This window comes from Caballeronia zhejiangensis (genome assembly GCF_022879815.1).
GTDB lineage: Bacteria > Pseudomonadota > Gammaproteobacteria > Burkholderiales > Burkholderiaceae > Caballeronia > Caballeronia zhejiangensis.
In genome coordinates this window covers 226,616-338,977 of sequence record NZ_CP084287.1, presented here as the reverse complement: position 1 = coordinate 338,977, position 112,362 = coordinate 226,616, and the positions used below count along the sequence as shown (strand labels likewise).

Annotated in this window: 112 protein-coding genes and 4 pseudogenes (2 of these 116 only partly in view); 83 read left to right on the top strand and 33 right to left on the bottom strand. The window is 60.6% G+C overall.

Annotation, left to right across the window (positions count from 1 at the left end):
- Window positions 1-726, bottom strand: the 5' portion of a protein-coding gene (locus LDZ23_RS31270) for an alpha/beta hydrolase (RefSeq protein ID WP_244808314.1). 81 nt of this gene lie to the left of the window's left edge; only the first 726 of its 807 coding nucleotides appear in the window; its start codon is at window positions 724-726; its stop codon lies beyond the left edge, outside the window.
- A gap of 153 nt (window positions 727-879) precedes the next feature.
- On the opposite strand from LDZ23_RS31270, the gene LDZ23_RS31265 reads away from it, so the two are divergent.
- The 4 genes from LDZ23_RS31265 to LDZ23_RS35075 all read left to right on the top strand — a co-directional run bounded on the left by LDZ23_RS31265 (window position 880) and on the right by LDZ23_RS35075 (window position 4,511).
- Window positions 880-1,683: a DUF4118 domain-containing protein gene (locus LDZ23_RS31265; protein ID WP_244808313.1), complete on the top strand. Its 804-nt coding sequence runs from the start codon at window positions 880-882 to the stop codon at window positions 1,681-1,683.
- Entirely contained in the window at window positions 1,680-2,561 is an 882-nt protein-coding gene (locus LDZ23_RS31260) for an alpha/beta hydrolase (protein WP_244808312.1), read from the top strand. Before LDZ23_RS31265 ends, LDZ23_RS31260 begins: the two co-directional genes overlap by 4 nt.
- Window positions 2,558-3,334, top strand: coding sequence for a MipA/OmpV family protein (locus LDZ23_RS31255; RefSeq protein WP_244808311.1), 777 nt, complete (start codon window positions 2,558-2,560; stop codon window positions 3,332-3,334). The genes LDZ23_RS31260 and LDZ23_RS31255 overlap by 4 nt, the downstream gene beginning before the upstream one ends.
- Before the next feature lie 643 nt (window positions 3,335-3,977).
- Window positions 3,978-4,511, top strand: a complete 534-nt coding sequence (locus tag LDZ23_RS35075; RefSeq protein WP_425306905.1) for a cytochrome b — start codon at window positions 3,978-3,980, stop codon at window positions 4,509-4,511.
- A 135-nt stretch (window positions 4,512-4,646) separates the two neighbouring features.
- Here LDZ23_RS35075 and LDZ23_RS31250 read toward each other — a convergent pair.
- Window positions 4,647-5,935, bottom strand: a pseudogene (locus tag LDZ23_RS31250) (NRAMP family divalent metal transporter).
- Between the two features lie 725 nt (window positions 5,936-6,660).
- Here LDZ23_RS31250 and LDZ23_RS35070 point away from each other — a divergent pair.
- The 3 genes and pseudogenes from LDZ23_RS35070 to LDZ23_RS35060 all read left to right on the top strand — a co-directional run bounded on the left by LDZ23_RS35070 (window position 6,661) and on the right by LDZ23_RS35060 (window position 8,558).
- Window positions 6,661-7,476: pseudogene (locus LDZ23_RS35070) on the top strand (KUP/HAK/KT family potassium transporter).
- An 11-nt stretch (window positions 7,477-7,487) separates the two neighbouring features.
- Window positions 7,488-8,024 carry a KUP/HAK/KT family potassium transporter gene (locus LDZ23_RS35065; protein WP_425306922.1) on the top strand — a complete coding sequence of 179 codons (537 nt, stop codon included), beginning with the start codon at window positions 7,488-7,490 and terminating at the stop codon, window positions 8,022-8,024.
- A gap of 111 nt (window positions 8,025-8,135) precedes the next feature.
- Entirely contained in the window at window positions 8,136-8,558 is a 423-nt protein-coding gene (locus tag LDZ23_RS35060; RefSeq protein ID WP_425306921.1) for a KUP/HAK/KT family potassium transporter, read from the top strand.
- Between the two features lie 50 nt (window positions 8,559-8,608).
- Here LDZ23_RS35060 and LDZ23_RS31240 read toward each other — a convergent pair.
- The 5 genes and pseudogenes from LDZ23_RS31240 to LDZ23_RS31220 all read right to left on the bottom strand — a co-directional run.
- Window positions 8,609-9,154: pseudogene (locus tag LDZ23_RS31240) on the bottom strand (carbohydrate porin); the annotation flags it as partial.
- Between the two features lie 321 nt (window positions 9,155-9,475).
- Window positions 9,476-9,883 carry a hypothetical protein gene (locus tag LDZ23_RS31235; protein WP_244808840.1) on the bottom strand — a complete coding sequence of 136 codons (408 nt, stop codon included), beginning with the start codon at window positions 9,881-9,883 and terminating at the stop codon, window positions 9,476-9,478.
- 739 nt (window positions 9,884-10,622) lie between these two features.
- A complete protein-coding gene (locus LDZ23_RS31230; RefSeq protein ID WP_244808839.1) occupies window positions 10,623-10,859 on the bottom strand; it encodes a hypothetical protein in 237 nt (78 codons plus the stop codon).
- A gap of 2,358 nt (window positions 10,860-13,217) precedes the next feature.
- The gene (locus LDZ23_RS31225; protein WP_244808838.1) at window positions 13,218-14,204 is read right to left on the bottom strand and encodes a ParB/RepB/Spo0J family partition protein; all 987 of its coding nucleotides are present in this window, start codon (window positions 14,202-14,204) and stop codon (window positions 13,218-13,220) included.
- Complete coding sequence (locus LDZ23_RS31220; protein WP_244808837.1) at window positions 14,201-15,412, bottom strand: ParA family protein; 1,212 nt, start codon at window positions 15,410-15,412, stop codon at window positions 14,201-14,203. Before LDZ23_RS31220 ends, LDZ23_RS31225 begins: the two co-directional genes overlap by 4 nt.
- An 865-nt stretch (window positions 15,413-16,277) precedes the next feature.
- Here LDZ23_RS31220 and LDZ23_RS31215 point away from each other — a divergent pair.
- Window positions 16,278-17,666, top strand: a complete 1,389-nt coding sequence (locus LDZ23_RS31215) for a replication initiation protein (RefSeq protein ID WP_244808836.1) — start codon at window positions 16,278-16,280, stop codon at window positions 17,664-17,666.
- Here LDZ23_RS31215 and LDZ23_RS31210 read toward each other — a convergent pair.
- Window positions 17,666-17,828, bottom strand: a pseudogene (locus tag LDZ23_RS31210) (IS5/IS1182 family transposase); the annotation flags it as partial. The gene LDZ23_RS31215 and the pseudogene LDZ23_RS31210 overlap by 1 nt on opposite strands.
- 419 nt (window positions 17,829-18,247) lie before the next feature.
- Between LDZ23_RS31210 and LDZ23_RS31205 the strand changes: the two are divergent.
- Window positions 18,248-18,490: a hypothetical protein gene (locus LDZ23_RS31205; RefSeq protein WP_244808835.1), complete on the top strand. Its 243-nt coding sequence runs from the start codon at window positions 18,248-18,250 to the stop codon at window positions 18,488-18,490.
- Window positions 18,491-18,518: 28 nt separating this feature from the next.
- On the opposite strand, the gene LDZ23_RS31200 is transcribed toward LDZ23_RS31205, so the two are convergent.
- Window positions 18,519-19,376 carry a hypothetical protein gene (locus LDZ23_RS31200; protein ID WP_244808834.1) on the bottom strand — a complete coding sequence of 286 codons (858 nt, stop codon included), beginning with the start codon at window positions 19,374-19,376 and terminating at the stop codon, window positions 18,519-18,521.
- Window positions 19,377-20,892: 1,516 nt separating this feature from the next.
- Here LDZ23_RS31200 and LDZ23_RS31190 point away from each other — a divergent pair.
- From LDZ23_RS31190 to LDZ23_RS31125, 14 genes are all read left to right on the top strand, one after another.
- Window positions 20,893-21,597, top strand: coding sequence for a VirB8 family type IV secretion system protein (locus LDZ23_RS31190; protein ID WP_244808863.1), 705 nt, complete (start codon window positions 20,893-20,895; stop codon window positions 21,595-21,597).
- Between the two features lie 2 nt (window positions 21,598-21,599).
- Window positions 21,600-22,472: a TrbG/VirB9 family P-type conjugative transfer protein gene (locus LDZ23_RS31185; RefSeq protein ID WP_425306920.1), complete on the top strand. Its 873-nt coding sequence runs from the start codon at window positions 21,600-21,602 to the stop codon at window positions 22,470-22,472.
- Between the two features lie 2 nt (window positions 22,473-22,474).
- On the top strand, window positions 22,475-23,725 hold the full coding sequence (locus tag LDZ23_RS31180; protein WP_244808833.1) for a TraB/TrbI/VirB10 family type IV secretion system protein: 1,251 nt from the start codon (window positions 22,475-22,477) through the stop codon (window positions 23,723-23,725).
- Window positions 23,718-24,518, top strand: a complete 801-nt coding sequence (locus LDZ23_RS31175; RefSeq protein ID WP_244808832.1) for a transglycosylase SLT domain-containing protein — start codon at window positions 23,718-23,720, stop codon at window positions 24,516-24,518. Before LDZ23_RS31180 ends, LDZ23_RS31175 begins: the two co-directional genes overlap by 8 nt.
- The gene (locus LDZ23_RS31170) at window positions 24,515-25,789 is read left to right on the top strand and encodes a TrbG/VirB9 family P-type conjugative transfer protein (RefSeq protein ID WP_244808831.1); all 1,275 of its coding nucleotides are present in this window, start codon (window positions 24,515-24,517) and stop codon (window positions 25,787-25,789) included. The genes LDZ23_RS31175 and LDZ23_RS31170 overlap by 4 nt, the downstream gene beginning before the upstream one ends.
- Complete coding sequence (locus tag LDZ23_RS31165; protein WP_061138294.1) at window positions 25,786-26,208, top strand: lytic transglycosylase domain-containing protein; 423 nt, start codon at window positions 25,786-25,788, stop codon at window positions 26,206-26,208. Before LDZ23_RS31170 ends, LDZ23_RS31165 begins: the two co-directional genes overlap by 4 nt.
- A gap of 404 nt (window positions 26,209-26,612) precedes the next feature.
- Window positions 26,613-26,873, top strand: coding sequence for a toxin co-regulated pilus biosynthesis Q family protein (locus tag LDZ23_RS35055; protein WP_425306919.1), 261 nt, complete (start codon window positions 26,613-26,615; stop codon window positions 26,871-26,873).
- 5 nt (window positions 26,874-26,878) lie between these two features.
- On the top strand, window positions 26,879-28,507 hold the full coding sequence (locus LDZ23_RS31155) for a type II secretory pathway protein (protein ID WP_244808830.1): 1,629 nt from the start codon (window positions 26,879-26,881) through the stop codon (window positions 28,505-28,507).
- Window positions 28,508-28,526: 19 nt separating this feature from the next.
- The gene (locus LDZ23_RS31150; RefSeq protein ID WP_244808829.1) at window positions 28,527-29,807 is read left to right on the top strand and encodes a type IV pilus inner membrane component PilO; all 1,281 of its coding nucleotides are present in this window, start codon (window positions 28,527-28,529) and stop codon (window positions 29,805-29,807) included.
- A 34-nt stretch (window positions 29,808-29,841) separates the two neighbouring features.
- Window positions 29,842-30,402 carry a hypothetical protein gene (locus LDZ23_RS31145; RefSeq protein ID WP_244808828.1) on the top strand — a complete coding sequence of 187 codons (561 nt, stop codon included), beginning with the start codon at window positions 29,842-29,844 and terminating at the stop codon, window positions 30,400-30,402.
- Window positions 30,403-31,122: 720 nt separating this feature from the next.
- A complete protein-coding gene (locus LDZ23_RS31140; RefSeq protein WP_244808860.1) occupies window positions 31,123-32,841 on the top strand; it encodes a GspE/PulE family protein in 1,719 nt (572 codons plus the stop codon).
- Window positions 32,842-32,853: 12 nt separating this feature from the next.
- Window positions 32,854-33,972: a type II secretion system F family protein gene (locus LDZ23_RS31135; RefSeq protein WP_244808827.1), complete on the top strand. Its 1,119-nt coding sequence runs from the start codon at window positions 32,854-32,856 to the stop codon at window positions 33,970-33,972.
- Between the two features lie 11 nt (window positions 33,973-33,983).
- Window positions 33,984-34,598 (top strand): type 4 pilus major pilin, encoded by a 615-nt coding sequence (locus LDZ23_RS31130; RefSeq protein WP_025527611.1) that lies wholly within the window; start codon window positions 33,984-33,986, stop codon window positions 34,596-34,598.
- A 15-nt stretch (window positions 34,599-34,613) separates the two neighbouring features.
- Window positions 34,614-35,915, top strand: a complete 1,302-nt coding sequence (locus LDZ23_RS31125) for a hypothetical protein (RefSeq protein WP_244808826.1) — start codon at window positions 34,614-34,616, stop codon at window positions 35,913-35,915.
- 726 nt (window positions 35,916-36,641) lie between these two features.
- Here LDZ23_RS31125 and LDZ23_RS31120 read toward each other — a convergent pair.
- The 6 genes from LDZ23_RS31120 to LDZ23_RS31095 all read right to left on the bottom strand — a co-directional run bounded on the left by LDZ23_RS31120 (window position 36,642) and on the right by LDZ23_RS31095 (window position 41,890).
- Window positions 36,642-37,634, bottom strand: coding sequence for a CAP domain-containing protein (locus LDZ23_RS31120; RefSeq protein WP_244808825.1), 993 nt, complete (start codon window positions 37,632-37,634; stop codon window positions 36,642-36,644).
- Window positions 37,635-37,847: 213 nt separating this feature from the next.
- Window positions 37,848-38,219 (bottom strand): hypothetical protein, encoded by a 372-nt coding sequence (locus LDZ23_RS31115; RefSeq protein ID WP_244808824.1) that lies wholly within the window; start codon window positions 38,217-38,219, stop codon window positions 37,848-37,850.
- A 3-nt stretch (window positions 38,220-38,222) separates the two neighbouring features.
- Window positions 38,223-38,393, bottom strand: coding sequence for a hypothetical protein (locus tag LDZ23_RS31110; RefSeq protein WP_244808823.1), 171 nt, complete (start codon window positions 38,391-38,393; stop codon window positions 38,223-38,225).
- Window positions 38,394-38,423: 30 nt separating this feature from the next.
- Window positions 38,424-39,632: a FlhC family transcriptional regulator gene (locus tag LDZ23_RS31105; protein WP_244808822.1), complete on the bottom strand. Its 1,209-nt coding sequence runs from the start codon at window positions 39,630-39,632 to the stop codon at window positions 38,424-38,426.
- Window positions 39,633-39,679: 47 nt separating this feature from the next.
- Window positions 39,680-40,915 carry a hypothetical protein gene (locus tag LDZ23_RS31100; protein ID WP_244808821.1) on the bottom strand — a complete coding sequence of 412 codons (1,236 nt, stop codon included), beginning with the start codon at window positions 40,913-40,915 and terminating at the stop codon, window positions 39,680-39,682.
- Window positions 40,916-41,179: 264 nt separating this feature from the next.
- Window positions 41,180-41,890: a nuclease-related domain-containing protein gene (locus LDZ23_RS31095; protein ID WP_244808820.1), complete on the bottom strand. Its 711-nt coding sequence runs from the start codon at window positions 41,888-41,890 to the stop codon at window positions 41,180-41,182.
- Window positions 41,891-42,269: 379 nt separating this feature from the next.
- Between LDZ23_RS31095 and LDZ23_RS31090 the strand changes: the two genes are divergently transcribed.
- The 6 genes from LDZ23_RS31090 to LDZ23_RS31065 all read left to right on the top strand — a co-directional run bounded on the left by LDZ23_RS31090 (window position 42,270) and on the right by LDZ23_RS31065 (window position 46,127).
- The gene (locus LDZ23_RS31090; RefSeq protein ID WP_244808819.1) at window positions 42,270-42,569 is read left to right on the top strand and encodes a hypothetical protein; all 300 of its coding nucleotides are present in this window, start codon (window positions 42,270-42,272) and stop codon (window positions 42,567-42,569) included.
- A gap of 108 nt (window positions 42,570-42,677) precedes the next feature.
- Window positions 42,678-43,112 carry a hypothetical protein gene (locus tag LDZ23_RS31085; RefSeq protein WP_045463669.1) on the top strand — a complete coding sequence of 145 codons (435 nt, stop codon included), beginning with the start codon at window positions 42,678-42,680 and terminating at the stop codon, window positions 43,110-43,112.
- A 10-nt stretch (window positions 43,113-43,122) separates the two neighbouring features.
- Entirely contained in the window at window positions 43,123-43,908 is a 786-nt protein-coding gene (locus LDZ23_RS31080) for a hypothetical protein (protein ID WP_244808818.1), read from the top strand.
- Window positions 43,909-43,920: 12 nt separating this feature from the next.
- Window positions 43,921-44,460 carry a single-stranded DNA-binding protein gene (locus LDZ23_RS31075; RefSeq protein WP_244808817.1) on the top strand — a complete coding sequence of 180 codons (540 nt, stop codon included), beginning with the start codon at window positions 43,921-43,923 and terminating at the stop codon, window positions 44,458-44,460.
- A 257-nt stretch (window positions 44,461-44,717) separates the two neighbouring features.
- A complete protein-coding gene (locus LDZ23_RS31070) occupies window positions 44,718-45,800 on the top strand; it encodes a primase-helicase zinc-binding domain-containing protein (RefSeq protein ID WP_244808816.1) in 1,083 nt (360 codons plus the stop codon).
- Window positions 45,801-45,902: 102 nt separating this feature from the next.
- On the top strand, window positions 45,903-46,127 hold the full coding sequence (locus LDZ23_RS31065; RefSeq protein WP_035968637.1) for a hypothetical protein: 225 nt from the start codon (window positions 45,903-45,905) through the stop codon (window positions 46,125-46,127).
- A 69-nt stretch (window positions 46,128-46,196) separates the two neighbouring features.
- Here the strand turns inward: LDZ23_RS31065 and LDZ23_RS31060 are convergent, their stop codons facing one another.
- The 3 genes from LDZ23_RS31060 to LDZ23_RS31050 form a co-directional block, all read right to left on the bottom strand.
- Window positions 46,197-46,430 (bottom strand): hypothetical protein, encoded by a 234-nt coding sequence (locus tag LDZ23_RS31060; protein ID WP_244808815.1) that lies wholly within the window; start codon window positions 46,428-46,430, stop codon window positions 46,197-46,199.
- 251 nt (window positions 46,431-46,681) lie between these two features.
- The gene (locus LDZ23_RS31055) at window positions 46,682-47,008 is read right to left on the bottom strand and encodes a hypothetical protein (RefSeq protein WP_244808814.1); all 327 of its coding nucleotides are present in this window, start codon (window positions 47,006-47,008) and stop codon (window positions 46,682-46,684) included.
- On the bottom strand, window positions 47,005-48,036 hold the full coding sequence (locus tag LDZ23_RS31050; protein ID WP_244808813.1) for a PRTRC system protein D: 1,032 nt from the start codon (window positions 48,034-48,036) through the stop codon (window positions 47,005-47,007). The genes LDZ23_RS31055 and LDZ23_RS31050 overlap by 4 nt, the downstream gene beginning before the upstream one ends.
- A 1,187-nt stretch (window positions 48,037-49,223) precedes the next feature.
- Between LDZ23_RS31050 and LDZ23_RS31045 the strand changes: the two genes are divergently transcribed.
- Both LDZ23_RS31045 and LDZ23_RS31040 read left to right on the top strand, forming a co-directional pair.
- On the top strand, window positions 49,224-50,024 hold the full coding sequence (locus LDZ23_RS31045; RefSeq protein ID WP_244808812.1) for a hypothetical protein: 801 nt from the start codon (window positions 49,224-49,226) through the stop codon (window positions 50,022-50,024).
- A complete protein-coding gene (locus LDZ23_RS31040) occupies window positions 50,024-51,169 on the top strand; it encodes an integrase domain-containing protein (RefSeq protein WP_244808811.1) in 1,146 nt (381 codons plus the stop codon). The genes LDZ23_RS31045 and LDZ23_RS31040 overlap by 1 nt, the downstream gene beginning before the upstream one ends.
- A gap of 126 nt (window positions 51,170-51,295) precedes the next feature.
- On the opposite strand, the gene LDZ23_RS31035 is transcribed toward LDZ23_RS31040, so the two are convergent.
- The 7 genes from LDZ23_RS31035 to LDZ23_RS31005 form a co-directional block, all read right to left on the bottom strand.
- Complete coding sequence (locus tag LDZ23_RS31035; protein ID WP_244808810.1) at window positions 51,296-51,436, bottom strand: hypothetical protein; 141 nt, start codon at window positions 51,434-51,436, stop codon at window positions 51,296-51,298.
- Window positions 51,437-51,514: 78 nt separating this feature from the next.
- On the bottom strand, window positions 51,515-52,180 hold the full coding sequence (locus LDZ23_RS31030) for a Lar family restriction alleviation protein (protein WP_244808809.1): 666 nt from the start codon (window positions 52,178-52,180) through the stop codon (window positions 51,515-51,517).
- A 121-nt stretch (window positions 52,181-52,301) separates the two neighbouring features.
- Entirely contained in the window at window positions 52,302-52,697 is a 396-nt protein-coding gene (locus tag LDZ23_RS31025; protein ID WP_244808808.1) for a DUF7682 family zinc-binding protein, read from the bottom strand.
- 55 nt (window positions 52,698-52,752) lie between these two features.
- Window positions 52,753-53,064, bottom strand: a complete 312-nt coding sequence (locus LDZ23_RS31020; RefSeq protein WP_244808807.1) for a prefoldin domain-containing protein — start codon at window positions 53,062-53,064, stop codon at window positions 52,753-52,755.
- Window positions 53,061-53,579 carry a hypothetical protein gene (locus LDZ23_RS31015; protein WP_244808806.1) on the bottom strand — a complete coding sequence of 173 codons (519 nt, stop codon included), beginning with the start codon at window positions 53,577-53,579 and terminating at the stop codon, window positions 53,061-53,063. Before LDZ23_RS31015 ends, LDZ23_RS31020 begins: the two co-directional genes overlap by 4 nt.
- 59 nt (window positions 53,580-53,638) lie before the next feature.
- Entirely contained in the window at window positions 53,639-54,847 is a 1,209-nt protein-coding gene (locus tag LDZ23_RS31010) for a DUF1173 family protein (RefSeq protein WP_244808805.1), read from the bottom strand.
- A gap of 349 nt (window positions 54,848-55,196) precedes the next feature.
- A complete protein-coding gene (locus tag LDZ23_RS31005; protein ID WP_244808804.1) occupies window positions 55,197-55,424 on the bottom strand; it encodes a hypothetical protein in 228 nt (75 codons plus the stop codon).
- 24 nt (window positions 55,425-55,448) lie between these two features.
- Here LDZ23_RS31005 and LDZ23_RS31000 point away from each other — a divergent pair, with 24 nt between their 5' ends.
- From LDZ23_RS31000 to LDZ23_RS30935, 14 genes are all read left to right on the top strand, one after another.
- Window positions 55,449-55,748 carry a hypothetical protein gene (locus LDZ23_RS31000; protein ID WP_244808803.1) on the top strand — a complete coding sequence of 100 codons (300 nt, stop codon included), beginning with the start codon at window positions 55,449-55,451 and terminating at the stop codon, window positions 55,746-55,748.
- Between the two features lie 385 nt (window positions 55,749-56,133).
- Window positions 56,134-56,928, top strand: coding sequence for a hypothetical protein (locus LDZ23_RS30995; RefSeq protein WP_244808802.1), 795 nt, complete (start codon window positions 56,134-56,136; stop codon window positions 56,926-56,928).
- Window positions 56,929-56,991: 63 nt separating this feature from the next.
- Window positions 56,992-60,111 carry an SNF2-related protein gene (locus LDZ23_RS30990; protein WP_244808801.1) on the top strand — a complete coding sequence of 1,040 codons (3,120 nt, stop codon included), beginning with the start codon at window positions 56,992-56,994 and terminating at the stop codon, window positions 60,109-60,111.
- Window positions 60,112-60,360, top strand: coding sequence for a hypothetical protein (locus LDZ23_RS30985; protein ID WP_244808800.1), 249 nt, complete (start codon window positions 60,112-60,114; stop codon window positions 60,358-60,360).
- A gap of 318 nt (window positions 60,361-60,678) precedes the next feature.
- Complete coding sequence (locus tag LDZ23_RS30980) at window positions 60,679-61,377, top strand: DUF7673 family protein (protein WP_244808799.1); 699 nt, start codon at window positions 60,679-60,681, stop codon at window positions 61,375-61,377.
- Between the two features lie 177 nt (window positions 61,378-61,554).
- A complete protein-coding gene (locus tag LDZ23_RS30975) occupies window positions 61,555-63,231 on the top strand; it encodes a PRTRC system ParB family protein (protein WP_244808798.1) in 1,677 nt (558 codons plus the stop codon).
- 95 nt (window positions 63,232-63,326) lie between these two features.
- On the top strand, window positions 63,327-63,806 hold the full coding sequence (locus LDZ23_RS30970; RefSeq protein WP_244808797.1) for a PRTRC system protein E: 480 nt from the start codon (window positions 63,327-63,329) through the stop codon (window positions 63,804-63,806).
- Between the two features lie 9 nt (window positions 63,807-63,815).
- Window positions 63,816-64,052, top strand: coding sequence for a PRTRC system protein C (locus LDZ23_RS30965; RefSeq protein ID WP_244808796.1), 237 nt, complete (start codon window positions 63,816-63,818; stop codon window positions 64,050-64,052).
- A 99-nt stretch (window positions 64,053-64,151) separates the two neighbouring features.
- A complete protein-coding gene (locus LDZ23_RS30960) occupies window positions 64,152-65,291 on the top strand; it encodes a PRTRC system protein F (protein WP_244808795.1) in 1,140 nt (379 codons plus the stop codon).
- A gap of 13 nt (window positions 65,292-65,304) precedes the next feature.
- Window positions 65,305-66,033, top strand: a complete 729-nt coding sequence (locus LDZ23_RS30955) for a PRTRC system protein B (RefSeq protein WP_244808794.1) — start codon at window positions 65,305-65,307, stop codon at window positions 66,031-66,033.
- Complete coding sequence (locus LDZ23_RS30950; RefSeq protein ID WP_244808859.1) at window positions 66,033-66,689, top strand: PRTRC system protein A; 657 nt, start codon at window positions 66,033-66,035, stop codon at window positions 66,687-66,689. The genes LDZ23_RS30955 and LDZ23_RS30950 overlap by 1 nt, the downstream gene beginning before the upstream one ends.
- On the top strand, window positions 66,686-67,519 hold the full coding sequence (locus LDZ23_RS30945; protein ID WP_244808793.1) for a PRTRC system ThiF family protein: 834 nt from the start codon (window positions 66,686-66,688) through the stop codon (window positions 67,517-67,519). The genes LDZ23_RS30950 and LDZ23_RS30945 overlap by 4 nt, the downstream gene beginning before the upstream one ends.
- 93 nt (window positions 67,520-67,612) lie before the next feature.
- Window positions 67,613-68,092: a hypothetical protein gene (locus LDZ23_RS30940; protein WP_244808792.1), complete on the top strand. Its 480-nt coding sequence runs from the start codon at window positions 67,613-67,615 to the stop codon at window positions 68,090-68,092.
- A 93-nt stretch (window positions 68,093-68,185) separates the two neighbouring features.
- Window positions 68,186-69,268 carry a hypothetical protein gene (locus tag LDZ23_RS30935; protein WP_244808791.1) on the top strand — a complete coding sequence of 361 codons (1,083 nt, stop codon included), beginning with the start codon at window positions 68,186-68,188 and terminating at the stop codon, window positions 69,266-69,268.
- 58 nt (window positions 69,269-69,326) lie between these two features.
- Here the strand turns inward: LDZ23_RS30935 and LDZ23_RS30930 are convergent, their stop codons facing one another.
- Complete coding sequence (locus LDZ23_RS30930; protein ID WP_244808790.1) at window positions 69,327-70,532, bottom strand: adenine nucleotide alpha hydrolase family protein; 1,206 nt, start codon at window positions 70,530-70,532, stop codon at window positions 69,327-69,329.
- A gap of 361 nt (window positions 70,533-70,893) precedes the next feature.
- On the opposite strand from LDZ23_RS30930, the gene LDZ23_RS30925 reads away from it, so the two are divergent.
- The 12 genes from LDZ23_RS30925 to LDZ23_RS30875 all read left to right on the top strand — a co-directional run bounded on the left by LDZ23_RS30925 (window position 70,894) and on the right by LDZ23_RS30875 (window position 80,991).
- Entirely contained in the window at window positions 70,894-71,886 is a 993-nt protein-coding gene (locus tag LDZ23_RS30925; RefSeq protein WP_244808388.1) for an IS5 family transposase, read from the top strand.
- Between the two features lie 848 nt (window positions 71,887-72,734).
- Entirely contained in the window at window positions 72,735-72,980 is a 246-nt protein-coding gene (locus LDZ23_RS30920) for a hypothetical protein (RefSeq protein WP_244808789.1), read from the top strand.
- A 117-nt stretch (window positions 72,981-73,097) separates the two neighbouring features.
- Window positions 73,098-73,232 carry a hypothetical protein gene (locus LDZ23_RS34905; protein WP_280519365.1) on the top strand — a complete coding sequence of 45 codons (135 nt, stop codon included), beginning with the start codon at window positions 73,098-73,100 and terminating at the stop codon, window positions 73,230-73,232.
- 99 nt (window positions 73,233-73,331) lie between these two features.
- Window positions 73,332-73,793 carry an outer membrane lipoprotein gene (locus LDZ23_RS30915; RefSeq protein ID WP_053572901.1) on the top strand — a complete coding sequence of 154 codons (462 nt, stop codon included), beginning with the start codon at window positions 73,332-73,334 and terminating at the stop codon, window positions 73,791-73,793.
- Between the two features lie 38 nt (window positions 73,794-73,831).
- Window positions 73,832-74,116, top strand: coding sequence for a hypothetical protein (locus LDZ23_RS30910; RefSeq protein WP_045463786.1), 285 nt, complete (start codon window positions 73,832-73,834; stop codon window positions 74,114-74,116).
- A gap of 105 nt (window positions 74,117-74,221) precedes the next feature.
- The gene (locus LDZ23_RS30905) at window positions 74,222-74,620 is read left to right on the top strand and encodes a hypothetical protein (RefSeq protein WP_244808788.1); all 399 of its coding nucleotides are present in this window, start codon (window positions 74,222-74,224) and stop codon (window positions 74,618-74,620) included.
- Complete coding sequence (locus LDZ23_RS30900) at window positions 74,617-75,081, top strand: hypothetical protein (protein WP_244808787.1); 465 nt, start codon at window positions 74,617-74,619, stop codon at window positions 75,079-75,081. The genes LDZ23_RS30905 and LDZ23_RS30900 overlap by 4 nt, the downstream gene beginning before the upstream one ends.
- Window positions 75,082-75,241: 160 nt before the next feature.
- A complete protein-coding gene (locus tag LDZ23_RS30895; RefSeq protein WP_244808786.1) occupies window positions 75,242-75,760 on the top strand; it encodes a hypothetical protein in 519 nt (172 codons plus the stop codon).
- 103 nt (window positions 75,761-75,863) lie between these two features.
- The gene (locus LDZ23_RS30890) at window positions 75,864-77,381 is read left to right on the top strand and encodes a hypothetical protein (RefSeq protein ID WP_244808785.1); all 1,518 of its coding nucleotides are present in this window, start codon (window positions 75,864-75,866) and stop codon (window positions 77,379-77,381) included.
- Between the two features lie 250 nt (window positions 77,382-77,631).
- Window positions 77,632-78,657 (top strand): ATP-binding protein, encoded by a 1,026-nt coding sequence (locus tag LDZ23_RS30885; RefSeq protein ID WP_244808784.1) that lies wholly within the window; start codon window positions 77,632-77,634, stop codon window positions 78,655-78,657.
- A gap of 108 nt (window positions 78,658-78,765) precedes the next feature.
- On the top strand, window positions 78,766-79,680 hold the full coding sequence (locus LDZ23_RS30880) for a hypothetical protein (RefSeq protein ID WP_244808783.1): 915 nt from the start codon (window positions 78,766-78,768) through the stop codon (window positions 79,678-79,680).
- Window positions 79,681-79,689: 9 nt separating this feature from the next.
- Window positions 79,690-80,991: a vWA domain-containing protein gene (locus LDZ23_RS30875; protein WP_244808782.1), complete on the top strand. Its 1,302-nt coding sequence runs from the start codon at window positions 79,690-79,692 to the stop codon at window positions 80,989-80,991.
- Between the two features lie 78 nt (window positions 80,992-81,069).
- Here the strand turns inward: LDZ23_RS30875 and LDZ23_RS30870 are convergent, their stop codons facing one another.
- Together LDZ23_RS30870 and LDZ23_RS30865 are read right to left on the bottom strand one after the other, a co-directional pair.
- Window positions 81,070-81,537, bottom strand: coding sequence for a hypothetical protein (locus LDZ23_RS30870; RefSeq protein WP_244808781.1), 468 nt, complete (start codon window positions 81,535-81,537; stop codon window positions 81,070-81,072).
- Between the two features lie 26 nt (window positions 81,538-81,563).
- Complete coding sequence (locus LDZ23_RS30865; protein ID WP_244808858.1) at window positions 81,564-82,031, bottom strand: zinc-finger-containing protein; 468 nt, start codon at window positions 82,029-82,031, stop codon at window positions 81,564-81,566.
- A gap of 317 nt (window positions 82,032-82,348) precedes the next feature.
- On the opposite strand from LDZ23_RS30865, the gene LDZ23_RS30860 reads away from it, so the two are divergent.
- Genes LDZ23_RS30860 through LDZ23_RS30850 form a run of 3 tightly spaced genes read left to right on the top strand, consistent with a single transcriptional unit; the run spans window position 82,349 to window position 84,074 of the window.
- Window positions 82,349-83,398: a TadA family conjugal transfer-associated ATPase gene (locus LDZ23_RS30860; RefSeq protein WP_061138251.1), complete on the top strand. Its 1,050-nt coding sequence runs from the start codon at window positions 82,349-82,351 to the stop codon at window positions 83,396-83,398.
- 12 nt (window positions 83,399-83,410) lie between these two features.
- Complete coding sequence (locus tag LDZ23_RS30855) at window positions 83,411-83,764, top strand: TrbC/VirB2 family protein (protein ID WP_244808780.1); 354 nt, start codon at window positions 83,411-83,413, stop codon at window positions 83,762-83,764.
- A 46-nt stretch (window positions 83,765-83,810) separates the two neighbouring features.
- A complete protein-coding gene (locus LDZ23_RS30850) occupies window positions 83,811-84,074 on the top strand; it encodes a conjugal transfer protein (protein WP_045464093.1) in 264 nt (87 codons plus the stop codon).
- A 221-nt stretch (window positions 84,075-84,295) separates the two neighbouring features.
- On the opposite strand, the gene LDZ23_RS30845 is transcribed toward LDZ23_RS30850, so the two are convergent.
- The gene (locus LDZ23_RS30845; protein WP_244808779.1) at window positions 84,296-84,664 is read right to left on the bottom strand and encodes a hypothetical protein; all 369 of its coding nucleotides are present in this window, start codon (window positions 84,662-84,664) and stop codon (window positions 84,296-84,298) included.
- Here LDZ23_RS30845 and LDZ23_RS30840 point away from each other — a divergent pair.
- From LDZ23_RS30840 to LDZ23_RS30790, 11 genes are all read left to right on the top strand, one after another.
- The gene (locus tag LDZ23_RS30840) at window positions 84,644-86,530 is read left to right on the top strand and encodes a VirB4 family type IV secretion system protein (RefSeq protein ID WP_244808778.1); all 1,887 of its coding nucleotides are present in this window, start codon (window positions 84,644-84,646) and stop codon (window positions 86,528-86,530) included. The two genes, LDZ23_RS30845 and LDZ23_RS30840, sit on opposite strands and share 21 nt — an antisense overlap.
- 23 nt (window positions 86,531-86,553) lie before the next feature.
- Entirely contained in the window at window positions 86,554-87,321 is a 768-nt protein-coding gene (locus LDZ23_RS30835; RefSeq protein WP_244808777.1) for a TrbJ/VirB5 family protein, read from the top strand.
- Window positions 87,322-87,344: 23 nt separating this feature from the next.
- Entirely contained in the window at window positions 87,345-88,337 is a 993-nt protein-coding gene (locus LDZ23_RS30830; RefSeq protein WP_244808776.1) for a type IV secretion system protein, read from the top strand.
- On the top strand, window positions 88,334-89,734 hold the full coding sequence (locus LDZ23_RS30825; RefSeq protein ID WP_244808775.1) for a TraI domain-containing protein: 1,401 nt from the start codon (window positions 88,334-88,336) through the stop codon (window positions 89,732-89,734). Before LDZ23_RS30830 ends, LDZ23_RS30825 begins: the two co-directional genes overlap by 4 nt.
- Window positions 89,731-91,602 carry a conjugative transfer system coupling protein TraD gene (gene traD, locus LDZ23_RS30820; protein WP_244808774.1) on the top strand — a complete coding sequence of 624 codons (1,872 nt, stop codon included), beginning with the start codon at window positions 89,731-89,733 and terminating at the stop codon, window positions 91,600-91,602. The genes LDZ23_RS30825 and traD overlap by 4 nt, the downstream gene beginning before the upstream one ends.
- A gap of 10 nt (window positions 91,603-91,612) precedes the next feature.
- Window positions 91,613-92,131 (top strand): hypothetical protein, encoded by a 519-nt coding sequence (locus LDZ23_RS30815; RefSeq protein WP_244808773.1) that lies wholly within the window; start codon window positions 91,613-91,615, stop codon window positions 92,129-92,131.
- Entirely contained in the window at window positions 92,088-92,342 is a 255-nt protein-coding gene (locus LDZ23_RS30810) for a hypothetical protein (RefSeq protein ID WP_244808772.1), read from the top strand. Before LDZ23_RS30815 ends, LDZ23_RS30810 begins: the two co-directional genes overlap by 44 nt.
- On the top strand, window positions 92,335-92,949 hold the full coding sequence (locus LDZ23_RS30805; protein WP_244808771.1) for an IncC plasmid conjugative DNA transfer DtrJ family protein: 615 nt from the start codon (window positions 92,335-92,337) through the stop codon (window positions 92,947-92,949). The genes LDZ23_RS30810 and LDZ23_RS30805 overlap by 8 nt, the downstream gene beginning before the upstream one ends.
- Before the next feature lie 393 nt (window positions 92,950-93,342).
- On the top strand, window positions 93,343-94,179 hold the full coding sequence (locus LDZ23_RS30800; protein WP_244808770.1) for an ATPase: 837 nt from the start codon (window positions 93,343-93,345) through the stop codon (window positions 94,177-94,179).
- A gap of 9 nt (window positions 94,180-94,188) precedes the next feature.
- Window positions 94,189-95,913 (top strand): ATP-dependent helicase, encoded by a 1,725-nt coding sequence (locus LDZ23_RS30795; protein WP_244808769.1) that lies wholly within the window; start codon window positions 94,189-94,191, stop codon window positions 95,911-95,913.
- Window positions 95,914-95,990: 77 nt separating this feature from the next.
- Window positions 95,991-96,593: a hypothetical protein gene (locus LDZ23_RS30790; RefSeq protein WP_244808768.1), complete on the top strand. Its 603-nt coding sequence runs from the start codon at window positions 95,991-95,993 to the stop codon at window positions 96,591-96,593.
- 124 nt (window positions 96,594-96,717) lie between these two features.
- Here LDZ23_RS30790 and LDZ23_RS30785 read toward each other — a convergent pair whose 3' ends face one another.
- From LDZ23_RS30785 to LDZ23_RS30770, 4 genes are all read right to left on the bottom strand, one after another.
- Entirely contained in the window at window positions 96,718-96,927 is a 210-nt protein-coding gene (locus tag LDZ23_RS30785; protein ID WP_244808767.1) for a hypothetical protein, read from the bottom strand.
- A gap of 60 nt (window positions 96,928-96,987) precedes the next feature.
- Window positions 96,988-97,440, bottom strand: coding sequence for a bactofilin family protein (locus LDZ23_RS30780; protein ID WP_244808766.1), 453 nt, complete (start codon window positions 97,438-97,440; stop codon window positions 96,988-96,990).
- A gap of 11 nt (window positions 97,441-97,451) precedes the next feature.
- Window positions 97,452-98,303 (bottom strand): hypothetical protein, encoded by an 852-nt coding sequence (locus tag LDZ23_RS30775; protein ID WP_244808765.1) that lies wholly within the window; start codon window positions 98,301-98,303, stop codon window positions 97,452-97,454.
- An 88-nt stretch (window positions 98,304-98,391) separates the two neighbouring features.
- Window positions 98,392-98,988 (bottom strand): DUF1845 domain-containing protein, encoded by a 597-nt coding sequence (locus tag LDZ23_RS30770; RefSeq protein WP_244808764.1) that lies wholly within the window; start codon window positions 98,986-98,988, stop codon window positions 98,392-98,394.
- 677 nt (window positions 98,989-99,665) lie between these two features.
- Between LDZ23_RS30770 and LDZ23_RS30765 the strand changes: the two genes are divergently transcribed.
- The 12 genes from LDZ23_RS30765 to LDZ23_RS30710 all read left to right on the top strand — a co-directional run.
- A complete protein-coding gene (locus LDZ23_RS30765) occupies window positions 99,666-99,932 on the top strand; it encodes a DUF7696 family protein (RefSeq protein WP_061168064.1) in 267 nt (88 codons plus the stop codon).
- Window positions 99,929-101,257, top strand: a complete 1,329-nt coding sequence (locus LDZ23_RS30760) for a recombination directionality factor (protein WP_244808763.1) — start codon at window positions 99,929-99,931, stop codon at window positions 101,255-101,257. The genes LDZ23_RS30765 and LDZ23_RS30760 overlap by 4 nt, the downstream gene beginning before the upstream one ends.
- Window positions 101,258-101,423: 166 nt before the next feature.
- The gene (locus tag LDZ23_RS30755; RefSeq protein ID WP_244808762.1) at window positions 101,424-101,918 is read left to right on the top strand and encodes a riboflavin biosynthesis intermediates N-glycosidase; all 495 of its coding nucleotides are present in this window, start codon (window positions 101,424-101,426) and stop codon (window positions 101,916-101,918) included.
- Window positions 101,919-101,987: 69 nt separating this feature from the next.
- The gene (locus tag LDZ23_RS30750; RefSeq protein ID WP_244808761.1) at window positions 101,988-103,382 is read left to right on the top strand and encodes a metallophosphoesterase family protein; all 1,395 of its coding nucleotides are present in this window, start codon (window positions 101,988-101,990) and stop codon (window positions 103,380-103,382) included.
- 239 nt (window positions 103,383-103,621) lie between these two features.
- On the top strand, window positions 103,622-104,170 hold the full coding sequence (locus LDZ23_RS30745) for a hypothetical protein (RefSeq protein ID WP_244808760.1): 549 nt from the start codon (window positions 103,622-103,624) through the stop codon (window positions 104,168-104,170).
- Window positions 104,158-106,479: an SMC family ATPase gene (locus LDZ23_RS30740; protein WP_244808759.1), complete on the top strand. Its 2,322-nt coding sequence runs from the start codon at window positions 104,158-104,160 to the stop codon at window positions 106,477-106,479. The genes LDZ23_RS30745 and LDZ23_RS30740 overlap by 13 nt, the downstream gene beginning before the upstream one ends.
- Window positions 106,480-106,784: 305 nt before the next feature.
- Entirely contained in the window at window positions 106,785-107,171 is a 387-nt protein-coding gene (locus LDZ23_RS30735; protein WP_244808758.1) for a hypothetical protein, read from the top strand.
- A gap of 91 nt (window positions 107,172-107,262) precedes the next feature.
- Window positions 107,263-107,448 (top strand): hypothetical protein, encoded by a 186-nt coding sequence (locus tag LDZ23_RS30730; protein WP_008343260.1) that lies wholly within the window; start codon window positions 107,263-107,265, stop codon window positions 107,446-107,448.
- Window positions 107,445-108,260, top strand: coding sequence for a hypothetical protein (locus LDZ23_RS30725; RefSeq protein WP_244808757.1), 816 nt, complete (start codon window positions 107,445-107,447; stop codon window positions 108,258-108,260). Before LDZ23_RS30730 ends, LDZ23_RS30725 begins: the two co-directional genes overlap by 4 nt.
- A 77-nt stretch (window positions 108,261-108,337) precedes the next feature.
- Window positions 108,338-110,143 (top strand): phosphoadenosine phosphosulfate reductase domain-containing protein, encoded by a 1,806-nt coding sequence (locus LDZ23_RS30720; RefSeq protein WP_244808756.1) that lies wholly within the window; start codon window positions 108,338-108,340, stop codon window positions 110,141-110,143.
- A 129-nt stretch (window positions 110,144-110,272) separates the two neighbouring features.
- Window positions 110,273-112,177 (top strand): hybrid sensor histidine kinase/response regulator, encoded by a 1,905-nt coding sequence (locus LDZ23_RS30715; protein WP_244808755.1) that lies wholly within the window; start codon window positions 110,273-110,275, stop codon window positions 112,175-112,177.
- Window positions 112,178-112,266: 89 nt separating this feature from the next.
- Window positions 112,267-112,362: the 5' end (the start) of a hypothetical protein gene (locus tag LDZ23_RS30710; RefSeq protein ID WP_244808754.1), read on the top strand. Its footprint extends 183 nt past the window's final position; 96 of the gene's 279 nt are visible here — the first part of the coding sequence; its start codon is at window positions 112,267-112,269; its stop codon lies off the right edge, out of view.

The window sequence follows — 112,362 nt, the reverse complement described above, 5'->3', positions numbered from 1 at the left end:
AGGTAAAAGAAGAAAGTGCGAGTGTGCGTGTTCGCTAGCTAAGCGGCGCGCATGCAAGACGGGAATCAACGTGTCCTGCTGCGCGCCGACGATGACGAGTGGCCCGCGAAAGCTTGACAGCGCAGCGACCGAATCGAAGGGATCATGCAGCAGCCAGCGCACTGGTAGAAAGGGGTACTTCTCCGCAGCGACATCGGCAAGTGAGTCCCACGGCGTAATGAGCACTACACCCGCTACCGCCGTCTCATTTCCTTTCGTCACTTGTGATGCCATTCCCGCGCCCAGCGACTCCCCAACGAGAAAGATCGGCGCGCCCCACTGAGCGAGCGCTCCGGCCAGCGCTTCGCGCGATGCAGTGAGTGTCGCCTTCATCGTGCGCGAGCCCGGACGGTTGCCATGTCCCGGATATTCGACGATGACTACTCGATACCCGTTTTGCACGAATACATCGGCGAGCGGCAGCTTCGTCTCTGCTGACTCTTCGTTGCCGTGGTAGAGGATGAATGTGCCCCGCGCTCGCCCCTGCGCCGGCGCCACGATGTATCCTTCGTATTCGCCATGCACCTTCCATTGCTTAATGTCCTCGGCGGCGTGCGGGAGCGTGCGCGGATCGGCTGCATCGGGCGTGGACGGCAGCAGCATGCAGTCCTGCATCAAGAACAGCGCGAGCATCGCGCAAAGGTACATCGCGAGGACCAGGCCAAAGAAATAGAAAAGAAGACGCATCGGTGTCTCCGGAATTGACTTCTTGGCGGTGACTCAGTATATGGAAGTACGCATGCGCGCAGCGGTCAACGTGCGGGCGCCGCTCGGAGATTATCGGGCCGTAATGCGCTAGGGCGCCGTTAGCCAGGCGATGGTTATTTTTGTGTTAAATGCATGAAAGTCAGAAATTCAAAACGGTGGGCACCTCGGGGCGAACACCGCTGGATCATTGCCGGGGCAGCACTTCTTACCGCCGCCATGATCAGAGCCATGCTGCATCCGCTTCTTGGCGACATCATGCCGGGAACAGCGTTCCTAATCGCTGCGGTACTCGTCGAATACTACTGCGGACTCGTGCCCGCTTTCTGCGTCATGCTGGCGGGGCTGTGCATCGCCGATTATCTTTTTGTACCGCCCTATGGGCGCATCGACGTCATCGATACATCGGACATCCACCTTCTGGTGTCGTATCCGCTGATCACGATCGTCGTCATCGTCCTGGTCGAGCGTCTGCGCCGTGCGCAGTATCGCGCCGAACTGCTGGCGGCGGTCGCGCAGTCGAGATATGAAATGCTGCTGCGCCACGACAATGAGCGGCTGCTCGCGAGTCGTGCGACAGACGAGATGCATCGCATGCTTCATCACATCGCGCAATACAACCGCTCCCTTATCTTGATCAAGGCACTCGACCCCAGCGGCGCTCCCCCAAGCAGCTTCGTGGCGACCGCGGCGACGTCGACATCGAACGGTGTCATCGACGACGCGCCGATTGGCGCAGGTATCGCATACGGCGCAAGGCACGCAGAGGTACATCAAGACGACCTTGCGCGGGTTAGCGATCGCTTGACGCCAGGGCATCATCGCATGCGGCTGGTTTCCGGCGGGCGGAACGAGTGGAGGCCCGTCGAATGTGTATGTGACCGCTTCATCACGCCGTCCGGCGAGTTTTTGATATTGCGCGCCGAGGACTCCGCATGACCGTCTCCACCACAACGACGTTGCGGGGCAACGATCACGCCGTCCTGCTTCTGCATGGCCTGTCGAGCTCGCCGCTCGAGCTGCGCTTCCTCGCGCGCTTTCTCGCGGACGAAGGCTTCACCACGCACACCCCTGAGTTGCCGGGATACAGCGCCGGCAGCGCGCATCAGCCGATGGAGCAATGGATCCGCGCGGCGGTCGCGGAGTTCGACGAACTCGCGAAACAATATCGGCACGTCTCCATTTGCGGCCTCTCGATGGGCGCCACGCTCGCGGCGGCGGTCGCGCACGAGCGGCCGTCCGCACGCGCGTTGCTGCTGCTCTCGATCACGCTTAACTACGACGGCTGGGCCATTCCGTGGTATCGATTCCTGCTCGATTACGCTTATTACACGCCGCTGCGCTCGCGTTATCGCTATCGCGAGCACGAGCCCTACGGCCTGCGCAATGAGGCGTTGCGCACGAAGATCGCGCGCACAATGCAAAAAAACGACATCAGCGAAGTCGGTCCCGCGTCGATCGCCATGCCCGCGCTACACGAAGCGAGCCGCCTCGCGGGTTTTGTGCGCAAGAAGCTCAAGAGCATCGTAACGGACTGCCTCATCATCCACGCCATCGACGACGAGACGTCAAGCCCGCATAATGCGCGCTTCGTCTCGGCCAACGTCGGGGCATCGTTTATCCGCAGCATCTGGCTGGACGATTCGTACCACATGATCACATCCGACAACGAACGCGAAGTCGTCGCGCGGGAATGCGCGCTGTTTCTACGCGAAAGCGCGGCGGCTACGGGCTCCAGCGACAACCCGACGCCCGTCGTCTCACGCGCGCTCGCACGTCGCTTGCGTCAACTCGCGCAGGTTGCGGGGAAAGCATGAGGTGTCAATTCGCGCACGCTGCGGTAATCGCCTGCGCAGCGACGGGTGTCGCGTGCCCCGCGTACGCCGACGGGTCGCCTGCGACCGGCGACTGGAAAGTATCGGTCGGCCCCGGCTTCTACGTATTCCCGAAGTTTCCCGGCTCTTCGCAGCTTCAGGTATTGCCGTTTCCAGCCCAGGACATTTCCTGGCGCGACCGCGTGTTCTCGCAAGGCCCGGACGTGCTGGGTGTCAATGCTTGGCGCGCCGAGAACTACCACGTCGGGGCGACGCTCAGTTTCGATTTCCAGTCGCGTAGCGCGTCCGACGATGCGCGTCTTAAGGGCTTGCCCGATGTGCATTATGGGCCGAAGCTGCGGCTCTTCGCCGACTACACATGGTGGGCTTTCACCGGGGCGGCGGCGGTCTATCAGGACATTGCAGGAACGGGTCAAGGCTTGACCGCGACGGCCGATCTGCTGGTCTCCGCGCCCTTCGGCGAGTTGCTCGTCTCGGTGGGCCCGGGGCTCACGTGGGCGAACGCAACGTACACCAAGACGTTTTTCGGCGTGAACCTGCAGGAAAGCGCCGCTTCAGGCCTGCCGCATTACGCAACGAGCTCGGGCCTGCGCGACTTGCACCTCAACGTAAATGCCACCTACACATTCGACTCGCACTGGTCAGGAACGGTCGCGGCGGTGGTCGGGCGGCTCCAGCGGTATGCGGCCGGCAGCCCGATCACTGAGCGCCGGCTCGACCTAAACGGCACGGCATCGGTGCTGTATCGGTTCTAGAGGTCATGCGGCGAAGGTGCAGCTTTCCCTTTGTACTATTCGGTTTGCCCAATGTACTCGGGCGCGACCACCGCACCGCCCGCCCCCCAGTCCGTGGCTAAGAGCTGCTGGCTCGTGCGCTTTGTTGGCACAAAGACCGAACGGAGTTGCGTCATTTAATGACACGAGGCCGGTCGTTCATATCCGCTCGCCAAATGAACGAACGGTGAAGCTGCGAAGTGTCCGTGGCTCGCAAGCTGTACGACGCGCATCGCTCGTTGCGCATCTGCATGGACCGCCCATCGCGGAATCCGCTCCTGTAATAGCTCTGGCGAGCACATCGGGTGTCGTATTGCGAAGGTGCCCGCGGAGAAAGCACCTGGGCCCGCTCGCGTCCCGGCCAAACTTGCAAAGACGACGGCTATTTCGAAAGGCCTCGGACCGGCAGGCAGGGCGCCGAAGACGGGCGAGACGGGCTACGTTCCCATGAACGACTTTCCGAGGTCGAAAGACGATGATCTGCAAAGGGTCTCTTTGGCCGGTCTCATCTACCGACGTGAAAGGTTTAACGTGGCGCGAGCAAGCTTACTAGGCTGCCATAAGGCTCTCATAAGTTTGTGCCATCTACTATTGCGTGCCGTTATTCTGCGAAATCTGAAGCGCTGTGACCCAAGCTTCCGCTAAGGCCGCCTCTTACCCTGCGATAGTACGGCTGTTGCATTGGCTGGTCGCACCGCTGGTCTTTATTGAATTCGCCCTCGGCTGGGCGATGCCGAGGCTCACGCCTGAGAGTACACCGACCGGTGTGACAGGCTGGCATCTATCCGTCGGCGCGCTACTTCTCGCCATGATGGTAGTTCGCGTGGTCTGTCGATTGATTTACGAGCCGGATCTCTGCGTTATGCCAGCGTCGTGTCGCCGAGTGACAACGATGACTCACTTTGCGCTCTACGTGACGCTGTTCGCAGTGCTTGTCACGGGCTGGGCCGACTCATCTTCACGTGGCTGGTTCGTGCGTCTACTTGGGTTTTTATTCTATCCCTTGATCACAGGAAGACATTCTCCGGTCGGAAATGCGCTAGGCTTGGTGCACGTATGGCTAACATGGGTGCTACTCGCACTATCCGTCGCCCACATCGCTCACGCGCTTTTTCATCGCTTCGTATTACGCGACGACGTCCTTCGGCGCATCATGTAGGCCGTGCCCTCCGTGCGGCCCCTTCCGTACTGGGCCGGGTGCTCGTCCGGTGCTCGTCACGATCGATCCGTCGGTCACCCAAATGACGCGACTTCCTGGTGCCGAACTGGCCCGCACAAGCGAAGTTGTCGGATCCTACCCCGGCACGAACATACCGATTGCCGCGATCGCCATCGCGAAAGTCGCAAGCCAGCCACCCCAGGCCAACACACTGCGAACCGCGAACTCACCCATAATGCGCCGACTTTGGGCCGTCAACATCATGACTACCATGATTGGCACGGCGGTCAGGCCATTGATGACCGCACTCCAGTAGAGCGCTCGAATCGGGTCGAAGTGCATGAAGGTGATCGCCACGCCGCCGATAATCGACAGCGCAATCACGGCATAAAACTCACGTGCGAGCGTCGGATGCAGCGCGAGACTGCTGCGCCAGCGAAAGCTGCCGGCGGCGGCGTAAGCCGCGGACCCCGCAAGGACAGGAAGCGCCAACAGGCCCGTGCCGATGATACCCAACGCAAACAAGACATACGCGAAACGCCCGGCGATGGGCTCGAGCGCCCGCGCGGCATCGGCGGACGTCTTGACGTCGACGTGATGTAAGTGAAGGGTCGCCGACGCCGTCAACACGATAAAGAAGGCGATGACGTTAGACACCCCCATGCCGATCCACGTGTCAAAGTTAATTCGACGCAGCTGCACCGGCGCCTGATTCGGCATCCGACGCAATGGCCCCTGACCCTTCGAGCACATTTCCTCGACTTCCTGAGACGCCTGCCAAAAGAACAGATACGGACTGATGGTAGTGCCGAGCACAGCGACGACCGTCGTGAGATAGTCGGACGTCAGCGAGATGTGAGGCCGAAGGGTCCCCCTCGCTACGTCGCCCCACTGGATGGGAACAACAAGGGCGACCGCGACATAGGCCAAAAGCGCTAGGGCGGTCCACTTGAGGAAGCGCGCATAGCGGTCGTAGGAAATGAAAATTTGAAGCGCGACTGACATCCCGCCGAGGATTACGACGTACAACTGCTGCGGACCATGAACCAGCAATCCGACCGCGGCGCCCATCGCCGAGAGGTCAGCAGCGATATTGATCACGTTTGCGAGTACCACAAAACGACCGCGCTATAGAGCAGCCATTTCGGGTAATGGATGCGCATGTTCGACGCCAGGCCCTTCCCGGTCACCCGCCCAATCCGCGCGCTGACCAATTGTATGGCCGTCATAAGTGGATACGTCAGCAGGAGCGTCCACAGCAGATCGTAGCCGAACTGAGCACCGGCCTGCGAGTAAGTGCCGATGCCGGATGGATCATCATCTGCGGCTCCGGTAATCAGACCGGGCCCTAACCGTCGGATCCACGATCGCTCGACAGGATCGCGGATCGTGCTTTCGGGCTCTCGAACTTCGTTTTCGTTCATGGCGGGCCTCCCTACGCGCCAACGCAATTCTCGAACCCGGCAAAGCAACCCTCGCGTTAATGCGGGACGCATAGGTGCCCATGCTTTGCGGACGCTGAGGTCCGGGCACGTCGCCCAACTTCTCACACTGGCCATTACCTCACTTCTTTCGATCTCGTTACATGCGACGGGCCGAATGGTTTCCGGGACCGCGTTCGCAATCTTCGGAGCCGTTACTCTAGTCATGGCCCATCTGGGTCCGCATCGATGCAAAGAGGGCCTTTGGGTTGGCGGTCACGGCACGCCAAGTCGGTACGAACGGCACCCCGCCGCACGTCACCTGCATCTCGCCTGGTTGTTCGCGCCGTTGGCTGGTTCTTCTATACATTCAACTGCACCCAGAGCAAATTGGTTACGATTCTCCTAGCACCCCGGGGGACTTGTACGGATCTCGCAGCATACGGGTCGGCGTCATGTTACTTATTTTCATCCCAACAACCGTCCGCAGCGTTGCAGGAGCCACCCGCGGAAAGTCTTTTCGAAAGCAGCAGGTCGACCGATAGGCAACATCGCAAGCCCGTCGAATCTTGGATCGGGGGAAGTGCCCTTTCTCATTGGCCGCGTGAACGGTATCGTGTTATGACCACCAGCCCACGACAGGCGCGATCGCGACTTTTTGTCGCGTTTGAATCGTGAATGCGCAGATCCGTGCGCAACGCTGCTCCCTCTTCTATGAAGCTTGCAATATGTCGACATCCCCCTTGCACACTGGGTCTCATGAAACTCGCGCGTTGCCGGCGCTCGCGCTCGGTGCTATCGGCGTGGTCTTTGGGGACATTGGAACCAGCCCGCTCTACACGCTCAGGGAATGCCTGAAAGCCGCGGGCGGCGTCAGTCCGACGAACGTCTATGGGATCGTCTCGCTGATCCTCTGGTCGATCGTGGTAGTGGTCACGTTCAAATACGTGTCCTTCGTCATGCGGGCGGACAACGACAGAGAAGGCGGCATTCTTGCACTGACTGCGCTCGCGTCGGAAGTTGCGCCGGTCCGGTTACGTCGCTTCCTGCTGACCCTTGGCGTATTCGGCGCTGCGATGTTCTGCGGCGACTCCATGATCACACCGGCGATTTCCGTCACCTCTGCTGTAGAAGGCGTAACGCTCGTCAACTCTCATCTCTCGGAATAGATCGTACCGATTGCGCTGATCATTCTCACGGGGCTATTCAACTTGCAGAAGCGCGGTACCGGCGCCGTTGGAAAGCTGTTCGGGCCGGTGATGTTGATCTGGTTCGTCGCGCTTGCGGTGATCGGGGTGACGAATATCGCGGATCGTCCTGGCATCCTCCGTGCCGCGTCGCCCGTCTTTGCGTTCGATTTCCTCGTGCACTCGCCGGCCACCGCGTTCGTCGCCCTCGGGTCCGTTTTTCTCGCACTGACCGGCGGCGAGGCTCTTTATGCCGACAAGGGGCATTTCGGCAAGCGACCGATTCGGCTGTCGTGGCTATTGCTGGTCTTTCCAGTCTGGTGCTCAACTAATTCGGCCAGGCCGCACTGGTGCTAAGCAAGCCTTCCGTGATCGGTCAGCCCTTCTTTGAATCGGTGCCCTCGTGGGCGCTGATACCGCTCGTGGTGCTTTCCGCACTGGCGACCATCATTGCCTCCCAGGCGGTTATATCGGGCGCTTTTTCAATGACTAAGCAGGCAGTGCAACTGGGACTGCTACCACGCATCCCCGTAGTCCATACTTCGAGCCACGAGATCGGTCAGGTCTATGTGCCGTTCGTTAATCTTACGCTCTATGTCGCCGTCGTCTTCCTCGTCCTCTTCTTCCGGTCCTCAGACAACCTCGCGGCGGCATACGGCATCGCCGTCGCATCCACCATGCTGCTGACTACGCTCCTGATGTATTTCATCACGCATTGCCTATGGCGCTGGAAACCTATTGCGACCTTCACCGTCATCGGTCCAATTGCGCTCGTCGATGCATTGTTCGTGTCGAGCAACGCCAGCAAGGTCATGGATGGCGGATGGTTTCCCCTGCTGGCCGGCGCCGCGCTCTTCACGGTGATGACGACGTGGCACAAGGGTCGGGAATTGGTCGTGCAATAAATCGCGAAAGATAGTCTTGCGCTGGCGCCCCTCATCGCGTCGCTGACGACCGGCGAACATCCGGTCGTACGGACACAGGGCACGGCGGTTTTCCCGAGCGGAGTGCCCGCCATGACGCATACCGCGTTCCTGCACAACCTAAAGCACAACGGCGTCATGCATCAAGTCAAACTCTTCATGTCTGGCTCGACCGATAACACACCTCACGTATCGGACCAAGACAAGATTGCCGTCGAAGATCTCGGAAGCGGTTGTTACTCGGTGGCCGTGCGGCACGGATTCATTGAGATTCCCAACATCCCGGCCGTTCTCGCGCTGGTCGAAACGCGGGTACCAAACTGGCATTACGACCCCCTCGACGTCTCCTTTTTCCTGGGGCGCGACACCATCGTCGCAACGGGAAAGAGTCATGCGATGGCGTTATGGCGCGAAAGGCTATTCGCGTTCCTGGTGAGAAATGCCGCTCAGGCAGCCGATTACTTCAGCCTGCCGCCGAATCGGGTCGTCGAGATGGGCGGCCCGGTTAATCTGTGATTGTTGATAGATCTCTCGACGGGCTTGTGTGCGGCGATTCGACGACTGCGTTACCTGAAGCAATCGATATTGGGCCACCCGTAATGCGCCGACTCAAAAACCGAGGTTGTCCGTGCGCCCAGCACGAACTCGTTGCCGATACGTGTCGTCGGATTGTCAAGTACGGAATGCCCCCGACGGGCGGAAGAGATACAGCGAGTCGGCCTGGAGCAGCCACCACGGCGTACCTGATACGGGTAAGTCGCCCCTATCACCGTCTCCGCACTGCGCGACGGGAGTCAGGGCGTGGTGAACGACGCCGTATCGCTGGCGAGGTCCTGTGCGTGCGCCCCGATCTTCGCGTAGCCGGGGGCCAGTCCTACGACATCGTCATCGCGTCCCCTAAATGGCGCCATGAGCGGAACACCCGCATTCATGCAGACATCCACGAGGTTTGGATCGCCCGGCGCGCCCATGATGCGTGCAAACGCGTTGACCGACTGCGGGCTGTCCGCCGACCGACGCCAGACCATCTGGTCGGCAACCGCGTAGAAGCTGTAATTGCCCTTGTGATTCTGCGAGCTCTGCGTGCTTGCTGGACTTGCTAGGGACAGGCTCGTGCGTCGAATCGCGGGTGAGCAACGGTCGGCCGTGCTGACGGATCGACGCGCGCGGATGATCGGCGAGCGCGCTCGAGCCGTGCGCCAGCGCGAGCGCCACCAGCGCGTCGAGCATCGTGGTGAGATGCCGCTCCATCGCGCCGGGCGTCGCCGCGTGCGCATCCTCGTCGGGATCGTAGTAGGTGCGCGCGATCACCGCCGGAGGGATGCGCTGCACATACGCGCGCAGCGCAGTGAAATCCTTGGTCGTATAGCCGCGCTCAAGGGTGAGTGACTCGGTGAGCTTTTCCGGGACGGACGCCGTCGAGCCGTGCTCGCTCAGCCATCGTCACGCTCCCCGTCTTCCGACTCGAGCGGGGGCTCGGGCGGCGCTGGCGGCGCCGGTGCACGCAGCCGCGGCAGCCCGAGCTGCGCGAGCGCCTCGCTCGCCTGGGCCATGAACACCTCCGGCCAGGTCGCGCACAGGAACTCGAAGGCCACGCGCGCCTCGCGCAGCAGTTCGGCCAGGCGCGCATTTTCCGCGGCGTACGCGGTGACACCGAAATCGGTGGTCGGGCGCGCGCCATACATCACCCGCTGCACCAGCTTGACCGCGCCATAGTCGGCGATGAAGTCGAGCACCGGCACAAAGCGCGCGTCTTTCGTGAGCGCGGCGCCATAGGTTTCGGCGAGCGCGATCACCACCGCCAGTTCGAGCCGGGAGGGTTTCACTGGCAGCAACGGCACCGCATCGCCGTGGGCGGTAAGCCGCGCGGCGTTTCAGCGTGATCGCCTCGTCGAGCGCGAGCCCCACGCGCGCGACCGCCGCGGTCGGGGCCTCGTTGGGCCAGCGCCCATGCGCCCCGGCGCCAGCCCGATCGCCGTGCTCGCCGTCAAAGTCCTCTTCGCCTTGTGCCACGGGCCCCTGCCCTCTCAGGTAAATCAGAATTGGCCAATTCTACCCCTGAAACGCTATCCCGATAATAGACATTATCAGGCTTCCTAAATATGCTAGGCGACGGTCACGTGCGAAGGCGATGCCTATCGTTAAGGTCATCAAGCAAGTCTCTATTGCGAGGCCGTCCGCGGCGTACCTGTCCTCACCGGCGGGTCCAGCTTCGTCGCCCAGCAGCTCAAGAAGACGCAGCATCAGTGCTGCAGGAAGTCCTTCGATCGCCTCCGCATAGCGGTCGATGCGCAGCGCCGTAGATGCAGATAATCTTCAATCAGGCATTCGATCGCCAATGTCGATAGGCGAATCTCGCGAAGGCGAGCCCTTGACTTGGAATGGCGGTTACGAGCGAGACCGCGATTACCGCAGGCCGGCAGCGCGGTGCGATGGTGGCGACGAAAAGCAGAGCGGGGGTCAGGCCGTTCTGTAGTAATGGAACCCGCCGCGTTCCTCCGCAGCGGCGAAAAGGCGCCTCCGTGGCTCGACGAGCGCAAAGCCGTCACTCCTTCGCGCCGTCACTTAGCCGCCGACTTGTTAAGGTCGATCGCGAGTCATCGGCGGCTCGATGGGTCCAGCGAAGAGGCCCCCATCGAAGTACGCGTCATCGAGTTCCATGATGGTGTCGTCTCCCATCAGAATCACAACGAAATCGACCACCCCGTCGCCAGGCACCGCGGAGATTTCCGCTATTGTTTGTTGCGGCGATCGCTCGTCGACAAAGCGCAACCAGTAGTAACCGGGCGCGGTCGGCCGGGAATCTTTCCACTCCATAGCAAGCTCGCATTAAAGGACCGTTGCTATTAGATTAGCGCTTCTGTCGCGGTGCGTAACCCGCGTCACCTTCCTCTACGGCAGCGTTCGGCTCCTGACTGCCAGCTCACCCTACTCGCAAGCTTCAATATTTTGAAGTGGTTGGATCGCCGACGTGAGCCGACAAGGACCTAGGATCCTCCCAGCGCGAAACGTATCGAATTTCACACAACCCGTCTTCTTCGATACGCTGTGCGACAACGGGACCGACCGCCGGGGGACTCGCTGAAAAAACCGCCCGACAGGCGTGTCCTGGCACCGGACGCCGTGAAACAATTCGTCAGAATCTCGAAAAAATATTTTAAATCAATTGCTTAAGTGGCGCGCAACTTCTTCAGCGATGTTCCACGCGCGGGCAAGAGAAGATACGCGGAAGTCCACCGCCAGCTTGCGACAAGAAGCAGACGGCGTCTGTCGAAAGCCCGATTTCCATCGGCGCAGGACCAGGAATCGACAACAATATTTTCCGCGAGCGCTAGTGCGGCGTCTTGCACCCGCAGCGCAACGCGATGCGTCACTCGATCGACTCGACTGTGTGGCCGCGCCCTCGTCTCTCGGCCTCGCATCTGACGAGGCGCCACTCGGAGCGAGCTTGAGATGCAGACCACGTCGCGGTAAGCCGACCTCGGTGTCACTGACGCCAGTAGCTTGCAGGAACCAGCCACGCTGACTGACGCGACACTAAGGCAATCATGGCGATGTTCGGCGACAAAGCAGTGTGGCCGTTGAGGCAGGTCTTGGCTTGAAATCACGGGAGACCATGGTGGTCGATCTCCCTAGCTTCGCGGTGACCTCTCCCGATAACACGACTTATCAGGCTTGAGGTCGCGCGCGTGGAGTAGCGCTGAGAAGAGACGTTTCCGTCGTTGATTCAAGCAATGCCGGGGAAAGTCGGAAAGGTCCGTGAGAATGTTCTAGGCACGCCGTTTCCCGCCTGTCTCGCCTGGAGAAGCCAAACGGTGCCCGTCCGCAGACGATCGGCGAGACAACTGGTTGTGCTCTCTAGGCTGCTCGACAATGGCGACGGCAGCGGCGGCGCCGCGCGGACATCGGGGTCATCTTTCCGTCCCCATCTCAATCTGCGTGGGGCGTGCCGGAAGACGGTGGTTTCATCGGCTGAAGTTGCCGCGCGGTCGGTCCTCGCACCGACAAAGGCCGGGTACGTTCCTCGACTTGCGCTTTTCGAGGAATCACGACTAACCCTGGCAACCGACGCGGGGATACGAGGTGTCAAAGGCGCGGCGCGCTTTTTTGAGCTGCCTATGTTCGTTCGGAGCGGACCAATTGCGGATTGTCTCGAACCCAGGCTGCGGGGGTTGCGTTCGATGATCTGTCTGGGAAGCCGTCAAGCACTGAGTACCTGCGCTCGTCCCGGTGGGTTTCGACGATTCGCGCGGTCTCCGTCGGCTCACCTCGGAGGCACCTTAGCGGCAGTTCTTTCATGCGGTTTGGCTACCGGCGGTGGCGCAGCGGCCAAAACCGCGCGTACATTGTTCATGCGTGTCTCGGCAGTGACCGGGCGTTTTGGTCGGAGCGCGGTCGCGGCGCAGCTAGCCTCGCCGGCGTTGGGCGATCTGGGAAAGACGGAAGCAACAGTCCGCTCCCCACAAGTCGGAGGTCGCCATCGGTCCCCTTACCCCCGCGGATCTAATGGTTCGGGTGCTGCTAAGGCTCGCTGAAGCGCAATTTCCAATGAGAGGAGTCGACTACAAGTGTGTCAAGTTGACACATGGACTCAGTCGCCGGCGGAGGCTCTGCCAGCCGACAGCTCGTCGTTCGTTAATTCATTTATTAAGGCACACAGCCGACTAATCGAAGTGCAGTTCTCGCGCGATTCTCCGAGAAAGCGACTGTGTGTCGACTTGACACACTCGCCTCGGCCTATCTCGCTGATCAAGGCGTCAAGGCGGGCTCTCGCGAGCACCTCGCGTGATGGTAGCAGGGCACACGGGAGAACCAGTCTGACTCAAACCGCGGACGTGCCGCGTTTGGTGCTCAGCAGCCCGTCCCGTGCTGCCACGACAGCCAGGGTTCCGGGTTTTGAGGCGGCGACCAGTGCGAAAGGGCGGCACCCGGACGCCCGGCGTGAGATTCTCCCACCAATCGCGGGGGCTGCTGGGAAACAGGAAAACTACAGCGTCGCAGGCCGCCAACTTGGCGTGCAAACTCCACGGTCCCATTCGCCCTATGCTGCAAATGTTGGATGGCGGTAAGACACCATTCGCGACCGACGTTAGCCACCCATGGTGACGCCGCGCTTCGCGGCAGCCTCTGTCGTAAAAAAGGCCGCTCCGTGGCGGCCAGGCGAAGAGAAACGGATCAGCTAGGTGTGACGCTGAATAACGAACTGATCAGTCTTCGGATTTCTTTTTCTTGCTCTTCCGACAGCACGCCGGTCTTGATCTTCACCGTGAAACTGCTCGCGTCCCTTGTGATCGTGCCAGCATGGCTCTTCCCCGAAAAAATCTTCTCGATACTGCGCTCGTGTACACCTTGATGACCATGCCCTTTCAATACGTGCTGTTTGATTGCCGTGGCGAACTTCCCTTGGTCGAGCGCCCCCCTCGCCACGGACGTCCACAGAGCCCGGGCCGCCTCAATACCTGCTTCCCCATGCTTTTTGATGGCAGACACTACTTCGTCGGCAGCTGCCCCGCCTAGCAGATGTGGGTTCAGATCCAGATCCTGACGGACAAAGTCCGGAAGGTTCTCGAATGCGAGAAACCGATATAAGCCTTTGCGCGACATGCCTAGCGCTTCGGCCATGCGTTTTCGGCTTGGAAATTCTCCCTCCACCACACGCAGCGATTGACCAATCTCGTAGTCTGTCAAATCCTCCCGACCGACATTTTCGACAAGCGAGAGGACCGCCATGTCTTCGTCGGAGCATTCAATAACTGCGGCCTTGATCTCATCGAGATCGAGTAATTTATGGGCACGCAAGCGGCGCTCACCGGCAATCAACTGATATCCGCCCTCGACGCGGCGGACGACGACTGGCTCGACCAGTCCGACTTCTCGAATCGACTCGGCAAGTGACGCAAGAGCATCATCGCTGAAAACCTTGCGCGGCTGCCAAGGATTCGGCCGGATCGCCCCGACCGGCAGCATTAGCTTATCGCTCGTCGCCTCCAACTGTTGAATGCGCTGCTCGGCGGCGGCCAGCGCCCCAAGCATACCCGGACCGGTTTTGAATGCACTCGAGCGACGCGTTTCTGCCGATGCGGATGGCGCCTTCGCCTGGCGCTCCGCTCCGGCACCCAGTTCGGCGGTTTTTTGCAGCATCCGCTCCCGAAACGAACTCATTTGCCGGTCCTCCAATGTTCTATATACAGGTCGTCCAGCCAACGCACATAGTCCATCAGCGGCTGACGCACGCGTGAAACAGTCTTTTCAGCGAGGTCGCCCTTACTGATATCAAAAACAGTCGCCATGGCAAGCGCTCCGTTACTCATTGCTGAACTCGCCGGCACCTCGAGCCCGCTCAACCATTCCTTGTAAGTTCGTTGAACCCAAGACCGCACGACCGGGGCCGATGACGACGTTCCATTGTCGACCTTCGACAGGAGGACGGAGATAAAGTCATACGTGCGAGTATCGCCATGTTCCATGATGCTCTGCGCCAGATCAGAAAAGAGTCCCCAGAAGGAAACCGAGCTAATAAAATCCAAGCTTTCAGGCACAAGCGGCATCACCATCGAATCCGCCGCCATTAAGGCATTAATAGTCAGATACGAAAGCGAGGGCGCTGTATCAAGAATGATGTAGTCGTATCGTTTCCGCAGCGGCGCCATTCCGTCGCGAAGCAGCGCCCAAAACTTATAGCTTGGATTTTTGATGACCGAGCCAGGAATGTGAAACTCCGCCGAAAAAAGCGTCGGATGCGCTGGGATCACGTCCAGCCCATCCCAGTATGTCTCTTGCACGAAGTTGAGTAGGCCGCCATCCATCTGTGGGTTATAGATGAAAGGCAAGACCGTGTTTTCCTCGGTGACTTCCTTTTCCGCGTACAGACCGCACAGCTCAGTAAGCGAAGCCTGAGGATCGAGATCGATCAAGAGAACCTTCCTCCCTCGCAGAGTGAGTCCTTGCGCAAGACACATCGTTGTCGTGGTTTTTGTCGAGCCACCCTTAAAGTTCGCGACAAGCACGACCTTTCCATTGCCGTCACGCACGCCTGTATGAAGAGGAGTCTGATAGATGTCAGAAACCTTTTGTACCCATTCCCGCGTCTCGCTCAGTGAGAACGCACGACTTCGCCCAGACCCGTGCACTTCGCCAGGAGGAAGGTCACTCCCCTCGCGCGATGCGAGGTAATTTAGTTTTGCTCTGTCAATTCCACACAACTCCGCCACCTGGGTTGAGGTGAAACGTGGTGCCGTCTTGCGTGGCCGAGGTGCGAGCATCATCTCTCGAAGTTCGTCCGAAAGTGTCGCAGCGTCCTCTGCAAATCGGATGACCCCTTGCAGATCGATCCGACGATCAATTTCCGGCAGTTCGATAGTTTTTGCCATTTAGACGCTTTTTCTCAGAATTAGGTTAAAGCGAAGAATACACGGAAAGCGTCAAAGTGCCCATTCGATAGAAGGGCCGCTGTCACAAAAATTACGATTCGACGGCCCTTTCGCCCCTGAGGCGGAGGATCTGGCCATTCTGGCCCTCAAAGCGCCTGCAAAGGTACTAGTTTTTGTGCACTTTCGCGGTTTCGCGACGGCCGTAAGGTGGCAAGTTTTGTGCAACCAGCGTTCGGCCCCGCCGTGTCGACGATTTCGATGCACATAAACCGTTACCTTCCATCGGTACATAGGGCTGCAGCGTGACGGCCGTCGCACGGGCATCCGCCTTCCGCACATAAACCGTTACCTTTCCGCATTCTCAGTGTGTTTGTGCCGTGCCAATTCGGCTCAGCAGAGCGGGTACTGTGAGTCAAACTGCTTTTCAGGCGAGACTTCGTCCACCTGCCCAAAAAACGTTACCTTCGGCGGGGTATTTGCACAAAAACTGTCACCGCTGCGCGCGTGCCTCACATGCATGGGCTTGCCGCATTAGCGTTCCGGGACCGCCGAAGTCGATCTGAGAGTTTTCGTGAGGGCCCCGTTGGTTTGTCTTTTTTATAAAAAGACCTACTAACCTACCAACAGAAACTTCGCTTCCATCTCGATCAATGAGTTAGGCACATAAACGTCACGTTTTTTGTGTCCTCGGTAACGTTCCTTGTGCGAGCAGGCACCGTTTTGTGATCTAGCAGGTAACCGTTGTTGTGCAGCAAGGCGACGGTCTTTGTGCGGCGTCGAATCGGGCGGCCACGGTGGTAACGTTTATTGTGTTGACTCGGCGTTGCGGAGTGGTAAAGTCCGCCAGAACTTACGCGGAGGAGGGATGGGCAATCAAGTGGGCCAAGGGGCAACATCTGCGCAGATGTCGCTGCAGCTATTCGAGGATATGTCGGGACAGCCGATCGACGAGTCAACAAAAGAGATCGGTTTCAAGCGGAATAACCTCTTTGTCGCGATAAGCGGACTCGGCCTCGCTCCGCGTCGTTTTATCGATGCAGCCTATTTCATCGCAGCACAGGATCCCGCTCCGCGCGACTACTACGATGTCGACCTGAACTACTTCAAATGGCTGATGCACTATGACAGCCGCAACGTTCGGCATCTGCGCTCGGTGATCAAGGATGCGCAGCGCGTGCTCATCGAAGTTACCGACACCCCCGCGGACCGCGCGCCCACCGAGGACGATCGATGGGTCTCCGAGCAGCTTATGGGGACCGTCGGGATAGGGAAGGGCCGCATCCAATTTCGGATACCCCCGCTTATTCTGCGGCATATCACCGGCCCGGAGAAGCATCACTGGCTGAATCTGGTCATTACGGCCGCGTTCACGCAGACCTATTCTCGCGCCATCTATGACTATGTGCTTCCACACGTTCACGATGGCCTGACCGATTGGCTCGATCTCGATGTCATGCGCAGTTGGCCTGGCAAGCTGGGCAAAAGCGCCTCCGAGTTCAAGCATTTCCGGCAGAAGTATCTGGAGCCGGCGGTGAAGCAAGTGAATGAGCTCTCAGATCTCGACGTCGTGTATGAGACGCGCGCCGACACGCCCGGCTCGAAGAAGATAAGCCGGATTCGCTTCCGCATCAAACGCAAGGACACAGTCGCGTCGATGCTTGCCCGCCAGCCGGAATCGCACGATTTGTTGCTCATCCTTCGCAATGAGTTCGGCCTCGACACGAAGCAGTTTGATGCAATCGCACAGCATCGCCTCGATTGGACAGACGAGCGCATCCAACAAGCGATCGAATACACGCGGTTTCGGCTTAATCAGGGCAAGGTTACAAAAAGTCCGGCGGGGTATCTAATGCAAGCCCTTAGCCACAATTGGCGCGTATCCGAAGCCGAACGCAAGATGGTCGTAATTCAGGAGGAACGGGCGAAAGTCGAGAATGCGGCAGCGGCCGCGAAATCAGCGGCGAGCGAAACGGTCGCGAAGAGCGTCGCCCAGCGGGATCAGGAAGCACGCGAACGCATGAATAACGAAGTCCGTCTCGGGCGTGAACATTTCGAGGCGGCAGACGACAAGACCCGTAAAGATCTCGTTCGCTCGTACGTACTGTCGGCGCAGGGAAAGCTGACGCTTAAGCGTCTTCAACTGGACGCATCGGCGTTATCCGACTGCAATATCCTCGGACATTCGGATCTTGCGTGGTACTTCGGTCAGTTCGTGTTCGGGCGCATTAAGCCGCAGGTCCGCGTTTCGCGCTAGCAGCCGGCCCGCAGCCATCGCCGGGTCTGCTGGTACACGAGTTCCCGCGGCGGCAAATTGGTCGGGAGCATGCGCTACGCCGGCACGAGCCAGCGCAGCGCATTGAACATTCCCCGCAACTCGTACTTTCGCTGCGGAGCTTTGCTGTAACATCAGTGTCAGCTAGGGCACCACGGAATTCCATTGTTCGTCGGACAGATCAGTCGGATAGCCTCCCCGGGTTATCATCGTCACCTGGATTTAACTTTGGTATCCTGATTTAAACCGCCATCAAAGTTCCTAACACGCTCTAGCTGGACACTTTACGGTTAAGCCCCTCCAAGACACTCCGTCTGCACGATGGCCCTGCCCATCAGAAAACGGTGACCTTTGTCACCGCAACGGCAGGAATCACCGGCGCTGTTGATTCCGATCTAGCCGAACTAACAGTTATCGTGACGAAATCGTGAGTATGGAAGCGACGCACGCGGCAGCCACCATGCGACCGAAGGGACGAATGCACGCGTTGACTGGCGGACGGGCGCGGTTTTCTCACTAAAGAAGCATGCCAAGGCACTGATGCCTGTCCGTGGCAGCAAACAATGCAGCGCAAGCCTCCTATCGTCGACGTGGGTTTCCACGTGGAAACCGATCCGGTCGCTATGCCGTTACCGCCGCGTCCGCGCGTTATTCACCAGCAAGCGATGTCTTCAATTCCTGCGGGACCAGCCAAATTCGTTAATCTGTTGCCGACGGTCGGATGGTCCGCACTGCGCGGCTATGCGTACCGCCCCGACCGTTGGCATAGCGATCTCAATCATCAGCGCAAGATCGCGCGTTTCTGAAGACGATTTCCGCGTGGAAACCGCCGGCTTATCGTGGGATTTCCACTGAGTTCGCCAGCGCCGAGATCGCTAGTGCCCGCAGTTGGTCGACGTCTATGAGATTGCGCCGGGTCGCACGCGCCTTGAAGCTAAAGGAAAAAGTAACAGCGTCCCCGACGACGTGCACCTTTACCAGGCAGTCGGCGTCGCCTGGGCCACCGGCAAGATAGTTCAAGATTGCAGCCGCCGACCGGCGACCGGGCTGCTCCGACAGGAGCTTGGCATTGTGAGCAACCTTGGAGACGCCTAGCGTTCTAACAAGTGCCAGTAGCGTCTCTGCGTTGCCGTGAGAAAATCGCTTCTCGTCAAACAGCTCTGTAATCACTGTCGGAAGCTTGGAGAGGGCCGTTGCAACAGATAACCGTACCTTTCCCCAGCCTTGCCGATTCGCCGCTTCGCTCTTCGTTAGCCATTTGTTGGCCGCGACACCCTCGACGAACTGTCTTGCCCGAACAAAAGGAAGATCGACTTGTGGTGTGCGTCCACGTTCGGGCGCGGGCGGCGGCTTGTCGTCTAGCAGGTGAATAATCTCGGCCCATGACTTTCCCTCCTTCGGAATCGCGCGCGCTCGTTGTTCCAGCGTCTCACGCCCGATGGCTCGTTCGATCCGGATAAGCTCTCGCGCCGTCCTCCCGATCAAACCGGTTTCAGTGAAGAGGAGAAGTACGTCGGCAGGCATCGCCGAGACGCGCAACGCTCTATTGACGTGTTCACGTTGAACCCCAAACCTTGCCAAGGACTCTGCAGCCTCCGTTTGGTTTTGCCATAGCCGGCCCAGGCCGTCTTTGTACACCGTAGCGAGGGCCAGCGGATTGCGGCTCAACGGCTTTCCGATATAGGCTTCCATCTATCCTCCGTTTCGACTGTTTGTCGGCACGCTGCGGGAGCTCTTTAGCATGGATGTCGTTTCCAACTGGAAATCGCACGTCAAGGCCCGCAGGGATTCTTGATGCGGATGTTCGATACATATAGACGAGGGTGCGCCATGGGCCTAGTGCTAGCAGTAGCGAATAAAAAGAGGTGGGAGCGGTAAGACGACCATTCCCCTTAATCTCGCGGGCGCATATTGCGATGACGATCCGGGCCTACGGGTCCTTGTGATCGACGCCGATTACAAACGCTGGCGCGGAGCCGTACCCCTTCACGGTTGTCGACGCAGCCGCCGAATTGAATCCAGGACGGGAAATAAACAGTCGACGACGATCAGATCGTAGTTTTCCGCCATCCTTATCGCGGCATCCGACTTCGTCCTCGTCCCTATGGATACGTCGACCCTAGGCGCGTGAACCACGGTCGGAATGCTTCAGCTAGTTCGCCGCAAGTTAGTTTATCTACAAGTCCACAGTCGATCGTTGGCTCACCAAGCTCTTCTTGCCCGAAACCTCCTCTCCGAGTTGCAGGCAGGACGTTCTAGATCTGCGGGTGAGCGCTTGAGGAGTTGGTCTCGAACCCCTTCATCCCCGCGAGTTTTACAACTCGCCCGACATCGACGAGCTCACGGTTTTGTTGCGTCGCGAAGGTCAACGCGTCTTTATCATCAAAAAGCTCGACAGCACCTCACCGTCGAGAGCTGCTAAGAAGACGCATTTCAGTGGGTACGTGCCTTTCCAGGCCCCGACGGACGTGAGATAGGAGCACTGAAGTAGTATCGGGACGGACGAACTGAACTCAAATTAAGCGGTCTCGGAGCAACAGCAAGACAGCAAGCGCTCATCGTTGGGAAGCTCCAAACGGTCATCAGCGAGTTCGTTGCCTACGAGTTCTCGACCGCGCCCGAGAGGCAGGATCAGTTCGCCGCCGTAAGCGAAACAAGGCTCGACGAGTTGGCAGCGGTTCCCGCGACCGCGAAGAGTTGGCTGACGAGACCGTGTGAGCACAAAAGCAATCTATCGAAGGCACCAAAGGTGTTGTTTAATAAAACAACACCTTTAGACGATAGCGAGTTCTCTGCTTCCTGGGAGCGCTGCCCTTCTCCTCAGGGCGCCAGGCCAACAGCAATCGATCGGCGGGCCATATCACTGATAATTCACCTTGTCGGGCCTGACCTACCCTAACCATCTGTTTTAAAAGCGAAAAACACGGAAAAACAGGTGTGACAATCCGGATCTTTCTGCAGTTGTCACACTCGACGCCTCAGTCGCCGCTAAAAAAGGTCAAATTCGGAAAACGTTGTGCACCCGAAAGACGGCAAAAAACAGCGTCTTTGTTGGGAAAGGGCTTCATCATGATAGACCCAGTTTCAGCGTTGAAGGCTGCTAAATGTCGCCGGTGCCAACCGTGCAATGACGCACAAAACCACCCGCCTTTCCGCTAAAAAAAGGACGCTCGCGCTGTTTCAATGGTGGCCATTCCAAAGGGTTGCCATGCGTCTTTTCAAGAACAAGCGTTGGGCCGCGCTGTCCACGGCCCCCGGCTCATATGCCGAGGAAGATCCGAGCCAGGTGATTTTCGAGACGAGCACAAGGCTCACGCTCGAAGCTAACCGCTGGATGCTCATCGCGTTCGGCCTCGCATTCATCGCGGCCGGCGCTGTGTGGACGCGCCAACCGCCGCCTTCGGTGACCCGCGTCGTTGGTGTCTCGGCCGACACCGGCGGCCATCCGATCGTCACCGAGCTTGTCGCGTACAAGCCTGACTCCCAAGCCGTTCGTACGACGGTCAAGGACATGGCCGTTCGCTGGTTCACCATCGAGCCGGTGTTATCTGACCGGCTTGAGACGTCGCGCATGACCGCCAACATCAACTCGGTGAAGGCGCAAATGATCGGGGCCGCGACTGGTCAGTTCCGCGACTGGTTGAGGGCTGACGCACCGTTCCAAGCGATTACGGCAAATCCCAAGCTGATCCGTGAAGTCGATGTACGCAACATCGCGCTGCTCCAAGACAACACCGTACTCGTCGAATTCACGACGACCACCTCGCAAGCTGGCGCGACGGGCAAGCCCGACGTGAAGTCGTACGCTCTGACGTTGCGTTACCAGATTGTTGCGCCGACTGCCGAACAGGCGCTCACCACGAATCCGTTCGGCATTTTCATTCCGTTCTTCCGCCTCGAGCGGACCGCATAAGCATGACCGCAACCATTCTCAACAAACGGCCGGTCATCGGCATGTGCGTCCTTGCTGCGTGTGCAGCATTGCTCGCCCAACCTGCTATGGCGAAGAAAGCGTCGAGCGACTCCGGCTTTAACGCGGCAATTGTCGCTGGCGACCCAATGAGCCCCATCAACCCGTTCAACGGTGGCGCCGATCCTCTGACGATGCCGGGTGATGCACGTATCGGCGTGTTCCCGTACAGCCGCGACCAGATTTATCGCGTCCTGACTGCACCGCTGAAGCTCACGACCATCGAGCTGGAGAAGGGCGAGAAGCTGATCGCTGATCCGGCGATGGGCGACAGCGTTCAGTGGGAGATCGACGACGACAAGATGAACCACGTGTTCATCAAGCCGCACAAGGCTGACCTCGTCAACACGTTGCACCTGACGACGAACCTGCGGGAGTACGACTTCACGCTCATCGCGTCACCGGCGGGCGGCATGTTCTATCAGACGGTGCGCTTCCAATATCCACGCGCCCCAATCGCCCGCGTCAGCGCTCGCGAGAATGCGTCTGGGAACGGCGACCGTGGTGGTGCGGACTCGGGAAGCATCAGCGTCTCGCCTGACAAGCTGAACTGGGACTACAGCGTCGACGGCCGCGCCGAATTCACGCCGGAAACGGTTTTCGATGACGGCCATGCGGTCTGGATGCGCATGCCTGCCAAAGCGCAGGAGTGGCCGGTTCCCTTCATCCTCGACCACGGCGACCGCGTCGTTGCGAACTTTATCCGCCGCGGCGACTTCCTCGTTCTCCAGCGTCTGGCCGACGAGATCGTGCTGCGTTCCGGCAAGGACGAGGTCACCGTGACGCGCGGCCGTCGGCGCATGTTCGGAGTGTTCTGACCGTGGCGAAGAAACCGGACGCGGCCACGCCCAGCGCGGAACAAGAGGCGCTCGTGAAGGGTAAGACGCCGCGCAATGCGATCATGAGCATCGGCATTCTGGCCGCTGTGGTGATTGGTGGGCTCGGCTTCTACTACGAGCTGCAAGCCACCAACAAGGCGGACGAAGAGGCGCGCCTCAAAAAAGCGACCGCGCTCAAGTCGAGTACGGAAGCGCCGGCTGCCGCGAACAACAACGACATCGATCAAATGATCCGGCAGCAGCAGGAAGCTGCGGCGTCGGAGGCAGCCGCGCAGGCAGCATCGGCAGCGGCGGCTCCGAAGCCCGCCGTCAAGCCGATGCTGACCGGTGCGGACTTCCAGGAAGAAGTCAAAGGCTCGAGCACAGACACGCGCGAGCTCTCGCGGCAGGCGGCGCAAGACGCGATCTATACGTCCTCCATCTTCAAACAGGCAGGCGCGTCGCGTTCCGCGAACTCGGCGACCGGCGTACTGCCCGCTGGCGTTCCTTCGTTGGACGATGTGCGAGCTGCCCGTAACGCTGCGGGAGCCAACACCCCCGATGCGATGGCGATCGCCTTGGCGAAGCAGGGCCAAGCACCGGAAGATCGAGACCGCGCCTTCCTGCGCGATGCGGGTTCGCGCGGCGGCATCGAACGGACAACCTTCAATGGCAGGTCGACGGGTTGCACGTTGACGCCGCCGCACGTCATCCACGTCAAGACCATCGAGGGGCTGAACTCGGACAAGCCGGGCCGCGTGGCGTTGATGGTGGACGAGGACGTGTACGACAGCCTGCGCGGCGACTGCTTGATGATCCCGAAGGGCGCGTTCATCAATGGCATGTACAGCGCGGACGTCAAAGTTGGCCAAGAGCGCCTGCTGGTCGCTTCGACGAGTCTGCGTCTGCCCAACGGCAAGAGCGTGCCGCTCAACGGCATGCAGGGTGCGGACCAGAACGGCTACGCCGGGTTTTCGGGCGACGTGAACAACCACTTCCTGAAAATCTTCGGCGCGGGCTTCATTACTGCGATTTTGCTGAAGGCCTTCGACAGCAGTTCGCAGACGGCGACGACCGCGACGCCGAGCGGCGTCACTACTTATGGCGACACGGCAGGGCAGGTCGCGGCAGCGACGGCCCAGACCGTCATGCAGCGCAACCAGAATATCCCGCCGACGATCACGGTGGAGCCCGGCCAGAAGTTTCTGGTGCAGGTCACCCAAGACATCGTGATGGAGCCGTACCATGAGTAAGGCTCTCGCGGCGGCATGCCTGTCTGTCATGGCGTTCGGCGCCCATGCTGCAATCATCGATTCGATCATCAGCCCGACGCGGATTGTGCTCGACGACGGCGTAAAGCGCGCAATCGTCGAACTGCCGGGCGAGCCTGTCTACACCTGCGGGCTGAAGCCGTTCCTCGCATGGGCTAACCGTTTCGAAGGCCAAACAGTCGAAGCTGCTGCTGGCGGCGTCGCCGTGAGCATCGATGGGTCGCCGGTCAGCCTCGAAAGCCTCTTCGTGAAAGCCGGATGGCTGCGCCCCGCGGCCCTTACCGATGACGCACAAGCGAGTATCGCAGAGCGGCGGGGTGGCTGGTCGTGCGCATCTGCGCAGGCACCGTTCGAGGCGATGCACACCTCGGTCGATCCGAAAATTCTCGCCGGCATCGCGCTCAACGAGTCCGCCTACAACGGTCGTGCATGGCCGTGGGCGTTGAATGTCGCGGGTCGCGGTTTCTTCTTTGGCACTCGCGAAGACGCGTACCGCGCGGTCCGCTATCTGATCAGCAACGGCCGATCTAACTTCGATATAGGCCTGATGCAAGTGAACTGGGGATACCACGGCAAGCGCTTCGCGAGTGCCTGGGATGCCCTTGCGCCGGCGACAAACATCCGCGTCGCCGAAGACATCCTTAACGAGAACTACCGCCTCACGCATTCCGCGGTAAAGGCCGTCGCCTACTACCACAGCGCCAATCCCGCACCGGGCCGCGAATACCTCGCGCGCTTCGTGAAGCACCTCTCTCAAATCGAACGCGGTTTATGAAGCACACGTTCTCTCTTCTCACTCTTGCGCTTGCGGCAGTCACCCTCAATGCGGTGGCCGCTGGCACAGACCCGCTCGACTTTGACTATGAGATCGCGGGCAATGTGCTTGAGCGACCGGCGCTCGTGTTCAACGATGGCAGCGACACCTATTTCCAGCCGCGTGCCGGTCAGTCGCTGCGCGTGGACGGTGGGCATAACCAGGGACCGTACATTGTCGTGCCGGGCACGCCCGAGGTGATCCGCTACTCGGCGGGCGGCTCGAGCGCCACCGCATACTGGAAGAAGGCAAACCGCTTCATTGGCGACAAGGCGCGCAGCGACACGCCGTCCGGTTTCTCTGGCTTCTCCGGCCGCCTTGCGCTGATTGGACCGCGCAGCAGCCTCGAAAGTACCCGGTCATTGAACGCGACGCTGCCGCTCGCGCAATTGGTCAAAGCGCTGGTGCCGCAGGGCTGGACGGGATCGGCACAGAAAGACATTGACCTGACGGCCTCGACGAGCTTCGGCACACGCGATGGCGAGAACTGGATGCAGTCGCTCGATCGGCTGGTGGCCGCGTCCGACCTGTACGCCGACGTCGATTTCAACTCTCACCATGTAACACTCCGCCGCTCGGCTCCGCAGTCCGTGGCCGTCAACTACGTCGCGCCCGTGTCGCAGGTCGCTGCTGCTTCGGCGGCTGCTACTCCGGTGGCCGCGTCGAGCGCAGCTTCTGGGACAGACCCCATCGCAGACATCGCGAAGAGGGTCGCTGCTGACGCGCCGGCAGCATCTGGGTCCGTCCTTGCTGCCAAGTTTGGAGCACTGGCGATCCGCGATGGCGACGACAGCCACATTCAGATCAAGTTCTCGGAGAAGCCCAACGCGGAGCTGAAGGTGACCGGACAAGACGGCAAGTCGCTGCGTCCGAAGTGGGATGACGCGACCGACGTGGTGACCTTCAACCGCGCGGAGCGTTTCACGATCTCTAACGGCACCGACAAGGTCGAAGTTGCCCGAGTCGCGGGAACCGTCTATGAGTTCGACGCCGCGAACAAGGCTGCGCTTCAAAGCGTGTTCGACGAAAACGGCTCGACGTTCTTCAAGTTCGCCGACACTGTTGGCAAGGTGACGGTTGCTGACGTGGGACACATGGGCTCCGGCGAGCAGAAGGGCCGCTATTACAAGTTCAATGGCACCGCAGAGCAGTTCATCGTTAATGCCGACGGCAATGTCGTCAACGTGCTGCGCAAACACGATGTGCGGTTCTTTGATCGGCCCGCGTCATGAACCGACTATCCCTCTTGTTGCCGCTTCTCTGCGCGAGCCTCCCCCTGCATGTGCGTGCCGATTGTCTTGACGACGCCGCACGTTACCACCGCGTCAGCGTTCAAGTGGTCCGTGCGATCGCACAGCAGGAGTCCGGAATGCGCCCGTATGTGACGAACCGCAATACCGATGGGAGCGAGGACATTGGCTTGATGCAAATCAACTCATCCTGGCTTCCAAAACTGGGTCGCTTCGGCATCACCCGTCAACACCTGTTCGACGCCTGCGTGAACGCCTACGTGGGGACGTGGATTCTGGCTTCGAACATCAAGCAGTTCGGTCCGACATGGAAAGCGGTCGGTGCCTACAACGCGGTTTCCTCGAACAAGCAGCTCATCTACGCCAACAACATTTACCGCCGCCTGCAACGCGCGAATTGACCGACATGACGCCTACTTTTTCTCTTCAAACGCATCGCACCGCGCGCATAGTGGCTCACTTGTTCGCGTGTCTTGCACTCACGACTGTGCCGGGCCTTGCGGTGGCCGAGCCTGATCAATCGCGCCTCGCACCTCCGCCCGGGGACGGCTGGCAACTCCTCTCGGCGCCCTCTGCGAAAGCCCCAGTTGCACAAATTGCGATGGCGTCGCCCGCTGCTCCTGTCGTTCGTTCTGCCTCGGTCGCTGCATCTGCGCCTGCCTCTCCGGCCGCGCTCAACGCCGTTGTCGGCAGTCCCGCGCCCGTCGCGCTTCCCGGTGTTGGCGCGCCGTCGCCAGTTGGCTCGATGGAGGTCGCCCCGGTCGTCGTGCCGTCGCAAGGCGGCGCAACGGTGCCTAGTGGCGTTATGTCTTTCTCGATCACGCCGCAGGACATCAACCTGCGCAATGCGCTCGATCGCTGGCTGCAGCAGCAGGGCTGGCAGCTCGCCTGGAAGATCGACGACGACTTGCCGCTCGAGTTCAACGCGACGTTCTCGGGCGACTTCAAGTCGGTGCTCACGCAAGTGATGCAGGCGACCAATCACATGCGCACGCCCACGCGGGTTTGCAAGCACACCAATAACGTAATCCGCGTCGTAGCACGCGCAGCCAACTGCCAGGAGTAATCGCCATGCGCCTCACGAAAATCAAATCTGCTATTGCCATTCTCGTGGCTGCATCGCTGACCGGCTGCGCGGTGTCGCAATCCGACGTGAACCACGCCTATGACGCGACCAACGCGGAAGCCACGCGCGCGATGGGCAACGGTCCCGAGTCGATGTCGCTCGTTGAGGAAGTGCCGACCGCGTTCCTCGGCGACCGGTTGGTGCCGGTCGCGTATGAAGCGACATTGCCTGCGATCTTCCGCGAGAAATCGGTTGTCTTCCCCGGCAATCTTCCGCTGTCAAAGATCGCCACGCTTGTCTCCACCGCTACCGGTTATCCGGTGCATCTGAGCCCGGACGTCTTCATTCCGCGCGACGCGCTGATTCCGAAGACCAACGGCGGAAACGGGCAAAGCGCCCCGATGCAGCCTCAAGCGATCGCGAAGTCGAATGTCGAGCCGGTCTATGCGCAGGCGTGTAACTGCAAGGTCGGTGAGTATCTGCGCGGCGTGACCGAGAACCTCGGCCTCGACTGGACGTTCGACGGCAGCACGATTTCCATCAGCCGGTTCGTCACCAAGACGTTCACGATCGCGGCGATCCCGGGCAAGGTGTCGATCAAGTCCACGATGTCGAAGGGAACGGATACGTCGACCGGAAACCAGGCGTCGGGTGGCACCACGGGCGGCACGTCGGGCAATACCGGTTCGTTCTCGTCAATCACGTCCACCGGACGCGACGGCACGTTTGACCAGATTGCGATCATCCAGTCGGAACTCGAAAAGCTGAAGTCGCCGCTCGGGGAAGTGGTCGTCAATCCACAAAGCCGCTTGGTGATGGTTCGCGACACCAAGGAAGCCGTCGATCGCATGGGCGCGCTGCTCGCGCGTGAGAACGCGATTTCGACGCGTCAGGTCGCGCTGCGCGTCCGCACGCTGCAGGTGGATCTTAGCAATTCGTCGCAAGCCGGCGTCAGTGCGGACATCGTGTTCAACCGGATCTCGGACGGTCTGAAGCGCTATTCGATCACGGTGGCTTCGCCTTCGTCGTTGGCAACAGCGATTGGCGGCACTGTAGGCTTGTCGGTCTTGAAACCCGGCTCGCCGATGGAAGGCACCAACGCGATCATCAGCGGCCTCAACGCCTTCGGAAAGACGGTACAGGACAATACCCAGACGAAGCTGACGTTGAACGGCCTGCCGGTGTCCATCGGATCATTCGAGACGAAAGGGTATTTGGCAGCCACCACGCCGAGCGTTGGCTCGATCGCCGGTAGTATCGCGGGCGTACCGGGTCTTCAGCCGGGATCCGTCACGGTCGGTGACTTCGTGAACATCCTGCCGTCGGTCAACGACCACAATCAAATCATCCTGTCGTACTGGAGCGATAGCTCGAAGCTGAATGGTCCGTTCACGACCATCAGCACGGGTTCGGGCGCCACGCTGCAGCAGATCCAGTTGCCTGACATCCTCGGCAACAAGGACGACCAGACCATTGCGCTGTCCGATGGGCAGACGGTCGTGTTGTACGGCGCGGTGAGCAATCGCTACGACGGCAACAGCAATAACGGCATCGGTGGCTTGTCGGGCGCATGGAATAAGGGTCGCACGTTCCAGGTGATCATGCTGACGGCAACCGTCGTCCCGTCGATGTGAGCGCGAGGTAAGCATCCGTATGCACTTCGAATCCATACCGGGAGAAAAGGGCGCCAGGCTCGTATTCGGGCTGGATTGGCGCGCTTATTCGGCCAAGGGCGCCCGCGCCGAACGCCGGCACTACGTCGAGGAGTCCGGCGCGACGCACTACACCGAATACAAGGCGAATGACGAGACCATCGTCGGGTTCTGCGAACTGGAGCCTTCGCAGCGCAAGGGCGGCAAGCTGTACTCTGCTGCGGCGCGTATCGCGTCGTTGGACCGCGTTCGTCGGCGCCCGGCGGTACTCGTTCTCATCCAGAACGATGAGCGCGTGCATCTGGTGCTCGTGCAGCGCGGCGCTGTCTCGCTCGATCAGGAAGTAGCACTTAATGCGCTTGCCGATCGTCGAGACGAAATCGAGGACGGGTGCGCCAAGGCAGGGCTCGAACTGGCGACCCTGGGCTACGGCGCGCAACTCCACGCGGTAGATGAGACGTTTGACCTTCGCGAGCTGCTCGTTGCGCGCAAGGTCGGGCTGATCAAAAAAGTCCCGGTAGCGGTGCCCACGACGGTGCCGTTGCTCGTGATCCTCGCTGCCGTGTTCTTCGGCGGCAAGCAGTTGATTGAGATGCTCAACCCGCCGCCGCCGCCGCCGGCGCCACCGCCGACGTTCATGCAGGAATACCAGTCGGCTGTCATGCGCACGCTGGCCGCGCCTGCTCCGCTTGCGAATCAGCTCGCACCAAAGCTTCTGGCTAGTTTCGGCGCGCAAGAAACCAACGTTGCAGGATGGCAGTTTCAAAAAGCGTCCTGCACGATCGCGGGTCCCTGCATCGCAACCTACAAGCGGCAGGGCGGCACCTTCAAGGAATTCGACACACGCGCGCCGGAGTCGTTGCGACCGGTCGTCTTCAACCCGGATGGTTGGCATCTGACCGCGCGGGGTCCTGAAGTAACCGTCGCTGAACGGGTCGCGCTCGCCCAACAAGCGACGTGGCCGACTCAGCAGGCTCTCATCAAGGCCTTGCAGACCGATCCGCAAAAGCTTTCCACCAAGCCGGACACGCTCGATAGCCACGGCTACGTCGTTGATATCAAGCCAGCCGAGCGTCTCATTGCGCGACAACCGACGGCGGGCGAAGTGCAGGGGCCGCTCGTGCAGCGCGGCACGTGGCAGATCGACGGATACAAGTGGCAGAGCCCGCTGCTCGCGCGCCTGCCCGACAACATGGCACTGGACACCCTCGACGTTGAGCTGAAAGAGGACGGTACCGGGGTGCATTTCTCTGCGAAGGGTAAATACTATGTTCTCAACTAAGTGGCCAGCACGGGCCGCCTGCTTCGGCGCGCTCATGTTCGTCGCCGGCGCGGCGGTTTCGCAGGAAAGTCATCTCACGCTGGACGACATTGACAAGCTCGCGCGCGCAAAGCTCGTCGACTCGATGCGGGGTCCGCAAGGTGGCCAAGGCGGGCCAGCAGCACCGGGCAACGGCGTTGGCCTTGCTTCGCCGCTCGGCGCGACGCCTGCGGCGGTGACGGCGGCCCCACCAGCCGCGCCCAAGTTTGAGCACAAGCCCAGTGTCCCGGCAAAGCGCGTCATTCCAGCGACCTTCGTTGGCGCGTATTCCGATATGTCGGGCTCCTACGTGCTGTATGACTATCAAGGCACGACTTATACCGCGCGCAGCGGTAGCCGCTTGCTCAACGGTTGGACCGTCGCCTCCATCGACGGCTTCACCGTCAATCTTGTCGACGGCAAGCGCCACTGGACAGAGACCATCGTTGCGCCGTCCGACGCGCCCGCCGCGATTCCGGACTCGCCAGCCGTCAGGGCGATCACCGATCTGTCATCGCCGCTTCCTCCGGGCGGCATCGCGTCGACGGCTTCCACCTTCGTACCGTTTGGGAAATAAGAAATGGGTCTTTTCGCACAAGAAGAGCAGGGCACGCGCGACGCTCCGCGTGGCGGCTTCCTGAAGCGGTTTCGCGCACCGCGCTCGAGCTTCATTGAGCCCGGCGTTACTGCGGAGCCGAAATTCGCCTCCGCAGCGCCTGTTTCCGGAAAACGGAAGCGGCGAGATAGCACTTCCGAAATGGCGGCGGAGCAAGCGACGTCGGTGAGCACGCGCGCGGTGAATCCCCAAGTCACGTTTCTCGGGCGCGCGCTGTCGGGGGGCGACATTGAGGACGTCGAGAGCACAGAGATTGGCGATGACTGGCACTCGCCGGCGCAGGCGGTGCCTGAGAAATTTGAAGCCCCGGTGCATGCGGCCGACGATGACGTGGCGTTTCGCCCGTTTGTCCCGCCCAGCTTCGAACGGCCCACCTTCGCGAGTATGTCTGCGGCGATGGCGGCCAGGGAGCACGGCGTGCAAGTGAATGGCGCAGCCTCGACAGCCGAGTCGGTGGGGGCCGCTGCCCAATCCAGCTACGCGCCGCAGCCTGAACCTCGGTCCATGGCCGCGCCGTCGGCAACACTTGCGGGGGATGCCGTCGCCGCGGACGATGCGCCTTCCGACACGCGCGGCGCGTCTGGTGCAAACGGGAGGCCGCTTGCGTTCGAGAAGCCAGCGGATGTCGCGCCTCAGCGGCCCATCGCCTCGGCCGAGAAAAAGTCGATGTCTGCGCCCACGATGGCAGAGCAGGAACAGCGAGCGGAAGACGAAGATCAGCCCATGGGCGGTGGATTGTCTTCCGGGCGGCCGGAACTCGTGTCGCCTGATTCACTTCCCGACTTTAAGCGCATTCTGACGGTAGCGGATGACGACGCGGCGCTGCGCATTCCGGCGGCCGCGCGCAAGGAGTTCGTTGCCGTTGAACTGCAACCGGGCGTGGCGATCACGGTGGCCACTGCAAGATTCGCGGAGAAGGCGCAGTGCGCAACCTTCATTAAGGATTTGGGCGCGAACGACATACTCGTGCGCGAGGAGATGATCGCGACCGATGCCGTAATCGCCGCAATCTACTCGGGTAAGGCCGCGGCGTCCGCGAACTCCACAGTTCGCGAAGCGAGCCGCGCGATCGGCAATTTCCGGGACATCGTTGAGGCCGCACACGCATACGGCGCGAGTGACATCCATTTTGAGCCACGTGAGTTTCACAACGAGGTCGAAGTCCGTTTTCGCGTGAACGGTGATATGTACACGTTCAGCCGCATGCCCAAGGCGATTGTGCGTCGAGCGCTGTTCGCCGCGTACAGCGATCTCGTTCAGCGCAACACGAACTCGGGCAACAGCTTCCAGCCGAGCGCGCCGCAGTCGGCGATGATTCCGCTGGTTGTCAAGACGGACACGGTCAACTTGCGCTGGCAGTCATCCCCGCTCGTTGGCGGCTATGACGTCACGCTGCGTCTGCTCGACGGCAACTTCAAGAACTATTCGGTGCTGCTGCCCAAAGACATGGGCCTGGAGAAGAGCCAGCTTGAGTTGATCGAAACGCTCAACTATGTCAGCGGCGGCATCACGGCGCTCACCGGCGAGACAGGTTCGGGCAAGACGACGACGCTGCGCGCTCTCTCGTACATGCTGCCGGATCGGGAACTCAAGAAACAGTTCGCAGTGAACGAGCCGTCCGAGTATCCGATGCCGTGGCTGTCGGACTACTCGATCATCCGCCGCCCGGACGAAACCGACGATGAAGCCAACCGCAAGTATGCGGAGGTGATCCGAACGCTAATGCGGCAGGACCCGGACGATTTGACCATTGGCGAAGTGCGCGACCGCGTCGTGATGGGCTTGGTGGCTGAACTGGCGCTAACCGGTCACCCAGTGCGATTCTCGCTGCACGCGGGCGACATCATCGCTGCCGTGATGCGTATGGCGGGAGGGCGACTGCAACTGCCGATCGACGAGCTCGCTTCCGAGGGGTTCATCAATGCAGTCGGCAATCAGAAGCTGATCCCGACGCTTTGCGAGCACTGCAAGCTGCCGGCGGAGGACGTCATGCCGAAGGCTGACCTTGAATTGCTGCGCACGAAGTTCGGCCTCGACACCTCGCGGATGGCGTGCCGCAACTACGACGGCTGCGAACACTGCCGGCTTAAAGGGCTTTTCACGCGCAACGGGAAGGTGGGGGGTGGCACCAAGCGCCCCTCGTTGGCGGCCGAGTTGTATCGCCCGACCCCGGAATTTCTGGAGCGTGTCGCCGAGCGCGATTGGGCCGGTGCGCGCGCAGTTTGGCGCGGGGCGCGTCGTACCGGGTTCGATAACGCTGATATGACTGGAAAGACGCTATATGAACATGCTCTTTTCAAGGCTTCGCGCGGTTTGATTGACCCACAATTCATCAATCGCTCGATGCAGTCGTTCGCGCAGTACCGCGTGATGCCCGGCGTCGATGGCTTGATGGTCTAAACCTGGTCCTCCATGATCACCACGTTCGCAAAGATGCTGCCCGTGCGGCAGCAGCTGGTCGTCGCGCGCTGGCAGTTTCAGAAAGTGCGCGAGGACTTTTACCGCGAGACGCGTCTCGATATCGCAGCGAAGGGACTGCGCAACACCGAGACCTTGTTCGACCGGCTTGAAACGTACGAGAAGCGCAGCCGTTCGCGAGGCAAGCTCGAGTGGCGTGTGTTCGCGCGCATCCGCGAGACGATGCAGCGCGGGGAAAGCTTCGCGCTTGCGATCAAGCCATTCGTCCCCGGCGACGAGTACGCGCTGCTCGACATCGCAGACGAGTCTTCGCGCCAAGATGCGGTCGTTCGCGGCTTCGAGCTCGCGGAAATGGCAGCAAAGGCCAAGCGCGTGTTGTCGTCGACCACCTCGGTGCAGATGGCCTATCCGGCGTTGCTGCTGGTCTATATGTACGCGTACTGCATGCTGTTTGGTGGGGTCATTTTCCCGCAGGTGCTTGACGTCCGGCCGCTCGACCAGTGGCCCGATCTTGGCCGGCTTCTCTATTACGTCGACACGTTCTGCTACGAGTACTGGTGGCTCACGCTCACGGCGATGATCGGCCTTGTGCTCGCATATTTTTCGAGCCTGAAACGCTGGGCGGGTCCGCTGCGCGACAAGTTCGATCGCATGCCGCTGCTCTGGCGTAATCGCCGCGACCTTCGCGCGGCGCTGCTCATTGTTTCGCTCGCGGGCCTGTTCGACTCAAACCTCACGCTGCGTGCGGCGTTGGACAGGCTTCTCAAGACAGCCGATCCATGGCTGCGCTGGCATTTGAAGATCATGGATCGACGCCTGACGGCTCGATCTGATGAGCCGATGCGCGCGCTCGACACTGGCATCTTTTCGGTCACGATCGTCGACACGATCACCGACGCTGCGGGCCGCGATCAGTTCGAAGCCGCTATCAAGAGTCTAGGCCGCGAGTCGCTCGATCGCGTCGTTGAAGCAGTCAAGCGCAACGCTCGAACGACGCACTTCATCCTGCTCGGCTTTGCCGCCGCACTGTTTTTGACCCTCGGCATTGGCTCATACGTCGTGACGGGTGCCGTCAACCTCACATCGGGGAATCCCGCCGCTTCAAGCTATTAAGGAAAAGCAAAATGACCAACGAACATAAGCAACCAGTCCAGATCGACCCGATCAAGGAGCGCCGGGCGCGCATCCTTAAAATTGCCCGTGCCAAGAAACAGTCGGGCGAGCTGTCGATGATCGAGGCAGGCGCGGTGATGGCTGGCGCTGCGTTGCTCGCGCTGGCTGTCTACGCGGGCGGCAAGTACGTGCTCGATCTGATCCATTCGTCCCAGTTCAAGAGCGAAGCACAGATGTTCCACACCGGGATCCTGAACGCGACGCAGAACGACGCCGATTTCTCCTCTGAAACGCTCACGGTGCTGGCGCAGAATCACGCCTTCGATTCCGCGGGATCGCGCGTCGCGTCGGACAAGTCAGCGGTCAAGGGCATGTTCAACGGCACGGTGACGGCTGCCGTCGGCACGCTCGTTACCTCGAATGATTCGTTGATTCTGACGTATCCCGTCACGTCGACGGTTTGCTCGCTGAGTGCGGCTGCGTTGATCACCGTCTACACGCAGGTGACTGTAAACGGCACAACGATCTTCTCGCCGACGGTCACGTTCAACCCGCAGACGGTCGCCACTGCATGCGCGTCGAACGGCGCGATGGCGTCGATGGGACTTTGGACCACCCGTACCTGATAGCGGACCGCCGACATGGGAAGCATTCTTGAGATGTTGATCGTCCTGGTCGGCGCGGCCTTGCTGACAGTACAGGGTATTAAGGAAGACATCGCTACCAAACGCCAGAATCTGCTGCAGATCGAAGGGCAGAACATTGCATCGATCAATTCGGCGCTCGGCAGCTACATCACCAACAACTACGCCTCGCTTATTCCAGTGGGGTATTCGCAGACGACTTCTACGCCCATCGCTGCGCCGACGCTGGCGCAACTGAGCGCGCAGTCGAACAACAAGGTCACGTTTAAGAACGGGCCGTTCTGGGGCGGCACTTACCAGATCGCGTTGGCCGTTGTGCCCGACAACTGCTCGACCGCTGCGGGGAACTGCCATATCGCCTCGCAAATCTATCCGAGCCTGCCGCTTATCAGCATGACCGACAAGACGGCCGACATCGCCGGCGCTGGTGTCATCGCTGCCGCAGGGGGAGCGCAGTTCGGCTACTCGACAAACCGCGCGCCGGCGACGGTCACCGGCATCCACGGCGGGTGGACATTGCCTAATCCAGTAGGCAGCAAGGCCGGGATGGTCCTCGCAATCAATGGATTTGGTGCGGACGGCAATTCGCCGTACTACCGCCGTGATGGCGCGCTCCCGCTGACCGGCACGATGAACGCCAGTAATCAGGACATGCAGAACGTCGGCAATGTCACGCTCGGCGCGAACAAGGTCTTGAAGTTGCAGGCGGGAAACAGCCTGCAGATCGACAACGGCGCGATGTACTACGGTGACAGCGTGAACGCAGCCGTGCGCACCAAGGGCAACCTCTATGTGCAGAACTATCAGGGAACGGGACCGGCCGGGCTTAACGTCGGGGATGTGAGCTCGTCAGGGACGGTCTCTGGCAACACCATCAACGGCAATGTTGCGAATATCAACTACACCGCCAGCAAGTGCAGCTGGAACGGAGTGACGATCCGCAACAACCTGATGTACGTGTGCAATAAGTGGGGAAACTGGGTAGGTGCGAGCACCTTAGTGAGCAACCAGTCGGCCGATGCCCAGTACAGCGGTTGGTATAACGGATGGGGTGTAACGCCTCCTTCATGCGGCCCCGGCGGCACCGCGTGGTATCGCATCACCCCGCAATCGCTGACGACCGACTATTCGAATCACAATCCACCGATCTCGGGCGCGCGTTACGCGATGGGGTGGAACGGCTCGCAGTGGGTGCTTCAAATTTATGACGTACTCGCCGACGGTGCAAACACACTTGTGCAAGATCAGCTTGGCCTGCAAGCGCAAATCGACGTTGGCTGCAACTACTCAAACCAATAAGAATATGAAGCGAATTAGGACAGCAATTTCGTTTGCGCTGATGGGGACGCTTAGCGGTGTGCTGACGGCTCCAGTCACCTCCAACGCGGAATGGGTCCAGAATCCCATCGGCGTTCCGCGTGCTCCCGGCTGCGACCCAGGGTATTCGTGGCAGAAGCTCGGTGTGCGATATCAATGCGCCACGCCCCAACCAAATTGCGCATACGGCTTTGCTAGTGGACCAGTCTGGACAGGGACAGCTTGGAGCTACTCCTGTAATGTACCGCCACCGCCAGCGTGCCCGAGCGGCACTACTCAGACGGCTGCTCCATCGTGGAACGGCGCGGCGTGGGTCGGACAGAACTGCCAACCGGCTAACCCGCAGACAGGCAATCCCGAGCAAGCGTGCCGGGCCTATGTAACGCAGCAACTCGGATTTTGGCCTGGGTGGGGCCAACAGAATTCGGTTTTTAATGACGGCACAAACACTACCTATATTACCAATACGTACAACACGTCCTTCAACACTTACCAGTACGCGATGTGCAGCGCAAATAACAGCACCGGCGCCGTCACTGGCTACGATGTGCAGGGCTATGGCGACACCGCGGGCTCGGGCGGTTGAGGGCGATCGTTGGCATTAAAAACGCCTCGGAGCTTTCCCCGGGGTGTTTCTTCCAGCCTTGCAAACAATAAAAAAGCCGCCAGATCGACTGGCGGCTTTGGTTTTTCTGCGAAGCTCCTTTGTTAGCCGACGATGTTGCCGGTCGTGAAGCTGAATGTACGCGAGAATGCGACGCCGTTAATCGTACCCGTGAGCGAGACCGTGTATTGCGAGTTCGGGGACAACGGCGTGGTCGGGTATGCAACGCCCATCCACGACGGAAGAATCTTATTCGGGTCTTTGGCCGAATCGAGAACCTGCAAGGCGATCACGTGCGACGACGAATCCGTCATCGTGCCTGATTGCATAACGATGGTGTCAGTCGGGTTGCCCGCAACAGCGACCGGCGTGCCCCAATTGCCGGAAGTTGCAGGCGGGACCGGGGTTTCTCCGCCAGCCGAGTATGCAACACCAGTCGTTCCTTGGCAGGGGAACGTCAAAGGCGCGTTGGTCGTGACCTGCTGATAGTTCGTCAGATTCAGAGCGTAATATTCCTCCGGGAAACCGTTATAGGTCGTGGCGACCTTTCCAATGCCGACCGTGTTCGTAGGCGACGCAGCAATCATGATGTGATACACGCCCGAAATCAGGCCATAGACAGCTTGCTGACCATATTGTGTTTCTGTCCACGTGGCGGGCGTATAGAAGCCACCTGACACTCCGACCGATCCGTTGGTCGCCGTATATCCGAAATGGGCTGCGCGGTCAGTGAAATTCACGCCAGTAAAGCCGGGATTACCCGCAACTTCGGTATCCGTAAACACGTTGTTCGTTGCGAGATACTGCGCGTGTGCCGCCGTCGCCTGATCGAGCGCGGTGTTTTCCTGGAGGGCAGGGAAGCCGCATTGCTGGCGCTGTTGGTTGAGCAGGTTGAACGCTGCCAGATGGAAGCTGTCAGCCGGGTACTGAGGCGTGGTCAGATTCGCCGGATTGGTGGGAGTTGCGGGCGTGCTGGCACCGCTTGCCGGGGCCGCGGGCGACGCATCGCCGCCGCCACCGCCACCGCCGCAAGCCGCGACCAAAAGCGATGCAGCGATCGCGGCCATCGAGAGTTTGGAGTTGTTCTGAATCGTCATTTGTTGTTTCCGATCTAGTTATTGCAGTCGCCCCCGCGATCTGCTTACTTTCATCTTATCGAGCGGTGTTCGAAGTCAAGGCGACTCGGAAGTCCGCCGCGAAACCGCTTTCCTCGTTGGCAAATTGCCGTTGGCCAAACGGCGGCGCAGGCATTGTAATACCCAGTAACGGGTTGAAATTCGGCACCGTTGTTTGGTCGCAACCGTTTGCTACTAGTGTTTGGCGCGGGCGCGGAAATGCTTCAGCCGCAAGGCGATGAAAACGACGCCGAGCACCGCAGCAACGGCGACGGGCTGTGTCGCGCCGACGGAAGAGAGGAGTGCGGTGCCGCCCCAAAGAAGAATGAGAAAAGTCGCGATCGCGCCAAATGCTTTGCTTTTCGACACGGCCGCGAACTGCCTCCGGCCTGAGCCGAAACTTTGCGCGAAGCGAATGTTGCTTTGCTCAAGGTCGAAGGCCTCCTGCGACCGCGCGGTTGCGCGATCTGAGCGGTAGTGCCGTTCGTACCGTTGGAAGCGCGAGTCGCCGCGGCCTTGTAACCATGCCGCGACGCTGTCGCGAAAGAGGTAAGCGAAGTCCTGCATGGCTCAATGCGTCACGTCGGAGTGAAATTCGATCGCGCCGACCGCATCGGCAATGCACTGACCATCGGCTTCGCCGTAATACGCGCCGGTTTGAAGGTCCAGCCAGCCAAACTGCACCCGGCCGTCGCGCGAGAAAACGACGAGGCCAGCCTCGACGCTAAACTGTTCGGACATCAATCGAGCTCCCTCCAATGTGGTTAAACGCTACTCGGTCTTCGACTTTGCCTGCTTTTTGGCGGAGCGCGTCTTCAGGCTGTAGCTGCATCCCGGACAGAAAAAGTCCTTCGCCAATTCGATCCTTCCTTGCTCGTTGGAGAGGATGTACTCGGTCTTACACGTCCGGCACGGGGTCATCGTTAGCCGGGAGTGGATCGCCATCGCTCGGGTGAGGTGGATTGCGCGGTCGGGGCTAATGACCAACTCTTTGCCGAACATCTTCTCGGCGACGTCGATTGAGGCGATAAGCGCCTCAGGGATGTTGCCTCCGTTGGCGAGCGCCGCTCGGTAAAGCCATGCCAAGAACGTTCCCTGCAGGCGATGTGTCGGGTGCTCGACGTACCAGATAAGCGACGTCGGGTTGCAGCCGCACGGTGAACTGACGCCGTGGATCTCTCTGTAGGTGTTCCGTGCTTTTGTTGCGTTCAGCGTGAACAAATTGGTCGCAGTTGCAGCGCGGCAGCCCTGCGTCATAAGCGCCCGCGCGTAGACATCGCGTTGAGCCCGGTCGAGCCGGAGTTCCGACCACGCGTGCTTGAATGGCAAGGTGGACGGCGGGAGCTGCGCAGTACGCATGAGGTAATGGGCGACCGCTTCGTTTGACAGCCATCCCGTGCGGTATTCGGTCCAAAACATGTTGTCGTCGAACCGCCATCTATAGAGCGGGAACTTGATTGCGCCGATCGCCGATTGGATGCGACGCATCGGCAGCCCTTTGAGGTAGTGCGCCAGTTCGAGCGAGAGACCTAGCAGCGGTGCCGCCAGGACGTTCATGTGCAGCACATCTTTCAGCAGCGTCACATACGCGCTGTTGTTGTGAAATATGTCGCGGCCGGTCATGCCATCGACTTCGGGCATCTTTTCCGTTAGTTCTTCCACCTTTCGGGAACGCAGGACGCCGTTGACGAACGTGTCCCAGTCTCTGGGGTCCGGCAGGGTAGGGGACAACGCGAGGAACGGCATGTTCATGAGCGTCGCCTTCGGATCGGCGTGCGTGTCGAACAGTTCCATATTGTCCAGCGATAGGCCCAGCACGCCTTCCGCGTGGGGATACCGCGCAAGCACCTTGTGCATCGCGTCAGTAAGCGAATAGTTTTCGCGCTGGATCTTTTCGGCCAGGAAGGCCGGTAACGCGATGTTGGTCTCAATCGCGTCCAGAGTATTTTTTGACATTGTCGTTATCAGTTTTTCTGTCATCCTGTGCGCCTCACGGCGCACGGCCACGTGGTCGGTCTTAGCCGTTTTTACTTAGCAAGCCATGCGTCGAGTTCGCTCTGCGATTTGCGCATCATCGCGGACAACGTCTGCAGGATCGTGCGATGCTCGGCAGGGCTGTCGCATGCCTGGACGGCCAGTTGCGCTGCGGTGAGCTTTCCAGCGAACGACTCAAACGCGGCGGAGACGCCTTCCATCGTCTTTTGCACCTTTTCCGCAGCGGCGAGCGCAGCCTTGGCTTTCTCGCGGTTCTTCTCGACCTCGGTTACTTCTTGCTTGAGTGCGTCCAAGGCTTGCGTCGTCTTCTTGAATTCGGCTGTTTTGGCCTCCAACGCTTCCGACAGCGATGAGAATCCGGGAGGAGTGACAAGAACCTCCTTCACCTGAACTTCCGGCTTCTTGTTCATGACCTCGTCGAGCAGGCGGGCGATCTCCCTATCTTTGTCTGCGAGGTCTTTCTGCATGTCGCTCATCCCCGCCGTGCGGCGGTTGTAGAGGTCGTCCAGGCCGTCCAGTTGCTGCTGCTTTGCAGCCAGTGCACGGGCCTTGGTGTCGAGTTCGTCCTTAAGGTGCTGCGCCTCGCGCTGCGCAAGGTCGAGTGCGGTCTTGGTGTCCTCAAGGACGGACGTGACGTTGTCTACTTGCTTTTGGCTATCAACGAGCGCTTTTTCTTGCTTCTGCAACGCGTCGAGCAGCTTCTTCACGTCTGCGCGCTTCATGTCGGGCGTGCTTTTTTTCGCCAGCATGATCTCGTTGATCTGTGCGTCGGTGACGTGTGCTGCGGCCAGCATATCGAGCTCGCCGACATTAAAGATACGGATAGCCTCTTCGTTGTTACCAAAGCGTTCCCAGCACCGCATGTACTGGCGGGCTGCCGATTCCTTGATCTTCAGCGAGTTCTCGAAGAAGTCGTACGCCATGCGCGCCGCTTTCCGGTGGATCGAAACCGTGTCGCCGCCTTTCGCCACCAGATTGTTACGAATGAGGTAGTGGGAGTGGAAAAGCTGATTGCCGAGCGCAATCATCTCTGCGGAGATGCGCTCCCGGGACTCGGAGACGGCCATCATCGAGTCCGTCAGTCTCGCGACGAGCTCGTCCTCTCCGCCAAAGGATTCCTTAGCGGCTTTCTCGATGGTGGCCCGTGTGACTCCTTTGTTATCGTCGCGCGGGACGATGAAGTCGGACATGGAATCGTCACCGAACGGAACCGGCAGACTGTGATTGAACTTATTCGGAACGTTTCCGGACGTCTCGCCTGACAGCATTTCTTCTCTCCGTTGTGTGCAGCGCTGACCAACGCTGCCTTGCATGAGCGGGGCTCTCACCCCCCGCGACCTATCGAACGACCGATCGCCTAAGTAACCAATCGTAAATTCTTCGTTACACCTTCTGAGGGCGGAAAGACGCATATTTCACCCCCTCTTTCACACCAATCCGTGCGAACAAAAGCCCCACAAGCTGAGGTAAGCAATCGTTTAACGGTTCAGATATGTAACACTTTAATGTTTCTGTGGAAGACCTTTCCTAATCTATGGCTTGATTTCGGTCGAAAATTCTGGTTGGGTCGCCACCCGAGCCTTGTGGTCAGTAAGGGCCGTTGTTGAGGTGTCGGCGTACATCAGCACGGCGCCCGTGGCGCGACGGACGTCCACCGGCGATCTTTCTTTGCACGAATCGCGCTTATGCCGCAGCCAGTAGGGCAGGTCGTTAAGCGAGAACAGATCAGTCGGCAGGTCCCGGTGGAGCACCGCCGTGGGCGATGTGAAAACGCCCGCGCCAGCAACCGGCCACATACCAGGCAGTTGTTCGCGAAGAAATCGGAGCTTGGTCCGGTTCTGCGCTATTGGCGAGCGCCTATCCTCGGTTTCACCGTTGTGCGAAGTTCGGGTCAGATTGCCGGGCAACACTGACGGGGCAATGTGCCCTGACCAGTTCTTGGTCTCGAAGATGAAGATGCCGAAGGGCGTAACCGCAAGGTGATCGATCTCTGCCGTTGGAAAGGCCGTCCCCGACGCGTGCTCGATGACCAACGGACCATCGTGCAGATAAAACTCGTCGCCGCACAGCCAGGGGAGGGTTTCACGCAGCTTTGCCTGCGTCGCAACCTCGCCAGCAGCGCCGATCGCGTCCGCCGAACGTGGCGCTGTGCGCGCCAGATGCGAAGTGCGCGGGCGACGCCGTCCTTTGCACCGTCTATATAAGTAATAACCGCCGACGGCGATCAGTATTTTGATAAGCATGTGCTGGCTCCCTGATTTGCATGCTCCAAGGATGGCAGCGCCTGCGCGAAGTCAAGGCTGCGGGGTCCGGTCACCGATGCGTCGAAAAAGCGAAAGGCGGTATGAAATCGGGAGCTTTCAAAGGCACGCACCTCGCCGGCAGGGCGTAAATTCGCTCCTATCCCCGCGTCCACGACGCATCGACCCGAGTTGCGCACGCCGACAGGCCGCGCGCTCGCATCCACTTTCCCCTGCTGCGAGCTGCTTCCGCCACGTCTTCATTGAGCCGTGACGAAAGCGTCTCTCCGCGCGCCATTTTTCCCTGCTCACCCGAGCATCGAAAATCATCCAGCGCTGTATGGCTGGACATCCCCTAGTGCGTCTTTTTCTGGAGAGAAAAATGCCGAAGCAGTTGGTTATGAAGGCGATGAAATCGCCCGGCTGGTTGGTCGCTGTTTGCTTTGCCCTGTGGTTTGCAGCGCATTCGTTCTTCGCCTTTCTGTTTGTTTCTGCCACCGTCGCTGTCTGGATCAAGAGATCCATCAAGGCGGCGCTGAAAGAGGAGAAAGCTGAGGATTCGAAGGCGCCCGCGCACGCCGTTGTCGCTCCGGCTCCTGCCGACGCCAACGTCACGCCCATCAAACGTCAGTACGCCAAGTCCGCAGTGGTCGTTCCACTTAAGACAGGCACCGACGCCTAGTCGCTACGCCTGAATGTCAAGACTGCCCGCACGGGCGGTCTTGACCCCTCACCCCAACGGGAAACCATCCCGTTGCGGGCATGGGTTCCCGTTCATCCGGAGATCCCCATGCAAGCAGAAGTAGCCGCATGGCAACTGGACATGTTCGGCGCTCCTGAAGCGCCGGTCACACGTGCCCAGCCCAAGCCCGATCCGCTGCCCGATCCGCACCTGTGGAGCGAGGCGGTCAAAGACAAAATGGTCGACGCGTTGATCAGTCTGGCGACTGACAGCAGGCGCGGCGACAACATGCCCGAGTCGTTGATGGACTGCGCTGTACTGTTCAGCGAGCGACTCAAAAACAGAAAGAAGATGGAACTCGAAGACTACCGAGCGACGCTCGGCTGGGTCATGGAGTTCTGGAGCGGGGCGCTGCCGTATCGGTTTGTCTGCCAGATCAACGGCGTCGATCCCGAGATCTTGCAAGACGTCATCCTGAGCAACCCTTTGCTCAAGCGCGACATGGAAGAAGTGCGTCGCGAGTGCTTCGGCACGCTGATCTAGGAGGCCGACGATGAGCACATCAACATTCGGCCGGCTGCTGGGAACGCTCTTCGGCGTGCAGCCCGCGACGCAGCCTCGGAATCGCTACTCCGTAAATCAACCATCCCCCGTCGAAGTCGGGAAAGGCGGAGCCAACGAGCGGCACATCGCGATCGCTGGTCAACCAATGCTCTTTCGCGACGAGGGCGATGTGGTCGTGCAGTTTCGCCCGGCGTTCGACTATGAGCTACGGCCAACCGCCGTCGGAATGAAGCTGATACCGGCGCTCGCTCCGCACTGGGAAGTGCTGCGTGAGCACAAGGGGCCACTGACAGAGGCGATTGCCGCTGCCGTCAGGGACGCTCACCCGACAGAGGCGCATCCCGAGCGTTCAGTTGCGGCAACCCGCCCAGCCGCTGCGAGCGACGCGCGACCGACAAGACAAATCGTCGAGAGCGTAGCGCCGTCGCTAGCGCGGGCCGCCGAGCCATCGCATCGGCCCAGTGAGCGCGCGCGGTATGGCGTGCTGAAAGAGTGGGGCGAGAAGGAGTTCCCCGACGGCAAACGACCGGGGCGGACCTACGAATCGTTCTGCATCACGCTCGAGCACCGTACAGGTGTGGACGTGCTGCAAGGCGAGGGTCTTCGCGACGCGATCGCTGAAGCGCACTGCAAAGTCGGCGATCGCATAGAGGTTAGGCGCCTTGGGAAGATCAAGGTACCTGCCGTCGATAAACGTGGCCGACCCAAGCTCGATGCCAGCGGCGCTCAAGTGCTGTGGGACAAGTGGCTTTGGTCTATTTCCAAGAAATCTTAAAGGAGCTTTTTTATGGCATCAGTAAACAAGGTCATCCTCGTGGGCAACCTCGGAGCCGACCCGGAAACGCGTCACCTGCCGAGCGGCGATGCGGTCGCAAACATTCGACTGGCAACGACGGATCGCTACAAGGACAAGGCCTCGGGCGAAATGAAGGAGCAGACCGAGTGGCATCGTGTTTCGTTCTTCGGCCGATTGGCTGAGATCGTCAACGAGTACCTCAAGAAGGGCTCGTCGGTGTACATCGAAGGCAGAATCCGCACGCGAAAGTGGACGGACCAGGCCGGGCAGGAGCGGTATTCGACCGAGATCGTAGCTGAGCAGATGCAGATGCTCGGCGGCCGCGCCTCAGGCGACCGTTCGTCGAACGACGGTTTCGAAAGTCAGCGCCCCGCGCGTCAGGAACGGTCGCCGCAGCCGCGATCGAGTAACCCTGCGCCGGCGAATCGCGAACCGCAATCGACTTCGTATGGTGGAGGCGGTGGGTTTGATGACATGGATGACATTCCCTTCAACGCTTACCTAACCCGACGCGAGTGGGCTGCGATCTGATCCCGTAACGTCTCACCTCGCTTCCTGTTTCTCCTCACCTTCGTTGCTTCGTCGAACCGGAAACGGTCGGCGAAGCCGCGGAGCGTGTCTTTCGCGCGGCCGGTCCTTATTCCGTCGCAATCCCCGCTTTCCGATTTCCCTGCTGAAAAAAGCCGCCCGTCGCTTTCGCCTCACCCGGCGAGGCGGACGGCTTTTTTGAGCACGGTTTCACCGCCTGTTCAGGCATCGACCTCAACCACCCCAAACTGGAGTGAACAATGAATGTAAAGGACATCAAGCTGTCCCCGGAACAGTGGCTTGCGTTGCTCCAGAAGTACGGAGTGCCCGCGAGTTCGCTGACCGGGAAGGGCGCGCCCTGTCCCATCTGCGGCGGAAACGACCGCTTTACCTATGACAACAACCGTGGCCGTGGCGACTGGGTTTGCCGCAAGTGCAACGACGGCGACCGTAAGGCCGGCGACGGTTTCGAGCTGATCTGCAAGTCCGCGGGACTGACGTTCCGCGAATTGATGATCGAACTCGAAGGAGGGAGTCTTGCGGACGCTCGCAGAACTCGCGAACGGCCAGACGCGCCCGCGCCGGGCCGAAAGGTCGATCCCGAGTGGGCGAAGAAGCGCCTCGACTCGATGTGGGATCGGGCGACGCTCGTCGGGTCCGATGGCCTCGTGCCCCGCTACCTGCGCGAGCGCGTGCCGGGTCTGACGGCACCGCCGTCTCCGGCGCTGCGCATGGGGATGCTCGACTACTGGCACGAGAAGAAAGTCATCGGGCAGTGGCCGGGCATCATCGCGCGCTTCACGCTGCCGGACGGCCGTCTGGGGACGCTGCATCGCACGTTCCTTGAACGCTCGAAGCCAGTCAAGGCGTCCATCGTTACTAACGATGGCGAGATTCTCCCGGCCAAGCTGAACGACGTGACGCTTCATAAGCTCAACGGCGGCGCAGTCCGGCTGATGGAACCTGTCGATGGTGAAATCGGCGTCGCGGAAGGTCTCGAGACGGCATACGCCGCGCACATGCTCTTTGGTGTGCCGGTCTGGTATTGCCTGAATCGCATCCTTCTTGCGGATTTCGTTGTGCCAGAGGGCCTTGGCATTCGTGTGGTTCATATCTACGCCGACTTCGATGCTGTCGATCCACGTACCGGGAAGTCACCGGGCGTCGACGCGGCGTTGAAGCTGGCCAAGCGCCTCCGCGCTGAAGGGTACACGGCTATGGTTCATCGGCCGAAAAAGCGGGAGACCGACTTCGCAGACGAGTGGTGTGCGTCTCACCGTGCGCACGCGCCGACCTCTGCAGTGGTAGTGCGCCGCGATTTGCGCGAACCACTGCGTGTTTGATTCTTGGCGGCATTGAGGCCGCTAACAGTAACTTTCGCCCGGTGGGGATTCGTCCCCACTGGGGCCGCAATCCGCCCGAGCTTTTCCAATGGAGAAGAGGAAATGAGCTTTAGCATGATTGTTGGCCGGTATGAGATTGTGGCAACGTCCGGTGTCGAGAACGGCTCGGTCAGAGTAGGGAAGTCCGAGGCGGAAGCCTACGACGTGATCGACCGCAAACGAGGTGGTCATGCCCGGCTGGAGAAGCAGGGCGTCACGCTGGACACTGCTTGGTTTTACTGCATTCGTCGACAGGCGAGCGCACAAGGTGTATCTCTGCTGCATTGATACCCCCTGAAGACAAAAGCCCCGACCGTTTGGTCGGGGCTTTTTTGTTTGGCGGCCAGTAGTCAGCGACTACTTGTAGCGCACGACGTACCACAAACGCCACCTTAGGACGAAAAACGTGATCTTCAGGAACGGAACGAGGATGCCAGTTGCCCAACACATAATGAACGCACTGGACCCGATCACCACCTGAGTGAAGCCGCTCTTCGGCAGGTAGGCACAAACCCACATCACGAAGAAAGACGCCATCACGATGATGATGCGTCGCGTGAAAAATGGCAGCGCCATGAACTTAGCGTACATCATCGGCTCCTTCGGCTGAGCGGGACCAGGCGCGATGAAACAGAGAAGCTGCCTCCCACGCAGCCAGCGCGGCGGCCACCAAAATCCACATGCGAACGCCGCGCGTCCAATCGGCTTGCGCCAAGGTTTCTAAAAAGCCCATTTCTCCCTCCGTCGCCTATGCAGGCCTGAACTATACGTTCCTATCTTGTCAGCATTCTCGCATTGTCAAGCGGTCGCGAAGAGCACCGACGCCCCCTTTCATCGCGGCGTCACCCGAAGTTCAGGTTTTCAGCCAGAAACGCGTAGTCGAAGTCCGGCTCACCGCCGCGGTCGGTTTTGCTCGGTGCAGCTGTAACGACCGCGTCGCCCGCGGATGTAACGATGGTTGGTCCGGCGATTGGCTGCCCGGTCGCAGCCGGCGCATCGCGCGTCCCCGGCTGGTGGCTGACCGAAACGCTGCCTCGCAGCGCATCTTCGGCAAGGCGCTTCAACAGCGCCGCACGCTTCCTCGGGTTGGAGATCGCAACCAGAGCATCGAACAGCGCGGGCGTCACTACTTCGCTGATTGTTACCTTGATCTCCAAAGCGCCTGTCATGCGGGCACTCCTTCCTTGCGCTTCTTATCGCGCAGCAGCGTTGCCTCGCCAGCAGCAAGGAACCCCTTGACGTTCGTGAAACACGGATCTGCCATATGGTCGATCCTCAAATGGGGGAAACGCGCTTGTATCTCGGACTTGTAGAGAGCCGCGCCCCCACCGGTAAGAACGATTGAGCGGATGTCCACGGTGTTTTTCACACCAGCTTGGATCGCTTTTACCGCCGCGTCTATGACCGTTTGCGCCCCAGGCAGGAACTCGCGAAGGTCGTAGTCGTTCCCGTTGAGCAGCAACGTGGACCCGGTGCGCAACGCCTTATCGATCCGCTCAATCCCCTGCGTGTCGATATGCAGTTTCTCCTTGATGACAGCCGCGATAGCCTCGTAATAGTGCGACGCGCCGCTGTGATGACCTCCGCTGCGCTCCTCGTCGATCGTGAGCCCCGTTGCCACTACCCAGTCCGTGGTGAAGTAGCCAACGTCAATAATGAGGTGCGGGTCCTCTTTGTCGAACTCGTGATAGCGCGAGAAGTTCACCAATGCACCCAGAGGCTGCGGCAGCACGATGACGCTCCCGACATCGAACTCGACTTCGCCGTATGCATTTTTGCCGGCGAAGGCACTGCGCAAATGCGCGACGTGGGTGTGGAAGTTCCGCATCGGCAGTCCGAGGACCAAGCGGTCGACCGATGCAATGTTGGCGAAATGAAACGCGCCTGCCAGCAATGCGGCATAGCTCGACGTCGTGCAGTAGTCGTCGTTCAGCGTCGCGCCCGCATCGCCGTTGCGCGAACTCAACAGGACGCCCGGGCCGACCTGATAGCGCTTACCTTCTACCTCCACGGCGATCGTCTTTGGCGTCGTGATCAATCCGGCGCTTTCCTTGGCGATCGTATGTGCTTTGTACGGCGGCGTCAGCGATGGGAACATAAACGTTGAGACGTCAGATCCATTGCGAAAGGCAACCTTGGTGTTGCCATAACCGACGTCGACAGCAAGGACGGGCGCATGTACTTTCATTGCGTTCATTCTCTCTCCAGAGCATTTCAATAGGCCACACTCATCTGCCCGTTATCTGACAGAAAAGTGGCAGATGGGCGGTGATGATGGCGTTCTCTCTACCAACGTCCGGATAACTGTCAGTTATCTCCACCTCAACGGTGAGAAGCAAGAGTGGGTGCCGGGCCTTGCTTCAATCTGTTAGTTATCTGGACGAATTCGGTGAGAAAAGTCCACGTCACACGCGTCCAACTCTACAGATCGGCACGGAAAGTCAAGGAAGCAAAAGCTCACTACATTTAGGCAGCTTTCGAAAAACGCGTTGTCTTCCGAGCGGCTAATATTCCAATCACCAACCGCGCGACCAGCGCATCGAACCTCCTCTACGGACCATCGAGGGGACCGCTTTGCCTAGCGAAATCCCCTCTGTCACAGGCCGCAAAATCATGCGGCCTTTTTCTGAATCAAATCAAACGCACCGTGAGCCAAGTTGAGGAACACGGACACGCGATATCCATTGGGTTTGCGGGCAGTTCAGCCCGAGAAAGCAAGTTGAGTCGAGGTGCGAGCGGACACGGACACAGTCTGCTGCTGCTAGCACCGACGCATTCAACGAGCATGGACGCATCCTTACAGCACACGAAGCTGGGTACGTTGCATGAGGCCCGACACACCGCGGCGGATTCAACGCGCTTGGGGATGGGGGAGCGAGCAAGCCAGAGAGGCGACTGCTCCCTGTACGGAAGACGAACGGTCGGCGCAACCGGAACAAAACAGCGCAAAAGCAATTACCGAGCAATTGGCCCCAGCGCATCAGTGCTAAGGCCGGCGCGGTAGCCGTAGCAGCGGCATAGCCGAGTCGCGCAGCGAAAAGCGCGCGACGGGACTGTCGGCAGTAGCGGGGAAAGCAATCAACGGCGAGAGGTTCCGCGAAGCGGGCCCGCGTTGATGTCTACCAGCAGCTAGTCGGCGGCGGTCAACACGCGAAGCGTGAGCCCGGCAGCACGCAGCAAAACGGACGGTCGATGCGCGTTTCTTCCACGTGCGGGGCTGATCGAATGGAATCGCTAAAGGCGAGGAAGGCTGGACCCGGCGGGGTTACGCGGCGCGCAGCGCGAAGAGACGAGGGGATAGGCTCCCTGCGGTCCTCGCCCGGCGACAACGGGGATCGGGCACATGTCAGTGTCCGCGTACCAAGCGCAAACCACGAGGAAACGATGCAGGAGCCGTTGGAGGTGTTCGTGCTTCGGAAGGCAGTAACGGGCTCATATGTTGTCGGCTCGTACCACCGCGTCTTGGGGCCAGTTTTCCTAGACGTATTTCGTTCGGTCGGACGGCATCATGGGCTGACGCTAGACCTGGACCACGCTCATCGCTTTGAGCGCAATGCGGTCGACATGGATGGGTTTCTAGCGAAGCTCGACAAATGTAATTACAAGTCCGACGGGCATGCCGGCGACTTCGCCTCCCTGTGCAATCAATCTTCCGTTACCCCTGAGAGCTTGGTTGCGTGGGCAAAAGCCACACCTTGGATAGAGGTTTTAGCGCCTGCGCCGCCGCTGTATTTGCGCGCATTCGGATCGGCCGTCGAGCGCGATTCGCCCTGGACGCCAGACGTTTCTCAAGCACTCCGCTTCAGTGCTCGAGAAATCCTGCTTGAGCCGTCGCTCAGGCGGGTCGAGCCGCACGGGCGTTTCGTCTCGCTGACGGCGGGTCATGCCACCACTACAAATTCGCAGAAATCCGCCCAGGAGCCGTGGGTCAATCATCCGCTTGAGGCAGACCTAGCGTGGTCCATGTGGCAGTTGTCCGTGCGATACGGCTTTGACGATGTGAATGCTCGACGAGCTGCGCTTAGGCATGCGGCGGCGGCCGGCTGGGAATCCGCGGCGGCAGGTGTGATTGAGATATCCGGCCACATTGCACGGTCGCCCGAGCTGCGCCAATCGTTCGAGACGGGACGGGCGCTCTACTACTCAACTAAACACTTGATCAAGAAAGCACAGGGGAATCGCTAATGTCGGTCACCGTAAACGTCCGCTCGGAACTTCGTCGCTACAACTTGCCAGAGGACTTCAAGGTTGCACTCGAACGGCTACTGGAGGACAACGTCGATCGCGTGCACAGCCGGACCCGCGTGAGCAACAAACCGCTGTCGTTGAAGACACAGGCATATAGGATTCAAAAGATCTGCCACGCGTTCGTAGAGCTGCGGGAGATCGGATACGCGTTGAAATCCCCATGGGCTTTGAAGCAGAAGCATGTCGAGGCGCTTGTTGATCTGTGGGTTAGTAAGAAGCAGACCGGAGGAACAATTGAGAACAAGCTGACCTATCTTCGCGCACTCGCCGAGTGGATGCACAAGCTAAACCTGATTGGTCCGTTGGAAAGTTATGTTGACCGTAAAGAGCATGGTCTCGTGCGCTCGTACATCGCCACCGAGGACAAGTCGTGGGACGGCAATGGAGTCGATCCGGTTGGGAAGATGGCGGAGATTGCACAGACCGACAAGTATGTCGCTGTCCAACTCCGCCTTCAGCTGACCTTCGGTTTGCGCGTCGAGGAAAGCTTCCTCCTGCGCCCTGTTGAGTCAGTCGGCGATGATGGGATGCTTCACGTCACACGGGGGACGAAAGGCGGTCGAAATCGGGTCGTTCCGATCGGCGACGGCCTGGACGTACTGAAGGAGGCGGCCGCCTTGACGAATCCGGTTTCCAAGACGACGATCCCACTCGGATATACAAAGCAGCAGTGGAAAGACCGGTTCTACAGAGTTCTCCGCAAGCACGGCGTACGCAAGAGTGCGCTCGGAATAACTGCTCATGGGCTACGTCATCAAAATTTTCACGCCATGTACGAAGCCCTGGCTGGGGTTAAAGCGCCCGTGAAGGGAACGGGCGAAATTGCGCCCAAGGCGCAACACGAGGAGGCCAGGCGTCAGGTGGTCGAAGCGGCAGGCCACAGCCGACCCTCGATTGCAAACGCGTATCTATCGACGCATAGGGTCCAGAAGAAAAAGGCGCCCGAGGTCACCGTCGATCAGGTCCGCGATGCCATCGCCATATTCAACGGCAACAAGAAGGCTGCCGCAAACTTTCTCCAGATTTCAAGGCAGAGCGTCTATCGAATTCTCGAGCGCAGCGGCAAGTGTGACAATGCATAAAGTGCCGGATTGTCACACCAAAAATATCCGAAATTTCCCTTTGTTTTCAAGATGTTGACCGAAAACGTCTCGCGCAAAGTGAATTATCACTGATAATGCCCCCGCGCTCAATCCCGCGCTTTCCGGTCAATTTAAGAGCCAATCCAGCGACCGGCTCGTCATAGCGTGATAGGTGAGAATGGCGGCCAAGGCGAGCACCACAGCGATCTGCGGTGCGAGCTTTGCGCGCAGGCGGTAAGCGGCGCGAAGGTAGTCGATTGGCGACATGTTGTTTCCCCTGGTGGCGGTTGCTGGCGCCGACTGGCCAGCACCAAACCAGTATGAAGGCACAAGCCAGAAGTCAAGTTACCAGCGATTGCGGTCCGGCAGATCGTCAACCGCGAGGTTCACGCTGTTCTCGAAACTGCCCTCATCACCGCCCGTTGCGGGAATGCGCGGAAATTGAATCGAGGCGATGCCGTCGATGTAGACGCGTTTAGCAAGTTGCTGGAGCTTCCGGTATCTAGCAGCATCGTTGAGCACTGTGTCGACAGGCCAGAAATCGCTCAAGGTGATTTTGCTGTCGACGATTTTCGCAGCGAGCATGGCGAAAATAGGGCCGCGTTTCTCCCAGTCGCCTTCTGTGCGTGCCAAGAGGTTGATTAGGAACGGCGCATCGAGGGCGCTGACTTCCTTCCTAATCAGCTTGAGCAGATCGCCTTCCTTAGCAACTGGACGTCGCGTCCGGGCGTTCCAGATCGCGCCGGCCTGCGCAAGGGCCGCGTGCCGGTCGTCGCCGATCGCGATCCAAGGCGTTTGCATGCCGCAGTCTTCGCAAAAGATGCAGCAAACCTTCTCTTGCGGGATCGCAAAGAGCGAGCGCGCTTCGAGGTCGTTTATCTGGGGAGCAGCTCGGTCGTCGGCGCTCAGATAGTCACTCGCGGGCGCCGACAGGCGCTTCAATAGCCGGTGCGAGTAGCCAAAGGCCCAATTTCCGCCGCAATGGTCGCAGGGGAAGAGCTCGTCAGTCATGGCAGCGTGGTCCGGGGCGTTCGCCGATCGTTGGCGAAAAGGGTGTGGGCGGGTGCATTATAGCGACGCTCGTTTACCGCCAAATTAGGAAACAGCCCCGAACTTTACAACACCTTACAGATTACGCGGCGACGCGATTGGCGGCGATCGCGTTGTAATCCTCGTGGCTGACCAAGCGAATGGGCCTCAAAGAAGGGGCGTCGAAAAGCAACCGATACGATCTGCCAACGGGGACTGACAGGAGCTTGCCGGCGGACGACTTCAGGAATTTGCCGTCGAGCGAGAAGGGATGGATGCCGTTGCTGACCTTCGCGAGGAGGTCGCGTGCCTCGCGCTGAACGGACGACAGATGGCGAACCATCGACAGGTCGATGGTGTCGTCGACTGTTGAACCCCTCTTTGCCGCGCGCTTTTGTTCCATCGCTAGGCGTTGCTCCGCTTTCTCTTTTTCTGCGTTGGCGCAGGTGTGGCAGAACTTCCCTTTGCCGGTGTGGCCGCATGCAAACGTCTGCTTCATGGTGCTGATGCTCTGTTGTTGCTGATAGCCTATTGAACCACCGATTGACGCTCGGTCAAGTCTCCGTTGAAGGCTCTTTCGGTGCGCTTTTCAGGTTATCGATGGCGTCGAGCGTTTTGGACAGCTCGAGAATCCGGGCATCAGCAAGAGCGAGACGATTGTTGAGGTGCTCGATCTGCGAGAGAGCGAGACCGTACTGCTCCGCGAGCATTGAAAGCGCGGAGAAGGCCGCCAGGGCCGCACCGCAGTCAGAGCAGGAGACGGTGCCGCCGTGTTTGTCCACGCGAATATGACGATGCGCGCAGTCATTGCCGTGACTGCGCGCATCGTTGGTAGAGAGACGCTTAAAAGGAAGGATGGTGCTCATTCAGGAGTCAGCGAGTACTCCGCGTCGCTAGGCGGACAACGGCCAATGTCGCCACCTAGGTTGTCGGGAAACAAAACCCGAGCAATTCTCGCATCTCGCCGATAGTGTCGCTCGACATTATCGAGATATTGCCGAAAGGCCGCGTCGTCGGAGAGACTCCCCTCGATTGAACAATGCGCGAGACGTAAATCGGTCGGCATCGACGCGTGTTGTTCAAGTGCACGGGCATGTCCGGCATCGGGCAGCCACCACCTGTTCCAACGAACAGTGAAGGCTAGCCAGCTACGCGCTGAGCTATCGATCTCTGCCCACGACGCTCGGAAATCGAGGATCGCGCCAAGAGTGCTGAAGAACACCATGCGCACTTCGTGGTCGTCGGCGGCCGCGACAACGATCTGCTTGCGCCGCTCATCGACCGGGTCGATTGAACTTGCCATTGCGAGCGCGGGGTAGCTCACCTGCCAGTCGGCGTCGCGAGCCGTCGCGTGTTTCAAAAAGAACGAGTTCGAGCTCACGTTTCGTGTTGGGAAGTTGAAGACTGGGTCAAGGTATCGCGGTGATGCCCGCTGTCAAGTCAAGCGGCGGCCGGCAGTCGTACCGACGCCAGTTCTGCTGGCGGTATCCACTCGACACAAGGCGTTGCGGTGCGCGCGTAGTGCGCCCGCTTTTCCTTCTTACGCTCAAGGTACTGCGGGTTGCCCTGCATGCCATAGACTTCGATCGCGGTGAGGGCCTTGGTGTCCGACAGTTGGAAGTCCGGAAGCAGTTCTTCGCCGGTCTCAAGTCTGAGCGGCTTGGTAAAGCGGCGGCGCTCCGCGACCAGCCGGTTGGCCATCGCGACTTCGTAGCTGGAGTCGCACGGTATGAAGCTGCTGTTGCAGAGCTGTAGAGCGATGTCGACGATTCTAAGGTTGCCTTCTTTGGTGCGCTCAATGACCGCTAACACCACGATCCGCGCGCTCGCGTCGCCGACCATGGCCCATGCAGATCGGAATGATGCGGCGGCCATCTCAATCAACTGCTTTGAGGCGAAGAAGGTGCGCTTCGTCTGGCGAAGTTTGACGACGAAGCCATATCTGGAAGAATCGACCGTGCGCAAGTCACCAAGCACCAAGCCGCGTTGCGACGCCGTGGGCGTCGTTTCAATCCGCCCGAGAAAGTCATCGAACTCCGCGACGATGGATGGAGCTTCGTTTTCGTCATAGCGACGCATGACATGCAGGACGCTCTGCATCGGCTTACCGTTGAGTTTGCCGTCTCCCAGTGCGGCGACGAGGTGAGCATTGCATTGCCCCCAACTGCGCGCAGAGGCACCCGTCCAGGTATGCAAATCCGCCTCGATCCAGAGACGCTGCAGGAAGCCGAGCAGCGGCGCTGCACGGCGCGTTCTGCCGGCGCCTGAATTGTTCGCGGACAGGCGGGGAGAGGTTTCGACTGTTTTGACGAATAGCGTGGCGTCGAGCTTGACGTTCAGACCCGTAGGCGTGTGCTGGATGGCGTGAGCGGCGTCGGACTTGCTCTTGCCGGTCGCAGCGGCCCCCGCATAGAAAGGACACTTCGAGTTGTGGTGCGGCCCTTCGTCGGGCCATCGCGCGAGATGAAAGAGCGCGCCGTAGCGACGAACTACGAGACGCAGCGGTTGGCCCGCACCCGCAGCGTTGCATTGGCATTGCGCATATCCCGGTGACTTTTTGGCACGCTCAAGCTGGCGCGCGTAGCGTGCCGGGCCGTTCTGAACGTCTTCAAGTGGAACGGTGAGACTGTCAAAGGAGACGTGAACCATGTCTTTCGGCCTCGCTCAGGGTGGAACACGCCTGGTGGCTGGGGACCTTGTGAACATGGGCGCGAGTGCCCATCAGATTGGCCATCTGGCGCACACTCAGGCAGAACTGCTCTGCGTGGAAAGTGCTGGGAAACTGCACGCCGACGGTCGACACAGCGCCAGGAGCGGCATAGTCACGAGAAAATACCGAGCCAGCGCCGATAAGTGCGTCAAGCCATGAGTCCGGGAATCCAGCGGCCGGCTCTGCATCTGCGCGTGCGCCTGCCGGGTCATCTCTGATGTCTTCGAAGCTAACAATGATTAGGTCCATCGTCCTTAGTCACGGGCAAAGAGGGGTCCGCGAGTTGCCTCAGTTGCGAATTGGTGCTTTCGCCAAAGCCTTGTCGCATAGGACGAGCGCGCCCATCGCCGCGACGAATCCCGTGTACACGAGTGCGATGAGCAGCGCGGTCAACCGCTTTTCGTTGCTTGCGAGCGCTTCGGCGCGAAGGCTCTGCGCCCTCGCGAGTTCGACACGCTGCGAATCGAGCGCGTCGTCGAACGACTGACGGTCGCGAAACCCATAGTTTTGAAGCACAGTCGCCTGCACGTTGGCCGGAACATGCTGAAGCGCATCAGAGACGCCTTGCATGCGCTCGACGAGGCCTGTGCTTGCAACGACCGGTACGGCTGTTCGCTCGAGTTTGAATCCGTGCACAACAAGGCCGATCGCCGCGACCGAGGTCGCGCACGAAGCGATGAGGACGGCAACAGTAGCTATGTGACTCAGTTTCATGTGCTCACGGAATCGGTGACGCGGGTAGCGCAGTTCACGATTCTCGCGATCGGCGATCCATTATCGAAGGAGAAAGCTGCGTCGTTTCGAGCGCCTTTTCGATTCGCTTTGTACACACGTAGTTGAGCCGGAATTTCTTGCCGGCAATTCGACCAGAAAGCTAGCGTTTTTAGGGGGTCTTTCGCCAAACGCGCTTCATCATGATGAAGCCCCCGGACCGTGACCTCTGGGAGAGGTGCGGGTGAATGTGCCCGGCGGTGACGTGTTATCCCCAGGGTTATCCAGAAAAACTGGGGATAACTGAAATCGGCTGGCTGGAGAGGCGCTATCAAAAGCTCGCCTTTCCCCGCAACGGGACGACGTCATGCAGGTATCGTTGAACCATCACCCGCGCGTCCTAGCGCATCGACTCTCGGCGACGCAATCATCGCCGCACACAAACTTCTACTCAAACCCGCAGGGGCATGTCCCCCTCGCGGGCGTGCGCCTGCTCATTCCATGGAGCAATCGCATGTACAAGCAGTTAATCGAGCAATTTAAGACGGCCCAAACCGCGGCAGCAGCAGCCTATGGCGCTGTCGTTCAAGCGGAACGCGAGGTCTTTGCTGACGGACTATCCGAATATTCGGCGATGGAAGTGCGGAGCGAATACAAAGGCGAGCGCGAGCTCAGCACGTTCTGCCGAAGGCTGCTCTCGCGGCTTGTGATGGAGGCGAGTCGCAAGTTCGCACCCGCCGGCGGCAGAATCGAAATCGACCAGAGTCGTGAACTCGACCGATGCGGCCTCGACGTCGACGAGGATTTGAGGAAGGGCAACGTCCCTGACTTGGACGGCTTCTGGCAACACCTCGAGCGAACGTTCGGCGGCGAAGCTGGCGAGCGAGTCGCATTCGAGCAGGCAGCGAAAGCCATCATCAACGGCTTCTGGCTCAAACCCGATACCGAAATCAAGCGCACCAGCAGCGCGGTGATTCTCGAAAAGCGCGTCACCTCACAGTCGTGCTTCCATTCGAAGGGGCAACGCGAGGTCTATTACTCCTCTCAGCAGGCGGTCGCCACAACCTTCGACGGACTCGCAACCTTCGCGAAAAAGCATCAGTTCGGCGCGCTGGCGATGCAACTGCGCAACTTCAGCGTCCACCGACTGACGTTCTCGACCCGAGAGAAGCTGTCGTTCACTGGTTTGGAGATCGTGCTGTTCAACGACAAGTGGCAGTTCAAGTTCGCTCACGACGTGGGCGACGCGTTGTCCCTCTTCATTAGTGAGTTCGGCGCCACGTACCTCGCCTCGCGCGACCGGTACTAAGGCGGCCACCGTTCCATCCTTTCGACCCGCTTCGGCGGGTCTTTTCTTTTCTAGAGGCAATTCATGCAGAGAGATCTGTTTTCGTTTGAGCGGGACTGGTACGAGCCGTTGCGTGCGATCAGAAGTTTGGGATCGCAGGCACCGTCGGTCGCCCATCAGGGCGAGCTGGCAGCGGCACGGCGTCAGCACCTCGGCCAGTTCTTCACGCCGGACGCCATTGCGGCGTTCATGTGGAGCTTCATCAGCGGCTGGAAAGTCAATCGGCTTATCCGGATCTTGGATAACTCGGTCGGCTCGGGCCGGCTGCTTCAGTACGCAGACCCGGAACGCCATGCCGTGTACGGCGTCGACGTCCACGCCGATGTCATCCAGCAGTGCCAAAAGGTGTTCGAGGACGCGGGGTTTAATTGCGAGTTCCGGCAGGCTGGCATGGAGGACATCCATCCGGCGCGCTTCGATATCGCACTCATCAATCCGCCGTTCTCGATGCATCTTGAGTCGCCGCATCTGCAGACGCTGGAATGCACCACGTGGGGCCGGTATGGCGCGCACACCAGCGCGTTGAGCCACGACTACGCCGTGCATCAGGCGCTGGAGGCGGCGAACATCGTCGTCGCGCTCCTGCCGATCACCACCGCCGAGTCGATGATCGCTGGCGAGCAGGGCGACCGCTTGAAGCGCCGCGCGGCTGGCCTGTTCGAACTTCCAGCGGACGCGTTCAAGCTCGAAGGCGCGAACGTGCGCACGGCCGTGGTGGTGTTCGACCGTTATCGCGATCGTCCCTCGGACTTCGTGCGTGCGTTGGTTGACGATCTGGCCAAGCCAGGCCCAGACCTCCGGCTGCACTTCGAGGATCGATCCTTCGGGGAAGCTCGGCTGCGGCTGCAGAAGCTCGATGACAGCGTGCCGTTCATCACGCGGGCGGTCACCGGCGACAAGTCTGTCAAGGTCTCGCACGATGGCCGGCGCATTCGCTTGTCGTTCGCATGCGGTTTCAACGAAGCGATGGTGCTCAACGCGGTTCTCGTGAAGCGCATTTACTCGCGCGACGGCCACCGGCTGCCGCGTGGATTCCGTTACTCCGGGCAAGGCTTGCTGGATATGGAAACGTATCTGGTGCAAGACGATCCGGTTGCGGCCTTTGGTCAATTGCTTGATCGAATCCGCAGCGTCGGTGGCGAGCCGCAACTCGCGCCCGGCTTCATGGAGCACTTCAGCAGACGCATGCGTCGCAGCGTACGACAGGCGATACCGCTGCGGCACGTGGCGTGGACAACTGGCGCTGGATCGCGAGATCAGGTGTCGGGCATCGCGAAAGAGACCCACAAGGTCGATGCGACCCGCTGGGCCAGTCCGCTCATCAAGGCGGGCGACGAAGTCCACTTCGATCGCGAAGCCGACGGACGGTACCGATACGCGCTGCAGGACGTTTGGTATCACCTGTCGGTCGACGAGCTCAACGCGCGGTTCGCGGTCGAGAACGTCAGCGAGGGATGGGAGGTGGTGCACGAAGGTCTGTGCGCGCGCTTTCCTGACCAAGCAGCGGCGCTGCGCTCGCGCGTGAAGGCGCTCGGCGTCGATCAGTGGCTCGATTGGGAGTTTCAGGTCGACGATTTGATCGAAACGCTGTTGAAGCCGACTGGATGCATCGTCGCGTGGGAGCAGGGTTGCGGCAAGTCCCGGCTCGCGTTGGCGCTGATCCTCGTCTCCGGTGTGAAGCACGGCCTCATCGTCGTTGAGTCCCGGCTCATCGAGGAGATGTTGAAGGAGATTGCCCAGTTGCCGATCGCGGCCGATCAGGTGAAGGTAATCGAATCGGCGGCTGATCTTGGCGACCTCCGGCGAATCAACCTCATCTCGTATGAGCGCCTGCGTATGCCGGTGGACAAAGCCGCTTCTGCGCGCGTGACGTATGCGCATCGGCTTCGTCGTCGCATCGGCCTGCTGGTGGCTGACGAAGGCGAGCGCCTCGCCAATCCGACAAGTGATCAGAGCCGCGCGCTTTGGCAGCTGTCGGCGCGGCGGCGTTTTGTCCTCACTGGCAGTCCGATTCCCAACTATCCGAGAGATGCGTTCGGTTTGATCGCGTTCTCCGGTGGCGACGGAACGGCGGCTCAGCCGTATGGCTATCGCGTGGGTTATCTCGAGCAGAACTGGATCAATTCGGTGGAGTACGCGATGCGCGGCGTCGATCGATTCAGGGATGACTTTGTGGTGCTGGAGTGGGTGACGTGGCAGTTCGCGGAGAGCCTGCAGGATGGGGCGAAACGCGAGGTGCCGAAGATCGGCAATTTGCATCTGTACCGGGCGATGCTTGCGCCGCACATCAAGCGGCGACTGGTCGCAGAGCCTGAAGTCTCGCGTTACATCCAAATCGAGCCACCCGAATTTGGGGTGGAAACGGTCGACTGGGATCGCGGGCATCTGGCCGCATACCTGCGCGCTGCGGACGAGTTCGCGGATTGGTATCGCTCATCGCGCGATGACAAGAAAGCGTGCAACCTGGTGACGATCCTCGCCCGTATCCGTGCTGTTCACTTCTCTGCCAACTACCCGCAGTTCGGGATGGAGGGCGTGGAGTACATCGGTGGGCTTACGAGCAAGCAACGCGCGATCGTGGCCCGTATGAAGGCGATCGCGGCGGAAGGCAAGCAAGCAATCGTGTTCGCCGAAAACCCGGGCGTGCTTGATCTTCTTGCGCGCGAGCTGGATACGCATGGTGTGCAGACGGTCCCGTTTCATGGCGAGATCCCGATCAAGCGTCGCGTGGCCGATAAGGACAAGCGCTTCTTGGGCGGACTGGCCACCGGACTGATGGCTACCAAGGCATCGGGCCGCGCCGGCTACAACCTGCCGAACGCCGACTACATCCTCTTCTATGACCGCTCGTGGACGTGGCGCATTGAGTATCAAGCGATGCGGCGCGCGCTGCGATGGAACCGGAAGGGCGTGTTGAAGGTGCTGTATTTCCACTTGCCGGGCAGCATCGACGAGTATCAGGACCAAATGGTCGCGCACAAGCGTGATGCGACGCAGGCGGGGCTGGACTGGGCGACGCCGGAACTAGACGACGAGACTTTTTTGCACATGGATTCGTTGTTGGATCGCTTCGTCGACGACCTTGCATTGCTGTCGGCGGAAACGTCCGGTGACATGCGCAAACTTTTGAAGGAGGCAGCGTAAATGCCCAAAGACTCGAACGTGTATGTGGTGGTCGGGGAGGGCGTCGTCACGGTTAAACGTGAAGGCTCCAATCGCGCAGTGCTGGCGAAAGTCCTCGGCAAGGTGCAAGTCGATGGCTTCGAGGTGCTGTGCCTCGACCGCCTCGTCCATGAAAGCCATGAGCAGCAGTTTGGCGAGTGGACTTTGGCGGGGGCAGTCACGACTTTGTTGTCTCGATCGATGCTGCCCGCGGGTGGCGCGGCGGCATAAGAGCTAGCGGCATCCTCCGATGCCGCTCATCCCAACCCTTAATCACAACCCGGCTTCCCAGCCGGGTTTTTTTTATCCTTCACCCGAAATCGAATGACGGGTCGGCCACGCGTCGGGCGGTTTTCGCCATCGCGAGCCCGAGTGTTCGTTGCGCCGCATCATTTGGCCCTTGGAGCCAATACGCTCCGTTCGCGGTCTGGTGTCCCCCGTTTATGCGCCGATCGTCTTGGGCGCCGGCGTTCTGCCGGCGCACTTTTTCACTCATGGCATGATGCGGACAGGCGCGAAATCGAGCGTCCATTTACGCAACACAATGCAATGAGTAATTCGCCAATACCCAGCACCCAATCCATCGCCTTCACCGTCCCGACGCATTTAGCCGAAGCACTCCGAGAGACCGTTGAAGGCTTCCTCGCTAAAGCCGCGGGTGGAGAGACGCCCGCGCAGCGAGCGGCTGAGATACGCGCCCAAGATCGCGACGCGAGCCTGGATTCGCTCGCCCATCTCGTTGAGGTGGCGGAGGGCAGTTCAAGGCAGGCGCGAGTGGTCGCTCAGTTCCTTGCTGGGCTCTACAACGGCGACGACTTTCCCGTCAGTCTCCCGGACTTTCGACGGCTCGATGACGATCTGCTGGAGCACTGCCTGCAGGTGCTCCGGCTTGACCATCGGCACGCCACCGAAGTCCACCGTTACTTTCCGAATGGGGAAACGCGCTGGCAGGCAATGATCAGACGGTGGGGACTTGCTGACGAGCCGGCGAACACGCCGCTGCCCGAAGATGACGTCGTGCATTCCTGCCAGTACGACAGCAAGCTCGATGCGCCGGGGTACCGCGACGTGACGTTGGTCGTAAAAGTTGCGGTTGGCGTCGACGAGATTCGCTCACTCAGCCTCGCGCTTTCGGCGGCCGATTCGGAGCGGCTCGCGGCGGACCTCGTTTCGGTCCATCGCCTCGCGTGGACGCGGGGCAAGCCGCTGGATGCAGACGAGAATGAGCCGCGACCGGCCTGGCTATGAAAGACAGCATGAAATCGTGAGCTTTTGCAGGGCGCGCTGGCAAAGTAAACCGCTATCGTTGCTCCATTACCCGCGTCATTGACGCATCGACCCCGCGCTGACTTTGGTCAGCCCACGTTGTTCAACCCTTTGGGAACCACTCCCAAAGGGGGCAGGTTCCCTCTTAGGAGCCCTGCCATGCAACAGCAACCTACTCTCGCCCTCAAGCAAATTCAGGTCAGCGTCAATCCCCGCAAGTACTTCGATGCGGCGGAGATGGAAGAGTTGACCGCGTCTGTGCGCGAAAAGGGCGTCATTCAGCCCGTCATCGTGCGCACGCTCGCCGACGGTGGCTTCAGCCTCGTCGCTGGCGGCCGCAGATACAAGGCGGCGCTCGCCGCACACGGCGAGGACTATGAGATCCCCGTCGTCGTTCGCGACATCGATGAAGTCGAAGCGAAGCAGCTCGCCATCATCGAGAACATCCAGCGAGCAGACATGTCGCCCGCCGAAGAAGCCATTGCCGCAGCCGAGCAAGTCGGGCTGTGCAAGGGCGATCGCGACGAAGTCGCGCGCATCTTCGGTTGGTCGCGTGCGACGCTGGATAAGCGCCTCGCGCTGATGAACTGCAGCACGCCCGTGCTCGATGCGCTCAGCACCCGCCAAATCCTCCTCGGTCACGCCGAGCTGCTGGCTGCGCTCCCCAAGGAGACGCAGGACAAGCTGCTGCCGGTGATCATCAAGGAAGGCAAGGCGGTGGCGGAGGTCAAGAAAACCATCGAACAGGTCGCCTGTTCGTTGGCTGCCGCGATCTTCGACAAGGCCGACTGCGCCGGATGCCCGCACAACTCGTCCACGCAGGGCGAGATGTTTGGTGAGTCCATCGGTACGGGAAACTGTACGAACCGCACCTGCTACAACGAAAAGACCGAAAAGATGCTCGAAGCGACGGCCACCGGCCTGCGCGACGAATATCCGGTCGTGCGCATCGTGCGTGCTGGCGACAACCACACGCGCGTGCAACTCGCAGTCGATGGCCCCAAAGGCGTCGGCGAGGAGCAGGCGAAGGCGTGTCATGCGTGCCAGAACTATGGCGCGGCGGTGAGCGGTCTGCCTGATTCGATCGGCAAGGTCTATCGCGGCCAGTGCTTCGACACCGTCTGCAACATGAAGAAGGTGGCGGCGCAACTGCAAGCGGTCAAGGCCGCGACGCAGCCGAAGCCTGAAGCAGCCAAGGCGGGCGCGAAAGCGTCGCCTGCAGCAGCGAAGGGAGCGGCCGGTTCGTCCGCGGCATCGACGACAAGCAATCCGCCGGCGACGGTGGTGGCTGAGTCGGATCGGATCAAAGCGTATCGCGTGGCGTTGTGGCGTAAAGCCCTGCGCCGCGAGGTGGGAGCCGATCCCGCGCTCGCTCAGCGATACCTCGTTGCGATCGCACTGTCCGACCAGATGCGCTGCGTCGATCAGAAGACGCTCTCGGGCATCTGGGAAAAGCTCACCGAGGAGCAGGTCGCGTCCGGGGACGTATCGAAAGCGGCTGCCTCGACGGCGGCCGCTGACGACGCAAAGCTCGCGCACGCCGTCACCGGTGTGACGGTCGCCGCGATTCAAGGCCTCGACGTCCAGCACCTCACGCGTCTGTGCAAGCACCATCACCTCGATCTCGCGAAGCACTGGAAGCTCTGCAAGGAGTTTCTGGAACTGATCACGAAGTCGGAAATGATGGTGGTCGCTGACGAGTTGGGCATTCGTGCCGCGCTCGGCGACAACTTCAAGAAAGTCTTCGGCAAGTCCAAGTCCGAGGTCATCGACGCGCTTTTGGCGGTCGAAGGCTTCGACTACGCGGGCAAGATCCCGAAGGTGCTCAAGTTCTAACGCGCGGCTCGCCCGTGCCTCGATCGTAGTTTCCATCCCTTTATAGACCGCCATTCCTTTGGATGGCGGTCTTTTTCCTTTCTCAGGAGTTTTCCATGTTTGCAGCTATTGAACCGCTTCTACGTCACTGCACGAAGCTCACGTTGTCCTTGCAGATGAAGGGCGACGAGATGATCGTCTGTGTCATGCCGCAAGGCACGGCAAAAGACGCCGCCATGCTTCAGCCGCTCGCGCTCACCGCGATGGCGGCCGAACTCGACGCGGGCTTCGTCGACGCGCTCGCGGCCTATACGGGCGCGCACGCGTCGCTCGCCGAGCAGGTTGCTGCGACAACCGCCATCCTCGAAGCCGCCAAGACGACGCAAGTCTCCAAAGCGACCAAGACGCTGGCTAAGGGCGGCAGCAAGCCTGCATTGCCGGCGCCCGGCAGATCGAGTACCGATGCGGACAACGATGATGACGACGCAAGCGACGACGCTGAAGGGCAGAGCACCGCCCCGACCGCATCGAGCGCAGCGGAAGCATCGGCGGAACCGGCTAACACCGGGACCAACCTCGCATCGCTTTTCGACTAAGGAGCAGACATGGCTATCCAAGTTGCGAAGCTCACGCGCGAGTTCGTCTACAACGGCGTGACGTTCCCCGATCCGGGGCCGACCTTCTCGCCCGACGATGTCCGCGATCTTTACTCCGCGCAGTATCCGGAGCTGACGACGGCGGCGATCGACGGGCCGACGACGGAAGGTGAAGTGATGCGCTTCACGTTCGTGCGGGCGGCCGGTGCCAAGGGTGCAGTCTTGCCCTGCAGCGCCCATGCGTAAGCGCGACCTCCTTAAAGCCTTGTCCGACCCGGACCTGGCGCTTTCCCATCAGCAACCGCCCGGAAGGGCGGTTTTTTTTCATGACAAGGAGATCGAGCAATGTTCTTCGATCCTCGCCCGTCTGGTGCAGAAGTCGCTGTCTCGGGAGAGCCTTGGCAACCGCGACGCGCTCCCGCTGCCGGACGTCGAACTCCCAATGATTTTTTAACCCTGCCGGCCATCGGCTCGGACGTGAAAACGCGCGCAGTGATGCGTTGGCAAGCCGAAAAGGATGTCGCCGGTCTCATCTCCGCCCAGTTCAACTCGGGCGTGTTGCGACCGCGCGATGTACCGGAGTTCAAAGGCGCTGGTGATGCGCTGGCTCACGGCTTTTTCGCGTGGGCGAAGCGTCATACGCCGCGTCTAGACTGCCTCGGCTTCGACTTCGTGCTGTGCGACGTGCAGGCGGTGCAAGACGTTGTCCAGTATCAGGAGGACAGCAGCGAGTTCAATCCGACCTCGTCCGTTTATCTCGGCATCGAGATAACGGAGGAGAGCATCTTCGAGATCGGCAGACGTGCCGCCGAGCTTCGCAATGTTCATCCGCGGTTGGTGTCGACAGCGATGGTGCTGATCAATCGTGCAGCCGGACGCACGATGTGGATTCGGACCCCGGACGAGTTCCTTGGGGAATTCGCTTCCTGGTTCTGGGATGGCGACTCGAACGCAACCGATGAGGAAGCGCGCGAGATGCTGACGGACCGGTTCGGCGACGACGAAGCGGAGATCGAGCATTACCTCCCTTCCGTTGTACGTCCGCAGCTTTGTCCCGACGACATGGACGTCTACCGCTGGAACGCAAAGAGCCGACGCTATCTGCCTCAACGGGCGCTTGGCGTCGCGGCCCTTAGGCGGCTTCAGCGCTTTACCTCCGGGCGCACGCGTCGCATCTGCGCGGAGCTTGAAAAGCTCTCGCTGATGCTGCAGCGGGTGGGTAATCGCGACCTCTTTGGTTGCGAGTATCGGCCCCGGTGCGCGTATGCAGCAGCCACGCTCACGGTGCAGAACGACGGCCGCGTGGGTGAAGTACTCGATTCGCACTACGAGTACCTCGCCAGCGCCGGCGACGGCACGACCTACCTCGGCTTTACGCCGCTTGCCTCAACGCCTGACGCCATCCGTAAGCAGTACGCGGACTGGTCGCAGGGCTTATCCATTCTTGGCCAACTCGACCGCGTCATCGCGTGTCTCGCGGCATAACGAGGAGTTTTGTATGAAAGGGCTTGATATTGGCTCCGACCGCGTCGACGAGCTCGCGGCGATCAGCGCCATCTTGCTGTACGGCCGTCAGGACCGCAGCGCCGTCTACGGCACCGTCCATCCGGTGATGCAGGGCAAAAGCGGCCGGGCGACGATAGGTGCCGGAAGGCCGATCGACCGCATGGCGCTTGTTGATTGCCTGCGTGAGCTGGCTCAGAACGCGGCACCGAAGGCGGAATTTCTGCCTGAGACGGTGCTCGCAGTGTCGCAAGAGGCGGTGATGTGGTGGTGCAGACCGGCGATGCGAAGAGTCTTCTTCGATTGCCAGGAGATCGGGCGGCGCAGTGCGGTCGTCCCGCATCCAGGGTTGGTGTTCCGTGCAGCTTCGAGCGGGTTTTCCGTGTTCGCGCTGCAGGATGACAGCCGGCCAACGCCTGAATCGAAGCTGCATGAACCGCCTTACTTTAACACCTGGGACTGGGGGCGGATCTGCATCGGCTCGGCGCATGTGCCTAAGCGCATCGATATCGAATCGATCGGCGGATGGGAGGGCGGATTCTTCGAATCGGCCTTCACGCACCCGAACCACGGGAACAAACGGGTTTCGCATCCCAATGGTGAATTCGCCTTCTGGAAGGAAACGCTCGACGGCAAGTACGGCGAGCAATTCCCGAAAGACGCGCTCGTCCCTATGGACCTTACCCTCGCTGAGCTGATCGCCGGCAAACAAGGAGTTCGATGATGATTGCTGGCGCTTTGAATCCTGCAGATGCCGCGCTTCAACGCTCGTTTCCGACCGTCATGGTGCCCCGGCGTGAGTCGGTCGCGCCGATGCAGGCGGCCGGTGAGCGGCTGCTGATCGGCGAGAACGGTGTCTTTCTGGAAATCGATCTGCCGTGGCTCTCGGTCGTCCGCCGCATTGCGCACTACACGGTCCCGACCGCGATCCCCTACGGGAAAGTGGCCGAGTCGACCGAGTTGCGCTGTGGTGCGGTGCCGCCCGAGTTGATCGGCGAGTTCGTCGCGATGGCGCGCGCCGCGCATCCGCTGGAAACCGGTGCGTGGATCGTCTGGAACGTCGAGACGAAGCAGTTTCGCCTCGCGCCTGTGAAGGTGCTGTCGCAGCGGACCGGGTCGCTGAAGTACGAGCGGCCGGATCTTCTGCCAAGCGAACTGCGGGTGATCGACTGCCATTCTCATGGCGCGCATCCCGCGTATTTCTCGCCGACAGACAACGAAGATGACCGACATGAGACGAAGTTCGCCTTCGTCGTCGGGAATTGCGCGTCGTCAGTGCCGAGTATGGCGCTGCGGCTGTGCGCCAAAGGCATCTTCGAGAACGTCGAGCGCGTGCCGAGCAGTTGGTACGCGGCGGCTCGTGCGCAGGAGGTTGCATGAACGGGTCCATCCGACATCAACTTCCTTCACGGATGCTCGAGCGGAGCTGGAATGTGGTCGTAGTAGGCGCGGGCGGCACCGGAAGTGCGGTGCTCCCGAGCTTGGCGCGGCTGCACCACGCGATGCTGGAGCTGGGCCATCCGGGCGGCATCGACTGCACTGTCTTTGATGACGACACCGTCAGCCCGACCAACGTCGGCCGGCAGGGCTTCTATCCGAACGACGTGGGCGAGTACAAAGCCTCGCTCATCGTCAATCGGCTAAACGCACTGATGGGCACGAACTGGCGGGCGGAAACCCGGCGATTCGGTCCGGGCGAGCCGCTCTACAACGTCGATCTCGTGATCGGCTGCGTCGATACGCGGGCCGCTCGTGCCGCGATTGTTGGCGCCGCCCAGCACACGGGGGCCTACTACCTCGACTGCGGCAACGACACGGATCGCGGTCAAGTTGTCATCGGTCAAGTCTGTGGCAAGAGCTACGCGCTGAAACATCCGGAACGGCTGCCGCATGTGGGCGAGTTATTTCCGGAATTGATCGACGCGAAGCTCGATGCGAAAGACGAGACACCGTCCTGTTCGATGGCCGAGGCGCTGCGCAAGCAGTCGCTGGTCATCAATCAGGCCATCGCGGTTCAAGCGTTCAACATGCTCTGGACCATGTTTCGGACCGGCGCGGTGCCGTTCTCGGGCGTGTTTGTGAACCTCGCAACGGGGCGCACGAATCCGATCCCGTCGGACCCGGCCGCGTGGGCGCGCTTTGGATATGAAGTCCCGAAGCCGACTGTGAAGAAAGCGAGGAAAAGCCGCAAGGCCAAGCTCGCTGCGTAAGTAGTCGCTGTTCCATCACTGCCGACCTCCGCAAGGGGTCGGCATTTTTCTTTCGTGCTCAACAAGCACGACAACCTCATAGGAGTATCCGAAATGTCGGAAGACATTGAAATCGTAGTTTCGGCGCCGCTCAAAGTGGCGGCGGCTTTGTGGCAAGAGCGCTGGTGGTGCTGTGCGGCCTTTGTTGTCGCAACGGCCGCAAATTCACTCCCGCCGGCGGGCTACCTCTGCATGGCCGTCAGGTTCGCCTACGAGCACTTGTTGCACGAAGCATCGGGCGTTGGCCGAATCATGGCCGGGCTGCTCGGCGTTCTTGCGGCCTCGCTCGCATGGCAGGTCGCCTGTCAGCGAGACCGCGCCCGCCCAGGACTCTTCGCCCGTGCGTGCGACTGGTTCGTGAACCGCTTCCTGATGTCGCACGTTGCGCGCGGCGTCGCGGTGGTTATTGGCGCAAGCGTCGCGTGCGGCGCACATGGCGTTGTGTTCGGCGCGGCGTTCGGCGTCTGGCTCGGCCTTGTCATGTGCTGCGTGCAGTGCCTGACCGCCTTCTCGGTTATGCCGCGTTTGCGCTAACAGCATTAGCCGCTCCCTCGTGGAGCGGTTCTCTTTTACCTCAGCGGGTTACGCAGCCCGTTGGGGCTGCTCCGCGTATCACTGGAGCAAAACATGGGTTCTTCAATTTTGACGGGCAAGCGCGCCGGCGCAATGCAGAAGGCCGACGGCGAGTGGATCTACGCGTTGTTCGAGCGTGGCTATGAGTCGAACGTCTATCCGCACACCGACCATTGGTCGGCCGTGGCGCTGGGCAATTATGCGCAGGTCATGCGCCGCATCTTCTCGCACGCGACCAGTTGCGAAGGCGGGATGCTCCGTAGCCGCGCTGGATCGATCCGTCCTGAAAACTACATCGCCAGCTGGAGAAGTGAGCTTGCCAAGCCCACGCTGCTTCAGGATCGGTCGATCGATTTGTCGGTCGGCTCCTCGTGTTACTCGGCGGTGCCTGAGTCGCAGTTGGACGACGTCCGGCTGTCGTTGATCCGGGCGGGGTTCGAGTCTCGTATCGATGAGTTGATCGGCGGCAGCTTGAGCGTTTCGCTGCGCTCGGACATCGACCTGTTGCTCTCGATCTATGGGAACAGCGGGCCGCTCAGCGTTTGGCGGGTGCTGAAGGAATACGATTGTGGGACCGCGCAGATAGAGGTGCCGGTGCCGTCCGCAACGAAGACGGCGATGGAGCGAATGCCCGAGGTGCGGTGTCACTCGATCGACCAGCACAACGTCTTGGTTGCAATGGGCGCCGCGCCGTGGCGTCACGCTGGCTGGCAATACAGCGCGGTCGGCTCCTTCATCACTGAAGTCGCTTATCCGGTGGAAATGGAAACGCCGGGCTTCGCTAAGAAGGCGATACCAGCGTTCCGCGACACCTTGAGCAACGCGACGCAAGTGCCGTCGGCGACGCGCATCACCGTGACGCGTTCGCCCGAAGGCACCGAGGAGTGGAAGGTTCGACGCGCCGACGAGCTCGCGCAAACGCTCGGGCTCGTGACGGAGGGCGCATGCGCCCCTGCGGTCTATAGCTTCGCGTTCGGCGACTTGCTCAATCGCGAAGACTCGGACCGGCTGCTGTACGGCCTCGGTTCGTTCAGCGATGCGCAACTGCAGTGGGAGGTGCCAGTCACGCGCGCAGGCGCTGAGCCGGATCCTGCATTTTTTTCGGCGGACGTTCAGCTCTCGCTGTGTCTCGCCTAGTGCTGTTTTGATCAACGCCACGCTCCCGGTTTCCGGGGCGTGGTTTTTTTTTCGCCCGCTAGAACGCGAAGCTCGCTTGCGCCGGGACTGACGCGGCTGCGGGTGCGGTGGCATTTGCGTCGGGAGGCGAGGGCGCGCCTTGTCGCTGTGCCAGCAGTTCGTCGTACCGGCGCATAACGTCGGCCGCGCTGGTGTAGCCGACCTCGATGCCGACTGTCCGGGCGACGCGGCGGCGCACGCTTGCGAGCAGCTCGGCTTCGTCGGCAGTCGGGCGCACGGTAGGCCACCCCGACGAGAAGAGCAGGTGCGCAGGAATCTCCGCCTCGATCGCTTGGCGCTCGATGGCAGCAGCCTTCGCACGAGCAACGTCCGCGGCCAGTTCAGGCGGCAGAAGATGGGGCGCGACGTCGGCCAACCACCGTTGCCCTTGGAAGGCGAACGTCGATTCGGCTTCCAGGCGCACCATTTCTCGATAGACGTCGTGGTTGTCAGCGCAGCTTGCCGCTGCGCGCAGGTCGTCGAGCGAACTCATGATGCAGTACGCGCATGAGACGCGCGACGCACCGTACACCGTGTACGCCTCATGCAGCGCCAGTCCGGCCGCAGCGATCTCGGTGAAGACTTCGTCGACCGTCCATTCGATGATGGCATTCCACGTCACACCAGTGCGCCCCTTGGTCGACAGGGGGGCGAGCGGGGATGCGACAGCCGTCTTGCTGCGAGCACTGCTTTCCTGACGGCGAACGCCGGTGACGCTAACGATGTTGTGCGTCGGAAAACGCTTGTTAAGCGCTGAATTGATTAGTGATCCTTTCAATTCTGAGGTGCAGAAGCGCATGGACGGCGTGCTCCACGGCAGGATCAGCCGCACGCAGGAGAGATCGCGATAGCGCACGACGTTGTTTGACCAGCGCTTCTCCCATCTGGCGAGCATGTCACCGGCTTGCCGTTGCAACGTGAGCAGTTCCCAGCCCAGATGGGCGGCGAGCCGCTCGCACGCCGGACCGCTGTCCTTCCATTCAACACGGCCGAGATCGGAATGAACGAGGACGCGCGGACCGTTGTGGCCGATGGCGTCCAGATAGCGCGCGACCGCGAGCGCGCAGGCGACGCTGTCCTTGCCGCCGCTCACGCCGATAGCGACCACAGCGTCCGTCGCGAGCAGCGCCGCCACCTCCGGGGTAAGTGCGACGTCGCGGGCACGCGCGGGAGCGTAGGCGTTTGAACGGGTGCGAAGCGAGGACAGGTCGATGGTCTGGAGCATGGTCGAAGAAGAATCGGGGTAGATGATTCATCTTCGCAGCTACAGCGCAAAGTCAAGCCGCGCGGGGCTTTCAGAGGAGCGACCGAAAGAAAGCCCGCGTCGCGGCGAACGACAGCGGGCTAATGGATGTGATCTACAACAGCGCGCGCCCACAGCCACGAGGACGCGCAGTAATAGCTTAGTTGCAAATTTCAGATGAGCAAGGAAGGCGGCCTACGAATTTAAGACCGGCCGGGGGGCCGTCCTGAGCGAGCCTGGAACGTGATGTTGCTAAGGAAACACTGATTAATGAGGCTCGGCGGTCATCGCTCACGTAGCTGCGGACGTTATAGAAGGCAACTCACGAAACGGACCCACGAGGATGAAGAGGCAGATGGGCTTCGCGGAAGCGGAAACTGCAGGCAAGAAGCGCGTGACGAGGCGCCAACGCTTCTTGGCGGAGATGGAGAAGATTGTGCCGTGGCAGCGTTTGCTGTGTGCAATCGAACCGCATTACCCGAAGGGCACGCGAGGCCGTCCGCCGATAGGACTGGAGCGAATGCTGCGAATCTACTTTCTGCAGCAGTGGTACGGGCTGTCGGACGAAGGGCTGGAAGACGCGCTGTATGACAGCATTGCGCTGCGCGGCTTCGCCGGCATCGATCTGGCGGTCGAGAACGTGCCCGATGCGACCACGCTGCTGAAATTCCGGCGTCTGCTGATCGAGCACGAGCTTACAAGGAAGCTGTTCGACGAGATTGGTATCTCGCTGTGCGAGCGTGGGCTGATGATGAAAGAAGGCACGCTGGTTGACGCGACGATCATCGAAGCGCCATCATCGACCAAGAACGCCGGGAAAAGCCGTGACCCGGAGATGCACCAAACGAAGAAGGGAAACGAATGGCACTTTGGGATGAAAGCCCACGTTGGCGTGGACGCCGATTCGGGCTTGGTCCACAGCGTGGCTGGCACGGCGGCCAACGTGTCGGATGTGTCGCAAGCCCATTTGCTGCTGCATGGCCATGAAGAGGAAGCGTTCGCCGACGCGGGCTACATTGGTGTAGACAAGCGCGATGAAATGAAAGGCAAGGCAGTAAAGTGGCACGTCGCTGCCAAGCGCGGAAAGATCAAGGCGATGCAGGAAGGACCGCTGAAGGACCTCGTGACTGCGCTTGAGCGGACCAAGGCGCAGATCCGTGCGCGCGTCGAGCATCCGTTTCATATCGTCAAGAATCTGTTTCACCATCGCAAGACCCGATACAAGGGCTTGGCCAAGAACACTGCGCAACTGTTCAGCTTGTTCGCTCTGGCGAATCTGGTGATTGCGCGAAATCTGTTGCGATCGGTTCATGGGAGCAATCCGTCATGCGTATGAAAAATGAGAGCAGAGAGGCTCGCTTACGAGCCGAATTCGCCGAAATGCGCGCCGACTCGATTCGTCATCTAGAAAATCCGACGCTTTTTGCTCTGCAAGCCGACCCGACAACTCATTAATCAGCGTTTCCCTAACAGATCGTTTCTATTTGTCAGTCTATATTGACGCTACCCGCTAATAAGGGTGCTGAGAGACCAGACAATACAAATACTAGAAAAACTAAGGCCACCCAGGGCACATCCTTGGGTGGCCTTTTCTTCGCCCGAGTGAGGGCGGCCACCAGCGCCATGACCCACACACCCGCCTCTGGCGCTTCGTCGGGGCGCTCCTTCGAATCCGCATCATTCTTCGCATCCTTCGTTGGAAACGCTGTCTATTTCGAATAGAGACGTTTTTAGCGGCCTTTTCAACGCATGTGCTGCGGTGTCGATGGCTAGAATGGCCTCTCTCTCAGGTTCGTCGACGGCCCTCGGATTTGCGACGGACTTTCAAGCGCCGCTTCAGAAATGGAGCAGGCGCTTTTTTTTCCCTCGCTGCATGCAGCCGGCTCACCCCAGGCGTTGGCCGGGGCCGCGCGTCAGCGGCCTCCGTCAAATTCATCACGTTTGACCGAAAGGCATAGCGAATCCTTGAGCTTTCGAATGCCTACCTCGCGGCCGACTCCGTAGACTGGCTCCATTCCCCGCGCTTTAGCGCATCGACCTACCCCTCCAGCGTGCTGGAGGACCAGCTTCTCTCCAGCCGTCTATGACGGCAATCTTCTGGCGACCCTCGTTGGTCGCCTTTTTTCGTCCCGTTGGGAGCCTATCCCTCCGGGAGACAGCTCCCACTATGTTTTGGAGTTGTCTATGTCTCGCAATCTCGCGCCTGTCGTCAAAGTTTCCAGCAAGAACGGTTTCATGGCGAATCAGCGTGTGGTCGGTCAAGACGTCGAGGCCAGCCCGCCGCAGCTTTACACCGGACGCATTCATTCGGTGCGGAGCGACGGCACGGCAATGGTGGATTGGGACTATTCGCTCAACCATCAAGCCGAACGGCATCTGGTGCAAAGCGGTCGTGTCAGACTGCATCACCTGAGCCATACCGCCTCGTAGGTCTTCGTAAATGATGCGTCCAGTGCAGTTCGCTGGACGCCGTTTCTTCAGTTCCAAATCTTTCCTTGATGGGAGCCTCCCATCGAGGGCGGCTCCTACCTTTCTCAGGAGTTGCCCATGTTTCCCATGCTCAAACACGCTCTCAGCAGCCTCGCCTGGTACGCCAAGCAGGACGCCGAAGCCTGGAAGATGCTGTCGTTTCTCGTTGTCGTTCTGTATGTCTCGACGGCAATCGCCTCGGTCACCCACTGACTCACGTAGCTTTTCGCTGCGTATTTCCCGTTTCTCTTCCCTTTGGGGCAAACCAGCCCCTTCGGGAATGGATTGCCTCACATTCAATCGAGGTGATCCATGATCAAGTTTTTCTGTTCCGTGATGCTTCTTTCGGTTCTGACTGGCTGCGCCACGGCGGACTTCGGCTCGCCGGATACCTACCAGCGCTACGACGTTCAACGCATCGGCCAGTTCGAGCAGGCAACCATCCTGCGCGTGCGTCCGATCACCATCGAGAGCAATTCTGGCTCGTCGGGCATTGCATCGATCGTCAGCGCAGCGGCAGGTGCCTTCCTGGGCTCGCAAGTCATCGGCAACGGTAGCGGCCGCTATATCGCCGGCGCGCTTTCCGGCTCCGTCTCCGGGTTGGTGGCTCAGCGCGTAAGCGCCGCTATGTCTCGTCACAGCGGTGTCGAAGTTTTCCTCCGTCGCGCAAACGGTCAGACGGTGGTTGTTACACAGGTCGACGATCAGCAGTTCGCTGCTGGTCAGCAGGTGTTTCTCGTCTCAAATGGGTCCGGCTACCGGATCACCCACTAACTGGCGGCCACGCCTCGAACCGACTGGATGAACCATCAATGAACCACTATCAGCTGATCACCCACGGCCAGACCAGCGGCTGGGACGCTTCGACCAACGATGTCAACGGCAAAAACTTCTACGGGATGCTTCCAGTGGAAGTCGCTGCGCAAGCAGGCGACGTTGACGAGTTCGCGGCGATTGTGTCTCACCCGGAGTTCTGCCCATCGGGCGCGCGGCCGCATATGTTCGCCGAGGTTGGGCGGATCAGCGACGGTTACGGCGACGCGAGCTTCAAACGCTTGAAGCCTGCGCTCGACGCTTACAAGGCGCGATTCCTCTAATCGGGCATCGCAGTACGCATTTTCTGAATGCGCGGTGAAAACCGCGCCAACCCTTGCGGGGCAGGCTTCCCGCAAGGGACCTGCCTCGTCTGCACTGAGGCAATCATGAAATTTCCCCGAGTGTTTTATGCGGACCGCAGTAGTGCCAATGCCGGCGCGAAAGCGGCTCTGCAACGTCATGCGGCGCGCGTTCTGCGACGCGTCGCCCACGACTTGCGCCTTCCGGCGCATGCGCACGAGATCGTCACCGATACGCGTCGCGGCAGTTCTGCGGTGCGAGTGTCGTTGCGCACCGAGACGTTGTTTGTCGACGTGCTCGAGCGTCAAGGTGGTTCAGGAGTCGCGCTGTGCTTCAGAACCCGGCGCGGCCGCTCCGACCTTACGGGCGGTGGCGAAAACCACGTCGCCCTGACGCAACTCGAGACGCCCGCAGGCTATCGAGCGATGCTGGACGGCCTGCGTTTGGCTGGCGGCATCGATCTGACGTGCGGAGGTCATCGATGAAGCTGGCAAAGGTGAAAATCGAGTACAGCTCCGGCACCACGATCGTGGACCGGGTTACGCTCGATCCAACAACAGGGCAGGTTCATCTGGCACCGCGTTTACTCGGGCTGCTCGGCAAGATGGAGGAGTCTGAGTGTTCTCCGTCGTTCACCTTGGAATACAAGGGCCATGTCTTGCCGGTAACTGTCCATCCGGACGGAACTTACGTCGTGTCCGTTCCGCGTGATCTAGGCCCCGGCCTGGGCGATAGGCTCTACGCAATCGCTAATCCGTCCAAGGATCAACGGCAGCAGAATGGCCGTTACCTGCACACGTTGTCGGCGGCATCCATCGGCGGCGCAGTTGGCTATGCACATTCGTCCGCTGCTTGGGATGGGCCGACCGTTGTCGGGACCGCCGCTCTTGTCGGGCTTGGAGTAGTATTGTGGTATGCCGGCTTCTTACATATGAAAGGAGAATGACGTGGGCGCGACCATCTTCACGGTAGTACTTGGCCTCTCCATCGCGGGCTTCTTCATGTGGACCAACCACAACGGACAGAAGCGCGATCGCGAGCGCGAGTGGGGCAAATGATTCGACGCAGCGCAAGCTAAGTCCAAAGACGAAACCGCACCTTTCGAGGTGCGGTTTTTTTTCACCGTTTTCCTTTTCTGGCGCGCCTTCGGGCGCGCTTTTCATTTTCAGGAGTTGGTTAGGTCTTTATCAAACACGGATGCGCTGCGGGGAGGCGTTGCCGCCGATGGTGCGGTTGAAATTAAGTCGGTCGCCCGGCTGGATACCGACGGCAAGACAGTCGATCAGGTCTTCCAGGATCTGTGCTGCTTCGTGCGCGGAACCGAGCTCGAACCCGAGTGGCTTTGTCACGCGAACCTGCAGGACAACGCCAACGAAGCCATGTACGGAGCGCGCCACAGCAGACCGTGGCCCGAGCCGTCGTCATACGAACGAATCTCCGTTTCCGTCTGCATCGGAAACAGCGAGGGCTGGCTTATTCATGTCGACTTCATCAGCCGACCGCAGCTTAGCGACTCGCTCGACCGCACCTACGCGATCATGCCGTTGCTCCGCGCGAAGGTGTTTTCGACTGACCACGCGTGGTCGCTCGCTCGTCTTATCGCCCGTCTAATCGACGCGGCCTAATAGCTTTTCAACTTCGTCAAGCGCCCATTCGGCGCATTTAACCCTTGCCGGGCATCGACCCGACAGGGAGCGATTGCCCGCAATTTTTCAGAGGCAATCGACCATGTATCAGCTTTCCTTCTCGGGCTCCGCCCATCTCTTCCGTACGATGCTCGAAGTGCTCCGTTTCCTGCGAGACGACGCGAGCGTCGCAGCAGTCGACGCGGCAGAGATCGCGCTCACGTTCTTCAGCCACCCGGTGTCCGTTACTCGCTATAACGGCACACTGACCGTTCGTCGGCCCGGAACGGCGACTAGCCTCTTCCTGTCGCTCATCGACGAGATCGACGCGGCCTACTTCAGACCGTCGTTCGCCACACTCGAAGCGTGGCAAATCCGGCGCGAGCATTGGCAATTGCTCTATCTGGCTTTTGATCTGGCGCGCGAGCCGCTGTATTTGTTCTCCTCGGATCAGATGGCGCAAGCCAACGAAGAGGCGGCCAAGAGCGGACGTCGCGGGCTGGACCTGTTCGAGCTGCTGCAGGACGAGTCCGAGCGTCGGTTCGGCTTTCGCTACGCCGGCCCAGTGCTGGACAATCGACAGAGCAACGGTCGGCACGAGGTTCATGTGGCCTACGCGCTCGCGGCGGGCAAGCCCGTTCCGCAGGCGGTGATCGATGACTATGCTTCGTTGTCGAAGTTCGACTCCGACTTGCAATGGGCCAAGCCGCTTCTCGTGGTGCCGGAGTTGCGTGGTGCGTTGCCGCTTGCGAAGCTCGTGCCGCTCGCAACGGTGATGCGCCATTCGAAGCAGGCCATCACCTCTGACAATGCGGCGCTGCTCGCGATGCTGATGGGTCTCGTGCCGAACTCGCCAACGACGGTCGAAGTCGACGACCTGCTGTACGCGAAGGGCATTCTCGAAGCGCATCCTTTGCCTGAGGCGTACCTAAAGCCCGTCGATGTCGGCCTACCAACCTGCCAGTTTGCGGAGGTACTGCGGCGCACGCTCGCCGACAGCGCGCGTGACAACCGGCTAGCGGAACTCGAGAAGGCGCGGAAGTCGGGCAGCATCAGCGCCCGCCGCTTCCAACTCGACTCGCAACTCGCGATTCTCGACCACGGCAGGCACACGCACACTTTCGCCAACGAGTTTGCGAAGGCTGTGCAGACGGCCGACATGTCCTATCTACTCAGCATCCTCGACCGGCCAGACGACGCCAACCGCGCGACCAAGCAAGCGGTCCGCGAGGTGTTCGGCATCAAGCTCATCGGCGTTCGAGCTGCGGCTCGGCGCCGGGGGATCTTCCAACTGGCGGGGATGGACGCCGCACAGCAAGCAGAGTGGGAAGCGCTGTCGGTCTCGCAACGTGAGGCAAGACGCGTCGCCCGCGAGGTTGCACGCGCTCGCGAGGCGGCCGAAATGTCGCGCATCCGCATGCAAGACGGTGCAGTGGTGACCGGTGCGCAGTGGGTGGAGCGGACGATCGCCGAAGGCTTCTCGGAGATCGTGAGCCTGCGGCAGGGGACGAGCGTGCGTTACGCGCTCGCAGATCCTGTGCGGCAGTTGCAGGTCTCGCTTCGCGCCAACGACGGTACGCTCGCCTATGCGCGCCTGTCGCTTGAACAGCGCGCAAGCTGATTCCCTTTCGACAACCCGGCTTCGCGCCGGGTTTTTTTTCGTCGGGCGAGCCAGCGCCGAAGTTTAAGGCGATACGAAATAGTGACCTTTCCACGAATTGCCTGACCGCCTGACCCATACACTGCATCTATCACCCGCGTCACTGACGCATCGACCCAGCCGGCTACGAGCCGGCTTTTTCATATCTTGCCCCTAAGGGACCACGTCCCTACGGGCGTAGTCTTTATGGGGCTTCTCTTTGGAAGCCATCATGAAAGTCACGCCCGCTCAACTCACCGAACTCCTCTCGCTGTACGTGCCGAAGCGTCTGCCGGTGCTTATCACTGGCCGCCCCGGCATCGGCAAGAGCGACATCGTCGAGCAGACCGCACATGCGACTGATCACGAACTGCTCATCAGTCACCCGGTTGTCGAGGATCCGACCGACTCGAAAGGGTTGCCGTTTCCTTCGCCCGACGGCACGACCGCCAAGTTCCTGCCGTTCGGGGATCTGGAACGCGCGATGACCGCCAGACGCCCGCTGATCTGGTTTCTGGACGACCTTGGGCAGGCCTCGCCCGCCGTGCAAGCCGCGAAGATGCAGTTGCTACTCGCGCGGCGCGTCGGCGAGCACGTCCTGCCACCGCAGGTCACGTTCCTCGCGGCAACCAACCGCCGTACCGACAACGCCGGTGTCTCCGGGATTCTCGATCCGGTGATTTCGCGTTTCGCCACCGTGGTGGAACTCGAACCAACCATCGACGACTGGACGCAGTGGGCCGTACGCGAAAACATCCCGCCCGCGCTCATCGCGTTCCTGCGCTTCCGCCCGGACTTGCTGTCCGTGCAGAAGACGTCGCGCGATATCGAGAATGCACCGAGCCCGCGTAGCTGGGGGTTCGTGGCGAAAACCATGGATGTAGTCCCCAAGCATCTGGAGCACATCTCCTACGCCGGTTCGGTGGGAGAGGGTGCCGCGACCGAGCTTGTTGGCTTCCTCCAGATCTTCCGCGAACTGCCGAATCCGGACGCAATTCTTCTCGCGCCCGACACGGCGATGATCCCGACGATGCCGGCGGCGTTGTACGCGGTCGCGGCAGCGCTTGCGGCACGCGCGACCGAAAACAACTTCGATCGAGTCGTGCGCTACACCGAGCGTCTGATCGGCGAGGGCCACCGCGAGTTCGCGGCGCTGCTGGTGCGAGATGCTGTCCAGCGCTCGCCGCAGATCCAGAACTCGTATGCCTTCATTGGCGCGCAAGGTGGAGAGATCGGCAAGATCATCCGCGGCGAGTAACTACGCAATATCCCTTTCTCAGCCTCACCCATGTTGGCCCTGTCGTGTCTTCGGACGCACAGGGCCTTTTTCTTGGCTTAATCCATTCCATTTCTACGAGGTTCTCTCATGGACATCACTTCCATCCAATCGAAGGTCATGCTCTGCTCCGTCACGATTTCCACCTGGGTCGCCCGCCGTTTCGACGGCAAGGTGACGCAGGAAGTCGAGAGCAAGCACCACGCGAAAGGCATCGGCAGATTCAACAAACGCCTGTTGCCCGAGCACGCGCCGAGCTTCGCAGAAGTCGTGACGCTCGCCGGCCGCATCCGCTCGTACTTTTACGACCACACGCTGAAGTACGACCAGTTGGGGGTGCGCCTGCTGCCGACGATGGTCTACATGGATTTCGCCGAAAAGATGCGCTCGTTGAAAGACGAGTTCGACTTGGCGGTCTCCGTGTTCTTGACCGACTACCTGAACCTGAAGGAGGCGGCTCGCGAAGAACTGAATGGGCTGTTCAACGAGGCGGACTATCCGACCCTTGCTGAGTTGACCACGAAGTTCGGCGTGAAGATGGCCGTTCTGCCGTTTCCCGACGCCAGCCAGTTCGGCGTCGAGCTTCCGGCGAACGTGCTCAACACGCTCAAGAGCGAACTGGACCAGCACGTTCTCGCCTCGATCGCGACCGCGAACGAGGACCTGGTGCGGCGTCTGTACGAAGCCGTCTCGCAGATGGCCAATCGGCTGTACGCGACGGGCAACGTCCGACTGGACGTCGCCAACAACGTGCGCGAACTGTGCGCCTTGCTGCCGAAGCTGAACTTCGCGAACGACCCGCAGCTCACGCACATCCTCGAGCAAGCCAAGACGCATCTGGCCGTGCATACGGGGGCGGAACTGAAGGACTCGCGCGTGCTTCGTTCTCAGGTGGCCAGCAAGGCACAGGAAATCGAAGGGCTGATGGCCGCGTTCATGGGCATGCAGCCGGAGCCGATGGAAGTCGAATCGGCGGGTGCAACCCAATTGCGCCTCGTCGCGTAAGGGGGCGTCATGGACCGCAACGATGTTGTGCTGGGTAGTAGCGCGGTCCATCCGCGCATTGCCCGGCAGCGGACTGAGCTCGTCCTCTCGCAACCTTTCTTCGGGGCGCTCGCGCTCCGATTGAACGTCCGCGAGGATCCGTCGACCAAGACGTTTTGGGTCGATGGCGAGACGCTGGGCTACAACCCGACGTACATGGAGTCGCTCAGCGACCTCGAAGTTCGGGGTGTCGTCGCGCACGAAGTGCTGCACGTGGCCAATGGCCACTGCTGGCGCCAGGGTGCGCGCGATCCGGACCGATGGAACGATGCCTGTGACTACGCGATCAACCCGATCGTGCTGTCGTCGGGCATGGTGCTGCCGAAGGGGGCCCTTGTCGATCCACGCTATACCGGCAAGTCGGCCGAGGAAATCTACGGTTTGCTGACGCAGGAGGCGAAGGAAAAGCAGCAACAGCCTCCGCAGCCGAATCAGCAACAGCCGCAGAACCAGCAGCCTCAGAACCAGCAGCAGCCGCAGCCGGGTCCGCAAGACGAGCAGCAGCCGAACGGCGGGCAGGCTCCGAAGCCTGGTGGACAGAACGGCACCGCGCCGGGACAGTCGCCCGCCGATCAGCCAGCGAAACCCGGCTCTTTCGGCGAAGTGCGGCCCTACAAAGGACCGGACAAGCCGGTAAAGGAGGCGGAGTGGAAGGTTGCAGTCACGCAAGCCGCGAAAGCGGCCGCGATGCGCGGCAAGCTCCCCGGTGATCTGCAGGCGATGGCGGGCGAAGCGGTGCGGCCCGTCGTGGACTGGCGATCTGTGCTGCATCGCTTCGCGCAGCAGTCGTCGCCGTCGGACTACAGCTTCGCGACGCCGAATCGGCGGTATCTGCATCTCGGCTTCTACTTGCCGTCGTTGCATACACCGGCGATCGGCGATGCGGTCTTCGTGCGGGACTCCAGCGGTTCGGTGTTCGACGAGACGCAGGCGCAGTTCGACGCGGAGATCCTCGCGGTTTTCCACTCGTTGAAGCCCGCGCGGCTGATCGTGATGGACTGCGACACGCGCGTCACGCAGGTGCAGATTTTCGAGCGAGGCGACTCGCCTGAGATCAAGCCTGTGCGCGGTGGAGGTGGGACGGCTTTCGTCGACCCGTTCATCCGGGTCGCGCAAGACGGCATGAACCCCGCCTTTCTCGTCTACCTGACGGATATGGTGGGGCGCTTTCCGACCGTCGCGCCGCACTACCCGGTGCTGTGGGCATCAACCACGCCACTGACGCGCGCCCGCAAGGCGCCGTTTGGCGAGACGATGGAGGTGATTTGTTAAAACCCGGCATCGGCCGGGCATTCCCTGAAGAACGAAAGCCCGGCATGCCGGGCTTTTTTTTTCGTCCGCGCGCGGAGTTCAGGCGCGGCGTTTTTGCAGCGGCTGGTAAGCCTCGCCGCCTTTGAACCTTTCCAGACGGTCGCTTGCCGTGGTCAGTGCTCCGAGCGTCGCGCTATGGAGTTGACGATCGTACATGCTGACGATCGCAGCCAGCAGCGCAAAGGCTGACTCGGCCGACACCTGCCACGTTCCGGTCTTCCGGCCACCGTCGAACACTTCGGCCATTGCCCGGTCTGCCGCGAGCAGCGACTCGTGCGAAAAATCACCGTGGCCAGCCTCACTGAGAAACTTGCCGAGCAACACGACTTCGGTGATGTGCTGCGCGGGGCCGATGTGGTCGCAGGCGCCGCGGATCGCTTCCAACGACAGGTGGGCACGAAGCGCGAGGTCATCGGCAACGGCACGTGGGATCGGGAGCAGTTGCGCCTTGGTCAGGCGCGCACGAGCCGCTTGAGCGGAGCGCTGGAAGGGAAGGGTGCGAGACATAGCAAACGTTTGATTGACTGCCCGTGTTAACGATCTTCCCACGCCGGTTCTGAAGGGCTAATGGTGCGCGCGCGCTGAAAACGGTCGACAACAGCGATTGCGCGCTCGCATTGATCCGCGTCGAGCGTATGGATTGAGCATTTCTCCGCATCCGCCCCGATCTCGGCCGCCAGCCATTTCATCGCTTTGGCGCGCGCCTCGAACACGTTGCAGCCGTCGCGCCGGACCTTCGCCGCAATCAGCGGCTCGAGCGCCGCGTGGAGCTTCGCCTTTAGGTCCCGAAGGCGGGCGTCTGCGAGACGGCCGAGCGGTACGTGGCGGGTGCTGCGCGGAAAAACGCCGACCCACGCCTGACAGTCCGCGCAAAGCCACAACGGACCGTGGTCGTCGCGGTAAGGGTAGGCGTCGTCGCCTGCGCGCGCAAGGACGGCTGGATTGCCGCAATAGTCGCAATCTGGGTGGGGAAGGGGTTTGATTGGTTTTCCGATGCGCATCGCCGATGACTCAGGGGCGGAAAAACGAACAAAGCGGGTGGCGGTCGACAAAAACGCCCGCTGGGCAAAACAAGAAGGCCTAACAGCCACTCGCCGCAGGCTGTAGCCGGAAAGCTATGTCATTTTTGACGTCTTTCTGGCAAATGCGTTTCATCATGATAATTCACTTGGCCCTTCTTGCAGGCCGGCGCTAATTCCCGGGGGCATCAGTTTGGCAATGCCCTGAAAGCCGATCAATTTGAGGCGTCTTTTCATACCCGCGTGCGCGTGGCACCACCAACAATACCCGACATGTTAGATCGCCCACAGAGCATCGCATGTCCGAGTCTGTCGATAACCCACTCCTGAAGCTGCGTCCGCTGGAAGCGGAAGCCGTGCGCATGTTTTTCCATGCGCTCTCGCCGCTGCGCGAGCTGCTCGATGCGCCCGACCTCGCGGAAATCATGATTAATGATTACCGCAACGTCTGGGTGGAGCGTCGGGGCGTGATGACGCGCGAGAACGTCGACCTGCGTCCGGAACAGCTTGAGGGCGCGATTCACTCGCTCGCCTCGTCGGTCGAAAAATCGGCGAAGGCGGGAAGCGACAAGGGCATCATCAACGCGGGCCATCAAAACCTGCGTATCGCGGCGGTGATGAGTCCGACGTCGATTGACGGCCATGCGCTGAGCATCCGGAAGCACCGCGAGTCGAAGCTGACGCTTTCGGACTACGTGAGCATGGGCGCGTTCTCCGCCGCGAATGCTCGGCCGGAATTCGCCGAAGCAATCCATTTCGAGGAAGGCATCGAGGATGAGGCGCTCATGCGGGCGCTCGTCGCGCTCGTTCAATCACGCAAGAACGTCCTCGTTGCCGGCGGCACGTCCGCAGGCAAGACGACGTTCCTCAACGCGCTGATTGAGCAAATCCCGTCCGACCAACGAGTGATCTCCATCGAGGACACGATGGAACTGAAGCTGCACGTGCCCAACCGCGTGCGGCTGCTCTCGAATGCCGACACGAACGTGACGACGCAACTGCTCGTCGCGCTGTGCCTGCGCTTTCGCCCCGATCGCATCATCGTTGGTGAAGTCCGGGGCGGCGAAGCCTATGACCTGCTGCAGGCGCTCAACACCGGCCACGATGGCGGCCTCGCGTCCATTCACGCGAACAACGGGCGCACCGCGCTGAGCCGCCTCGAATCGCTCGCCATGCTCGGCATCCCGACCGGATCGCGGTGGGAGCTGGAAGACATGCGCAAAAACATCGCTGACTGCTTCAACTACGTCGTGCATTTCAAGCGCACCGGCGAGATGCGGCACGTCTCCGAAATCCTCGAAATCCGGGGATTCAAAAACAACGATTACGACCTACAACGCGTTTTTTAACGGGAGCATCAAATGAAGGGCAAGAAGGTACTCAACAGAGCCGCGACGGTGGCAAAACATCTGCGTCCGGGCAAGTCCATGCTGGTCGGCGCACTGCTGAGCGTTGTGTCGATGGCCGCGATGGCCGCAGGTGACTTTTCGAGCCTGACGGGCCTAACGGACATTATCTGCACGATCAGCAACCTGATCAGCGGCCCGTACCTCTACGGCATCGGCATCGTGCTCATCACGCTGGGCGGGGTCGCCGTGGCGAACTCGGAAAGCAACATCGCGAAGACCTTCTCGGTGGTGCTTGTCGGCCTCGGTATCGCGTCGGTCGCTGTGCCGATCATGCGTGACCACTTCCACATGGCCAACGCCTGCTGATATGCGCCAACACAAGGTTAGTCGGGGCCTTTCGCTGCCGCGCCAGATGGGCGGCGCAGACCGGGGGCTCGCCATCTTCAACGGGACGATGACGGCGCTCCTCTGCTACACGAGCTGGAGTCCGGTGTTTCTCGGCGTCGGCGTCTTGGTGCACGTGTTCCTGCGCTGGAAGAGCTCAACTGACCCGTGGTGGCGAATCGTAATGCTGGTCTACAACCGCTATCCGGACGTCTACGAGGCGGGGCCGAGCAGCCGCTTCAGTGCGCGCTTCAAGCGTCCGTATGGGTTTGATCAGGACCTGCCATGCTGAAAATGATGTTCACCAAGCGCGCGGTGCAGGAAATAGCGCCGTGGGCCACGATGGTCACGCCCGAACTGGTGCTCAACAAGGACGGGTCGCTCCTGACCGTGTTCGAGTTCGAGGGCATTGACGCGGATTCGCCGAATCCTGGCGACATCACGGCCGCGCGCGACAACCTCGACCATGCGTGCCGGAACTTCGACCACCGGGTAACCGCGTGGTGGCGCATGTCACACCGGCGGGTGCGCGGCGGCATCGAGGGCGAATTCGCGTCCGAAGCCGACGCGCGCGTCGACGCGATCAATCAGGCGATCATCGGCAGCGGCAAGTTCTTCAAGAACTCGCATTCGCTGGCGCTCGCTTTCACGCCCGAGACCGGCATTTCCCGGATCTTCGACAAGATCAGCTATCACATGACGGTCGGCGGCAAGAATCTGGCCGTCGCCATGTTCGAAGCGGCGAAAGACACGATTCTCGCGCGCAGCGCCTTCGCCTTTGACTTGACGAAGATCCAGAACGAGATCAAGCGGTTCGAGTCGGTCATCGACGGCTTCGTTGGCGGCGTCACGCGCCTGAAGATGAAGCGGCTGCAATTGCAAAACGCGCTGTCCTTCCTTCACCAGCGTGCGAACCCGTCGTCGCCGAAACGCCGCGTGCGCTATCCGGTCACGATGCTCGATACCCACCTGACCGAGACGGAAGTCACCATCGGCGCGACCGAATTGATGTTCGAATCGGCGCACGGCAAGGTGTACGCGCGGATCATCGGCATCAAGGAATGGATGGGCTTCCAAGAGGCGGCGCTGGACGTGCTGTCGCAGGTCGACGCTGAATTGGACGTCTGTGTGATGTTCCGTTTCCTCGACACCTCGAGGGCGAGCGCGTACATCAAGAAAATTCGCGGCTTCTACAAGGTGGCGGCGTTCAATCCGGTCGCCATCCTCAAGCAGTGGGCAACGAAGGAAGAGCAGAAGAACGACGAGGGTCGCGAGATCCTGGCGAAAGAGGCGGGCGACGCACTCGCGAAGCTGGACGCCGAAGGTCAGCAGTACGGCTTTGCCAACATCTCGGTCGTCGTCTACGGCAGCACGCCCGAAGAGTGCGAGGACGCGACGCGTCAGGTCGTCGGCGTGATCGGCAACGCGGGCTTTGGCGTGATCCTGGAAAAGACGAACCTCTTTGCGTCGTGGAGCGCGACGCTACCGGGCCGCTGGGATCAGCAAAAGCGCCTGCAGTTCGTTGAGACGCCCGCCGTTTCCGACATCGCGCCGCTGTGCAGCGTCGGTGAAGGATCGAAGGTCAACGAGTGGCTCACGCAGCAGTCTGGCACGAGAACCGGGCCGCTCACCTGCCTGCCCACCCGCCATCGCACGCTCCAGTATTTCGACCTGCATCATCCCGGGGGCAAGGCGCACACGCTGGTCGTCGGCCCAATCGGTGCGGGTAAGTCGGTGTTCCTGAATTACCTGATGACGCAGACCGGGCGCCACGGCGCACGGCGCATCCGTTTCGACAAAGACCGTTCGACGCGCATTCCCACGTTGCTCGCTGGTGGCCGGTTCATCGATGCGACCGGGCGTTTTGAGGCCGCAACCTCGGTCAATCCGCTCTCGCTCATCGGCGAGGAAAAGCACTGGTCGTACGTCGCGGACTGGGTGCAACTCGCCATCGAGGGCGAAGACTATACCTGCACGCCGCAGCAGCAGACCGAGATTTACGAGCGCATCCGGACGCTGGCGCTCGGCTTTCCGCCCGAGAAGTGGCGCCTTTCGGGCCTCATCACGCTGCTGCCGGCCGATCTGCGCGAGCGCCTGCAAGTTTGGACCGAGGGCAACAAGAACGGCAAGTTCTTCGACCACGCCGAAGACGGCTTCGCTATCTCCGATGACCTGTCGATCGAGATGGGCGACCTGTTCCAGAACTTCCCGGTCGCCGCCGCGTTGTTCATGGATTACGCGTTCTACCGGATCGCGCAGATCCTCGACGGCAAGCGCTACACCGTGATCGAGATCGAAGAGGCGGGCTTCTTCTTCACCTACCCGAAGTTCTACGCGCGCCTCGAGATCTGGGCGGTGACGATCCGAAAGCTTAACGCGGCGCTGCTGATGGCCACGCAGTCGCTTGGCCAGTTGGCGCGCGTGCCGAACTTCGAGATTCTCAAAGAGAACATCCCGAACATCATTTACCTGCCGAACAGCGACGCGATCAACAACCAAGGGCTGTACAGCGACGTATTCGGTCTGACGCAGCACCAGATCAAGATGATTTCCGACGCGGTGCCCAACCGCGACTACCTGTGGGTGACGGCCAAGCAAAGCCGGATGCTGCAGGCGCAGTTCCCGAAGGAGGCACTTGCCTACCTGCGCTCGGACGGTCGCGCGCAGGCGCTCCTCGACAAGCACGTCAAGTCAGGCAGCCCGCACTGGCGGGAGGACTACGTGCGCGACGTGCTCGTCAACGCTTGAACGCATTAGATAAAGGTATCGCCATGATGAAAAAACTGCTCCGCTGCGTCGCAGCCACCGGCGTTCTGACGCTGGGATTCGTGCAACACGCCAACGCGAACATGCCGGTGTTCGACGCGTCCAACTTCATTCAGAACACGATGACCGCCGCGGCCGCGGTGAAGGGTGAGGTATATCAGGACTCGAACCTGGTGTACCAGTACCAAATGATGCTCAACCAGTTGAAGCAGGCGACCAACCTGAATCCTGCAGCGATGCTGGCGCAGTTCAACAGCATTAAGGACGATATTTCGGGCCTGAGCAAGTACACAGACGCCTTGAAGGACTTGTACGGCGGGCTGCAAAGCAACGCGGAGTACGCGAGCAAGGTTCAGGCGCTCATCACGCAGTCAGGCAAGTCGGCGGACCAGTGGTTCACGGACCAGAACACGCTGCTCCAAAACAACGACAAGACGGCCAAGCAACTCTTCCAGCAGGGCAACGACGTTATCTCGCACGTCAGCACGCTCGCGAAGCGCCGGCAGGAGATTCAGGACCAACTGAATATGTCGCCAACGATGCAGGCAACGGCTCAGCTGACCACGCACATGCTCGACATCATCTCCAGCCAGAACAGCGACCTTCTGACGATGATGGCGGCAAAGCAGCGCAGCGACGCGGTCAAGGATTCGGCGACGGTCGCGGACCAGCAGGCGAACAATGCCAGTCAGGCGGCGCTCAAGGCGCAACAGGATCGGGAGCGCGCTGCCTTTGACGCGCAGATCGGCTCTTCGAAGGTGCTGGGGCAATGACGGTGCGATCAGCAATGTCGCTCATGAGGTCGCTCCTCGTCTTTGTGGCGGTGATCTGCTGCATCGGCTTTACTGCTAGCCGCGCAATGGCACAAGCGGCCCCCGCTGTGCCTGCGTCGTCGACTAGCTCCGCTGCACTGCTGGCAAGCCAGGCGGGCGACTTTAGCAAGGGGGCAAGCAGCGCCGCACAGCAGATCCATGTTCTGCTCGGCAACGTCGTCACGACGGCAGTGGATGCGAGTTCGAACGTGATGAGCGAGGCCAACAAGTTCGCGTGGGGCCTGGGCGTTATCTCGCTAGTTCTCGTCGGAGTGAGGTTCGCCGGGACGCACCATCCGATTTCCGCGTGGGTCGACCTGTTCGAGGAAGTGGCGGTCCTCGGCATCTTCGTGGCCTTGTACCTTGGCTACACGTCGTCGGCGGCTGGCTTTTGGACGTGGTTTGAGCAGTTGGCGGCACATATCAGTCAGTCGGACAACGGCTCAGTTGGTTCGCAGATGGCCTCGCTCGCGGGGACCATCATCGACGCGCTCACGGCGAAGCTAAAGACGGTCAAGCTGTGGGACATTCCTGCGCTGTTGACCGATGTCATCGTTCTTGCCTTCGCTGGGATGCTCATGGTTCTCGCCTCGATCATCTTCGTTTATTACACCGCGATTGGCCAGATTCAAGCCGCCGTCGGTATCGTGCTTGGCCCGATTGCGATTGCGCTCGGCTTCTCGTCGTACACGCGCAGCTATTTTAAGAAGTGGCTCGATTGGATGATCAGCGCGGGCATGTACACCGTTGTGGTGGCCGTCCTGATAAAGCTTGTCGGGACGTCAATCTCAGACGCGGTAGGCAAGGCGACACACGTGGGCGGATCTACCACCGTCAACGGGGCGTATGTCTTCGACCTAGCGGTGTTCGTGCTGCTGCTGTCCTTCGAGATTCCGAAGCTCGCAACGATCTTCGGTGGCGGTGCGACGGCGACCGGAACCGGCGCTCTTAAGCTGGCGAGCAAATTCATCCCATGACAATCGCTCACGAAGCTATCGCGATCGAAGACCTGTTCGCCACGCACCATAAGCGCATCGAACTCGTTCGCCAATGCGCCAATGAGAGCACGGAAGCGGAATTCGCACGGAAGTGGGTGTCCGTGTTGCGCCGCTGCGCGAGCTGGTTCTGCTCCATGCCGCTCACGCCGGAGCTGCACTGTGAGCCGGGCGGTGCTTTCCGCGCGACGATTGAGTCAACGTTTTATGCGATGCGGCTGGCCGGCGCGCAGAAGTTCGCCGCGGACCTCACGTCCGACAAGCGGCGGCGGCTGGAGCCGCAGTACAACTATGCCGTGTTCTTGGCGGCTGCGTGCTCTCTGCTTGACGAGCCATTCCGTCATTTCGAGATGATTCGCCTGTCCGACCGGTCGAAGTGGAATCCGGCGGCGCACGGCGCGTTTGGCTCGTGGCTCGGCGGCGGCCAATACACGGTGGAACGGCGCGCGGCGCCGCTCAAGAACGAGCGGATGCGCACGGCGATGTTCGCCCAGACTGTCATCGCGCCAGATCTTCTCTCTGGGTTTGACACCGGGGTGTTGGACGACCTTTTCAACGCGATCAATCCCGAGCGCAGTCCGCAAGGATACGAGCCGCTGGTCCATAAAGTGGTACGGCAGGCGATGGACGTTGCTGTTGACTTCGAGCGCAAAGCGCAGAAAGCGGTGTTTGCGCCGGTCAAATACGATGTTCCGTCCGCCGTGCATGTCGCCCTCGCACTCGAGCCGCAGTTTGTTCAATCGGCGGCCCCGGCAGGCGGTGAGACGTCCGCGAACGAGCCACGTCCGCAGCCAGCGTCGGCAACCGGCAACATGGCGGCCTCGACTTCCCCGGCCTCGACTGCCCCGGCTTCGGCAACGACAAGCGCGGCCGCGACCCCGAGCGCCGCCGCATCGAACTCGCCAGACCAGAAGGTCGCCGTAGCGCCGCCGAATTTCTCGCAGTCGTTGCGTGACGCGCTGGAGCGGAGCCAGGCACCCGCCGCTACCGCCGCCTCGGCTGACTCATCTACTGGCCCGGGCACCGCGCCGCAGCGCCCGGCGCCGGTCGACCCTGCCGCGACCAATACCGCCCGCGGCAGCGCCAGCCGAGTCGGTCCGTCAGACGAGGAACTAACGGAGGTGTTGGGGCCGGGTGCCGCGATGATGAAAGAATTTTTCAGGGCACTGGCGGGCGACGTCGCATCGGGAAAGGCGAAGGTCACGTGGGAAGAAAAAGGCCTTGCCGTGCAAAAGCGCCTCGTCGGCGCGTACGGCATGACTAGCGAAACGCTCGTCGAGCAGCTTAAGAAGCGCCAGCTACTCATGCGCGCTCATGGCAACGATATCTGCATTGTTGAGCGAGCAGGGCGTCTAATCATGGAGCGGTCAGCGGCATGAGCTACGTCAACCACTTCCGGCCCATCTACGAGTTCAGGCCATTCGTCGTCTGGCCGGTGGTCATCGTTGGGATACTCGTCTCGGGAATGCCATACGGCTGGGCATTCGCTCTCGCCGGTGTGCTGCTGCTTTCGATACGCGCCCTGCAAATCTGGAAGGCGCTGAGCTTTCGCATGGCGATTTCCACGAAGTGGCTCAGCAAGATCCATATCGACAAGCTCCTCGCCACGCAGAAGACGATGCGGCTGAAAGCGGACTCGATGTACTTGGGCACGGGCTACGAATGGACGCAAAAGCACACGCAGATCGCCCACGAGATTCTTCGGATGCCGGTGACGGATATTCCGTCGTTGCCCAAGTGGTTGCCCAAAACCGAAATCGGTCGGACCGTCGAGGCGCGCATCGAGCGGCTGTTCGGACCGAGCGACAGCATCCGGGACCGCATGCCGCAGGGATCATCGTGGATCCACGGCATGGAGCCGCAGAAGGTGAAAGTGCCGTTTCACTACAAGGCAATGGGCGGTCACACGCTCGTGGCCGGTACAACAGGCGCGGGCAAGACCCGAACGTATGAAGTCATCTCCACGCAGGTGATCCATAACCCAAAAGACGTTCTGATCATCGTCGACCCTAAAAACGACGACGAGTGGAAAAAGCGCGTTGAGAAGGAGTGCGCCCGCACCGGCCGCAAATTCCTCTACTTCAATCAGGCTAAACCGCACGAGTCGATTCGCCTGAACCCGCTCGAAAACTGGTCGCAGCCGTCGGAAATCCCGTCGCGGATTGCGCAGTTGATGGAAGAGGGCCAGTTCCGGGACTTCGCGTTTCTGTTCATCGACCGCGCCGTGAAAGGCGAGTTGTACGTCGGCGACAAGCCCAACCTGCGATCGATTCTGAAGTACGCGCAGTCGGGGATATCCAACTTGCTGGAGCGAGGCCTGCGCCGCTTCTTCATCGAAAATGGCCTGGTGGACTGGGAAGAGCTGACGGTCACGGCAACGGTCAAAGACGCGCAGCGCCGCAACGACGCGTCAATGGTCGACGGGATGGTCAAGCTGTATCTGGACCGGTTTGCTGCTCACGATCGCGGGCACGAGACGATCGATGGATTGATCGCGACGCACACGCACGACCGCGAGCACTACATGAAGATCATCGCCTCGGCTCTGCCGCTGCTGCAGATGCTGGCGACCGGCGAAACCGGGTTGATGCTCGCCCCGAAGGCGGATGACTTCGAAGACGAGCGTGAGATATGGGACATCGACAAGATCATCAAGCAGAAGGCGGTCCTCTACATGGGCCTGGATTCGCTGTCGAACAACATCGTGCAGAAGGCGATCGCCTCAATGGCGCTGTCTGACGTCGCGGCGGTGTGCGGAGCGATCTATAACTTCTACGCTGAGAAGCCCGACGTCGTGCTCATCATCGACGAGATCGCCGAGGCCATCAACGAGCAGGTGATTCAGATCCTAAACAAGGGACGTGGGGCCGGGTTCAAGGCGTTTGTCGCTTTTCAGGCGCGCGCCGACCTGGAAGCAAAACTTGGAAACGCCGCAAAAATGCTGCAGGTTTTGGGTAACCTGAACAACCAGATTGTCCTCAGACTGGAGGACTCAGATACTGCTAAGTGGTTCTCCGACAAGGTCGGCGAAACCGCGATCCGCGTGGTGAACGTCTCAAACAGCTTGAACACGACGACAGAGGCGCATGCACTGGAATTCAGCGGCTCGCAATCGCGCTCGCTTCAGCTTGAGAAGGTGCCATTGATCCCGGTGCGCCTTCTCCATAGCTTGCCGAACTTGCAGTACTTCATGCGCATCTCGGGAGGTGCCGTGTATCAGGGTCGAATTCCCATCATCGAAGGCTAAACCTAAAACTATGTCCGCTGCATACAAACACATCATCCGCGATCACAAGCTGTCGCACCGGCTCATGCCGGTGTTCAACGTGTCGCCGGATCTCGAGCTCGCGTGCTCCCGCGTGGCCGACTTCATCGGCGAACGTTTCATGGGAGACAAGCGGCCGTTGGCTGCTGAGATGATCGAATCGGCACTCGACAGTTACAGGCGGGCCAAGCGCAACGGCGAACCGTACGTGGCATTCATGCAAGGTCTCTTTGAGCCGGCTGAGGCACTTTACGCGCGTCGTTACGTTGCGCGCCGTGGCGAGAAGGTGGAGGTGTGGTGTCCGATGGTGGAGGCGATCACCGCGTTTGAACAGCGCCATCCCGACCACGAGCTTGAAATGGTCGACGAGCGCTGTCCGGACCATATCACGCAGCGTACCGCAGCATTCCAGCTCGCATCCCGCGTGCTGCACGGCGAGACGTTCCGCCGCTACTTCGAGGAATACGATGTCGCTCACCGTTACGATAATAGCGAAGTTGTCGCAGACTGATTTCCGCACGGCGAAGCGAGCACTCGAGACCGCGATGGCATTCGACGGCGATGCGAACGCTGCCGTGCCGGAAGAGTTCACCCATGGCTCCGGAGCGCGTTGTTACGCCCTGGCTACCATCGCCGAGTATCGCCCCGCGCTCTTTTGGTGCGGGTTGCTTGCGGTAGCTCTGATTCCCGTGTTGGCGGCGGTGAAGGTGCTACATGGCTAGCCGCTTCGGTTCGCACCTGAAGATCTGGTTTCTCTTGGTCCCGGTGTTGGCAATCGCCGTGATGCCTGCGGTGCCCGACCGGAAGTTATTCGAGGTGCCGGACGTCGAGACTCAGTCGTTGGTGGCTACCGTTGGGCAGCAGAACGTTGATGCCGCAGTGAGCCGGGCGAACGGAATATTTCGCCGTGCGTTCGTTGATACTGGCCTGCTTCACCGGACACTGAATGCGTCGGGGAGCGTCGGCGGGATGAACGACGGAGGTTTTTCCAGCTTCGCGCATACCTGGACCGAAAACTTCTGGCTGCTCGTCTATCGAATCGTCTTCCGAGCGATGGTGATGAAGCTGTGGATCGTAGGCACGATCCTTTTTGCAATCGGAATGTTCATCGACGGCACCGCTAGACGAAAGATCAAAGCCTCGGCAGCGGGCTTCGTCAGCCCACTGTCTTTCCACCTCGCGAGCCACGGCCTCTTGCTCGTTTTCGGCACGCTATTGGCCGTGCTCGTCGCGCCGTTGCCCGTGCTAGCGGGATACTGGGTCGCGGCTGCAGCGCTGCTTGGCGCGCTACTGTGGAAAGCCGCAGAGTCGTTTCAATCTGCGCGTTAGAAAGTAGTTAGTAAGGTGAAGCCCGGAAAGCTCGCAAAAAACAGCGTCTTTGTGGGGAACGGGCTTCATCATGATACGTCCCCCGGCCACCAGCACACCCTCCTGGTCGCTTCATTCCATCCCAAGTGCCGACCTCATCCCGAGCCGGCCCTTCGTTGCTCTCCCCGACCTTCGACTCTCAGCGCGCGCGGATGACCGTCGCGTGCGTGCCACGCCACGGGCCGCGGCGCGGCCCTGCTGGTTAGGCTTCCTCGTCGGAAAGGCGCGCGAAATAGTCGCTGTTTCCGATGTTGGCCGATCTCCGCGACCGCAACAATGGATCCATAGGCAGCGCGATTTGCTTGCCTGATTCCCAACGATGAAACGGGCCAATGGGTCCAAAGAGGAGAGCGAATGAGCACCGTGGTCGAACCCGGCAATGAAGAAAAGGTCGCACACAGCGCGCTCGAACAAGCTACCGGCGAGCCTGCGCTCACGACCGATGGTGCGGACGACGGCGAGCTTGAGCGCGAGCTGACCCAGATGGAAGCGGACGCGGATCGCCTTCAAAAGGAAGGCGTGATCTCGTCCGACGACGCGCAGATGAAGCGCGCGGAAGTGGCCAAGACGCGCAAGCTGTTCCGCGACCTGCCTGCCGCCGAGCGCATTTCGATCATCAAGCGCCGCCGCGAGATCGGCCGGCAGTTGCTCGATCGCCAGCTTTCCGGTGCGGCAGTCGTGACGGCGCGTGTGCGCTTGAACCATACGCGCCTGAAGCCGCTGTTCGAACAGTGGTGGCCGTACATCAACCGCATGAGCATCAACATGCAGCGTTTCGGCCGCTCGACGTTCGGCCAAAACGACAAGGAAGTCGTCAACAGCGCACTGGAGAAGCTGCTCGCAGGTATTGAGAGCTACGTGGACGAGCAGCTGCGCGTGGCAGAAGGCTTCCGCCAGCAGAAAGAAGCAGAGCTTCGAGCGAACAAGGAATTTGTGTTCGAGCCGACGATTCCGATGCCGGCGATGGACATCGAGGTCGAGGCCTACTCGCGCTTCTCGATGCGCGTGCTGAGCGCCATTATGAAGTTTGACCGCGCGATGGATCACTTCGACTTCATGGTGTGGAACGGCATTCGCGACCAGTCCGATGTGGACGATGAGGCGGTCAACTTCCTCAAGCGCTTCAATCCGCTCGGCATTCGCGGGTACATGACGCACCTGAAGCTGATGACGACGGTCCGCGGCAACTAAGGAGGCGCGATGCTGGACGAGCTCAATCCCCAGCAACGGGAAGTCGCCCAGTTGCGCCAGCATTGCGTGGCGATCGCCTGCCCCGGCGCGGGTAAGACAAAGACAATCGCCACGAAAGCAGCCCTGCTGCTACAAGACAGCGCCGCGACGGTTGGCGCCGTCACTTTCTCTAAGGACGCCGCGCTGGAATTGCGCGAGCGCATTCTGGCTGCCGCCGGCGAGTCGGCGAAGAAGCGCCTGATCGCCGGTACCTTCCACTCCCTCGCTTTCAAGCAACTGAAACGCCCCGGTGCGCGGGCGCTCGATATCGCCTCCGACGGTGACCGGCTCGGCTTGCTCATCCGCGTCATGCAGGAACTCGGGCGCGACGGGAAGGCAGAAGACGTCATTCCAACGATCGAGAAGATCAAAACCAATTTCGGGCGGTGCGATCCGGATACTGCCGACGGCGAGCTGTACCACGCGTATCAGGACGCGCTTGCGCGTAACGGCAAGATCGACTTTCAGGACATGCTGCGCCTGTCCGTCGAGGGGATGGAGCAAGGCACCATTGCCCCATACGCGTTCACCTATCTGCTCGTTGACGAGTTTCAGGATACCGACCCGCTGCAATATCGGTGGATCGAGCTTCATGCGAAGGCGGGTTCGATCGTGACCGTCGTAGGCGACGACGACCAGAGTATCTACGCTTTCCGTGAGGCGCTCGGTTATCGCGGTATGGAATCGTTTATCGAGTCGTTCCAAGCAAAGCCGGTGGTGCTTGGCAGCAACTATCGTTGCCGTGCCGAGATCCTGGGCGCGGCCGACCGCGTGATCCGCAATAACGTCGACCGCATTGCGAAGGTGCTGCGCGCCGAGAAGGGGCCGGGCGGAAGTGTGCTCACCTCGCGGCATCCCGACGAGTATGAAGAGGCGACCGCAGCAGTCGAGGTGCTTGGGCCGCTGCTGGCGAAAGGGCAGTCGTGCGCCATCCTCGCGCGCACCAACCGCATCCTCGACCCGCTGGAATCCGTCTGTCGCTCCCACGGCATCAAGTATTACCGCGCATCGGGCGCATCGGTGCTGAGCCGCCCCGAGGGTGCGCTCATGTGCAACCTGCTGGAGATTGTCGAGCGCATCAAAGACACCGGACTTGACGCCGTTCTCGCGCACCTGGGCTTGACCGCGCAGCAGTTGCGCGCATTGCATGCCGACATGGGGGCAGAACTGACGCAGAAGGGCCGCGCCGAGTTGGTCGAGCTAGGGCTGCCGGAGGACGTCGCCACGAACTATCGCGAGTTCATGAAGCGTCTGGCGGAATGGCAAAGTCTGTGCGATCGCAAGTTTTATTCGCTGACGCTCTCAGGCGTCGCTGAGTGGATGCTGAAGTACGCAAAAAAGGATTCGGCAATACGCGCCATCGAAGCGACAAACGAAGTCCTCTGCCGCTTGTCAGGCAGCTTCGCTGAGCGGCTTCTTTTCTTGCGTCAGGATAACAACGAGCCGACTCCCGGCGCGCTCATCCTCACGACGATGCACAGCTCGAAAGGGCTGGAGTGGGATCACGTGTGGATCGCGCGCAGCGAGGAGACGATCGTCCCTGATGCCAAATCGACGGAACCGGAGGAGCGGCGACTGTTCTACGTCGCAATGACGCGCGCGCGTGAATCTCTGATGATCTCGGGCACGTCAAAGAACTTCGAATCGCGTTTCGTCGTTGAGGCGCAGCTACAGCAAGTCGCCGCCGCTGCCTGATTTTTTGGAAGGCTCACCGCTAGCCGGGAATATCGCCTATACCATGGACTGTACTTCCGCGCGAAGGAGGAGCAGCCATGTCGACGTTTCACCAGGTCCTCGGATTGTGGTTGGCACCCGATTTCTCAGCCGTGCAAAGGGGCGAACTCCCGCCTCCGCACGTCGACTTTGACGCCGTTGACGCCGATAGCCTCGCAGGCGCGATCGCGGCGTTCAACGAGTGCGGCGAGAACGTTACCGTCCGCGTCCCCAACGATGCTATCGACCAGGTCACTGTCCATTACCGTATGACCGGCCGCATGCCCGGAAGCGCGAAATGCGACGACTTCGCAGACAAACTACTTCGCAGTGCGGAAACCGTTGGCGATCTGGACGTGCGGCGTTCTTGGGCGACCCTCCACGCGCTCCCAAACAGGCGGCAAGCTCCGCCGCCCGTGCTGCTCATGTTCGTAGTAAGCGGTGACTTTGAAGCTGTGATGGTGTGGTCACATCAGTTCATCGTGCGTCTCGGCATACGAGCAGCGGACATCTCGAAGCAGCTTCTTGGTAACAGTCAGGGCGAAGACTACCAAGGTCACTTGCCAGATGAACTCGGGAGATGCATTGGACGCACCTTCGGAATCGCATATAGGCCGGAATGCCTCGTGACGGGACTTGCTAGCTCGCGCGTGCCACGATGATGGCTGCATTCCGTCCGATCCAACGCGCCCCTATCTGGTCGCTCGGCCCAAAAAAAAGCCCGCTCAACGGCGGGCAGCAATCCATATCAGTCGAGACATGGAGGAGACGTGGTCAGTATAAACCCTATGATTTCTGACGCATAGCCAACTTGTACGTCACGACGGACTTGTACGCGGGGCGGTTCCAGTGTGGCGTGCCGAGCGTCATCGCCTGACTGTTCACAAGCCGCCCAGTGTCGAGCATGCAAAAGCAATGGCCCTCGAACGCGGCTTCTTGCGCTGCCGCGTCCCACGTCTTAGTGAGGAAATCGAAGATCGGTTCGATGGGTTTCATGATCAGGGTTCTTAGAGACTTTGACCCGTTATCGGCAAATCACCAGACTTGTTCAGGGGCTCAGGCGATGGCGCGCGAGATCTCCGTCACGTTCGATTCAGTGCGTTCCTGGCCCTTCGTGTCGTCCAAGCGCGGACCGGCGATAGGCCCTTCGTCCCGCGTCGAATCGGCATCAATCGTCAGCATTCTGGCGACGCGCTTGAGCGTGCCGTTGAGCGACGCACGCGGACCGAGTCGGATCGTGCCGCAGTAGAAGATGTCACCCGAGACTTGGCCGTTGATTTCCAGCGAGCCACGCGCGTGCACATCGCCGTCGACGCGCCCGTCAATGCGAACGTGCTCGCCTTGTGCGCTGCCCTTCACGAGGCCGCCCTCGCCGATGTGCAGCAGACCCTGCGTGGAGATGATGCCGCCGTCGAGCAGGCCGAAAGACGAAATGCCGTGATCCACGACCATGTCGCCGGTGATGGCGCAGCCGCGCGCGATGAGCGTGATGTTGAGTTCGGTTTTCATGGTGTCGATTCCTAGAACATTTGCACTTCGTTCGACCCGCCTCGGGTCGCGGGTGCTGCTTTCTTGTTCGGTGCCGCTGCGCCGTCGGACTCCGTGGTCTGCTCGTCGCGCGCGCGCTTTGTGTGGTGGCGGTAGCTGTGCGAGTGCGACGGCGCGGGCGTCTCTGTCGTCGCGCTCTCTGTGGCTTGCGTCGTCGCGGCGGGCGTTGCCGTCGTTGCCGACGTCGTCGGTTGCTTCGGAACGCTTTGCGCTGCCGGTGCAGCGGCCTTCATCGCGGGGGAGTTGGCTGCAGGCTGCTGTGCCACGTCCGCGTCACGACGGGCTTGATGAATCGGCGACGCCGCCGCTCGCTGCTCCTCCGTCGAAACCGGGGCCGACTTGGCTGGGGTTGCGCCAACGGCGGGAGCGTTGCTTCCGAGCGAATTTCTGAACTGGTCAGCCGTCAGGCCGACCCCCGAAGGAGCGAGGTCCTTTGCGGTGAGCATCGGTGCCACGGCAACCGGATGAGGCGGTTCCGCGTCGATCGGACGCGTCGATGGTGCACTTGGCTGCTCTGTTCCCGCGAGCTTGCCTGCACCCGAATCCGGGCGAGCGGCGCTGTGGGCCGACGGTGCACCGAACGACTTGTAGAGGGAAGCGGCTCCCATTCCTGCCATACCGACCACAGCGGCGATTGCCACCGCAACGAGCGTTTGGCGGGCGGTGGGCGCTGCCTTCGGCAGGCGCACCTTCATAGAAGGCGCCTTGTCCTGAGCCGCCAGGTCCGCGGGCGCGGGAAGCGCAGCAATCTGCCGCGGCAGATCGATGGTCATTGAGTCAGGTGCGAACTGGGCGTGCAGTCGCTGAATATCGCGTAGGTCCATGTGAGGTCCTCTCGTCGTTGCATTAGGTCGAGCGTAACCAGCGCTGCCGCTAGTCAAGACAGGAGCGCATGCGCGCGCTCAAGACGGTTTAGTGGGCTTGACCAGGGTCGGGAAGCAACACACCTTCGGGGGCAAAGCGATCGTTATCAAAAATGCAGAGATAGGCGATCTTGCGAATCCGCGTCTGAGCGGCATCGAGGGTGCTCTGGCGAGCTTCCGAGCCCAACGATCGAGCGATCAGTGCGCCCATCGTCAGTAAGAAGAGCTGGTCGTAGATGGTCAGCAGGCGTACCAATCGTCCCGACATAGCGTGCTTGATTTCGAGCGTCACTATCTCCGGATACGTCGCAGTCTGCCTCTTGGGCAGTTCATTGGCCCAAGCCATCGCCTTGCGGAACCAGCCTTCGGCCACTCGAAATTCAGATTCGATAGCGATGAGCTTGCCGCCGCGAGCGACGGTCATCTTCGCTGCTGCAAAGTTGAAGTCGCCCCGCAAAAACTCACGTGCGAATCCCGAGTGGTACGGCAGTTCTGTCTTGGCCAGCGTATCCGCATGGATTCGCGCGAGCCGACTGTCATTGGTCAGGCGGTCCAGCCGCCGAAGACCGCTCTCGCCAGTTGCCGCGACCGGAGGTGAGCTTGGTCTTAATCCGTCTTCAGGTGCTTCCATGTCGGTACCAGCCATGATCGTTTTCGGTATGTCTGTGTTCTCTCTCACATAAGATTTTCATTGTTTAGGCAAGAGTCAAGGCGGCGAAAGCTAGGTCAAATTCGTGAGCTTTCACCCGCACGCTCGCGTCGATAACCCGGATACTCAACTCCATTCCCCGCGTCACCGACGCATCGACCTCGACTCCAAGCCCGGAGTCCATCTTTTCTCTGCAAGTCGTGCCCGCCTCGTGCGTTGGCATGCGCCGACCGGATAGCTACCGGTGTGGAAATCTTCCTTGTGCTGAGTGTGCTCGCTACACACTCCCCAATTTCAGCCGTGATACTCGTACCCTGTGCTGCATTCATTTGCGCCGGTACATCGTTCGAACCCGGGTTTTCGGGTGTTCTCTCTCCAGAGCCTGATCTGGGTAGAACGATCGAAGTTGGCTGATCCGTGATTCCTGCGGCGGAAGTAATTCCGAAAAGGGCTGTTGCGCGGCGTGACCATGCTGCGCGAGAACGACTTTACGTTCTCTGATCGAGCGACACCGGCATTGCCGGCCGCTCCCTGCACGCCACGTCCCCGGAAGGGACGTGGCGCGTAGGTCTCTATATCGATTTCAAGAAGCTCGCTCCCTCACCGGAGCGGGCTTTTTTTTCGTCTGTCGCGTCCTGCGGCCGGACCTTTCTCAACGGAGGTGCTGTTCTATGTTGTTGCCCGACCGCCTCAATCAACGTATCGCCGAGGCCATCACGCATCAAATCAATACCGAGCGCGAGCAGGCGGACACCACGTCCCCCGTTTGGCGGGAGCGGTGCGAAGTAGCTCGAGTCGCGATGTTCAGCGACGCAGAGCGCTCTGTCTTCATTTCCCATGTCAGCGAACGTCGCGGCAGTGCGGCAGCCCGAGAGATGCAATCTCAGGCCGAATCACTGCGGACCAACGCCATCTTCTTTCTTGCAAGGAAACCCTCATGAACGCAGTCGTTCAGATGTTCGATCACGCGCCGCGTAGCCTCGTTGAAGAACGAGCTATTCGCCCGCCCACGATCGGCAAGATTCGACCCGGTATCAAGGTACTCACGCGGGCGCACCAAGCCAACGAAAAAGCGGTCAAGCTCTACAACGACATGGTCGCTGCGGGCGAGTCGTTCGAAGCCATCGGCAAGCTGCTCGAAACGTCGCTGAAGCTTCGGAACGCGCTGATTCCCAGAAACGTCGATTACTTCGTCTGTAGACGGTCCGACTTTTCCAATCCGGACACAGCCGACGAGATCCTGCGGCTGTATGGTGAGGATCGCGGGCAAGGCTTGCGGCTGTATCGTTTCCCGATCATGTTCGCGTTCGACGACTGGCTGCGCAATGTGCCGAATCAGATGGCCGCGTACACGACAACCGGGCGACAGTACTTCTCGGAGTACGACCGCGACGGCAAACGCTATTGCAAGACGTATGCACCGGTCGAGCGTAACGCACGCGCACAGCGGGCGCGACGATCCTTCGGTGGGCGACTGGTAGTTCACCGGCAAGACGACGACATTCCCGATGGCGTCTGTGATCCTCACGTCTGTCCGCAGTATCAGGACCGCAAGTGCAACCTGACCGCAAACTTCTTGTTTGCAGTTCCGGACGTGAAGGGACTTGGTCTGATCGAGTTGCCGACCAACTCCATCTACGTGCTGCAGAAAGCGTATTCGGCGATGCAGACCGTGGCATTGGCGCGTGGCAGGCTCACCGGCACGCGCTTTTGGCTCTCGAAGAAAGAGTTTGACATCACGCGGATTGACGACAACGGCCAGGCCGTACGTCAGAAGCAGATGCTGACGGTGCTCGATGCCGATATCGACCTGGGCGCGCTGTTGGACGGCGCGGACGAGGCTCAACCGGCGCTCGATGCTGCCAGTCGTGCCGTGGCCCTGTTGGAGTCAGACGGGACGTTACAGTCGATTGGCGATCCGGTCGTTCAGCCTGAGCGGGAGCAATCTGAGGCCGACCGGGCAGGCGATGGCGAGCCATCGGGCATCGACGGCGCAGCTGGTCATGACGACGACTCGCTCGACCCCGATGAGACGCTGGAAGACAAGCGTCACCGTATGTCCGACCTGCTGCATCGTCTGGGCCTTAGTCAGCCGGAGCGACAGAACGGCTTTCGCAAATACGCGCACCAGACGTACGGTCGTGGCTGGATCGAGCGCATCGCTGATGTGGATGCGATGAACGCGCGCCTCAAAGCGGCGCTCGACGATCCGGCCTCGCTTGACGTCGAAATTCAGGACGCGATTGCGCAAGCTGCTTACGTCTAACCTTGGCCAGTCCCCCTTCGGGGGCTGGCATCCTTTCTTCTACGCTCGCGCATGAGAGCATTTCAGCAAGAACTGCTTGCTCAAATGTTTTCGACCGCGCTGTACATGCGTATCGAATGCGTCCGCCTCGGCGGCCCATCTACTTGTTCACGCGAAGGAGATTCCGATGCGTAGAGTCGGCAACTTCACGCTGTTCTTCGGCGCGGAGGACGCTTTTAGCAACTGGCATCCGTGCCGCTTTACCTACCATGACGTCGATTTCCGGTCGGTGGAGCAGTTCATGATGTTTTCGAAAGCCAAGCTGTTCGGCGACGAGGACATCGCCCAGGCTGTGCTCGCCACACATCTCCCGAAGGAACAAAAAGCCCTCGGACGTAAAGTCAGAGGCTTTGATCTGGAAATGTGGAAGGCGAAACGCGAGTCGATCGTCTATGTCGGATGCCGCGAGAAGTTCGCGCAGCATCTCGGCTTGCGGACGCTGTTGCTCGCGACGGCGCCGACCGAGCTTGTCGAGGCGAGTCCCTACGACACGATATGGGGCGTGGGGCTCGGTGAGCATCATCCAGACATCACGGACAAATCGAAGTGGCGTGGCCAGAACCTCCTGGGCAAGGCACTGATGAAAGTCCGCGACACGCTGTCAACGTCATCCCTTTCTTAGCGCGCCAGAACGGCGCATCGGCAATTACTGGCTACCTTCGGGTGGCCTTTTTCATTTATAGGAGGCGATTTGAAGATCGCACATTTTTCTGACCTGCACTACGCGCCTGGCAACATCGAAGAGTCTGACCGATGCTTCGGTTTCGGCATCGACCATGCGGTGCTCGCCCACGCCGACGTCGCAGTCATCTCGGGTGATGCGACGGACCATCGTCTCGACGCACACGCGCCGTCGTTGAACCGCCTCGCACGTCGCATCAACGGTCTGAGCGGTAGCATGCCCGTTCTCATGCTGCAGGGCACGTTCTCCCATGAACCGCCGGGCACGCTACGCAACTTCGAACTGATGGCAACAACGCATCAGATTTACGTGGCGGAGCGCGTTCAGCAGGTGAGCCTTCATGAAGGTCGGTTTTACCCGTCAAGCGGTCCGGTGTACTCCGAAGAGGAGCTACGCGAGGTCCTCGCGATAGGTGCGGATGTCGTGTTCACCTGTTTGCCCACGGTCAATAAGGGGGCGCTGGCGGTCGCTGTGGGTGCCAAGGAAGCCGGGACGGGTCTTGAAGCCGTGCTGGGCGACTATCTCGCCGCAGCAGGGCGGGTCAACCAGCAGCTTCGTGCCGCAGGCATCCGGACTGTCGGGGTTTCACACGGCACGGTCAACGGTTGTACGACCGAGCACGGCGTGACGATGGCGGGATTCGATCATGAGTTTTCGCTTGGCAGTCTGTTCGAGGCCGAATGCGATGCCTTCATGCTTGGGCACATCCATAAAGCCCAGCAGTGGGAGCGAGCGGGGCGCGTTGTGGCGTATCCCGGTTCGATCGGGCGATTCCATTACGGTGAGGAAGGCGACAAGGGCTTTCTCATGTGGAATGTCGAGGTGGGAAGCGCGCAAGCCGATCTGGTCGTTACGCCTTCTCGGCAAACGATCTGCGTCGATTTTGACGGACCGCCCGACATGCAGCGCCTGACGGCAATCGCGCTCGATGCGACCGACAAGTTCGTGCGAATTCGTTGGCAGGTCGACGAAGAGCACAAACAGTCAGTGGACCGCGACGCGATCGCGGCGCTGTTCGGCAACGCGGCCGAGCTGAAGGTCGAAGCTCGCATTCTTCCCGTCGTCCGGTCACGCGCCCAAGGCATCAGCCTCGAAACGTCAATTGACCGAAAGCTCGAGCGCTGGTGCGAACACGCTGATGTTGATCCGGCTCCCTTGCTTGACCGGCTGCAGTTGCTGGAAACGGGGGACGCGGAGGTAATTGCCGCTGGCGTGCTGGCTCGACTGAGCGACGCGGACGCATTGTCGAGCATATCCGAGCCTGCGCCGGTGATGGCCCACGTAGCTCCGGATGGCGATGTCTGCGACGATGCACTGCCCATGCCAGATGCGACGGTGGAAATCGTCGAGTCGGCTTCGGCAGATCAGCTTTCGTGGCTCAACGATGATTTGTTTGCGGCTTAATTACCAAATGAGGTAGCCGCGCATGCAGGGGAGGCCAGTAAGGCTCCTCTGCTTGAACACGCAAGCCGTGTTCCGATAGCCGACTATCAACGTCGCTATCGAAACAGAGGTTTCACCGCGTCTTTGACGCATCGACTCGTAGTGGCAGGACCTTTCTCTAGCAGTTCATTTCTTCTTTCACCCTGGCGGGGAGCGATCCCTACCGGGGCCGCATTCCGCCCCCCATAACGGAGTGCATCATGTTTGGTCTTTATCCCGCTGGCCCGAACTGGGTTCGCACCTTTGCGCTGGGCGACTGCTCATCGCGTGATCTTCAAAAGTCGTTGGTCGATCTGGCCGGCTTCACCGCTGCGATTCAGCATCAGCCGTTCGGCCAGTACCGCGGCGCAGTGCTGGCGCAGTTCGGTCAGACGCTGTTGCTGGTCGCCACGACCCCCGGCGCTTGCGAGATCGCCGTTACGCCGACCGTTGAAATGCAGCACCTTCTGTGGTCGTATCAGGAAGGGTATGCAAGCCAGTGGTCGCCTGCCGAGATCCGCAGCCTCACCGGGCATAGCGGTTGGTCCGAGCTTCTGACGAACGCGCGTCGCGAGTTCGGCAGAGTCTGCGACAACGTGGCGGCCGCTCTAGACGGGACGCTTCAAGCGCCCAAAGCAGCGGTGCAGTCTATGCCGTCGGTCGTTATGAATGAGCCGTTTCCCAACGAGGACGACGACGCTTTCTATGCGCAGATGGCCGCTATGTCGGCTTCGATGAGCGTGTCGGAGGACGTGTCATGCGGCCTCTGAAACTGACATTGGAAGGCTTCGTTGGCGTGCGCGATGGCATGAAACGCGACAGCGTGACGCTCGATCTGGAGACGTTGCCGGATGGCCTGATCGCTTTGACCGGCCCTAACGGGGCGGGCAAGACAACGATCATGGACAACTTGCACCCGTATCCGATCATGCCGTCGCGCGCGTCGAAGCTGTCGGTCGACGCCTTCTCGTACTGGGATCACATCTTTGGCACCAGTGCGTTGAAGGAACTCGAATGGGAGCACGACGGCATTCGCTATCGCTCGTCCTTCACTTTTCGCAAGCCCGGCAAGACAGGCAAGGCGGAGTACTACCTTGCCTATCGTGGCGTCGACGGTAGTTGGCGCCCGGTGTCGCTGCCTGACGGAACGGTGTCGGACGGCAAGGCGGAGTCGTATAACCGCTGCGTCGAGGCGATCAACGGTTCGTTGGAAACGTTCTTCACGAGCGTGTTCTCGGCTCAGAACCGGCGGCCGCTCGCGTCCTACGGTGCCGGCGAGATCAAGACGCTGCTGGCAGAACTTCTCGGCATCGATCACCTGAAGGCATTTTCGGCGAAAGCCGCTGATGTCGCTAAGGTGCTCGGCAAGTCGCTCGAAGGCATCCAGTCTGAGCTTGGCGCGCTCGCCGGAAAGCGGCAACGTAAAGCAGACGCTGAGCAGTCGATCGTCGCGCAGGGCAACACCTTGCGTGCCGCTCGGGAGCAACGCGATGCCGCGCTGGAGCACGCGAGCAAGCTGACTCAAGAGCGGGCGACGCTTGCGGCGAAGCAGAGCGAATCGGCAACGACCGAGGCGCGCCTGCGAGAGCTGGGCGTGCGCCGCAACGAGTTGGGGCGTGCGCTGAAAAGCGCGGCCGACGACGAGCAGGCAGCTGCGGTGCGTTGTCAGCAGCGCGTTTCCGTGCTGAGTCGAACCGTGGCCACGCACCAAGCAACGCTGGCTCGCCGCCAGGCGATCCTCGGTGCGGCAGCTAAGCGCGAGGAGGCCGAGTTGGCGATTGCGCGCGAGGAAGCGAGGTTTGCTCCCCTGCAGCGCGACATTGCCGATTTAGAGGTCAAACGTGCGACGTTGACGACGCTCGATGCAACGCTTACCAGCTTGATGAACCAGGGCACGACGAAAGCCGCGCACTTCGAAACGCTGAGCAAGCAAGCGGCGGTGGCAGAGCAGGTGCCGTGCGTCGGTCATTCGATGCATGCGCAGTGTCCACTGCTCGCGCAAGCCTTTCAAGCGAAAGAGCAAGCGGAAGTGCAGCGTGTTTCGGTGGCGAATCTTCGCGCGGAGTATCGCGAGAAGAAAGCGCAGGCCGAGGCCTTGGCGCTCGTGCCGGCTGAATTGGCGGCGAAGCGTGTTGAGATGCTCGCCATCACCGATGCGGCCGCGCAGTTGCGCCGCGCCTTGCAGGCGGCGGCAGAGCTTGCCGCCACTAAGCCGTTGCTGGATGCAGCCGTGTCGGGACTTGAAGCGGCGCAAGCTGAGTTGAGTTCAATCGCCGAGGAAAGTGCCGCACGTACCGCCAAGTACCAGTCTGAGAAGACGCGTATGGAAGCGGAGCTTGCGCGCATTACCGAGGAGGTCGGGCGACTCGCGTCGGTCGACACTGCGGCAGCGATTGCGAAGCTTGACCGCGACATCGCAGCGAACCGGGAGACCGTCGCGGCGCTGGATGGTCGAATCGAGCAATCGATCCGCGCGCAGAGTGTGTTGCAGGCCGAAGCGGAAGCCCTAGCGCTGGAGTTGGAGAAGTTCTCGGCCACGCAGTCGCGTGCCGATCGCCTATCCGATGAAATCGCGCGGTGGAAGCTGCTGGCTAAGGGCTTGGGCAACGACGGCGTGATCGCGTTGACCATCGATGACGCGGGCCCGGCGCTGACGCACACCGTCAACGAGCTATTGCTCGCTTGCTACGGGATGCGCTTCACCGTGGAAATCCGCACGCAGCGCACGCTCGCAAGCGGTGAATTGCGCGAAGGCTTTGAGATCCTTGTTCACGACGCCGAGTCCGACAGCAGCAAGTCGGTCTCCGTCTTGTCCGGCGGTCAGAAGGTCTGGATCAACGAGTGCCTCACGCGGGGCATCGCGCTCTATCTCGCGCAGAACACCGGTCAGCCGTATCAGACCTTGTTCAGCGACGAGTCAGACGGCCCGCTCGATCCCGAGCGCAAAGTGCAGTTCATGCGAATGAAGCGCGAGGTGTTGCGCCAAGGCGGGTATCAGCGGGAGTTCTTCATCTCGCAGACGCCCGACCTTGTCGCTGAGGCCGACGCAGTCATCGACGTTCAGGCGCTTGCCGCCTGATTTTTTATCAACCCTTGTGGGGAGTCGCCCCACAAGGGGCGCTCCTCGTTTCTCCTCTTTCTCGCGCCCTTCAGCGCTATCCCATATGGCAAACCTTTTGATGCTGCTGCTCGCGGCAGCCGGCAGTCCGTCTCATTCGAATGCGGTGCGTCACCAGCCGCCAACGCAGCAAGCCGCACCGGCCACTGCGCAATCGCAACCGCCGCGGCCGCCGGACCTGCGTCGCGCGTCCGCGTTCGATAAAGGCCGTCTGCGTCGCATCTGACACCGGCTCATTCTCTTTCACTTCTTGACTGGAGCCTTCCATGGCCTATTCCTGCACTGATTTCGTTGACGACGTACTGAACGACATGGTGATCCGAAACTGGATCAAACCCGAGCAGTACGGGTCCGATGACCCGCAAGCCCAATGCGATGCGGTGTTGGGCGCGATCAGCGACGCTGACGTCTCGCTGCGCCTCGCCGCTGACGCGAAGCAGTTCCATGCGGAACTGCTGGATGCCGTCGAAACGCTGACCGCCATCGCCGAACAGCATGGCGCGCTCGCCCTCGCGAATGTCGTCTATCTCCAGACGGCGATCTTGAAAGGCGGTGTGATCGAGCTCACGCACAAAGAAGCGGACGCGTTCTCGTTCGTCAGAGAGCTGCCTTCGGGCGGTCGCTGGTGGCAAAGCGTCAAGCTGATCGAGTAAGCGGCGCGAAACGCAGTCCAATTTCTTTTCTCAACCCTTGCGGGCAAGCGGCCCGCTAGGGTCGCTCCGCTCTTTCTGTGGAGTGTTTTTCATGTTTGAAGCAGCGAAGCTGGGCGCATCGCCGGAGCAGTTCGCCAACCTCGAAGCGGCGATTGGTTACATCGCCGGCACCGCGACGCACGCGGGCGAAGTTCGTCCGTGGGTCCGGAATGTCGATACGAAGGTCTTCCTGATCATCGGCGGCAGAGTGCAACCCCAAAACGGGGTGCGTCAATGACGCCGCCGTGGCTGGAGCAATACGCCAGCGGCCAGAAGACCGGCTACGCGCAAGCGTTCATGTCTTACGCCGAGTACTACGGAGTCGACGGATCTGCTGACGATGACCCGGAAATCGAAGAGCGGATTGCCATGCACCGGCAGCCGCTCATCGGTTACGCGAGTCGCACCGGCACCCGCCGCAACCTCGCCGCACTCAAGGGCGCCGACTGGCGCTTGTTGGTCTCGGCCAAGGGCGAGTTGCGTACCGAGGGCTTCGATCGCTACGCGTTGGATAACGGCGCTTGGACCGCGTACCAGCAAGGTCAGCCCTTCGATGAGCACGCGTTTTCGGTCGCAGTCGAACGGCTCGGCGAGCGAGCCGATTGGCTCGTCCTTCCGGACATCGTCATGGGTGGCATGGCCTCGCTCGACTACTCGCTGAAGTGGCTAGAACGACTTCGCGGGATGCCGTGCCGGATGCTGATCGCAGTTCAGAACGGTATGCAGGTCGAAGACCTGGCATCACTTCTGTCGCCTGCTGTCGGCATCTTCATTGGCGGTTCGACAGAGTGGAAAGAGCAGACTGCGCACGTGTGGGGGTCGCTCGCGCGACGGCGTCACTGCTACTTGCACGTCGGTCGGGTGAACTCGGCGCGGCGCATTCGCATTTGTGCGGCCGCCGGTGCGGACAGTTTCGACGGTACCAGCGTGAGCCGGTATGCGAAGACGCTTCCGCGGCTGGATCGAGCAACACGCCAAGCAGACATGTTTGCCGCAGCGCACGACGGTCTGGAAGAGGCGCAACGAGCGACGGCTGACCTTTTGATCTGATTTAGACCCATAACCCTTTGAACCCTTTCGGGAGCGCATCCCGTTAGGGTCGCTCCTATTCTTTTGGAGCGAGCAAGATGGAACAAGAAATTCTCTCGAAGATGGAAGCTGCCATCAGCGTCATGCAGCGACACGTTGAACTTGGGCATAGCCTCAGCTGCGCCTATTCGGGCGGCAAGGACAGCACGTGTGCTCTGGTGTTGATGGTTGAGGCGATTCGCCGTGCCGGCGGCACGACGATCACCCACCATGTTCAGTCGGCCGACACGACGATCGAAAATCCTACAATCGCAAACTTCTTGCACTCAGTGTTGGACGAGCTGCAGTTGTATATCGAAGCGTCGGCGTTGCCAGTGCAAACCCATGTCACGACGCCTTCTTTGGCAAGCCAGTTCGTCGTCTCGACGATAGGGCGGGGAACGTTGGCACGCACGCCAGAGAACGGTGTGCGAGACGGCAGACGGACCCGTGCATGCGCGGATTCTTGGAAGGTACGTCCGGGAGGTCGCCTTCGAACATTGCTCGAACGCCAGGCGGCAGATGACGGCGCTCGCGAAGTCATAACGGTGCTGGGCCTACGCAGGGATGAAAGTACCTCACGCGCGGTGGCAATGACCGAGCGACACGATAACGCCGATCATCCGGTGAGAAGCAGAACCGGGGCGCTCACACTCAGCCCGTTAAGCGAATGGTCCTCAGATGATGTTTGGACAATGCTCGCGATGCTGGCGGATGCTCAAAGCCTGCCGTTTCCATCGCCGTTGATGCCGCGCACGATACACCGCCTGTCCGAAGTCTATCGCGCAGGGAACGGTGGAACGTGTGGTGTCGTGGTGGGCGACTCGGGCGCTCGGGCTTCTTGTGGCAGTCGTTTCGGGTGCGCCGTATGTCTTGTCAGCGGCGATCGCGACAAGTCGCTTGAGGCGATGATCGAGGATGAACAGTACGGGCATCTTCGACCGCTGAACGACTTCCGCAACTATTTGCTCGCGATCCAGTGGGATATGTCGCGTCGCGAATTGGTAGGGCGGTCCCTGAGCGATGCAGGCTACACGCGCATTCAGGCAGACACGTACAGCTATGCAACGCGTATCGATTTGCTGAAGATGCTTATCAGTATCGACGCTGCCGAGCGGGACCGGGCTGAGGCGCATTCGGCCGACCTCGCTATTGGTTCTATCGCTGATACGGAGCAGAACCGGATGCTGTGCGAGCCGCAGTTCGAGTTCGTGACGCCGCAGCAGTTGGTGGCCATCGACTTCTTTCTGTCGATGCATCACTACGCGCCGCATGCGTTTCCGGCGCTGGCGGTGTGGCATGACGTGAACGTGCTTGGGCGCCGGTATCCGGTTCCGAAGCTCGACGGCTTGCCGAAGACTGACATCGTGCTGCACGGCTGGTATCCGGTCGGACAGTACGACCGCGATGCGCCTTCGGTCGGGCTGCGCTCGTTCGATGCAGAGCAGTGGAATCCGTATCGGCATCCGGGGCGGCCCGGGCGGTATGCTCGGACGACCGGTGGTGAGCAGACGGTGTATTTCGAAGAAGCCACGCAGTTTGAGGTGGACGCCGAAGCCGCCTGTGCGTTCGTGACGTGTACCTATGACACTGTCTTCATGCTGGACACGCAGCATCGCGACGCGATCGACTCAGCGCACTTCTGGCTGAACGAGGGCATCGTGAAGTTGCCGACCGGCATGGCGCAGCGGTATCAGGACATGGCCAAGCGCGGGCAGTACTTCGCGCGATTGGCGCAACGCTTAAACGTGACGCCGGCAGAGCTCGACGCGCATTTGGTCGACAACGCTATCGGCGACGACGACCATCAAGCACTGTTGTGCTGTGACCCGACGCAGTTGAATCTCTTTGCTGAGGCGGCTTAGCCGCCCCGTCGCACTATTCACAAGCTCCGGGTCGTCCGCCGGAGCTTTTTTTTCGTCTGGCGCTCGGTGTTTTAACGTGGGAGGAATGGATAATGCGCCGGACAAAAAAATGACAAACGGGCCGCAGACATGATTGTTCGAATCGCACAGTACCGGCTCACGACGCGCTTGATGTTTGGTATCGCATCTACGGCCGCTGTGCTCCTGGCGCAGCAGGCATTAGCGTTGATCGCACATGGGCGCCTCACGTTTCTTCTTTTGAGCGCTGCTCTACCGTTCGTTACGGTGCTTTTCGGGGCGTGGTCGGGCGCACTGCTGCTGGCGGCAGGGCTCATCTATGGCGCCCTTTGGATGCAGCCTCTTGGCAGCTTGGAGGTGCTAGGCGAGAACGACCGGGTCATGTTGTTGGCGGTTTTCGTCGTCGGCGCGCTGCTGATCCTTGCTGGGAAACAACTCGCCAAAGTGGCTCAGCGCGCAGGAAAAGCAGAGGCGGCTAATCGCGATGCCGCGCAGCGCCTCTTGGAGTTGGAGCGCGACGCGCGGCATCGATTCGATGTCGCGTTGAACAGTGCCGGCGTGCCGTTTTTCATCGTTACCCCGGTTCTCCGCGACGGTCACATCACGGAGCTTAGGTGGGACTACGTCAACGACGCGGCCGCACGTCTTTTCAACCCTGCCGCAGGGATCGTGGTTGGCAGCTCAACCTTGTATGTACGTCCTGTAGGGTGGGATGCAGACGTTCTGCTCAGCCGCCTAGCGCCACTTGCCGAGCACGACGGGCGCGACGCCTTTGATGTGCGAGTGCAAGCAGAGGACGGCGAACACTGGTTTCACGTCGTCGCGGCGTCACTGGAGGGTTCGGTCGTTGCTTGGTTCGGTGATGTCACGCCGCGCGTTCGGGCGGAACAGGCGCTATCAGAGGCCGATCGTCGCAAGGATGAGTTCCTTGCAACCCTCGCGCACGAGCTGCGCAACCCGCTTGCGCCGATTAGACAAGTGGCCGAGATACTGGAGCAACCCCGACTGACGGATGACGGCAGGAAGTGGTGCGTCGCGGTGCTGCGCCGCCAGTCAGCAGCAATGGCACTCTTATTGGATGACTTGCTCGATGTGTCGCGGATTACACGGGGAGCGCTGGCGTTGCGCAAGGAGGTCGTGTCGCTGCGGGAAGTTGTTGACGAAGCTGTGGAGATCGCGAGGCCGATTCTTGAAGCCAAGGCGCACGAGCTTCTAGTGAAGCCGCTCGCGCGGCCATTGCACGTTGAGGCGGACCGCCTTCGACTCGCCCAGGTGCTGGGCAACCTGCTGACAAACGCCGCGAAATACACGCCTCCGGGTGGGCACATCGAAGTGGCAACGACGGCAGAGGATGCCGAGATCGTGCTATCAGTAAGTGACAATGGAATTGGGATCGAGCCCGACAAGCTGTCGGCCATCTTCTCGATGTTTTCGCAGGTGAACCCTGATCACCACCGCGAGGGAGGACTCGGTATCGGTCTCGCGCTGTCAAAGTCGCTGATCGAAATGCATGGAGGTCGGCTGACGGCGTCGAGCGGCGGGAAAGATCGGGGAAGCTGCTTTTCCGTTCACCTTCCAGTCGACATTCGGGTGGTGGCCGCTCCGGCACCAGCGCGTGACGCGCCAGCCATCGTGTCGGCGCTTGTAAAGCGTTGCATTCTGGTCGTTGACGACAATGTCGATGCAGCGGATGCGCTCACTGCGCTCCTCGAGCTCGAGGGGCACGAGGTGCGGACGGTCTATTCGGGCGAGGAAGCCATCGACGTGCTCAATCACTACGTCCCCGAGGTGGTACTGCTCGACCTTGGTTTGCCGGGAATGAGCGGAATCGACGTCGCGCGTCGCATCAGAACGATGCCTGCGACGAAGGATGTCACGATGATTGCCATCACCGGCTGGGGGCAGCCTCACGACCGTGCGCGGACCGCCGAAGCCGGGTTTGACTTCCATTTTACGAAGCCGGTCGATGTCGTCCAACTCAACGAAGCGATCGACAGTGCGGGTACAGCCGCTTGACCGGAAGGCGCGCCCGAGGCGCACCCACCGCCCCAGTGGACTGTGCCTTGCTGACGTTTAGAGCAGAGACGACGATGACGGAGGCTCAAATGTGCTACGGAAATCCGCAACAACTGCTGGACGAAATTCTGAAGGTGCGTCGGCTGGAGCCCGACCGATATGGCCACACCGCGCTCGACAATTTC

Excerpts from the sequence above, each read along its gene's own strand:
- LDZ23_RS31265 (WP_244808313.1), top strand. The coding sequence starts at position 880 with ATGAAAGTCAGAAATTCAAAACGGTGGGCACCTCGGGGCGAACACCGC.
- LDZ23_RS31260 (WP_244808312.1), top strand. The coding sequence starts at position 1,680 with ATGACCGTCTCCACCACAACGACGTTGCGGGGCAACGATCACGCCGTC.
- LDZ23_RS31255 (WP_244808311.1), top strand. The coding sequence starts at position 2,558 with ATGAGGTGTCAATTCGCGCACGCTGCGGTAATCGCCTGCGCAGCGACG.
- LDZ23_RS35060 (WP_425306921.1), top strand. The coding sequence starts at position 8,136 with ATGACGCATACCGCGTTCCTGCACAACCTAAAGCACAACGGCGTCATG.
- LDZ23_RS31230 (WP_244808839.1), bottom strand. The coding sequence starts at position 10,859 with ATGGAGTGGAAAGATTCCCGGCCGACCGCGCCCGGTTACTACTGGTTG.
- LDZ23_RS31225 (WP_244808838.1), bottom strand. The coding sequence starts at position 14,204 with ATGAGTTCGTTTCGGGAGCGGATGCTGCAAAAAACCGCCGAACTGGGT.
- LDZ23_RS31220 (WP_244808837.1), bottom strand. The coding sequence starts at position 15,412 with ATGGCAAAAACTATCGAACTGCCGGAAATTGATCGTCGGATCGATCTG.
- LDZ23_RS31215 (WP_244808836.1), top strand. The coding sequence starts at position 16,278 with ATGGGCAATCAAGTGGGCCAAGGGGCAACATCTGCGCAGATGTCGCTG.
- LDZ23_RS31205 (WP_244808835.1), top strand. The coding sequence starts at position 18,248 with ATGCAGCGCAAGCCTCCTATCGTCGACGTGGGTTTCCACGTGGAAACC.
- LDZ23_RS31200 (WP_244808834.1), bottom strand. The coding sequence starts at position 19,376 with ATGGAAGCCTATATCGGAAAGCCGTTGAGCCGCAATCCGCTGGCCCTC.
- LDZ23_RS31190 (WP_244808863.1), top strand. The coding sequence starts at position 20,893 with ATGCGTCTTTTCAAGAACAAGCGTTGGGCCGCGCTGTCCACGGCCCCC.
- LDZ23_RS31185 (WP_425306920.1), top strand. The coding sequence starts at position 21,600 with ATGACCGCAACCATTCTCAACAAACGGCCGGTCATCGGCATGTGCGTC.
- LDZ23_RS31175 (WP_244808832.1), top strand. The coding sequence starts at position 23,718 with ATGAGTAAGGCTCTCGCGGCGGCATGCCTGTCTGTCATGGCGTTCGGC.
- LDZ23_RS31170 (WP_244808831.1), top strand. The coding sequence starts at position 24,515 with ATGAAGCACACGTTCTCTCTTCTCACTCTTGCGCTTGCGGCAGTCACC.
- LDZ23_RS31165 (WP_061138294.1), top strand. The coding sequence starts at position 25,786 with ATGAACCGACTATCCCTCTTGTTGCCGCTTCTCTGCGCGAGCCTCCCC.
- LDZ23_RS35055 (WP_425306919.1), top strand. The coding sequence starts at position 26,613 with ATGTCTTTCTCGATCACGCCGCAGGACATCAACCTGCGCAATGCGCTC.
- LDZ23_RS31155 (WP_244808830.1), top strand. The coding sequence starts at position 26,879 with ATGCGCCTCACGAAAATCAAATCTGCTATTGCCATTCTCGTGGCTGCA.
- LDZ23_RS31150 (WP_244808829.1), top strand. The coding sequence starts at position 28,527 with ATGCACTTCGAATCCATACCGGGAGAAAAGGGCGCCAGGCTCGTATTC.
- LDZ23_RS31145 (WP_244808828.1), top strand. The coding sequence starts at position 29,842 with ATGTTCGTCGCCGGCGCGGCGGTTTCGCAGGAAAGTCATCTCACGCTG.
- LDZ23_RS31140 (WP_244808860.1), top strand. The coding sequence starts at position 31,123 with ATGGCAGAGCAGGAACAGCGAGCGGAAGACGAAGATCAGCCCATGGGC.
- LDZ23_RS31135 (WP_244808827.1), top strand. The coding sequence starts at position 32,854 with ATGATCACCACGTTCGCAAAGATGCTGCCCGTGCGGCAGCAGCTGGTC.
- LDZ23_RS31130 (WP_025527611.1), top strand. The coding sequence starts at position 33,984 with ATGACCAACGAACATAAGCAACCAGTCCAGATCGACCCGATCAAGGAG.
- LDZ23_RS31125 (WP_244808826.1), top strand. The coding sequence starts at position 34,614 with ATGGGAAGCATTCTTGAGATGTTGATCGTCCTGGTCGGCGCGGCCTTG.
- LDZ23_RS31120 (WP_244808825.1), bottom strand. The coding sequence starts at position 37,634 with ATGACGATTCAGAACAACTCCAAACTCTCGATGGCCGCGATCGCTGCA.
- LDZ23_RS31115 (WP_244808824.1), bottom strand. The coding sequence starts at position 38,219 with ATGCAGGACTTCGCTTACCTCTTTCGCGACAGCGTCGCGGCATGGTTA.
- LDZ23_RS31110 (WP_244808823.1), bottom strand. The coding sequence starts at position 38,393 with ATGTCCGAACAGTTTAGCGTCGAGGCTGGCCTCGTCGTTTTCTCGCGC.
- LDZ23_RS31105 (WP_244808822.1), bottom strand. The coding sequence starts at position 39,632 with ATGACAGAAAAACTGATAACGACAATGTCAAAAAATACTCTGGACGCG.
- LDZ23_RS31100 (WP_244808821.1), bottom strand. The coding sequence starts at position 40,915 with ATGCTGTCAGGCGAGACGTCCGGAAACGTTCCGAATAAGTTCAATCAC.
- LDZ23_RS31095 (WP_244808820.1), bottom strand. The coding sequence starts at position 41,890 with ATGCTTATCAAAATACTGATCGCCGTCGGCGGTTATTACTTATATAGA.
- LDZ23_RS31090 (WP_244808819.1), top strand. The coding sequence starts at position 42,270 with ATGCCGAAGCAGTTGGTTATGAAGGCGATGAAATCGCCCGGCTGGTTG.
- LDZ23_RS31085 (WP_045463669.1), top strand. The coding sequence starts at position 42,678 with ATGCAAGCAGAAGTAGCCGCATGGCAACTGGACATGTTCGGCGCTCCT.
- LDZ23_RS31080 (WP_244808818.1), top strand. The coding sequence starts at position 43,123 with ATGAGCACATCAACATTCGGCCGGCTGCTGGGAACGCTCTTCGGCGTG.
- LDZ23_RS31075 (WP_244808817.1), top strand. The coding sequence starts at position 43,921 with ATGGCATCAGTAAACAAGGTCATCCTCGTGGGCAACCTCGGAGCCGAC.
- LDZ23_RS31070 (WP_244808816.1), top strand. The coding sequence starts at position 44,718 with ATGAATGTAAAGGACATCAAGCTGTCCCCGGAACAGTGGCTTGCGTTG.
- LDZ23_RS31065 (WP_035968637.1), top strand. The coding sequence starts at position 45,903 with ATGAGCTTTAGCATGATTGTTGGCCGGTATGAGATTGTGGCAACGTCC.
- LDZ23_RS31060 (WP_244808815.1), bottom strand. The coding sequence starts at position 46,430 with ATGTACGCTAAGTTCATGGCGCTGCCATTTTTCACGCGACGCATCATC.
- LDZ23_RS31055 (WP_244808814.1), bottom strand. The coding sequence starts at position 47,008 with ATGACAGGCGCTTTGGAGATCAAGGTAACAATCAGCGAAGTAGTGACG.
- LDZ23_RS31050 (WP_244808813.1), bottom strand. The coding sequence starts at position 48,036 with ATGAACGCAATGAAAGTACATGCGCCCGTCCTTGCTGTCGACGTCGGT.
- LDZ23_RS31045 (WP_244808812.1), top strand. The coding sequence starts at position 49,224 with ATGCAGGAGCCGTTGGAGGTGTTCGTGCTTCGGAAGGCAGTAACGGGC.
- LDZ23_RS31040 (WP_244808811.1), top strand. The coding sequence starts at position 50,024 with ATGTCGGTCACCGTAAACGTCCGCTCGGAACTTCGTCGCTACAACTTG.
- LDZ23_RS31035 (WP_244808810.1), bottom strand. The coding sequence starts at position 51,436 with ATGTCGCCAATCGACTACCTTCGCGCCGCTTACCGCCTGCGCGCAAAG.
- LDZ23_RS31030 (WP_244808809.1), bottom strand. The coding sequence starts at position 52,180 with ATGACTGACGAGCTCTTCCCCTGCGACCATTGCGGCGGAAATTGGGCC.
- LDZ23_RS31025 (WP_244808808.1), bottom strand. The coding sequence starts at position 52,697 with ATGAAGCAGACGTTTGCATGCGGCCACACCGGCAAAGGGAAGTTCTGC.
- LDZ23_RS31020 (WP_244808807.1), bottom strand. The coding sequence starts at position 53,064 with ATGAGCACCATCCTTCCTTTTAAGCGTCTCTCTACCAACGATGCGCGC.
- LDZ23_RS31010 (WP_244808805.1), bottom strand. The coding sequence starts at position 54,847 with ATGGTTCACGTCTCCTTTGACAGTCTCACCGTTCCACTTGAAGACGTT.
- LDZ23_RS31000 (WP_244808803.1), top strand. The coding sequence starts at position 55,449 with ATGCTGAAGCGCATCAGAGACGCCTTGCATGCGCTCGACGAGGCCTGT.
- LDZ23_RS30995 (WP_244808802.1), top strand. The coding sequence starts at position 56,134 with ATGTACAAGCAGTTAATCGAGCAATTTAAGACGGCCCAAACCGCGGCA.
- LDZ23_RS30990 (WP_244808801.1), top strand. The coding sequence starts at position 56,992 with ATGCAGAGAGATCTGTTTTCGTTTGAGCGGGACTGGTACGAGCCGTTG.
- LDZ23_RS30985 (WP_244808800.1), top strand. The coding sequence starts at position 60,112 with ATGCCCAAAGACTCGAACGTGTATGTGGTGGTCGGGGAGGGCGTCGTC.
- LDZ23_RS30980 (WP_244808799.1), top strand. The coding sequence starts at position 60,679 with ATGAGTAATTCGCCAATACCCAGCACCCAATCCATCGCCTTCACCGTC.
- LDZ23_RS30975 (WP_244808798.1), top strand. The coding sequence starts at position 61,555 with ATGCAACAGCAACCTACTCTCGCCCTCAAGCAAATTCAGGTCAGCGTC.
- LDZ23_RS30970 (WP_244808797.1), top strand. The coding sequence starts at position 63,327 with ATGTTTGCAGCTATTGAACCGCTTCTACGTCACTGCACGAAGCTCACG.
- LDZ23_RS30965 (WP_244808796.1), top strand. The coding sequence starts at position 63,816 with ATGGCTATCCAAGTTGCGAAGCTCACGCGCGAGTTCGTCTACAACGGC.
- LDZ23_RS30960 (WP_244808795.1), top strand. The coding sequence starts at position 64,152 with ATGTTCTTCGATCCTCGCCCGTCTGGTGCAGAAGTCGCTGTCTCGGGA.
- LDZ23_RS30955 (WP_244808794.1), top strand. The coding sequence starts at position 65,305 with ATGAAAGGGCTTGATATTGGCTCCGACCGCGTCGACGAGCTCGCGGCG.
- LDZ23_RS30950 (WP_244808859.1), top strand. The coding sequence starts at position 66,033 with ATGATTGCTGGCGCTTTGAATCCTGCAGATGCCGCGCTTCAACGCTCG.
- LDZ23_RS30945 (WP_244808793.1), top strand. The coding sequence starts at position 66,686 with ATGAACGGGTCCATCCGACATCAACTTCCTTCACGGATGCTCGAGCGG.
- LDZ23_RS30940 (WP_244808792.1), top strand. The coding sequence starts at position 67,613 with ATGTCGGAAGACATTGAAATCGTAGTTTCGGCGCCGCTCAAAGTGGCG.
- LDZ23_RS30935 (WP_244808791.1), top strand. The coding sequence starts at position 68,186 with ATGGGTTCTTCAATTTTGACGGGCAAGCGCGCCGGCGCAATGCAGAAG.
- LDZ23_RS30930 (WP_244808790.1), bottom strand. The coding sequence starts at position 70,532 with ATGCTCCAGACCATCGACCTGTCCTCGCTTCGCACCCGTTCAAACGCC.
- LDZ23_RS30925 (WP_244808388.1), top strand. The coding sequence starts at position 70,894 with ATGAAGAGGCAGATGGGCTTCGCGGAAGCGGAAACTGCAGGCAAGAAG.
- LDZ23_RS30920 (WP_244808789.1), top strand. The coding sequence starts at position 72,735 with ATGTCTCGCAATCTCGCGCCTGTCGTCAAAGTTTCCAGCAAGAACGGT.
- LDZ23_RS34905 (WP_280519365.1), top strand. The coding sequence starts at position 73,098 with ATGTTTCCCATGCTCAAACACGCTCTCAGCAGCCTCGCCTGGTACGCC.
- LDZ23_RS30915 (WP_053572901.1), top strand. The coding sequence starts at position 73,332 with ATGATCAAGTTTTTCTGTTCCGTGATGCTTCTTTCGGTTCTGACTGGC.
- LDZ23_RS30910 (WP_045463786.1), top strand. The coding sequence starts at position 73,832 with ATGAACCACTATCAGCTGATCACCCACGGCCAGACCAGCGGCTGGGAC.
- LDZ23_RS30905 (WP_244808788.1), top strand. The coding sequence starts at position 74,222 with ATGAAATTTCCCCGAGTGTTTTATGCGGACCGCAGTAGTGCCAATGCC.
- LDZ23_RS30900 (WP_244808787.1), top strand. The coding sequence starts at position 74,617 with ATGAAGCTGGCAAAGGTGAAAATCGAGTACAGCTCCGGCACCACGATC.
- LDZ23_RS30890 (WP_244808785.1), top strand. The coding sequence starts at position 75,864 with ATGTATCAGCTTTCCTTCTCGGGCTCCGCCCATCTCTTCCGTACGATG.
- LDZ23_RS30885 (WP_244808784.1), top strand. The coding sequence starts at position 77,632 with ATGAAAGTCACGCCCGCTCAACTCACCGAACTCCTCTCGCTGTACGTG.
- LDZ23_RS30880 (WP_244808783.1), top strand. The coding sequence starts at position 78,766 with ATGGACATCACTTCCATCCAATCGAAGGTCATGCTCTGCTCCGTCACG.
- LDZ23_RS30875 (WP_244808782.1), top strand. The coding sequence starts at position 79,690 with ATGGACCGCAACGATGTTGTGCTGGGTAGTAGCGCGGTCCATCCGCGC.
- LDZ23_RS30870 (WP_244808781.1), bottom strand. The coding sequence starts at position 81,537 with ATGTCTCGCACCCTTCCCTTCCAGCGCTCCGCTCAAGCGGCTCGTGCG.
- LDZ23_RS30865 (WP_244808858.1), bottom strand. The coding sequence starts at position 82,031 with ATGCGCATCGGAAAACCAATCAAACCCCTTCCCCACCCAGATTGCGAC.
- LDZ23_RS30860 (WP_061138251.1), top strand. The coding sequence starts at position 82,349 with ATGTCCGAGTCTGTCGATAACCCACTCCTGAAGCTGCGTCCGCTGGAA.
- LDZ23_RS30855 (WP_244808780.1), top strand. The coding sequence starts at position 83,411 with ATGAAGGGCAAGAAGGTACTCAACAGAGCCGCGACGGTGGCAAAACAT.
- LDZ23_RS30850 (WP_045464093.1), top strand. The coding sequence starts at position 83,811 with ATGGGCGGCGCAGACCGGGGGCTCGCCATCTTCAACGGGACGATGACG.
- LDZ23_RS30840 (WP_244808778.1), top strand. The coding sequence starts at position 84,644 with ATGAAGCGGCTGCAATTGCAAAACGCGCTGTCCTTCCTTCACCAGCGT.
- LDZ23_RS30835 (WP_244808777.1), top strand. The coding sequence starts at position 86,554 with ATGATGAAAAAACTGCTCCGCTGCGTCGCAGCCACCGGCGTTCTGACG.
- LDZ23_RS30830 (WP_244808776.1), top strand. The coding sequence starts at position 87,345 with ATGAGGTCGCTCCTCGTCTTTGTGGCGGTGATCTGCTGCATCGGCTTT.
- LDZ23_RS30825 (WP_244808775.1), top strand. The coding sequence starts at position 88,334 with ATGACAATCGCTCACGAAGCTATCGCGATCGAAGACCTGTTCGCCACG.
- traD (WP_244808774.1), top strand. The coding sequence starts at position 89,731 with ATGAGCTACGTCAACCACTTCCGGCCCATCTACGAGTTCAGGCCATTC.
- LDZ23_RS30815 (WP_244808773.1), top strand. The coding sequence starts at position 91,613 with ATGTCCGCTGCATACAAACACATCATCCGCGATCACAAGCTGTCGCAC.
- LDZ23_RS30810 (WP_244808772.1), top strand. The coding sequence starts at position 92,088 with ATGTCGCTCACCGTTACGATAATAGCGAAGTTGTCGCAGACTGATTTC.
- LDZ23_RS30805 (WP_244808771.1), top strand. The coding sequence starts at position 92,335 with ATGGCTAGCCGCTTCGGTTCGCACCTGAAGATCTGGTTTCTCTTGGTC.
- LDZ23_RS30800 (WP_244808770.1), top strand. The coding sequence starts at position 93,343 with ATGAGCACCGTGGTCGAACCCGGCAATGAAGAAAAGGTCGCACACAGC.
- LDZ23_RS30795 (WP_244808769.1), top strand. The coding sequence starts at position 94,189 with ATGCTGGACGAGCTCAATCCCCAGCAACGGGAAGTCGCCCAGTTGCGC.
- LDZ23_RS30790 (WP_244808768.1), top strand. The coding sequence starts at position 95,991 with ATGTCGACGTTTCACCAGGTCCTCGGATTGTGGTTGGCACCCGATTTC.
- LDZ23_RS30785 (WP_244808767.1), bottom strand. The coding sequence starts at position 96,927 with ATGAAACCCATCGAACCGATCTTCGATTTCCTCACTAAGACGTGGGAC.
- LDZ23_RS30780 (WP_244808766.1), bottom strand. The coding sequence starts at position 97,440 with ATGAAAACCGAACTCAACATCACGCTCATCGCGCGCGGCTGCGCCATC.
- LDZ23_RS30775 (WP_244808765.1), bottom strand. The coding sequence starts at position 98,303 with ATGGACCTACGCGATATTCAGCGACTGCACGCCCAGTTCGCACCTGAC.
- LDZ23_RS30770 (WP_244808764.1), bottom strand. The coding sequence starts at position 98,988 with ATGGCTGGTACCGACATGGAAGCACCTGAAGACGGATTAAGACCAAGC.
- LDZ23_RS30760 (WP_244808763.1), top strand. The coding sequence starts at position 99,929 with ATGAACGCAGTCGTTCAGATGTTCGATCACGCGCCGCGTAGCCTCGTT.
- LDZ23_RS30755 (WP_244808762.1), top strand. The coding sequence starts at position 101,424 with ATGCGTAGAGTCGGCAACTTCACGCTGTTCTTCGGCGCGGAGGACGCT.
- LDZ23_RS30745 (WP_244808760.1), top strand. The coding sequence starts at position 103,622 with ATGTTTGGTCTTTATCCCGCTGGCCCGAACTGGGTTCGCACCTTTGCG.
- LDZ23_RS30740 (WP_244808759.1), top strand. The coding sequence starts at position 104,158 with ATGCGGCCTCTGAAACTGACATTGGAAGGCTTCGTTGGCGTGCGCGAT.
- LDZ23_RS30735 (WP_244808758.1), top strand. The coding sequence starts at position 106,785 with ATGGCCTATTCCTGCACTGATTTCGTTGACGACGTACTGAACGACATG.
- LDZ23_RS30730 (WP_008343260.1), top strand. The coding sequence starts at position 107,263 with ATGTTTGAAGCAGCGAAGCTGGGCGCATCGCCGGAGCAGTTCGCCAAC.
- LDZ23_RS30725 (WP_244808757.1), top strand. The coding sequence starts at position 107,445 with ATGACGCCGCCGTGGCTGGAGCAATACGCCAGCGGCCAGAAGACCGGC.
- LDZ23_RS30720 (WP_244808756.1), top strand. The coding sequence starts at position 108,338 with ATGGAACAAGAAATTCTCTCGAAGATGGAAGCTGCCATCAGCGTCATG.
- LDZ23_RS30715 (WP_244808755.1), top strand. The coding sequence starts at position 110,273 with ATGATTGTTCGAATCGCACAGTACCGGCTCACGACGCGCTTGATGTTT.